83 protein-coding genes and 1 pseudogene are annotated in these 82,111 nt (G+C 64.5%); 47 read left to right on the top strand and 37 right to left on the bottom strand.

Translation table 11 applies throughout. The features are described from left to right. The 8 genes from Q0071_RS08660 to Q0071_RS08625 form a co-directional block, all read left to right on the top strand. A partial coding sequence (locus Q0071_RS08660) for an NAD(P)/FAD-dependent oxidoreductase (protein WP_298167508.1) occupies positions 1–1,377 on the top strand: 1,377 nt, incomplete at its 5' end. Between the two features lie 3 nt (positions 1,378–1,380). Further along, entirely contained in the window at positions 1,381–2,157 is a 777-nt protein-coding gene (locus Q0071_RS08655; RefSeq protein WP_298167505.1) for a crotonase/enoyl-CoA hydratase family protein, read from the top strand. Continuing rightward, positions 2,154–3,014 (top strand): 3-hydroxyacyl-CoA dehydrogenase family protein, encoded by an 861-nt coding sequence (locus Q0071_RS08650; protein WP_298167502.1) that lies wholly within the window; start codon positions 2,154–2,156, stop codon positions 3,012–3,014. Before Q0071_RS08655 ends, Q0071_RS08650 begins: the two co-directional genes overlap by 4 nt. Before the next feature lie 27 nt (positions 3,015–3,041). Next, a complete protein-coding gene (locus tag Q0071_RS08645) occupies positions 3,042–4,220 on the top strand; it encodes an acyl-CoA dehydrogenase family protein (protein ID WP_298167499.1) in 1,179 nt (392 codons plus the stop codon). A gap of 5 nt (positions 4,221–4,225) precedes the next feature. Next, positions 4,226–5,746 (top strand): long-chain-fatty-acid--CoA ligase, encoded by a 1,521-nt coding sequence (locus Q0071_RS08640; RefSeq protein ID WP_298167496.1) that lies wholly within the window; start codon positions 4,226–4,228, stop codon positions 5,744–5,746. After that, positions 5,743–6,543: an ester cyclase gene (locus Q0071_RS08635; RefSeq protein WP_298167495.1), complete on the top strand. Its 801-nt coding sequence runs from the start codon at positions 5,743–5,745 to the stop codon at positions 6,541–6,543. The genes Q0071_RS08640 and Q0071_RS08635 overlap by 4 nt, the downstream gene beginning before the upstream one ends. Then, positions 6,540–7,466, top strand: coding sequence for a 3-keto-5-aminohexanoate cleavage protein (locus Q0071_RS08630; RefSeq protein WP_298167492.1), 927 nt, complete (start codon positions 6,540–6,542; stop codon positions 7,464–7,466). The genes Q0071_RS08635 and Q0071_RS08630 overlap by 4 nt, the downstream gene beginning before the upstream one ends. A 3-nt stretch (positions 7,467–7,469) precedes the next feature. Continuing rightward, on the top strand, positions 7,470–8,246 hold the full coding sequence (locus Q0071_RS08625; protein ID WP_298167489.1) for a cyclase family protein: 777 nt from the start codon (positions 7,470–7,472) through the stop codon (positions 8,244–8,246). 1 nt (position 8,247) lies between these two features. On the opposite strand, the gene Q0071_RS08620 is transcribed toward Q0071_RS08625, so the two are convergent. From Q0071_RS08620 to Q0071_RS08600, 5 genes are all read right to left on the bottom strand, one after another. Further along, complete coding sequence (locus tag Q0071_RS08620; RefSeq protein WP_298167486.1) at positions 8,248–8,913, bottom strand: glutathione S-transferase N-terminal domain-containing protein; 666 nt, start codon at positions 8,911–8,913, stop codon at positions 8,248–8,250. Continuing rightward, positions 8,910–9,851 carry an alpha/beta hydrolase gene (locus tag Q0071_RS08615; protein ID WP_298167483.1) on the bottom strand — a complete coding sequence of 314 codons (942 nt, stop codon included), beginning with the start codon at positions 9,849–9,851 and terminating at the stop codon, positions 8,910–8,912. The genes Q0071_RS08620 and Q0071_RS08615 overlap by 4 nt, the downstream gene beginning before the upstream one ends. Before the next feature lie 54 nt (positions 9,852–9,905). Beyond that, positions 9,906–10,583 (bottom strand): TetR/AcrR family transcriptional regulator, encoded by a 678-nt coding sequence (locus Q0071_RS08610; protein ID WP_298167480.1) that lies wholly within the window; start codon positions 10,581–10,583, stop codon positions 9,906–9,908. Positions 10,584–11,363: 780 nt separating this feature from the next. Continuing rightward, positions 11,364–12,509: a cytochrome P450 gene (locus Q0071_RS08605; RefSeq protein ID WP_298167477.1), complete on the bottom strand. Its 1,146-nt coding sequence runs from the start codon at positions 12,507–12,509 to the stop codon at positions 11,364–11,366. A 50-nt stretch (positions 12,510–12,559) separates the two neighbouring features. Continuing rightward, the gene (locus Q0071_RS08600; RefSeq protein ID WP_298167474.1) at positions 12,560–13,426 is read right to left on the bottom strand and encodes an AraC family transcriptional regulator; all 867 of its coding nucleotides are present in this window, start codon (positions 13,424–13,426) and stop codon (positions 12,560–12,562) included. 162 nt (positions 13,427–13,588) lie between these two features. Here Q0071_RS08600 and Q0071_RS08595 point away from each other — a divergent pair, with 162 nt between their 5' ends. Beyond that, a complete protein-coding gene (locus Q0071_RS08595) occupies positions 13,589–14,737 on the top strand; it encodes an alcohol dehydrogenase catalytic domain-containing protein (protein WP_298167469.1) in 1,149 nt (382 codons plus the stop codon). Continuing rightward, positions 14,715–15,518: an alpha/beta fold hydrolase gene (locus tag Q0071_RS08590; protein ID WP_298167466.1), complete on the top strand. Its 804-nt coding sequence runs from the start codon at positions 14,715–14,717 to the stop codon at positions 15,516–15,518. Before Q0071_RS08595 ends, Q0071_RS08590 begins: the two co-directional genes overlap by 23 nt. A 74-nt stretch (positions 15,519–15,592) precedes the next feature. Here the strand turns inward: Q0071_RS08590 and Q0071_RS08585 are convergent, their stop codons facing one another. Beyond that, on the bottom strand, positions 15,593–17,689 hold the full coding sequence (locus Q0071_RS08585; protein WP_298167463.1) for a catalase: 2,097 nt from the start codon (positions 17,687–17,689) through the stop codon (positions 15,593–15,595). Between the two features lie 611 nt (positions 17,690–18,300). After that, a complete protein-coding gene (locus Q0071_RS08580; RefSeq protein WP_298167460.1) occupies positions 18,301–18,939 on the bottom strand; it encodes a sigma-70 family RNA polymerase sigma factor in 639 nt (212 codons plus the stop codon). 284 nt (positions 18,940–19,223) lie between these two features. Between Q0071_RS08580 and Q0071_RS08575 the strand changes: the two genes are divergently transcribed. The 3 genes from Q0071_RS08575 (at position 19,224) to Q0071_RS08565 (ending at position 21,076) form a co-directional block, all read left to right on the top strand. Beyond that, positions 19,224–20,051: a response regulator gene (locus tag Q0071_RS08575; protein WP_298167457.1), complete on the top strand. Its 828-nt coding sequence runs from the start codon at positions 19,224–19,226 to the stop codon at positions 20,049–20,051. Between the two features lie 153 nt (positions 20,052–20,204). After that, complete coding sequence (locus tag Q0071_RS08570) at positions 20,205–20,411, top strand: NepR family anti-sigma factor (RefSeq protein ID WP_298167454.1); 207 nt, start codon at positions 20,205–20,207, stop codon at positions 20,409–20,411. An 8-nt stretch (positions 20,412–20,419) separates the two neighbouring features. Continuing rightward, on the top strand, positions 20,420–21,076 hold the full coding sequence (locus tag Q0071_RS08565) for a lyase family protein (protein ID WP_298167452.1): 657 nt from the start codon (positions 20,420–20,422) through the stop codon (positions 21,074–21,076). Between the two features lie 138 nt (positions 21,077–21,214). On the opposite strand, the gene Q0071_RS08560 is transcribed toward Q0071_RS08565, so the two are convergent. Next, the gene (locus tag Q0071_RS08560; RefSeq protein WP_298167449.1) at positions 21,215–21,580 is read right to left on the bottom strand and encodes a PRC-barrel domain-containing protein; all 366 of its coding nucleotides are present in this window, start codon (positions 21,578–21,580) and stop codon (positions 21,215–21,217) included. Positions 21,581–21,807: 227 nt separating this feature from the next. On the opposite strand from Q0071_RS08560, the gene Q0071_RS08555 reads away from it, so the two are divergent. Beyond that, positions 21,808–22,392, top strand: a complete 585-nt coding sequence (locus Q0071_RS08555) for a DUF4142 domain-containing protein (protein ID WP_298167446.1) — start codon at positions 21,808–21,810, stop codon at positions 22,390–22,392. 118 nt (positions 22,393–22,510) lie between these two features. On the opposite strand, the gene Q0071_RS08550 is transcribed toward Q0071_RS08555, so the two are convergent. The 3 genes from Q0071_RS08550 to Q0071_RS08540 form a co-directional block, all read right to left on the bottom strand. Beyond that, on the bottom strand, positions 22,511–23,146 hold the full coding sequence (locus Q0071_RS08550) for a Crp/Fnr family transcriptional regulator (RefSeq protein ID WP_298167444.1): 636 nt from the start codon (positions 23,144–23,146) through the stop codon (positions 22,511–22,513). 524 nt (positions 23,147–23,670) lie between these two features. Beyond that, a complete protein-coding gene (locus Q0071_RS08545) occupies positions 23,671–24,600 on the bottom strand; it encodes a hypothetical protein (RefSeq protein ID WP_298167442.1) in 930 nt (309 codons plus the stop codon). 98 nt (positions 24,601–24,698) lie between these two features. After that, positions 24,699–25,886 carry a S8 family serine peptidase gene (locus tag Q0071_RS08540; RefSeq protein WP_298167439.1) on the bottom strand — a complete coding sequence of 396 codons (1,188 nt, stop codon included), beginning with the start codon at positions 25,884–25,886 and terminating at the stop codon, positions 24,699–24,701. Between the two features lie 118 nt (positions 25,887–26,004). On the opposite strand from Q0071_RS08540, the gene Q0071_RS08535 reads away from it, so the two are divergent. From Q0071_RS08535 to Q0071_RS08525, 3 genes are all read left to right on the top strand, one after another. After that, positions 26,005–26,493 carry an RNA polymerase sigma factor gene (locus tag Q0071_RS08535; protein WP_298167511.1) on the top strand — a complete coding sequence of 163 codons (489 nt, stop codon included), beginning with the start codon at positions 26,005–26,007 and terminating at the stop codon, positions 26,491–26,493. Beyond that, positions 26,490–27,245: a hypothetical protein gene (locus tag Q0071_RS08530; protein WP_298167436.1), complete on the top strand. Its 756-nt coding sequence runs from the start codon at positions 26,490–26,492 to the stop codon at positions 27,243–27,245. Before Q0071_RS08535 ends, Q0071_RS08530 begins: the two co-directional genes overlap by 4 nt. A gap of 61 nt (positions 27,246–27,306) precedes the next feature. Continuing rightward, on the top strand, positions 27,307–28,158 hold the full coding sequence (locus tag Q0071_RS08525; RefSeq protein ID WP_298167434.1) for a transporter: 852 nt from the start codon (positions 27,307–27,309) through the stop codon (positions 28,156–28,158). A 10-nt stretch (positions 28,159–28,168) separates the two neighbouring features. On the opposite strand, the gene Q0071_RS08520 is transcribed toward Q0071_RS08525, so the two are convergent. Together Q0071_RS08520 and Q0071_RS08515 are read right to left on the bottom strand one after the other, a co-directional pair. Next, complete coding sequence (locus tag Q0071_RS08520) at positions 28,169–29,827, bottom strand: DUF5597 domain-containing protein (protein WP_298167431.1); 1,659 nt, start codon at positions 29,825–29,827, stop codon at positions 28,169–28,171. Between the two features lie 148 nt (positions 29,828–29,975). Next, complete coding sequence (locus tag Q0071_RS08515; protein ID WP_298167428.1) at positions 29,976–30,137, bottom strand: hypothetical protein; 162 nt, start codon at positions 30,135–30,137, stop codon at positions 29,976–29,978. Between Q0071_RS08515 and Q0071_RS08510 the strand changes: the two genes are divergently transcribed. From Q0071_RS08510 to Q0071_RS08465, 10 genes are all read left to right on the top strand, one after another. Beyond that, positions 30,136–30,342 (top strand): hypothetical protein, encoded by a 207-nt coding sequence (locus tag Q0071_RS08510; RefSeq protein WP_298167425.1) that lies wholly within the window; start codon positions 30,136–30,138, stop codon positions 30,340–30,342. The two genes, Q0071_RS08515 and Q0071_RS08510, sit on opposite strands and share 2 nt — an antisense overlap. A 468-nt stretch (positions 30,343–30,810) precedes the next feature. Further along, a complete protein-coding gene (locus tag Q0071_RS08505; RefSeq protein WP_298167422.1) occupies positions 30,811–30,936 on the top strand; it encodes a hexameric tyrosine-coordinated heme protein in 126 nt (41 codons plus the stop codon). Positions 30,937–30,976: 40 nt separating this feature from the next. Further along, entirely contained in the window at positions 30,977–32,656 is a 1,680-nt protein-coding gene (locus tag Q0071_RS08500; RefSeq protein WP_298167419.1) for an MFS transporter, read from the top strand. A 10-nt stretch (positions 32,657–32,666) separates the two neighbouring features. Next, on the top strand, positions 32,667–33,797 hold the full coding sequence (locus tag Q0071_RS08495) for an HlyD family secretion protein (protein WP_298167416.1): 1,131 nt from the start codon (positions 32,667–32,669) through the stop codon (positions 33,795–33,797). A 2-nt stretch (positions 33,798–33,799) separates the two neighbouring features. Continuing rightward, positions 33,800–35,179: an efflux transporter outer membrane subunit gene (locus Q0071_RS08490; protein WP_298167412.1), complete on the top strand. Its 1,380-nt coding sequence runs from the start codon at positions 33,800–33,802 to the stop codon at positions 35,177–35,179. Positions 35,180–35,362: 183 nt separating this feature from the next. Next, positions 35,363–36,661: an acetamidase/formamidase family protein gene (locus tag Q0071_RS08485; RefSeq protein ID WP_298167410.1), complete on the top strand. Its 1,299-nt coding sequence runs from the start codon at positions 35,363–35,365 to the stop codon at positions 36,659–36,661. Between the two features lie 178 nt (positions 36,662–36,839). Continuing rightward, positions 36,840–38,060, top strand: a complete 1,221-nt coding sequence (locus Q0071_RS08480; protein WP_298167407.1) for an aromatic ring-hydroxylating dioxygenase subunit alpha — start codon at positions 36,840–36,842, stop codon at positions 38,058–38,060. 22 nt (positions 38,061–38,082) lie between these two features. Further along, positions 38,083–38,457: a hypothetical protein gene (locus Q0071_RS08475; RefSeq protein WP_298167404.1), complete on the top strand. Its 375-nt coding sequence runs from the start codon at positions 38,083–38,085 to the stop codon at positions 38,455–38,457. 2 nt (positions 38,458–38,459) lie between these two features. Further along, positions 38,460–38,942 (top strand): nuclear transport factor 2 family protein, encoded by a 483-nt coding sequence (locus tag Q0071_RS08470; protein WP_298167402.1) that lies wholly within the window; start codon positions 38,460–38,462, stop codon positions 38,940–38,942. 38 nt (positions 38,943–38,980) lie between these two features. Further along, a complete protein-coding gene (locus Q0071_RS08465; RefSeq protein ID WP_298167399.1) occupies positions 38,981–39,283 on the top strand; it encodes a non-heme iron oxygenase ferredoxin subunit in 303 nt (100 codons plus the stop codon). Positions 39,284–39,287: 4 nt separating this feature from the next. Here Q0071_RS08465 and pcaD read toward each other — a convergent pair whose 3' ends face one another. The 5 genes and pseudogenes from pcaD to Q0071_RS08440 form a co-directional block, all read right to left on the bottom strand. Continuing rightward, positions 39,288–40,073 carry a 3-oxoadipate enol-lactonase gene (gene pcaD / locus Q0071_RS08460; protein ID WP_298167396.1) on the bottom strand — a complete coding sequence of 262 codons (786 nt, stop codon included), beginning with the start codon at positions 40,071–40,073 and terminating at the stop codon, positions 39,288–39,290. A gap of 65 nt (positions 40,074–40,138) precedes the next feature. Continuing rightward, positions 40,139–40,240, bottom strand: a pseudogene (locus Q0071_RS08455) (succinyl-CoA--3-ketoacid-CoA transferase); the annotation flags it as partial. Beyond that, positions 40,237–41,142, bottom strand: coding sequence for a dioxygenase (locus Q0071_RS08450; protein ID WP_298167393.1), 906 nt, complete (start codon positions 41,140–41,142; stop codon positions 40,237–40,239). The gene Q0071_RS08450 and the pseudogene Q0071_RS08455, both read right to left, overlap by 4 nt. 20 nt (positions 41,143–41,162) lie before the next feature. After that, positions 41,163–41,447 (bottom strand): muconolactone Delta-isomerase, encoded by a 285-nt coding sequence (gene catC / locus Q0071_RS08445; protein WP_298167391.1) that lies wholly within the window; start codon positions 41,445–41,447, stop codon positions 41,163–41,165. Then, positions 41,447–42,610, bottom strand: a complete 1,164-nt coding sequence (locus Q0071_RS08440) for a muconate/chloromuconate family cycloisomerase (protein WP_298167389.1) — start codon at positions 42,608–42,610, stop codon at positions 41,447–41,449. Before Q0071_RS08440 ends, catC begins: the two co-directional genes overlap by 1 nt. 101 nt (positions 42,611–42,711) lie before the next feature. Between Q0071_RS08440 and Q0071_RS08435 the strand changes: the two genes are divergently transcribed. Continuing rightward, positions 42,712–43,617, top strand: a complete 906-nt coding sequence (locus tag Q0071_RS08435) for a LysR family transcriptional regulator (RefSeq protein ID WP_298167387.1) — start codon at positions 42,712–42,714, stop codon at positions 43,615–43,617. Here Q0071_RS08435 and Q0071_RS08430 read toward each other — a convergent pair. From Q0071_RS08430 to Q0071_RS08420, 3 genes are read right to left on the bottom strand one after another with little or no spacing between them, the layout of a single operon-like run. Further along, a complete protein-coding gene (locus Q0071_RS08430) occupies positions 43,614–44,840 on the bottom strand; it encodes an FAD-dependent oxidoreductase (RefSeq protein WP_298167385.1) in 1,227 nt (408 codons plus the stop codon). The genes Q0071_RS08435 and Q0071_RS08430 overlap by 4 nt on opposite strands. A gap of 30 nt (positions 44,841–44,870) precedes the next feature. After that, a complete protein-coding gene (locus Q0071_RS08425) occupies positions 44,871–46,061 on the bottom strand; it encodes an SRPBCC family protein (RefSeq protein ID WP_298167383.1) in 1,191 nt (396 codons plus the stop codon). Continuing rightward, positions 46,058–46,420, bottom strand: coding sequence for a hypothetical protein (locus Q0071_RS08420; RefSeq protein ID WP_298167380.1), 363 nt, complete (start codon positions 46,418–46,420; stop codon positions 46,058–46,060). Before Q0071_RS08420 ends, Q0071_RS08425 begins: the two co-directional genes overlap by 4 nt. A gap of 347 nt (positions 46,421–46,767) precedes the next feature. Between Q0071_RS08420 and Q0071_RS08415 the strand changes: the two genes are divergently transcribed. The 9 genes from Q0071_RS08415 to Q0071_RS08375 all read left to right on the top strand — a co-directional run bounded on the left by Q0071_RS08415 (position 46,768) and on the right by Q0071_RS08375 (position 55,257). Then, on the top strand, positions 46,768–47,472 hold the full coding sequence (locus Q0071_RS08415) for an aspartate/glutamate racemase family protein (RefSeq protein WP_298167378.1): 705 nt from the start codon (positions 46,768–46,770) through the stop codon (positions 47,470–47,472). Positions 47,473–47,507: 35 nt separating this feature from the next. Further along, positions 47,508–48,533, top strand: coding sequence for an AraC family transcriptional regulator (locus tag Q0071_RS08410; protein ID WP_298167376.1), 1,026 nt, complete (start codon positions 47,508–47,510; stop codon positions 48,531–48,533). Positions 48,534–48,877: 344 nt separating this feature from the next. Further along, positions 48,878–51,304, top strand: coding sequence for a TonB-dependent receptor (locus tag Q0071_RS08405; protein ID WP_298167373.1), 2,427 nt, complete (start codon positions 48,878–48,880; stop codon positions 51,302–51,304). Between the two features lie 64 nt (positions 51,305–51,368). Then, the gene (locus Q0071_RS08400; RefSeq protein WP_298167370.1) at positions 51,369–51,851 is read left to right on the top strand and encodes a nuclear transport factor 2 family protein; all 483 of its coding nucleotides are present in this window, start codon (positions 51,369–51,371) and stop codon (positions 51,849–51,851) included. Between the two features lie 33 nt (positions 51,852–51,884). Beyond that, complete coding sequence (locus Q0071_RS08395; RefSeq protein ID WP_298167367.1) at positions 51,885–53,138, top strand: aromatic ring-hydroxylating dioxygenase subunit alpha; 1,254 nt, start codon at positions 51,885–51,887, stop codon at positions 53,136–53,138. A gap of 11 nt (positions 53,139–53,149) precedes the next feature. After that, the gene (locus tag Q0071_RS08390; RefSeq protein ID WP_298167364.1) at positions 53,150–53,515 is read left to right on the top strand and encodes a hypothetical protein; all 366 of its coding nucleotides are present in this window, start codon (positions 53,150–53,152) and stop codon (positions 53,513–53,515) included. A gap of 259 nt (positions 53,516–53,774) precedes the next feature. Beyond that, positions 53,775–54,050, top strand: coding sequence for an HU family DNA-binding protein (locus Q0071_RS08385; RefSeq protein ID WP_292945975.1), 276 nt, complete (start codon positions 53,775–53,777; stop codon positions 54,048–54,050). 98 nt (positions 54,051–54,148) lie between these two features. Continuing rightward, entirely contained in the window at positions 54,149–54,415 is a 267-nt protein-coding gene (locus tag Q0071_RS08380) for a hypothetical protein (protein WP_298167355.1), read from the top strand. 62 nt (positions 54,416–54,477) lie between these two features. Further along, entirely contained in the window at positions 54,478–55,257 is a 780-nt protein-coding gene (locus tag Q0071_RS08375) for an enoyl-CoA hydratase (RefSeq protein WP_298167353.1), read from the top strand. A 9-nt stretch (positions 55,258–55,266) separates the two neighbouring features. On the opposite strand, the gene Q0071_RS08370 is transcribed toward Q0071_RS08375, so the two are convergent. From Q0071_RS08370 to Q0071_RS08355, 4 genes are all read right to left on the bottom strand, one after another. Beyond that, entirely contained in the window at positions 55,267–55,884 is a 618-nt protein-coding gene (locus Q0071_RS08370) for a hypothetical protein (protein ID WP_298167350.1), read from the bottom strand. 272 nt (positions 55,885–56,156) lie between these two features. Then, complete coding sequence (locus Q0071_RS08365) at positions 56,157–58,187, bottom strand: NADPH-dependent 2,4-dienoyl-CoA reductase (protein ID WP_298167347.1); 2,031 nt, start codon at positions 58,185–58,187, stop codon at positions 56,157–56,159. 14 nt (positions 58,188–58,201) lie between these two features. Further along, on the bottom strand, positions 58,202–58,999 hold the full coding sequence (locus Q0071_RS08360) for an enoyl-CoA hydratase/isomerase family protein (protein ID WP_298167344.1): 798 nt from the start codon (positions 58,997–58,999) through the stop codon (positions 58,202–58,204). 97 nt (positions 59,000–59,096) lie between these two features. Continuing rightward, complete coding sequence (locus Q0071_RS08355; RefSeq protein WP_298167341.1) at positions 59,097–59,720, bottom strand: TetR/AcrR family transcriptional regulator; 624 nt, start codon at positions 59,718–59,720, stop codon at positions 59,097–59,099. Positions 59,721–59,779: 59 nt separating this feature from the next. Between Q0071_RS08355 and Q0071_RS08350 the strand changes: the two genes are divergently transcribed. From Q0071_RS08350 to Q0071_RS08340, 3 genes are all read left to right on the top strand, one after another. Beyond that, entirely contained in the window at positions 59,780–62,056 is a 2,277-nt protein-coding gene (locus Q0071_RS08350) for a CoA transferase (RefSeq protein WP_298167338.1), read from the top strand. Next, on the top strand, positions 62,053–63,582 hold the full coding sequence (locus Q0071_RS08345; RefSeq protein ID WP_298167336.1) for an acetyl-CoA acetyltransferase: 1,530 nt from the start codon (positions 62,053–62,055) through the stop codon (positions 63,580–63,582). Before Q0071_RS08350 ends, Q0071_RS08345 begins: the two co-directional genes overlap by 4 nt. Positions 63,583–63,785: 203 nt before the next feature. Beyond that, the gene (locus Q0071_RS08340; protein ID WP_298167332.1) at positions 63,786–64,604 is read left to right on the top strand and encodes an SDR family NAD(P)-dependent oxidoreductase; all 819 of its coding nucleotides are present in this window, start codon (positions 63,786–63,788) and stop codon (positions 64,602–64,604) included. Here the strand turns inward: Q0071_RS08340 and Q0071_RS08335 are convergent. The 9 genes from Q0071_RS08335 to Q0071_RS08295 all read right to left on the bottom strand — a co-directional run bounded on the left by Q0071_RS08335 (position 64,587) and on the right by Q0071_RS08295 (position 72,747). Then, entirely contained in the window at positions 64,587–65,357 is a 771-nt protein-coding gene (locus Q0071_RS08335; protein ID WP_298167329.1) for a LuxR C-terminal-related transcriptional regulator, read from the bottom strand. The two genes, Q0071_RS08340 and Q0071_RS08335, sit on opposite strands and share 18 nt — an antisense overlap. Before the next feature lie 123 nt (positions 65,358–65,480). After that, positions 65,481–66,689 carry an acyl-CoA dehydrogenase family protein gene (locus tag Q0071_RS08330; RefSeq protein ID WP_298167326.1) on the bottom strand — a complete coding sequence of 403 codons (1,209 nt, stop codon included), beginning with the start codon at positions 66,687–66,689 and terminating at the stop codon, positions 65,481–65,483. Then, entirely contained in the window at positions 66,689–67,429 is a 741-nt protein-coding gene (locus tag Q0071_RS08325; protein ID WP_298167323.1) for a ThuA domain-containing protein, read from the bottom strand. Before Q0071_RS08325 ends, Q0071_RS08330 begins: the two co-directional genes overlap by 1 nt. A 27-nt stretch (positions 67,430–67,456) precedes the next feature. Next, a complete protein-coding gene (locus Q0071_RS08320) occupies positions 67,457–68,488 on the bottom strand; it encodes an acyl-CoA dehydrogenase family protein (protein ID WP_298167319.1) in 1,032 nt (343 codons plus the stop codon). Next, positions 68,485–69,726 carry a cytochrome P450 gene (locus Q0071_RS08315; protein ID WP_298167315.1) on the bottom strand — a complete coding sequence of 414 codons (1,242 nt, stop codon included), beginning with the start codon at positions 69,724–69,726 and terminating at the stop codon, positions 68,485–68,487. Before Q0071_RS08315 ends, Q0071_RS08320 begins: the two co-directional genes overlap by 4 nt. A 96-nt stretch (positions 69,727–69,822) precedes the next feature. Beyond that, positions 69,823–70,563, bottom strand: a complete 741-nt coding sequence (locus Q0071_RS08310) for an SDR family oxidoreductase (protein ID WP_298167313.1) — start codon at positions 70,561–70,563, stop codon at positions 69,823–69,825. Between the two features lies 1 nt (position 70,564). Continuing rightward, positions 70,565–70,930, bottom strand: coding sequence for a limonene-1,2-epoxide hydrolase family protein (locus Q0071_RS08305; RefSeq protein WP_298167310.1), 366 nt, complete (start codon positions 70,928–70,930; stop codon positions 70,565–70,567). Then, a complete protein-coding gene (locus Q0071_RS08300) occupies positions 70,927–71,712 on the bottom strand; it encodes a ThuA domain-containing protein (protein ID WP_298167306.1) in 786 nt (261 codons plus the stop codon). Before Q0071_RS08300 ends, Q0071_RS08305 begins: the two co-directional genes overlap by 4 nt. Positions 71,713–71,715: 3 nt before the next feature. After that, positions 71,716–72,747 (bottom strand): NADP-dependent oxidoreductase, encoded by a 1,032-nt coding sequence (locus Q0071_RS08295; RefSeq protein WP_298167303.1) that lies wholly within the window; start codon positions 72,745–72,747, stop codon positions 71,716–71,718. A 200-nt stretch (positions 72,748–72,947) separates the two neighbouring features. Between Q0071_RS08295 and Q0071_RS08290 the strand changes: the two genes are divergently transcribed. Together Q0071_RS08290 and Q0071_RS08285 are read left to right on the top strand one after the other, a co-directional pair. Continuing rightward, positions 72,948–74,396, top strand: coding sequence for a carotenoid oxygenase family protein (locus Q0071_RS08290; RefSeq protein ID WP_298167301.1), 1,449 nt, complete (start codon positions 72,948–72,950; stop codon positions 74,394–74,396). Positions 74,397–74,416: 20 nt separating this feature from the next. After that, positions 74,417–76,030 carry an AMP-binding protein gene (locus tag Q0071_RS08285; RefSeq protein ID WP_298167298.1) on the top strand — a complete coding sequence of 538 codons (1,614 nt, stop codon included), beginning with the start codon at positions 74,417–74,419 and terminating at the stop codon, positions 76,028–76,030. A gap of 195 nt (positions 76,031–76,225) precedes the next feature. On the opposite strand, the gene Q0071_RS08280 is transcribed toward Q0071_RS08285, so the two are convergent. The 3 genes from Q0071_RS08280 to Q0071_RS08270 are packed head-to-tail and all read right to left on the bottom strand — an operon-like array spanning position 76,226 to position 77,789. Next, complete coding sequence (locus Q0071_RS08280; protein ID WP_298167296.1) at positions 76,226–77,029, bottom strand: SDR family oxidoreductase; 804 nt, start codon at positions 77,027–77,029, stop codon at positions 76,226–76,228. Between the two features lie 5 nt (positions 77,030–77,034). Next, positions 77,035–77,385, bottom strand: a complete 351-nt coding sequence (locus Q0071_RS08275; protein WP_298167293.1) for an antibiotic biosynthesis monooxygenase — start codon at positions 77,383–77,385, stop codon at positions 77,035–77,037. After that, positions 77,385–77,789, bottom strand: coding sequence for a nuclear transport factor 2 family protein (locus Q0071_RS08270; protein WP_298167290.1), 405 nt, complete (start codon positions 77,787–77,789; stop codon positions 77,385–77,387). Before Q0071_RS08270 ends, Q0071_RS08275 begins: the two co-directional genes overlap by 1 nt. A gap of 146 nt (positions 77,790–77,935) precedes the next feature. Between Q0071_RS08270 and Q0071_RS08265 the strand changes: the two genes are divergently transcribed. The 5 genes from Q0071_RS08265 (at position 77,936) to Q0071_RS08245 (ending at position 82,057) form a co-directional block, all read left to right on the top strand. Next, positions 77,936–78,697, top strand: coding sequence for an SDR family oxidoreductase (locus Q0071_RS08265; RefSeq protein ID WP_298167287.1), 762 nt, complete (start codon positions 77,936–77,938; stop codon positions 78,695–78,697). 4 nt (positions 78,698–78,701) lie between these two features. Further along, the gene (locus tag Q0071_RS08260) at positions 78,702–79,127 is read left to right on the top strand and encodes a nuclear transport factor 2 family protein (protein ID WP_298167284.1); all 426 of its coding nucleotides are present in this window, start codon (positions 78,702–78,704) and stop codon (positions 79,125–79,127) included. Between the two features lies 1 nt (position 79,128). Beyond that, positions 79,129–79,920 carry an SDR family oxidoreductase gene (locus tag Q0071_RS08255; protein WP_298167281.1) on the top strand — a complete coding sequence of 264 codons (792 nt, stop codon included), beginning with the start codon at positions 79,129–79,131 and terminating at the stop codon, positions 79,918–79,920. A gap of 128 nt (positions 79,921–80,048) precedes the next feature. Beyond that, positions 80,049–81,023, top strand: a complete 975-nt coding sequence (locus tag Q0071_RS08250; protein ID WP_298167278.1) for a thiamine pyrophosphate-dependent dehydrogenase E1 component subunit alpha — start codon at positions 80,049–80,051, stop codon at positions 81,021–81,023. 20 nt (positions 81,024–81,043) lie between these two features. Next, complete coding sequence (locus tag Q0071_RS08245; RefSeq protein ID WP_298167275.1) at positions 81,044–82,057, top strand: alpha-ketoacid dehydrogenase subunit beta; 1,014 nt, start codon at positions 81,044–81,046, stop codon at positions 82,055–82,057. Positions 82,058–82,111 lie beyond the last annotated feature (54 nt).

The following is an 82,111-nucleotide window of genomic DNA, read 5'->3' as shown; positions in this document are numbered from 1 at the left end:
TATTCGTTCTCGTTCGCGCCTTACGACTGGTCGCGCTACTTCGCCGGCAGCCGGGAAATCCACGCCTATCTCGAGAAGGTCGCGGGCGATCACGACATCACCCGTCACATCCGCTTCGGCGTGGAAGTCACCGAAGCGCGCTTCGACGAGACCGAAGGCGAATGGACCGCTCTCGTCACCAACGAGGCGGGCAATGCCGAAACCTTGCGGGCGTCGATCCTGATCAGCGGTGTCGGCGCGTTCAACAAGCCGCGGCTGCCGAATATTCCAGGGCTAGACACCTTCAAGGGCCCCAGCTTCCACACCGCGACCTATCCCGATGAAGGCGTGCCGCTCGAAGGGCGCAACGTGGTTCTGATCGGCAACGGGGCGAGCGCAATGCAGGTCGCGCCCGCGATTGCGGACACGGTCGCCTCGCTGACGATCGTGCAGCGTACACCGCAATGGGCCGCGCCCTTCCCCAAGTTCGGCAAGAGCATTCCCGAACCGGTGCGGCGCCTGCTCGATGCGGTTCCGCTCTACCGCCGCTGGTACCGCATCCGCCTGAGCTGGGCGTTCAACGACAAGCTCTACGAGGCGCTGCAGCAGGACCCGGCCTGGGAAGGCCATGGCCGCTCGATCAATCCGATCAACGATGCGCACCGCAAGGGGCTTGAGTCCTATATCACCTCGGAACTCGGCGGGGCGACGCATCTGTTGCCGCAAGTCGTCCCGGATTACCCGCCCTTCGGCAAGCGCATGCTGCTGGACAACGGGTGGTTCCGCACATTGGCGAAGGACAATGTCACGCTCGTCACCGGCTCGGTGGTCGAGGCCATGCCGGACGGGGTCCGCACGCAAGACGGCACGGTCCACAAGGCGGACGTGCTGATCTGGGCGACCGGCTTCGATGTGGTCAATCTGCTCGCGCCGATGAAGGTTGTCGGTCTCGGCGGGCGTGAATTACACACGGACTGGAACGGCGACGACTCCCGCGCCTATCTCGGCACGGTCGTTCCCGGCTATCCCAACTTCTTCTGCCTCTACGGGCCAAATACCCAGTTCGGGCACGGCGGTAGTCTGATCACTGTGCTCGAGCGGCAGATGCACTACGTGATGTCGCTCATTCGCCAGATGCTGGCCAAGGGCGCAACCCAGGTCGAAGTGCGCCAAGAGGTGCACGATACCTACAACGTGAAGGTCGACGCGACCCACGCCGGCATGGTGTGGACCTATCCGGGCGTCGAAACCTACTACAAGAATTCCAAGGGCCGGGTCGTGGTCAACAACCCGTTCCGGATCATCGACTTCTGGACCATGACCGAGACGGCAGACCTTGGCGAATACCGCTTGAGCAAGGCTGGCGCGCCTCAGTCTGTATCCACACGGGTGGCCTGAATCATGGACAGCACGATAGACAACCCCGTTCAGATCGAACAGCTAGGCGCGGTCCTGGTGATCGCGATCAACCGCCCGAAGCAGCGTAATGCGGTGACGCACGCGGTGTCTCTCGCCATAGCTGGCGCGCTGGACCGTCTAGATGCCGATCCGGACTTGCGGGTGGGGATCATCACCGGGCGTGGCAGCTCGTTTTGCGCGGGGATGGACCTCAAGGCCTTTGCCGATGGCGAACGGCCCGAGCTCGAAGGCCGGGGCTTTGCCGGGATCACTGAGGCACCGCCGAAGAAGCCTGTTATCGCCGCCGTCGAAGGCTTTGCGCTGGCAGGTGGCTGCGAACTGGCACTGGCCTGCGATCTGATCGTGGCCGCCGAAACCGGATGGTTCGGCCTCCCCGAAGTGGCGCGCGGCCTTGTTGCAGGCTCGGGCGGGCTGGTGCGCCTGCCGCGCCGCATTCCCGAGGCAATAGCGCTTGAATACGCGCTTACCGGTGCGCGAATGGACGCGGCCACGGCGCACCGCTGGGGCCTCGTCAACCGGATCACGCCCGAAGGCGGCGCGCTGGAAGGCGCACTGGCGCTCGCGGAAGCCATCACCGCCAACGCGCCGCTCAGCACCGCCATGACCAAGCGCATCATCCGCGAATCGCGCGAATGGCCCGAGGCCGAGATCTGGGACCGCCAGCGGCCGCTTGTGGATGGCGTGCTCGCCTCTGACGACGCTACCGAGGGCGCCCGCGCCTTTGCCGAGAAACGCCCCGCAAAATGGACCGGACGATGAACACAGCTTTGGCAAACCAGCAGATCGCCGTGGTCGGCGGCGGCACGATGGGCGTCGGCATCGTCTATGTCAGTGCCATGGCGGGGGCGCAGGTCACGGTCGTCGAACCCGATGATGCGCGGGCAGTCGGCCTGCGCGAAACGATCAGCAAGACCGCTGCCGCCGCCATCACGCGCGGCAAGCTTGATGCAGCAGGCGCCGCGGCGCTCGAAGGCCGGATAACGCGGATTGCCGATGTAGATGCGTTGCCGGAGGGCCTCGATCTCATCATCGAGACCGTGCCCGAACGGCTGGATCTCAAGCTCGACATTCTGGCGCGGATTGCCCGCCACGCGCCGAAGCTGATCGGCAGCAACACCAGCGCGATGTCGATCGACCGACTGGCACAGGCTCTGCCCGATCCCGGGATCTTCCTCGGCATGCACTTCTTCAATCCGGTCTGGTCGATCCATCTGGTTGAATTGGTCGAAGGCGCAAAGACCTTGCCTGAGACGCTGGAGGCCGCTCGCGCCTATGTGACAGCGATCGGCAAGCAGTCGCTCACCGTGCGCGATGTCCCGGGGTTTGCCACGAGCCGGCTCGATCTGATCGCCAGCCTTGAGGCGATGCGCATGCTCGAATCGGGTGTCGCTTCGGCTGAGGACATCGATCGCGCAGCCGTTGTGGCCTATCGTCACCCGGTGGGGCCGCTGCGCCTCAGCGACATCGTCGGCATCGACGTGCGCCTCGACATCGCGCGCACGCTGGAGGCCGCCCACGGGCCGCGCTTCGCCCCGCCGCAAATCCTCATCGACATGGTCGCCGCAGGCAAACTCGGCGCCAAATCGGGCCAAGGCTTCTTCACCTGGCCAAATTAAACCTTTGTTATCCTTGGAGTTTTTCGAATGTCGTCTGATCTTTTCCAAACAACCCTGTGCGATACCGCCGACCATCATCGCGATCTGCGTGACAGCGTCAGCAAACTCGTCGGCAAGTTTGGCCGGAAATACTTCCAGGATGTCGTAAACAAGGGCGAGCAGCCGACCGCCCTGTGGTCGGCGCTGGGCGAAGCCGGGTTCCTGGGTGTGCACGTGTCCGAGGCATACGGCGGCGGCGGTGGCGGCCTTTCGGAACTCAATATCTGCATCGAGGAAACCGCAGCCCATGGCTGCCCCATCCTCTCGATGGTCATCTCCTCGATCACCGCGCCGATCATTGCGGCTTGCGGCAGCGAGGCGATGAAGCAGGAGTGGCTGCCCGGTATCGCCAGCGGCAAACGCAAGATGTGCTTCGGCATCACCGAGCCGAACGCCGGGTCGAACACCCACAAAGTCACCACCCATGCGGTGCGCAAGGGTAATGGCTGGGTGATCAACGGCGCGAAATACTGGACTTCCGACATCGACCAGTCAGACGCGGTCATGGTCGTGGCGCGTGACGGCGTGCCGGTGAACGACGGCTCGCGGCAAGGTCTCTCGCTGTTCGTGGTGCCTACAAACACGCCGGGCATTTCCATGACCCAGATCGATTCCGCCCTGCGCACCTCCGAAAAGCAGTTTTCCGTGTTTTATGACAATGTCGAAGTGGCAGACGACGCGCTGATCGGGGAGCCGGGCGCGGGTCTGAAGCAGGTGTTCTCTGGCCTTAATCCTGAACGCATCGCCGCAGCTGCGATCAACAACGGCATCTCGCGCTTCGCGATCACGCAGGCCGCGCAATATGCCAAGGACCGATCGGTTTGGAGCACACCGATCGGTGCGCATCAGGGCGTCGCCCATCCGCTTGCCGAGGCCTATATCAACGTGCAGGCCGCCCGCTTGCTCAATGCGCGCGCCGCGCAGCTGTGCGATGGCGGGGAAGACGCCGCCGAAACCGCCAACATGGCCAAGTTCGCGGCGGCCGAATCCTCCTTGAAGGCGCTCGATCAGGCGATCCAGGTCCACGGTGGCAACGGGCTTTCGAATGAGTATGGTCTGTCCGACCTGTGGTTCATCGCGCGCCTGCACCGCACAGCGCCGGTGAGCCGCGAGATGATCCTGAATTACGTCTCAACCCACAGTCTGGGCCTGCCGAAGAGCTACTGATCCCTGTGGAAACCAACCTGCTCACCTTGCTGCGCCAGAATGCCGCGCTGACCCCGGATGCTCCGTGCCTGACTTTCGGCGACGAGACGCTGAGCTTAGGTGCGTTCGACACGCGGGCCAGCCGTGTGGCGCAGGCGCTTGCGGCGCAGGGCGTGCAGGCTGGTGACCGGGTCGCGATCATTGCGCGCAATGGGCCGGCACAGTTCGAGCTGTTCTTCGGCTGCGCCAAGGCTGGCGCGATCTGCTTGCCGATCAACTGGCGGCTGGCCCCGCGCGAGATCGCCGGCATTCTGGGCGACAGCACGCCTGCGCTGCTTATCGTGGAAGACGCCCTGCAAGGGCTGCTGGCCGAAACACTGACACCGCCCGCCACGATCCTGCTCGCGGACTATCCCGCGTGGCGCGATGCTGAAAGCCCGGATGATCCGGGCACCCTGCCTGCGCCTGAGAGCCCGCTGCTGATCCTTTATACCTCCGGCACGACTGGCCTGCCCAAAGGCGTCGTGCTGAGCCACCGCAATCTCTCGTTTCTGGCGCAGATGGCACATGAACTGTGGGACATGACGGCCAGCAGCGTCAATCTGGTGGCAAGCCCGCTCTTCCATATCGGCGGGATCGGCTACGGCCTGACGGCGCTAAGCCAGGGTGGCCACACCGTGCTGATGCAGCAGGTGGTGCCGACCGAAATCGTCGAGGCGATCCAGACCCACCGCGTCACCCACGGTTTCTTCGTGCCCACTGTGGTCCAGATGCTGCTCGAAGTGCCGGGCGTGGCGGACATGGACATGTCGAGCATCAACCGCATCGTCTATGGCGGTGCACCGATCGGTGAAGCGGTGCTCAAGCGCGCGATCGCGGTGCTCGGCTGCGGCTTCATGAACACGTATGGCATGACCGAAACCGCCGGAACGGTGATCATGATGCCGCCAGAGGACCACGATCCGGGCGGCCCCCTCGCACATCGCCTGCGGGCTTGCGGGAGGCCCATGCCGTGGAACGAGTTTGCACTGGTCGATCCGGCAACGGGTGAGCCGGTTGCCGTGGGCGAAGTCGGCGAAATCCGCATCCGGTCCGAAGCCATCATGCTCGGCTACTGGAACAAGCCCGCAGAAACCGCGAAAACGATCACCCCCGATGGCTGGATGTGCACCGGCGACGCCGCCTATCAAGACGCCGACGGCTACGTGTACATCCACGACCGCTTCAAGGACATGATCGTCTCCGGCGGGGAGAACATCTACCCCACCGAGATCGAGAACGTACTTTACGACCACCCGGCAGTCGCCGCAGTCGCAGTCATTGGCGTGCCGCATGAACGCTGGGGCGAAACGCCCAAGGCTTTTGTCGTCGCGCGGGCGGGTGCCATGCCCACCGAGGCCGAGCTGATCGCCTTCACCCGAGTGCGGCTGGCGCACTACAAGTGTCCGACGGCCGTCGCCTTCGTGGCGGCACTGCCGCAGAACGCCTCGGGCAAGATCCTCAAGAAAGAGATGCGCGATCCGCGCTGGCTGGAAGAACAAGCATGACCCTCAGTCCCTCCGCGCGCCTGCTGCGCGGCTTTGCCGTCGATTTCCTGACCTGCCACAACGTGGCGGCTGTCGAGACAATCATGGAGCCCGACTATGCGCTCAGCATCGGCGGATTCCTGCTCGCTGGCCGCGACGACACCTACTTACCGGCAACCGCCGCGCAGCTCGATCAGTTTCCGGGGCTCTGCGTGACGGTCCACGACACCGTGATCGGCCCCGATGCGATTGCGATGCGGTTTACCGAACACGGCGCGTCGATCCGCCATGGCGGACGGCTTTCCACCTGGGGCGGGGTCACCCTGTTCCGCATCAAGAACGGCAGATTGCATCGCGGCTGGGCTGAAGAGGATTACTACGCCCGCAAGCGCCAGCTCGCCGAGAGCACCTGCGACATGATTCGTGCCCCGCATCCTGCCCCTTGGGACGCGCCATGCGAAGCCCCGGATACGGTGGTGGAAGCCCTTGCCGAAGCGTGGCTGACGGACCCCGCCAACTGGGCCGACAGGACCGTGATCGACGAGATCAGCGCCGAAGGGCCGCGCTTCGCCGATTTGGTCGCCATCGAAGCCATCGCCGTCGACCAACTGTTTTCCGCAGGGCCGCGCGGGGCGTTCCACCTCACTTGCACCGGCACCTATCGCGGCGGGTTCGACGATATCGATCCGGCACAGATCGGCCAGCCGGTCACGCTAGCGCTGGCTGGCATCTTCGACTCCGAGGGAGACCAGATTGTGCATGTGCAAGTTACTGCGGACCGGCTCGGCCTCAACCGCGCGCTGATGCCGCCGCGATGAGCAAGGTCATCATCACTTGCGCCGTCACCGGCGGCGCGCATACCCCGACCATGTCGGATGCCCTGCCCTGCACGCCGTCCGAGATTGCCGAGCAATCGATCGCGGCGGCCGAAGCGGGCGCAGCCATTCTGCACCTTCACGCGCGCAATCCCGCCAACGGCCAGCCCACCGGCGATCCGGCGATCTACGCGCAGTTCCTGTCGGTCATCAAACAGCAGACGGATGCCGTGGTGAACATCACCACCGGCGGTTCCGCGACCATGCCGCTGGCCGAGCGGCTGAAGGCGGCGGTGCAGTTCAAGCCCGAGATGTGCTCGCTCAACATGGGCTCGATGAACTTCGCGTTCTTCGGCGCAGCGGCGCGTATCAACACTTGGAAGCACGATTGGGAAGAGCCCTATGTAACGGGCTCGGACGACTTCATCTTCCGCAACACCTTCCGCGATATCGCAACGATCCTTGAGGTGATGGGCGAGGCCGGCACCAAGTTCGAGCATGAGTGCTACGATGTCAGCCACCTCTACAACCTGGCGCATTTCGTTGATCGGGGCCTGGTGAAGCCGCCATTCTTCATCCAGATGATTTTCGGCATTCTGGGCGGCATCGGCCCCGATCTCGAAAACCTGATGTTCATGAAATCGACTGCCGACCGCCTGTTTGGCCGCGACAATTTCCAGTGGTCGGTGCTCGCGGCCGGACGCCATCAGATGCCGTTCCTCACACAAGCCGCGCTGATGGGCGGCAATGTCCGTGTCGGGCTGGAGGACAGCCTGTTCATCGAACGCGGCGTGCTTGCCGCCTCGAACGCGCAGCAGGTGGAAAAGATCGTGCGGATCATCCGCGAAATGGGCCATGAACCGGCGACGCCCGCCGAAGCCCGCGCGATGCTGGGCCTCAAAGGCGGCGACAGGGTGGAGTTCTAGGGTATGGCGCGCACGATTGTAGACCTCTCGATCTACCTCGAAAACGACGTGATCTCCGATCCGCCGCCCTACCAGCCCAAAATCGCTTACATCGACCACAAGACCTCGATACCCGATCTGGTCGGCTTCTTCCCGGGACTGAAGCCCGAAGACCTGCCCGATGGCGAGGCTTGGGCAATCGAGAAGATCGAGCTGATCACGCACAATGGCACGCACCTCGATGCGCCGTACCACTTCGCATCGACGATGAATCGGGGTGAGCGCGCGATCACGATCGACGAAGTACCGCTCGATTGGTGCTTCCAGCCCGGCGTGAAGCTCGATTTCACCGCCCTGCCCGATGGCTATGTGGTGACCGCCGGAGATGTCGAGGCCGAGCTCGCGCGCATCGGCCACACGCTCTCGCCGCTGGAAATCGTCGTGGTCAACACGGCGGCCGGCAAGCGCTATGGACAGGATGACTACGTCACCGCCGGCTGCGGCATGGGTTATGATGCGACCATGTACCTCCTCGAACGCGGCGTGCGGCTGACCGGCACCGACGGCTGGAGCTGGGATGCGCCGTTTGTCCACACGCGCGAGGCCTACGAGGCGACGGGCAATGCCGGTTTGATCTGGGAAGGCCACAAGGCGGGCCGCGATATCGGCTACTGCCACCTTGAGAAGCTGCACAATCTCGAAGTGCTGCCTCCCACCGGCTTCACGATCGCCTGCTTCCCGATGAAGATCCGCGCAGCCTCGGCCGGGTGGACCCGCGCGGTGGCGATCTTCGAGGATTAGGTCAGACGATCTTTTCCGTGAGGGCGAACATTACCGGTGCCGTCGCGCGCACCGATGGCCGGTCGCGGTGGAGCGCCTCGAACCGCGCGAGATTGGGATAGAGTTCGTGCCACGGCGCCATATCCGGCGCGTGGGCTTGCCAGAGCGGGATCATGCCCGTCTCGATCACGATGTCCTGATTGCCGAGCAGCGCGATTACCGCAATGTCCGCCAACCCGAACCGGTCGCCGACCACGTGTTCACGTGTCCCCACCCGGCGATTGAGTTCGGTCAGCCCGCCCTTGACCTTGCGCAGTTGCCGCTGCGCCCATTCAGCGCTGGGCTGGGGCCGCTGCATTTCCCAGAACAGGAGCACGGTTGCATCGAGCACGCCTTCGGCGATCACCTGCACCTGCTTGGCCTCCAGCGCCTCATTGGGCGCATCGGGGAGCATCGGCGGCGTGGGATAGCGCCACTCGATCCACTCCATGATGTGCGAGGATTCGAAGACAGGGTCAGCGTCATCGGGGATCAGCACAGGCAGCTGCTCGAGCGGGTTGTAGCGCGATGTCTGGGTATCGGCGTGCCAGGGTATCTCGTTCTGCAACGTGAAGGGCACGCCCTTTTCCATGAGGGCAATGCGCACCTTGCGCGCAAACGGGCTGGGTGTGGCGCTGATCAGGATCATCTTGGGCTCCTCTGGGTAATAGTCCGCGCAGCCAGCCATGCGCCCACCGCCGCCATGGCTTCGTCCGCCCGGTCGAGCGAACCGGCCATGCCAAGAAATCCATGATTCATGTCGTCGTAGTGGGCCAGCGTCGTCGCCACCCCCGCAGCAGTCAGGCGGCCCGCAAAGGCCTGGCCTTCATCGCGCAGCAAATCGTACTCGGCGGTGATGACATAGGCGGGCGGCAGACCACTTAGGTCCGGGGCACGCAGCGGCGAGGCCATCGGATTCGCTCGGTCGGCGGGGTCGGTCAGGTAAAGGTCCCAACCCCACCGCATCGCACTGGCGGTCAGGCCGCAGCCCTCGCCGCGCTCGATGTAGGATGCCGGAAGCATGTCGGGATAATCGGTAACTGGATAGAACAGAAGTTGCGCGGCAATCGTGGGGCCTCCGGCATCGCGCGCACGAAGGGCCGTGACGATCGCCATCGTCGCGCCAGCGCTATCGCCCGCCACCATCAGTTGCGCCGGGTCGCCGCCGAAGCTGGTGGCATGGGCGGCAGTCCAGCTGGTCGCGGCAAAGCTGTCATCAGGACCGGCGGGAAACGGCGCTTCGGGCGCGAGGCCATAGTCGACCGAGACGATGACCGCCCCGGACTGCAGGCATAGGTGTCGACAAAGCACGTCGTGCGTGTCGATGCTGCAGACCACGAAGGCGCTGCCATGGAAGTAGGTGATCACCGCGTGGCCCTGGTCCATATCGGGCCGGTAGATGCGCACGCGGATCTCGCCGCGCGGGCCGGGGATCATGCGGTCTTCGACATGAGCGACTTCGGGCCGTGGTGCCTTGACCGCCTGCGCCTCGAAGCTCGCGCGCAGCGCGGCAGGCGGAACATTCTGCATTGGCGGCATCCCGGCAGAGCTGTCGAGGATCGCCTGCAACTGGGGGTGTAAGGCCACGTCAATCTCCCTTAGCCAACGATCCATTGGCTGCGTGCGGCGCATCCGCGCTGGTCAATAGGGCGATTCCAGCCCGGCCAGCACCATCTCGGCGTAGATCTTGCCGATCTCCTCAGCGCTGACATCGCTTTCCGCTGGCCGGAACCAGCGGTTCGTCCACCCGACAATGCCGAGCACGCCATAGGCGACCACCTTGGACGAGCCCACATTGCGGAACGACTTGTCCGCATAGCCCTGTTCAATGATAGCGATCACCGCATCCGACATCTGCGCGTTCAGACCGCGCATATAGCGTGACCATTCGGACCGCTTGTCGCTAACATTGCTCAGGTTTTCGCGGATGTAGATGTAAATCAACGGATAGTGCTCTCCGTAAGACGACATCAGCGCGATGATGAGGTCTCGCAGCTTGCGCCGGGGGGGCATGTCGCTGGCCTGGATTTTCTTCGCAAGCGCCAGATTGCGCTCCACCACGGTGCGGACGATTTCGTCGAAGAGTTCTTCCTTTGACGAAATGTAGTAGTAAAGAGAGGCGCGGTCGATATTCAGCTCGGCCGCAACGGCTGTCATGCTCGCTCGCTGAAATCCCATCCGATTGAAGACCCGGATTGCCGCCTCGCCTATTTCCTTGCGGCGGGCTTGGTGCGATACGCTGGAATCCTCGCGTGCTGCTGTGCGCCGCTTTCCGATACCGCTCTCAGAGTTTGCCTTCATGGGCTTACCGTCTTTCATCACCCGAGCATTTATCAGCCAAAGCCAATTTAGTCAACATATGCGTTGATTTGGATGGCGGGTGCGCTACGTTCAAGCCCCTTAGTGCCGCTCGGGCGAGTGCAATCAACATTTATGTTGATAAAAGTACGTCCATCAATGCCTTCTGCTACTTGGCCTGCATTTTATGGCCTGTATCCAGGGCCGCAATCGCTTTGGCCGAAGTGATGATCGGCCGAGGAATGGTATGTGGGGGCACTGGGAGGGGCATACTCAGGAACGGCCGGTATATTTTTTATCTTATTCAACAACATGATCCATGTTCAAGCCTCCCTCCGTCTCCGCCAACGGCCTATTTCTGGCCGTTTCCCAAAGTTCTTAAGCCTGAAAAGGCTAAACCACTTAGGCAGGGTGACACGCTTTAGCCTCTTGCCGCTAATTTCGATCTGTCCCCCACAGGCGTGGGTAAGAATATGAGTTAGAACCTCTGGCAATCTGAGTGTAACGACGCTGCGTGGCCTCTCGGTCGGCGGCCGACAGACTGTTTCCGCGCATGACAAGCAAGGTCGCGCGCTCATGCAACTGCCTGGGTCTGGCGCGAGAGGTATGGACTGCTCTGTCCTCGTCGATATCGGGGACGCTGTCGCCGCAGGTCCCGCGGGTTTCGGTGGGGAGATCTACTTTGTCAGCGATGAACTCGCAGCCGTACCGCTTGGTGCCGGCCTGATTTTAACTCAGTGTGGAGTGAATTGGCCCCCCGCCGCGCGCCGACCGGGCGCAGCGCGTTGATCGGCACCCGGCTCAGCGCTCCATGTGCACGAGCAGCGATTCAAAGCCGACCCAACGGCGATAATCGGTTTGCTCTTCGTATTGGCGCTCCTCGCCCAGCACGGTTATCGCGCTGGTCCTTGTGGCCAGCTGCTGGATGAGGCTGCGCAGGATCGCGCGGGCCTGGGTTGCGCCGAGGCAGTTGTGCACCCCGCTGCCGAAGCCGAGGTGCGGATTTGGCGACCGATCGAGCCTGACCACCCCGGGGTCTTCGAACACGCGTTCATCGTGATTGGCCGAAGCCCAGCACAGCGAAATGCGTTCATCCGCCTGCACGTCGTGGCTGCCCAATTGCGTGCTATGGGCACAGACGCGACCGATGTGGGTGAGCGGTGATATGAAGCGGACAAACTCTTCGGTCGCAAAGGCGATCCGCTTGTGATCACCGGCGAGGGCGGCAAGCTCCTCGCGGTGTGCGGCAAAGTAGGCAATGATGCGGCTGACCGAATGGATCACCGTGTCACGGCCGCCAGCAAAGGTCAGATTCGCGATCCCGACCATCTCGTCGATCGTCAGCGCGCGGCCATCGACCGTTGCACGTCGCAGGATCGCAAAGAAGTCGGTGCCGTGGACGACATCGGCGGCATCGAGCGCTCCGCGGATATAGCGGTCAAGCGTTTCCCCCTTCCCCGTGCTGTCTTCGCCGTCGTGAAAGACATGGGTGCCCCAGCTGATCCATTCCTCGGCCGCCTTTTCCGGCATTCCCAGCAGATAGGTGAGCGCGCGCGATTGCAGCGGCAGGGCAAACCCGCGCACGATCTCGATCTCCGGCTGGGCCGTGGCGGCTTCGATCAGCCGCGCGATCAGCGCGTCGATGCGGACCTGATAGTCCGCCGCCAATGGGCGCAGGAAAATCGGCTTGAGCAGATCGCGAAATTGGGTGTGGAGCGGCGGATCGGCCTCGATCGGCAGCTGGCGAACCGACCGTACACCCTCTTCCGACGGGATCGGCACCCGCATCGGCGCATCCGACGAGAAGATCGTCCAATCCTTCGCTGCCTGGCGAACATCGGCATGGCGCAGGATCATCGGGATGGTTTCGCCGACGAAATCGGCAATCAGGATGCCATGGGCCTGACGCTCGGCGCGAAACGGATCAATGCAATCTTGGTCTGACATGGAAAGATTATCGCACCGGCTGAGCCGGGAAAACCAGCGGACAAAACCGGTCAATTGCTTTCGTGTTCTTGACCTTTGCGGGCCTTGGCCCGGTACTCGCGCGGGCTCATGCCGAAGCGCCGGCGGAACTGGTCGGCAAGGTGCGCGGGGCTGGCAAAGCCGGTTTTATAGGCGATTTCGTTGATCCGCTCCCCGCCCGAAAGCAGCCGCTGCGCCGCCAGTCGCAACCGATAGGAGCGCAGGTAATCCGAAAAGGTGTTGCCAAAGACCAGCTTGAAGCGGCGCGAGAAATAGGCTTCCGAGAGATGGCAGGCACTGGCCGCGCTGCTCAACGTTATCGGGCTTGCAGGGCTCCGCGCCACGAGGTCGAGCGCTGGCCTGAGCCGATCGAGCCCGCCACTCTCGCCAGGTGCTTCCTCCGGGTGGCCATCACCGGCAAGCCCAATCGTCCCGAGTATCAGTTCGATGATGCCCGCGGTTGTCGCTCGCGCAGGGGCGGGCTTGGCCGCAAGTTCCAGCAGCCAATCGAACAGCGTGTTCATGCGGCCGCGCATGGTGCCATCAAACGTGATCGCCGTGCAGCGACCGAGCGAGATCTGCGCCTCGCGCGCAGCAAGGGCCGCTGTCAGCGATGGATCGAGATGTGCCAGAACCCAGCTGTGCGCGCCCTCCGTTATGGCAAAATCGTGGTGGCGCATGGAGGGCACGAACACGAGCGTTCCGGCACGCAGCGTGAAGATGCCGTCCTCGCTGACGAGCTCGCCCGAAATCTCCTGGAACCAGACCAGTTCGGCGGCATCGTGAAAGTGCGCGAATCGTTCGGGCGCAGGGTCTGCCAAGGCCGCCACCACGCGCTCGGCACGCACCAGTGCACGAGGGTGGACCTCGACCGGTTCACAGATTGACCCTCTCGCCATCCCGCATCGCTAACAGCGCTGCCGGGCAAGGTCCATGCGATCTGCGGGCGGCGGGTTCCGGCCTCCATGCGCCAAGTCTGAATTCGTATGTCGCTCTGTTTTCATCGCAGTGCCGGCAAGGCAAAGGGTGCCGCCGCATCATGGTGGCCGATTGGAGAGACAATGCCCCGCGCAAGCCAGTTCGTCGAATCCCGGGCCGCCATTACCACCGGTGCGGGCGACTTGCTGCTCCAGCAGGTCCGCGTAGCGCCGCCGGGGCCCGATGAAGTGCGAATTCGCGTGGTAGCGGCAGGGGTCTGCCATACGGACCACGCCAGCCTGTCATGGGGCCGGACCATGGTTCTCGGGCATGAGGGCGCAGGGATCATCGATGCCGTCGGGCCGGGCGTGACGGGCCTTGCCATCGGCCAGCCGGTTTGCCTGAACTGGGCCATTCCCTGCGGCGCGTGCCCGCAGTGCGCGCGCGGCAACGAGCACATCTGCGACCGCACACACGGTCGCTGGCCGGAACGGTTCGGCACGAGCGCGGCCCATGCCGGCAGCACCCTGTGGGGCGATCAGGCCATCGATCGATCCTTCCATCTCGGCGTGTTTTCCGATTTCACGATTGTCAGGAAGGAAGCGGTCAGTCCGCTGCCTGCGGGCATGGGATTGGGCGAAGCGGCCCTGCTGGGCTGCGCGGTAATGACCGGGGTCGGCTCCGCACTCAATGTGGCGCAGGTCCGCCCGGGGGAGACCGTTGCGGTCGTGGGCTGCGGCGGCGTTGGCCTCAATGTCATTCAGGGCGCCCGCATCGCCGGGGCCAGCCGGATCATCGCGATGGACCTGAGGAGCGAGCCACTCGAACGGGCCAGGCACTTCGGCGCGACCGACGGCATCCTCGTCCAGAGCGATGACCCCGCGTTTGCCGATCAGATCGGCAAAGTACGTGCGCTGACGGACGATTACGGCGTGGATGTCGCCTTCGAGGCGACCGGTTCAGCCCGCCTCAGTTTCCTGCCCCTGCACCTCGTCCGCAACGGCGGGCGCGCCATTCAGGTCAGCGGCAGCCACGGCGCCGTCACCGCGCACATGCCCGATTTCATGTGGGACAAGAGCTATTCGACAGCGCTCTATGGCGGCTGCTGTCCCACCCGGGATTTCCCGCGCCTGTTCACGATGATGGCTGAAAACAAGCTCCATGTCTCGGATCAGATAACCCACCACTACGGCCTCGAGAGCGCCGGTCAGGCCATTTCGGACATGCTCTCGGGCGTGAGCGGCAAGGGCGTGATCTGGCTGACTGGTGATGACCATGTTTCGCACGCTTGAGCTTTCAGACCCGGCGCTGACGCCTCCCGGTTTCACGTTCGCAACGGTCAAGAGCGCGGCCTTGGGCCAGCGGGGCGATGTTGCGATCTACGCGCCCCCGGGCACGGCGGCGGACTCGCCGATCGTGGTCCTGCTGCACGGCGTCTATGGCTCGCATTGGGCATGGGCCTTTCGCGGCGGCGCAGCTCCGGTTCTCGGTGCGCTGATTGCTGCAGGAGAGGTGCGGCCGATGGTGCTGGCCATGCCTTCTGACGGATTGTGGGGCGATGGATCGGGCTATGTGCCCCATGGCGCGGCCGACTTCGAGCGATGGATCATCGACGAGGTTCCCGCAGTCGTGCGCGAGGTGCGGCGTACCGGCGATGCGCCTGCGCCCCTGTTCATGGCCGGCCTCAGCATGGGCGGCTTCGGCGCACTGCGTCTGGCCGGGCGCTATCCCGAGCGTCTGGCAGCCGTTTCCGCACATTCCGCGATCACGGATCTGGAACAGATGGACCCCATGATCGAAGAGCGGCGCATCGGATGGGGAGAGCAGGCCGAGGACCGCTCAGTCGTGACTTGCCTGCTGCATGCGCGTGCCGCCCTGCCCCCGCTGCGGTTCGATTGCGGAGTGGATGACGCGCTACTGCCCGAAAACCGCCGTTTGCATGAGGCGCTGACGGCGGCCAACATCGCCCACATCTACGAGGAGTTTCCAGGCGGCCATGATTGGCCCTACTGGAACCAGCACCTCGCTGACAGCCTGCGCTTCTTCGAAGGGCAGCTTTCCTCTCGCTCCTAGGGTCAGGACCTATCAACCGCGCGTTGGAGGCTTAGGGTCCCCTCCGCAATGACGGAGGACACGTCCGCCTCACCTCAGGCAAGCAGGCGAACACGCGGTTCGCGCGCCCAATGCCGGGCCGGTGCGACATGAGGGAAGTCCTGGAGGTTGGTTACGCCATCGTCCGCGGCGATTCCCCATTCTCCGAGCAGCCGCAGCGTTGCCGGGCAGGCGCCGATCGTCTTGCAATGGGCATAGGCATCGGCGAACCACTCGCGCGCGGTGTGATCACTGCGCAAAGCGCTGAGCGCTTCCGGCGGTATGATCGAGACCACTGCATCAAACAGCGCCGATGGGCTTCCCTCCAACTTGGCGTCTGCTTTCAAGGTGCCGTCGCGGACTTCCTGTAGGCCGACCTTCTGCGAAACCAGTACCACCCGGCCCTGCTGCGCTTCGATCGCATCGCGCATCCGCTCGATGCTGTCACGGCTGGAGCCTTCAGCAAAGAGCAGCCCGATCGTCCGCCCGTTCATGCGCGGCTGGCCTGCGGACAGGATCGAAAGCGCGGGCGAAGGGTCCATGTCGAATACTGGCGCTGCGCTTTTCGCAGGCGCCGGCAGCGGCAGTGAAAGGCCTTTCGCAACGCGGTGCGCCAGGTCCATGTCGACTGCTGCGAGCCGGGTCAGCATGCGCTGCTGAACATGCTCAAGATCCACTTTCGACAGCTCGAACACAAAGGCGCTGGCAAGGTGAGACTGTTCGACCGGAGTTTGTGAACGGTAGAACAGCCGGGCCTGCGAGTAGTGGTCGTCAAACAGTTCGGGCCGCATGCGCAGACGCGCGCAGCTATCATCGCGCTGGGCTGCGTCCGGGAATGTGACGAAGCCGGTCTCGGCGCATTCCCGCGGGCCGGTTGGTTCGCCCTGTTCGAACAGGCTGTTGGGCTCGTAATTGGCGCGGCCGTGGGGGACGCCCATCTGCATCATGCCGTCGCGCTGAAAATTCTGAAACGGGCAGCGCGGGGCATTGATTGGCAACTGGTGGAAGTTGGTCGTGCCGAGCCGTGATTTCTGCGTATCGAGATAGGAGAACAACCGTCCCTGCAGCAGCGGATCGGCAGTAAAGTCGATTCCCGGCACCACGTTGGCGGGGCAGAACGCCGATTGCTCGGTCTCTGCAAAAAAGTTGTCGGGATTGCGGTCCAGCGTCATCCGTCCGATGATCGTGACTGGCACCACCTCTTCCGGGATAAGCTTGGTCGCATCCAGAACGTCGTAGGGCTGTTCCATGGCCCAGCCATCATCGAACACCTGGATGCCCAGTTCCCACTGCGGAAACGCGCCGCGCTCGATCGTCTCAAACAGGTCGCGGCGATGGTAATCGGGGTCTGCACCCGCGATCTTGGTTGCCTCGTCCCACGTCGTAGACTGTATGCCGAGCACTGGCTTCCAGTGAAACTTCACCAGATGCCCCTCGCCCGCCCCGTTTACCAGCCGGAAGGTGTGAATGCCGAAGCCTTCCATAAAGCGTGGCGAGCGCGGCAGCGTGCGGTCGCTCATCTGCCAGAGCACCATGTGCATCGCTTCTGGCATTAGGCTGATGAAATCCCAGAACGTATCGTGCGCGCTGGCGGCCTGCGGATAGCCTTTGTCTGCCTCCATCTTCACCGCGTGGACGAGGTCGGGGAACTTGATCGCGTCCTGGATGAAAAACACCGGGATATTATTGCCGACGATGTCCCAGTTGCCCTCATCCGTGTAGAATTTGACGGCAAAACCGCGCACGTCACGGGGCGTGTCGATGCTGCCGGCGCCGCCCGCGACGGTCGAAAAGCGTGCGAAGACCGGCGTCTTCTTGCCGGTCTCGGCGAAAAGGCCGGCCTTGGTCAGCTCGGGAATTGCGCGCGTGCATTCGAACACGCCGTGCGCTCCGTGTCCGCGCGCATGGACCACGCGTTCCGGAATGCGTTCATGGTCGAAGTGGAAGATCTTCTCGCGGAGGACGAAATCCTCCAGCAGCACTGGCCCACTTCGACCTGCCTTCAGGCTGTTCTGGTTGTCGCTGATGCGCAGGCCTTGATTGGTTGTGAGATGAGCAAGCCCGGCATCGTGCGGGCCGCCGTTCGGAACATGCTGGTGCGTCTCGCCCGACGGGCCGGGCGTAGTCTCGAAGCTGGGGGAATCCTGCGACATGCCGTGCCTTTCAGATCATGAACAACCCGCGCGGTGCGCGCCAGAAGCATAGCCAGTAAAGCCGCCGGCAAGGTCAAGGTTCCCGCCTGCGTGTCGCGCATGACTGCATTCAAGCACAGACCAGGATCATCCCAACCCATGTTGTCGTTTGGGAACTTCGTCGTTGCGGCCCGGTTTCGAGGGCACTTGCCCCGAAGGAGCTGCAATGACCACGAAATCCCATATGACCATTGCGCCCGAAGCCGCGCAATTCTGCGAGGTTGGCCTCGATTTTCTCTGCGTTGAAGGCGCAGGTTAGCCAGCACGCCCATGTCGATGGGATTTCCCCGATCGAGGCCAAGGCCCCGGGGAGCCGTGCAGACGCCGCAAGGGCCATCGCGCGGTGTTGGGACAGCTCGTCCAGCGCGATGCGATCTATCGCATCAGCGGTTCCACGCATCCGCTCACCGCTACACGGGCGGAAGGAAAGGCGCGCGCAAGGGGCTGAGGCCAAGACCATGCTTCAGGATGTGCAAAGCAGGGTCCAGGCGATCGCGCGTAGCCGTTACCACTCAGGGGGAGAGGGCGAGCGAGGTCGGCCACAGATTGCTTACGCCGCACCTTTCGCATGCTCAGGCCGCGCGGTTTGCGTATTCCGGGGCGATGGCGTGCAATCTCGCCAGAAAGGCATCGAAAACTTCTCCCTCCAGCACGAAATTCTTGCGCGCTTCCGGCACGATGCCTCCTTCGAGAATGGCAGAAAGCGCCGAGCGAGCGCGGGCTATGCGGCTCTTGATCGTGCCGACCGCCACGCCGCACACCAGCGCGATTTCCTCGTAGCTCATCGTGCCGATGGCCATCAAAATCAGGACTTCGCGCTGCGTCGCCGACAGGCATTCCATCGCGCGCAATACGTCGATGGCCTCCAGCCGCGCTTCCTGATCGCCCTTGCAATTGAGGATGCGCTCCGCAGTGGCTTCGTCATAAGCGCCCGTAAAGCGCTCGCGCCGCAATTGGCCGAAATAGTGGTGCCTGAGGATCGTGAATGTCCAAGCCCGGAAACTCGTCCCCGCCCGGAAGCGATCCCGGGCAGCCCATGCCTTGAGCATGGTCTCCTGCGCGAGATCATCGGCGATATCCCGGTGGCCGCACAGACTGCGCGCGAAAGCACGCAAGTGCGGGATCGAGGCGACAAGCTCTCTGTGAAAATCCGCGTCCGACAAGGCATGGCTCTCCACCGCGCCGACTTTGCGTCCGGTCTGGTTGGTCATAGGATTTTCCTGACAAAGGGTTTAGGGCAACTATTCTCCAAGTTAAGCGACGGAGTGCGGATATTATACCGCAGTCGCGAAAAATACCGCCGAATCATTGTTTAGCTTGAAACTTTAGTTAGTGTGCATGCTTTGCGGCGAGGCGTGGCAATTGCCCCACAGGCCGCAGCAGGAAGTTTTTTTGTCACGCGGGCGGGAACTACCGGCACGGCAACCGTTTATGTCGAAACCCCGCCACGCTCGCGCGCCGCAGAGTGAAGGGGCCGCGCAATATGGGGCCACTCATGGGCAACTCTTCGGATCCTTCAAACCTTTCCGGCCGCCGCATAACGAGCGGCGATCCGGCCGGCGCGGAACTGGGACGAACCCTGCCCTACCTCCGACGCTACGCGCGCTCGCTAACCGGTCGGCAAACCGCGGGAGACGCCATAGTCCGGGCGCTACTCGAGTCCTCGCTCCGCGACGGTGCGATCCGCGCCGAAATCTGCAACGGACCTGTCGCGCTGTTCCGTGCGTTCACGCAGCTGTGGAAGTCGACCGAAGTCCCGACGCCTCCCGGATCGGTCTCCCCGCATGGCTCGCAGATTGCGCGGATCCCGAGCTTGCCGCGCCAGGCCCTTCTGCTCCATCAGCGCGAAGGCTTTTCGATCCCCCAAACCGCTGCGATCCTGAGTGTTTCAGAAAGATATGCGGAGGAACTCGTCCAGCAGGCGAAGACAGATCTCGGGCTCGAAAACCCGGTGCGCGTGCTCGTCATCGAGGATGAGGCGCTGATCGCATGCCACCTTGAGAGCATCGTTGCCGAAACCGGTCACCGTGTTGTCGCCAATGCGACCACTGCCCAGGACGCGCGCGCCCTGTTCGATCTGGAAAAGCCGAACCTCGTGCTCAGCGATGTGCAGCTCGCAGACGGTAGCTCAGGTGTCGAGGCGGTCGATGCCATCGCGGCGCAGAGCGACGTACCGGTGATCTTCATTACGGCCTTTCCGGAATTGCTGCTTACGGGCGAACGGCCGGAGCCGGCATTCCTGATCGGCAAGCCATTTCGCGATGAAACGGTGCGCACGGCGATCAGCCAAGCGCTCTTCTTCGGCTCACAAGGCCGACAGTGAGGTATTCCCGGTAAGTGCGTTGCACTGCCGGGAATGGTACAAGACGACAATGGAATGCGGGGACGGAGTATGCATTTCCGAGATTTCAATGGCCATACGCGGGCTCTGTTTGTGCAGGCCAGCATGTGCGGTATCGGGCATGAGAAGCGATACATGAACAAGGACCCGTTCTCGAAAGCGAAACCTGCTCCCGGCTTTGAACGAAAGCAGGCGGCGCCGGTCGATCTACAGGATGGCGAGCTTCCCGAAGCCGACTGGAACAAGGACATCCGCGCCTATTACGACGCCGTGGTTGAAGAGCCTGTGCCGCAGGAGTTTCTCGACTTGCTGGCGCAGATCGCCAGCGACATTTCCGAGTAGGTTGCGACATGGCGCTGCGATCCGATGGTCGGACCCGCTCCGAACATGACAGCTTCGGTCCGATCAAGGTTCCTGCTGCAGCATATTGGGGTGCCCAGACACAGCGCAGTCTGGTTCATTTCGATTTTCCGGAACCAGAAAGAATGCCGGTTGCGATCGTGCATGCACTGGCCACGATCAAAGTAGCGGCTTCACGTATCAATCGCGCGCATGGCCTACCAGCCGATCTTGCCGACGGAATCGAAACTGCGGCGCAGGAAGTCATGCGCGGCGATCTCGACGACCATTTTCCCCTCACTGTGTGGCAAACCGGCTCGGGTACGCACACCAACATGAACGTCAACGAGGTCATTGCCGGCCGGGCAAACGAGATCCTGACATGCGGTCACGCTTGGCGCCTTGCAGCGATAGTGGGTTTCACTCGCCACGCCCTCCAGGGACTTCGCGCTGACGAGGCTCGTATCGCCGATCTCGTCGAACGCTCGCTCATGCTCGTGACCGCGCTCGCGCCGCATATCGGCTACGACAAGGCCGCGCGAATTGCGCACGATGCCCATGCTCGCGGCCTGACCTTGCGCGAAGCAGCGCTTGAAAGCGGGATTGTCGATGCAGACGTCTTCGATCGACTTGTCCGCCCACAGCACATGGTAACCCCGCAAAGCTGAACCATGACTCGAATTACGCACCGACTACGGTCCCCCCGTGGGCTCGGCGCGATGTCGTTCAGCTGACCGTCCGGCGTGGGCAAAGCGCGCTCCGGTGAGAGTGCCGAGAGGCGCGCTTACGTCCAACGCCTCACGCAGTCAGTAGTAGGTCAGGCCGTAGTGGGAGTAGATCTCCTTGCCATACTGACGGTCGAATTCCGGTGCTGCGGAATCGCCATAGTGCGGCGCATCACCGAGTTGCTCCTGATTGAGCTCGACAACATAGCCGCTCTTGTTCGGATCATAGGCCAGCATTTCCCACGGGATGGGGTAGTAATCGCTGCCGATGCCAAAGAACCCACCGAACTGAAGCACGGCATAGCGTGCCTTGCCCGAGCGCTTGTCGACCATGAAGCGCTGGATGGTGCCAAGGCGCTCGCCTTGCGGATTGTAGACTGCTGTGCCTTCAACCCTGTCGGAAGAGATGAGATCATGCGTCTCATAAGTATCAGACGTGTCGGACATGTCATGGCTCCTGCTGTTGAAATGGCCTCGGGGTGCCTGAGGACATTGCGACAACGTGGAGCGACTGGCGTTGTTCCGGCTCCCCCTCCCCTTCCGACTTTCTAACCCAAATCAGTATCTGCTGATGGACCTCTCCGGCTCGGCGAACGTTATCTGCGGCACTGGGCCCTCCTCTCTGGATGGGTCTGCGATGGCATCACCATGCCATTTTTCAGAGGAGATGGCTTATGGAACGTGCGTTCTGGATCGTGGCTCCGGCCCTCGCTTTGGCATTAGCCGGGTGCGACAAGAAGGTGGATGGCGAGAGTCCGTCGGGTGACAAAGTGACGCTTGAAGCGCCAGACATAAAGTTGCCCGCTGCAGTCACCCAGACGACTCACGCGCGCGGCTATCTCGACAAGGCAGCAGCCGGGGACAGCTTTGAAATCCAGTCCTCGCAGGCGATCCTGAAGACCACGGGGAACGCCGACATACGCTCGTTCGCCAAAACGATGATCGCCGCGCATGAGAAGTCCACCAACGAATTGCTCAGCGCAGCAGACAAGATCAAACTCGCGCCGGGCTTGCCGGCTCTGACCGATGATCAGCAGGAGCAGCTTGGCCAACTCGCCGCCGCAAATGGGGCCGACGCTGACAAGCTCTACCTCGACATGCAGCGCACCGCGCACAAGGATGCGCTGGACCTGCACCAGCACTACGCTTCTGATGGCGATACGCCGAACCTCAAGGCAGTCGCGGCAACGATCGCTCCCGTAGTCCAGTCGCATCTCGATATGCTGGACAAACTGCCTGGCTCGTCCCCCGCCCACTAGGCAGTCCGCGCCGGGAACATCGCTTCAACCCTCGAAGCGTGATCTCCCGCGCGGGATCATACCGGCCACGACGCCCCTCGGTGTCGTGGCCGGCCCTTTTCTGGCGGACTGGCGTATCCTACTGGCACGCAGGGCCGCACATGCGCCGCAGTTCTGCCGGGTCGAGCAATTCTAGCCGGCCTGCGGTGAGGGCGATCACCCTTTCACCGCGAAGGATCTGCAGCACGCGGTTGGCATGGACCGCAGAAATCCCCACGACATCGGCAATGTCATGCTGTGTGAGCGGCATTGGGCAGCGGTTGGCCACGACCTTGCCCGTCAGTTCCATGCGTTCGAAAAGATCGACGAGCAGCGCGCAGATGCGCTCGGTCGCGCTCATCCGCCCAAGGTTCACGATCCACGTCTCATGGTTTTTCAGCGTGCGTGCGATCGCGTTCAGCACTTCCAGGATGCCCGGTGCCCCGTGCGCGAGGTCTGCCCGGATCCGGGCCAGCGGGAGTTCGACGAACGAAACATCGGTCAGAGCCACGATCGGCCAATTGGCCCGGCCGGTAAGGAGCCACTGCGCTTCGCAGTAGTCGCCAGGCAGGAACAATGAAATGATCTGGCGGCGGCCATCGGGCAGGAGCCGGTACTGGCACGCCCAGCCGTCGACGACCCGGAACAGGCGGTCGGTCGTCTCATTGCGCCGCACCAAGTGTGCATGGCGGCGTATGTGCCTGACTCCGGCCGGTTCGATTGCAATTGCAGCCATCGACAATTCATCCGCGTGAGGGTCTGTCACCATTCAATCGTTTCGCCGGGCGGCTGTTCCCGCACAAACCGATGCTGATCGCGCGGTAATCTCTGCGCATCGCTTCATGGCTTTCGCGCGGCCACTCCGGCAGCGACAGGTGCGCCAAGAAGGATGGCGCCGACAGCAGGTTTGAAAACGACGATGGTCGGTGGCGCTCGTTTCTGGCGCGGACTGGATTTTTGCCAAGTGGGTCGAACCCATCGCAATTCGCGCTTGCGACTTCTGCGACGCATACCCGGATCGGCACATGAACTGCCACCCTGAGCGACCCTGCAATTGTGGGCGGCAAGCAGTATGTCGTCATCTACGCCGGCGGCCATCATTTCATGGAAACGCCGACTGGTGATGCCCTGTCAGGGTAAGGTGCGGGGGTGGGCTTTGCGCCCGGCACGACCTGGCCCGTCCCACCCGCCTCTTTGCAGGCGATAGTGCCCGACCTCGCTGCCGCGGTCATCCCGCAGCAGCGAGGTCACTGCACGAGGTCACTTCCGGGCCGTGGATCGCGCTGGCGCCCCCTGCTTGGGCGCCGCGCTCTTCGCAGCGGCCTGTTGCTGCTTGATCTGGCTCTCGCCCATCGCCGAAACTAGCGCATTGCCCTTGCCTGAGAAATTCGCAGCCGGCAGCATGGCGGTTGCGCCATCGACCTTGACGAGGACCGCCTGCACTTCACCATGCGTATCCGCGATCACACTGCGGACCTTGCCCAGGCGGTTCCCGTCAGGGCCAAGGACGCTCATGCCGCGGCTGACGGAGAAGGCTCCGTCGCCAGCCGCCGCCAGACTGCCCGCAGCGGCCAGATTGCCCGATGCGCCAGACAGCAGGCCGTTGGCGCTGCCGTTCGCCGTTCCTGTCGCAACGCCGCTCGCCGAACCGGCAGTCTGCCGCGCTGCGGAGCCAATCATCCCCGCGCTGCTGCGCGCGGTCATTGCGGCATCGGATGCAGCCGTGCGGGCCGTGCTAAGCGTCCCTGTGGCGGTCTGGGTCAGCGCATCTGTGCCGAAGAGCTGCGCATCGGCGCTACCTGCGGCGCTGCCCGAAGCGCTACCCGAGGCGCTACCCGCCATCGCCTGTGCAGGCGTGGAGACAGCCTGCGCCGCCATCCCGGTCAGCCCGGCATTGGCGCTGCGATCGGCATGAACCGTGCCGCTCTTCGCGTTGACGTTCTGACTACCGGCGGTGCGGGCGCTGGACTTCGAGTTCGCGAGCGGGGCGGTCCCGACAGTGTCGACCGGCGAACGGACGGTGTCCATCGTCGAGCCAATGCTGCCCGGTCCGTTCAAGGTACCGCCCAGCGTTCCACCCAAGGTGCCACCCAGTGTGCCGCCAAGCGCGCCGCCGCCGCCGATGAGCTGGGCGTGCGCGGGCACGATGGTGAGGAGCAGCGCGGTGGTCGATGCGAGAAGGATCTTCATGGCAATTCCCTTTCGTTCCGGTGCGGGCACGATCTTTTCGTGCCGCATGCAAGGGAAACGGATGGGCGTTGCGGCTTAATCCATCACAGGCGAAAATTTCATCGCGTGCGGCGGCAAAGGCCGCAGATGAGGCCGCGCCCGAAGACGGGATCAGGCCCGCGGCGGCCAAGATCGTGCGCTTCGCCGTCAAGCTCGGCCTGCCAGCGCGCGCCTGCGCCTGACAAGGCATGCGCGGTGCGCACCGCGACCAGAGGCGCGGCAAAGGATGTGCCGCGCACCGGCTTCCACACCCCGGCAGCGTTGGCCGCCAGCATATCGGCGCCCGGAGCGGCATAATCGAGATGGAGCGCGCGGCCGGCCTCGATCAGGGCGCGGTTGCGGCCATCGACCGCTGTCACGGCGAGTACGCCGGGATAGGAGGCGGGAAACGACGGCGGCGCGGCAGGACCATCGTTGCCGACCGCCGCCACCACGACCGCGCCGCGCGCCTGGACCGCCTTGATCGCGCGCTCCAGCACCGGATTGCGCGGGCCGACCAGACTGATCGAGACGACCCGCGCCTGCTGCGCGACCATCCAGCCCAGCGCCTGCGCGATGGCCATGGCATTCCCGCCGGCGGGATCGGTGCCATAGACATCAGCCGCCACGATCTGGGAAGCGCCCGCATGCAGCAGCAGCGAGACGACCGCGCTGCCATGATCGCAGGCAAGTGGCGCACCGCGCGCAAAGCCGCGCAAGGCAGCGACCGGCGCGGAAGCCGCAGGCGCTCCGTCGATCACCCCGATCCGCGTGGACACGGCTTCGAGCGGCGGCACCGCCTTGCCGGGCGAGCCTGCTGCTGCCTTGCCAGATGCGAGGTAGAGCTGATCCGCAGCGATCGTCGCGCCAGGCAGCAGCCCGTGCAGCTCCCGCTGCGCTCGGGCGAGCGACTGGCCGGCTGGCACCGCAAGGCGGAGGACCGAGATGCCAAGCTCGGGCACGTCCTCGCGGGCGATGAGGGTGAAACCAGCCTGCAGCGCACGCGCGAGCGATGCATCGTCCGCACCCTCGAGCAGAAGCTCGCCGCGCCGCGCAGGCTGGCCATCCCCGTCGAACTCGATGGCTTCGCGGTGATCGCGCACCAGTCGGTCCAGCCGCAGGGTCCGGACCGAGGCGAGGCGTTCCACCGTCTCGAGGCGGGTGCCCACCGCCTGATCGACAAGACCGTCTATGCTGCCCCTCACCCGGCCCAGCGTCTGGTCGATGCCGGGCAGGCCGAGCTGTGCAGCAGCCGGAGCGGCAGCCACGACCAGCGTGAGTGATAGGAGCCGGCGCAAGTGCATGACGTTGAAGCCTTGATTCTTTTTGCTGAACTGCGGATTAAACGAGCGGAGCCGGGCGTTTCATCCATGAAAGGAAAGAAAGCTGGCCGAACGCTTCGAATCGCAGATCCTGACGCACCTGCCGCGCCTGCGGCGGTTTGCGGTCGGGCTGGCGCGCGATCAGGCCGACGGCGACGATCTGTGCCAGATGACCATCGAACGTGCGCTTGCCCGCCGGGATCAGTGGCAGGAAGGGACACGGCTCGACAGCTGGATGTTCAGGATCATGCGCAACATCTGGATTGACGAAACGCGTTCCCGCTCACGCCGGTGGCAAACCTTCGTCGATGAGGAACACGGCACAGCCGAAGGAGCCAACGGCGATCAGGAGGCTGTTGTCGAGCTTGGCAACATCGATCGCGCCCTCGCGCGCCTGCCTACCGAGCAGCGCGAGGCGGTGCTGCTCGTGATGGTCGAGGGCTATTCTTACAAGGAAGCCGCCGAGATCGTCGGCTGCCCGGTCGGTACGCTGAATTCGCGGCTGGTACGCGGCCGCGATGCATTGCTCACTTTGCTTGGGACTACGCCATGACAATCACCCCGGAACAGCTTGCGGCCTTTGCCGATGGTCAGCTCCCGGAAGCGGAGGCGCGGGCCATTGCCGCTGTGGTCGCGCTCGATCCCGATCTTGTCCGCCAGGTGGTGCAGCATCGCGCACTGCGGGACCAGCTTTCCGCCCATTTCGCCCCGTTCATGGATGCGCCCATCCCGGAGCGACTGACGGCGGCATTGAAGGAGCCGCAAGGCCAGGTGATCGATTTCGCCGCAGCGCGGAAGGAACGGGCGGGCCGCCGGCCGGCTCCCGCTACGGACTGGCGGCAAGGGTACTTGCGGCGCTGGGCGTGGATTGCCGGACCTGCGCTGGCTGCCACGCTGGTTCTGGCCGTCCTGCTGCCCCGGCTTGCCGATCGGGAAACTCCGATGGCGAATGGTCCGGACTATGCTTCAGGGCCACTTGCCGACGCACTCGGCAAGCAACTATCCGGCGAAACATCCGGTACGGCACCGACGCGCATCCTGCTCAGCTTCCGCGACAGGACCGGAACTTATTGCCGCGCCTTCGCGGGCAAGGCGCAGGCCGGAATCGCTTGCCGCGATGAACAAGGCTGGCAGCTGCGCAAGGTGTTTGGCGCTACGGCGGGCCAGTCGGGCGATTATCGCCAAGCGGGCAGCACCGATGCCGCGCTGATGGCCATGGCGCAGGACATGGCGCCGGACGGCGCACTCGACGCTGCGCAGGAACAGGACGCGAAGGCCCGCGGTTGGCGCAAGACGCCACACTGATTGCCGGCACGATGGATTAAGCGGCGCGCGGCGTTCGTTTTCGCCACGAAGGTACGGCCCTGTGAGCCGCCATATCGTGGAGACGACCATGCGCAAGTTCATGATTTCCGGCGTTCTGACCGCAGTTCTCGCGCTGCCCCTGCCGGCTTCGGCGCAAGAGCTTTCCGCATCTGGTCCGCCTGAAACCCCAAAAAGCCGAACTACTGCCGAGGTCTTTGGCGGTTTGGACTATGAGCAAGGCAAATACGGCACCGGTGCGAAGGTCGAAACCGCATCGGCGAAGATCGCAGTGAGCATGCGCAAGGGGCGGGTGAGGCTGGCAGCGGCCGTACCCTATGTGCGGACAACGGCGCCGATCGACGTGGTCGTCAGTCAGGGCGGTCTGTTTGGAACCCCGCTGCTGGGCAGCAACACCAGCCAAACGGTGCGGACGCGGCGCGAAGGGATCGGCGATGCGGCAATCGAGGCCGCCTACGACGTGCCAGCAGCAGGCTTCATCGCCTCGCTCGGCGCCGGGATGAAGCTGCCGACTGCCTCGCGCAGCAAGGGCCTGGGCACCGGCAAGGTCGATTACGCGGTGAACGCCGAAATCGCCCGTCCCTTGCGCGGCGGCATTACGCCGTTTGCAGCTGTGGGATACACTCTCGTCGGCAAGCCAGAGGGGTTTGCCGTGCGTAACACGCTCGCGGCCTCGGCCGGAACGCGCATTGCGCTCTCGTCGCGGGCATCGGCGGCGATTTCCTATTCCTACGAGCAATCCGCAGCGCGCGCGCTCACTGACCGCCAGAGCATCGGCTTCGGAGTGGGCGTTGGCATCGGGCGCAAGCTGCAACTGGGGCTGCAAAGCGAAGCCGGGCTGAGCCGGGGCGTGCCCGATGTCAAATTGGGCCTGCGCTTGGGAGCAGGTTTCTAGGTCGCTGCGCTCAGCCCGGAGGCATCAGCCTGATCCGGATCGTGCCGACGCGGTCAGTCGGCACGATGCTCAGCCGTTCGTCACCATTCAGGTTTCGGCCGGGCTTCCAGCCTTCGGCAGTCATGCGCCCTTCTTCGACCCGGTCGAGTTCGGCGAGCACCGAACCCTTGGAGAAGTCGGCGGTAAAGCCCTTGCCGATGATCAGGAATGTGTCTTTCCCCTCGGCAATGATGATGCCGAATGCCCGCCCATCCCCCGGCGCAGGCCGGGCCAGCGGCCCTTCCGTCTCGCTGGGTAGTGGCGGTGGCGGCGGGGGTGCCTGAAGTCCGACGTCGAGCAGCATTTGCCGCAGCAGTCCCATCGTCTCCTGAACCGTAATGCTGTAGCCGCCCAACGTGATCACGGCGGGCTTGCCATCGTCGAGCAGAACTCCCGCGATGCGTCCTTCCGCCTGCGCGCGCGCAATCACCGCGTCCAAGCCAGAAAGCTGGGACAAGGCCTGCGCGAGTTGGCTATCGACTCGCCCATCCTCGATCCCGAAAACCGAGTAACCGATCGCGCGATGCTGCCCGAGCGCCCAGAACAGGTTGCCTGTGCGAAATTCAGCCTCGGGCACGAATAGGGGGTTTCCCGCATGATCGTAGTCGGCCAGCACCTGCTTGGCGTTGGGCGTGTAGATGTCGGGTGAGAGCATATCGAGCGAAGGCGCCGCTGCGCGCCAGACATCGAGCACGCGCCGCGCGGGACCCCCGCTGGGATACTGCCCTGCCGTGGGCTGGCCGTCCTGCGGACCCAGCCAGCCATTGGTATACATCGGCAGCTTGAGTTCCGCTTTGCCCGCCGCAGCCAGAGCTTCCATGTAGCGGGCAAAGTGCCAGGCCATGAACACCTCGTCGGCCTGCCAGTCGGTTCCGAATACCTCGGCCCACGTGCCGGAGGAGCGGCGACCCTGACGGGCCCACAACGCATCGAGCTCTGGTTTCAGGGCGGAACGGTTTGCGCCAAGGAACCTCAAGAGTTCCGTCGGCACCGGTGCCCTCCACGCCGCTTCTGCCAGAGCCGAGCGATCGCGGCTGTCGCGTAGCAGTCCGGATTCGTTGTTCACCTGCACCATGATCACGCGGTGGTCCGCGTCGACCGTGGCCAGATGCTTCATCAGCGCCGCGAAGGCCTTGCGATCCGCCTTGAGCAATTCGGGCGAGAACACCGAAAGTACCGGCTTGGGCATGGCGCCGGGGTAGGTGAACGCCTCCTTCAGTGCGCCCTTGGCGACCGCACGGGGGAAGCGCGAAGTGTCTGCGCGGACCCATGTTGGCGCATAGGTGGACGAAGCATTCTTGAAGGCCCCGAACCAGATGAGCACGATCCGCATGTTGCGCCCCCGAGCCTCGGCGATCTGCGCGTCGACAAGGCTGAAATCGAACCGGCCTTCCTTTGGCTCCGAGTCCTCCCACGACACGGTCGAGACCACCGTGCGTACATGCATGGCCTGAAGCTTGTCCCACACCGGACCCATGTATTCCGGGCTGGAAGCGCTGGAATTGTGGAGCTCGCCGCCCAGCGCCAGATAGGGCTTGCCGTCCACCAGCAGCTGGCGATCGAGCAGGGCGGGGAGCGGTTCGGCGGCCATGGCAACCGACACCGGCAGCGCCGCCAAGGCCACGGCCATTCCGAGCAGGCGTTTTTGCAAGACAGGATCCTCTTCGCGCTAGCGCATTTTTCACATAACTAGAATGCCCCTTCTCATTTGGCAAACTGTGGTTCAAAGTTGTCTTGCAGGCAGGCTCGCTGCGAGCATTGACCTTTTTGCATAGAGTTTAATGCAATTCGGCCTTGTCCGGCCCGCCGAACCGGAAGTGCCAGAGCAGCGGGCTTTTCAGCATTTCCTCCCAGGGCCCGACCCCGGGGATCGGCGCGTCCATCAGCACGAAATGCTTCACCGGGGTGCGGTTTTCCGCCGCGAAGGCGAAGCCTGCCATGTCCACCGTCAGCGAGCGGCTGTCCGAACCGGAACGCGCGACCTCGGACTGCCTGATCCAGCGCACCGCGCGGAAGCACGCGTTGACCGAGGGCGCGGAGCTGTTCGTCTGCTACTCGCTCGCCCGCAGCGCGAGCGCGAAAATGACGTTGCTCACCAACTGGCTGAGAGAGACCTTCCGCAACCCTCCCTGCTGGGACCTCTAGCTCTGTGCCTGGGGTGCGACGATGAGCAATCGGATAGCTGCGCGCCAGACCCGGCCATGCCTGACCGCTTTCCCGATACCGGGCATATTGGGGCGTTTCGGGCAACAATCAAATGCCGCGCTGGCCGATAACACTTGGAGGGAAACGGGCTTAACTCCGCAACAGCAAAACGAGGCTTCGCCGATGCCGGAGACACTGCAATGAGCGACCTGCCCAGCGATCTTGCCCACACCGCAGAGGCAGCCCATGCCGACCGCGATGGCGGACATCCTGCGCTTTGGCCCACAATCTGCGAGGGGCTGGGCGCTTCGGGCAACGATCGCGGTCACCGCGGCCGAGAGCGGCCCTTGCGCTTTACTTTCGGCAAGCCAAGTACCGAAAAACACGATAAAAAATGTTGCTGGAACGGGCGATTCCGGGCGGCATCGATAACACTTTGCTTTTGCCTTGCACTGAAGGAGCGAGATCATGACCACCTGTCTTGAAACACTTGTGACCGACACGGCCGAAGCCGGCTTTGCCCTCGCGATGAAGCTGTCGCGCATGGCGGTGAACTTCCAGACGATCGCCGCCGCCAATGCCTATTGGCGTTGAGCGCAGCAGCAATGCGGGCGGGCATTGAAGGAGCGCCACGATGACCGAGGAGGCGCCCTATGTCTTCAAGCTGCACGAACGGCCAACGCTGCCTGGTTCGCCCGCGAATCCCGATCATCCCGCATCGCGGCGGCGCGGCTATTTCGCGATTGGCGCGCTGGTCGGCATCACCGGCGGGCTGGGCAATGCGCTGACCCTTGTCAATCTGGGCTTCGCGCAAGGCTCGCTCGGACTCTACAGCGACGAGGCGACCTGGCTGACGGCGGCGTATTTCATGACAAATGTGCCGTCCAACCTCTTGCTGGTGAAGTATCGCCAGCAGTTCGGATTGCAGCCGTTCATCCGCTGGATGCTCGCGGCCTATGCGGTGTCCACGCTGCTGCACCTTTTCGTTCACGATTTCTGGTCAGCAGTCGCCGTCCGGGCGATCAGCGGCATCGCTGCGAGCGGCCTTTCGACGCTGACGATCCTCTACTTCATGCAGAGCATGACCGCGCCGCGCCGGCTGGCGGGCGCGATGATCGGCATCTGCGTGCCCATGCTGGCGACACCGCTTGCCCGTGCGCTCTCGCCCCGGCTGCTCGACTGGGGAGACTGGCACATGCTCTACTGGTTCGAGCTCGGCCTCGCGCTTGCTACGCTCGCGGCGGTCATGGCGCTCCCGTTGCCGCCTAGCGAGCGCGAAAAGGTGTTCGAGCCGCTCGATTTCCTCACCTTCGCGCTGTTTGCGCCGGGCATTGGCCTCCTCGTCGCGGTGCTCTCCGAAGGCCGCATCGAATGGTGGACCGAGCGCCCGTGGATGGGGATCGCGCTGGTGCTGAGCGTCGTGCTGATCGGCGCCTCGCTCATCCTGGAGCATCTACGGGAAAATCCGCTGATCCAGACACGCTGGCTCGGCACGCGCCACCTCGTGCGGCTGATCCTCGTTGCCGCCTCGATCCGCATCCTCCTCTCCGAACAGGCATTCGGCTCGATCGGCCTGCTCACTGTCCTTGGCATGAGCAACGACCAGATGGTGACGCTGAACCTGATCGTCGTTGCCGCCTCGCTCGCTGGCCTCGCGACGGCAGTTCTTACGTTCCGGCCCAGCAACCTCACCGCGCCGATCAACTTTGCCGTGCTGCTGATCGCGATCGGGGCGTTCATCGACGCCTCGGCCACCAATCTGACGCGGCCGGAAAACCTCTATTTCAGCCAGGCGCTAATCGGGTTTGCATCGCTGCTGTTCCTGGCGCAGGCGATGGTCATCGGCATCTCGCGCACGCTACTGGCGGGGCCAAAGCATTTCATCAGCTTTGTCGTCCTCTTCGCCATGAGCCAGAGTGTCGGCGGGCTAGTCGGGACGGCGCTGCTGGGCACCTACCAGATCGAGCGCGAGAAGTACCACTCGCACGAACTGGTGCAGTCGATCGTGATGACCGATCCGGTCGTCGCGGCGCGGATGCGCGGCAGCGCGGGCGTGCTGGCGCCGACCCAGGGTGACGCCGCGCTGCGCGGCGCGGCTGGTGGTGCGCTTGTTGCGCAGCAGGTTGCGCGCGAAGCCAACATTCTCGCCTTCAACGACGTGTTCCTGCTGGTCGGCGCGCTTGCGGTGCTGACCGAGCTGTGGGGCCTTGCCATTCGCTGGTCGATCTGGCGGCGGCGCGAGCCATCACCCGTCATCCTGTTGCAGCAGAAAATGGCGCAGGCTGCACAGGCAGCCGCGCAGCCAAAGCCATGAGGCCATAGCCATGACCGAGACCGCCACCATCACCGCTTCGCCGCCCGGCACCGCCGCAGATCCGCAAGTCGCGGCCACACCGCCCGCAGGCTGGAGCCCGCCCACCAAGAGCCGGACAACGGTGGCGATCATCATCGTGGTGGCTCTGCTGGCGATCATGGCCCTGCTCTATGCGTGGCGCCTCCCGCCTTTTGCCGGGATCACCGAAGCGACCGACAACGCTTATGTGCGCGGACGGGTCACAATCATCGCGCCGCAGGTCAGCGGTTATGTGACATCAGTGCCGGTGCAGGATTTCACCGAGGTGAAGGCCGGCCAGATCATCGCGACGATCGACGACCGCATCTACCGCGCGCGGGTGGCGCAGGCCGAGGCCAACGTCGCGGCACAGGAAGCCGCACTGGCCAATTCCGCGCAGGCCCAGCGCTCGCGCGAGACGGCGACGCTCAGCCAGGATGCCGCAATCGCCAATGCCCACGCGCAGCTTGATCGTGCCCGCGCAGACATGAAGCGCGCAGATGCCCTCGTGGCCGACGGATCGATCTCGGAGCGCGAACGCGACCAGACCCACGCCGCGCTGATGGCTGCGGAAGCCGGGGTGCGCCAGGCCGAGGCAGGACGCGCCATCGGCACGCAGGATGTGCGAACCGTGGTCGTCGGACGCGACGGCCTGCGTGCGGCGGTCGAGGCGGCAAAAGCGCAGCTGCGGCTGGCGCAGATCGATCTCGAAAACACCGTGATCCGCGCGCCGGCCGATGGCCAGCTTTCCGAGATCGGCGTGCGCAATGGCGCCTATGTCACTCCGGGGACCCAGCTCGTCTTCCTTGTTCCCCACGATGCCTGGATCGTCGCCAACTTCAAGGAGAGCCAGACGCGTGCCATGGCGGTCGGCCAGCCTGCCACGTTCCGCGTCGATGCGCTGGGCGGGAAGGTGCTGACCGGCCACGTACAGAACATCTCCCCCGCTGCCGGATCCGAATTTGCGGTAATCAAGGCTGACAATGCGACCGGCAATTTCGTCAAGGTCGCGCAGCGGATCGCGGTGCGCATTGGGGTAGACCCCGGACAGGCGGCGGCGCGACGGCTGCGGCCGGGCATGTCGGTCGAAGTGTCGGTGGACACACGCGCGATGGGGCAATGATGATGCGCGCCGCCCTTCTCATGCCTGTCCTGCTTTTGGGCGCCTGCGTTTCCGGCGGGCAGCCGCAGAACGCGCCGCCGATAACGCCGCCGCCTGCGTGGCGCGGCGCGGCCGATCAGGGTGGCGGCGCCATCGATGCGCAGTGGTGGCAATCCTTCGACGATCCGGCGCTCGCGCGGCTGGTCGAGCACGCCGTCGCCAACAACCCGGATGTCGCCATCGCCGCCGGGCGAGTGCGCGAAGCGCGGGCCAATGTGGCGCTGGCGCGCGCGCAGCTTCTGCCCACGCTCGATGCAGGACTGGCGGGCGGCCATTCGCGCACGGTCAGCGCCTTCGGCACCCCGCTCAATCAGGACTTCGCCCAGCCGCAGCTTTCCGCAAGCTACGAAGTGGACCTGTTCGGCCGGCTCGCGGATTCCGTGACGGCGTCGCGCGCCACCTTTCTCGCGAGCGAGGCCGCGCATGACAGTGTGCGGCTGTCTGTGGCAGGGGCTGTGTCCAGCCAGTACATCGCTCTGCTCGGCCTCGATGCGCGGCTGCACGTCGCAAGAGAGACGCTGGCCGCCCGCGCCGAGTCCCTGCGCATTGCCCAATCGCGCGACCGGGCGGGCTATTCGCCCAGGCTGGAGCTGCAGCAGGCCCGCGCCGAATATGACGCGACCGCGCAGATCATTCCGCAGATCGAGGCCGCGATCCGGCGCGGCGAAGACAGCCTGAGCCAGCTTTCCGGGGAAACCCCCGGCGCGATCGAACGCGGCAAACCACTCGCCAGCCTTGCCGTGCCTGCGGTACCCGCCGGGCTGCCTTCGGCCCTGCTCGAGCGCCGCCCGGACATTGCCCAGGCGGCCGACCAGCTCGCCGCCACCGACGCGGCGCTTTCCGCCGCACGCAAGCGCTTCTTGCCGCAGCTGCGCCTCGGGCTGAGCGGGGGGCTGGCGATTTCGAGCCTGCTCGCCGATCCCATCACGCTCTGGCAGCTCGGCGGCAGCGCGCTTGCGCCGATCTTTGCAGGCGGACGCCTGCGCGCAGGGGCCGAAGCCGCAGCGGGGCAGCGCGATCAGGCTGCCTTTGCCTATCGCCGCGCCGTGCTGCAAAGTTTTCGCGAGGTCGAAGACGCGCTGGCCTTCATCAAGGGCATCGACGAGCAGATCGCGCTCGCCCGGCACCAGCGCGATACCGTGGCCGAGGGGCTGCGGCTCGCCACCAATCGCTACCGCGCAGGCTATTCGGGCTATCTCGAACAACTCGACGCGCAGCGCGGATTGCTGAGCGCCGATCTGGCGCTTGTCAGCCTTGAAACCGATGCGCTGACGGCGCGCGTGCAGCTTTATCAGGCGCTGGGCGGCGGCTGGACAAGGACAGCGCCCGCCTTGGAAAGGTGATGGGCACCGGCTGACCCGGCCAACCCCTGATCGGAGGGCTGCCATCGGCGCTTTGCTTCGCTGAGCGGCTAATTCCTGCGCTGGCAGCCTTTTGGCCGCCTTAATCCCCCTCGTATGACTGCCGATACCGAGCGCTGAGTCCGCTTGGCACAGAGGTAGTCACCGGCCTCAGGGAGCATGATCATGGCGAGCGTTCGCGACGAGGTTGGAGTTTACGAATATAGCGGCGGCATCGTCGGGCCCGGCATCGCACCGGCTGCAATCGTGCGCGATGGCGGCGTCATCCGCACGGGCACGCCGCCCGGATGCTGGGGTCCGATGATCACGCCGAAGTTTCAGGGCGGGCACGAAGTAACCCGGCCCGTGCTCGTCGAAGGCGCAGAGATCGGCGATGCGATCGCCATCCGTCTGCGCAAGGTTCGGGTCACTTCGCTGGCGACCTCGTCGGGCGTGATGGAGTTCGTCGATGGCCGCTATGTCGGCGATCCGTTCGTGGCCAAGCTGTGCCCGGCCTGCGGCACAACCGCGCCCTCCAGCCATGTCGAGGGCATTGGCGACGATGCCGTGCACTGCGACAGCTGCGGCGCAGAGGTGAGCGCATTCCGCTTCAGCAATGGCTATGTGATCGTCCTCGATCGCGAGAACCAGGTCTCGCTGACCGTGAACAAGCAGGTGGCCGAGGCGCTGGCGCAGGACGCGAAAGTCAATTCCGCGCTGCCTGAGGCTTCGGCCCAGCACTCGATCCTCTCGCTGGCCCGCGCAGACATCGCCGGCCTCGCCGCCCGCATGCGGCCTTTCCTCGGCAACATCGGCACATCGCCCTCACGCGATCTGCCGGATTCGCACAATGCCGGGGACTTCGGCACCTTCCTGCTCGAAGCGCCTCATGGCTACAGCTTCACGCAGGAGGAGCTCGACCGGCACAAGACGGACGGACACATGGACACGAACAGCGTCCGCGAGGGCGCGATCCTGATCTGCCCGGTCAAGATTCCGGGGGGCGGGATCTACATGGGCGACATGCACGCCCAGCAGGGCAACGGTGAGATCGCCGGCCATGCCACCGATGTCGCTGGCGAGGTTGAACTGCAGGTCGAAGTGATCAAGGGCCTCGCGCTCGATGGCCCGATCCTGCTGCAAAATCTCGACGATGTCCCGTTCCTCGCCCGTCCGCTCGATGCCGCCGAACGGGACGCGGTGATCGCACTCGGCGCCAGGTATGGCCAGAACGAGATCGAGGACAACGCACCGATCACCTTCATCGGATCGGGGGCAACCCTCAACGATGCGACCAAGAACGGCCTCGATCGCGCGGCGCGGATCACGGGCATTCCCTATGACGAAGTGATGAACCGCGCGACCATCGCGGGGTCCATCGAGATCAGCCGGCTTCCCGGTGTGGTGCGGGTCACCTTCATGTGCCCCAAGACGATCCTCGCCCGGCTCGGCATCCTTCATCTCGTCGAGGAACAGTACGGCTGAGCGCATTTGTGCGCCCCGCGTGCAGGGCGGTGCAGTCGCGGGATAGCGATGCAGCAGACCGCAAGGCTAGCTCATCGGCGCAGGATTGCTGAGGGGGAGGCAAGTCCCCGCGCAGCACAGGTCCAACCCATCAGCGCGCCCGGTCCGATCCGAGGGTGACAGGCGCAGGAGAGCGAGCATGGCAACTGAGGCACTTCAGATCGACAAGGAACCCGGCCGCTGGGCGCGCAAGTACCCCGATCTCGGCCAGGAGCCGCTTCCGGTCGCGCCCTACATCGACCCTGCGTACTACGAGAAAGAAAAAGAGAAGATCTTCAAGAAGCAGTGGCTCTACGTCGCGCTTGAACGGGAAGTTCCGGAGGTGGGCTCGTACAAGGTCCGCCGGCTGGACCTCGCCGATACCTCGGTGATCATCATGCGCGGGAAGGACAAGGTCATCCGCGCGTTCCACAACGCCTGCTCGCACCGCGGCAACACCGTGGTGACCGAGACCGGCCAGGAAACCTACGGGCGCAATCGCGCCGGGGTGGTCACCTGCCGGTTTCACGGCTGGGTCTACAACGCGCAGGGCGAACTGGTGAACGTGCCGCAGGAAGAGCGCTTCTACAGCTGCTTCGACAAGGCTGAGAACGGCCTGACCGAAGTCCATTGCGATACCTGGGCCGGGTTTGTCTTCGTCAACGTCGATCCCGGCCCGGTCCAATCCCTCAAGGACTTCCTTGGCGGCTATGCCGATCATTTCGGCGGGTTCGATTTCGCCGCCTGCGACCACGGCTTCACCTATTACACGACCCTCAACTGCAACTGGAAGGTCGCATCGGATGCCTTTGCCGAGGCTTACCATGTCGACACCATCCATGCCGGGTCCTTCCCCAACGTGTTCAAGGGGCCGATCGAGGATGTGGAGCTGTTCGGGCCGCACCGGACTTGCTCGGTCCGGCTTCAGGTCGAAAACCTGCCGCGCACCCCGATCGGCGATCTGGCCAACGAGCGTTCACGCGGATCGCTGGCCGCGCAGGGCGGTGCCTCGAGCCTGCCGCCAACACTCAACCCCAACCGCGAGCCGGACTGGGCGTTCGAGCTGAGCGTGCTGTTCCCCAGCGTGCTCCTGCACGTCTCCGAGGGTATCTGGTTCACCCACCAGTTCTGGCCGATCGCGCACGACAAGACGCTGTGGGAAGGCAAATATTACCTGAAGAAGCCGCGCACCTACAGTGAGCTCTGGGGCTTCGAACGGTCGATGGTTCTCCAGCGCAACGCCTGGCTTGAGGATACCGCGACGATGGAAGACACCTACCGCGCCATGCTTTCGGGCGCGAAGAAGGTCCAGCACCTTCAGGACGAAGAAATCCTCATCCGCCACAACTGCAAGGTTGTGGACGACTACGTCAACGCCTGATCCCGCTGGAAGGACCCTGAGCATGAACCAGCCAATGACCGTCCCCGCCGGGTTCGAGGCGCTGATCCCCTTCGCCCGCTGGAACCTTGGCACTGCGGACGAGCGCACCAGCGCGCGCCGCGAAGCCAGCGAAGCGGACCTTCACGCCCTTTATGGCGGCGTGCTGCCGCATATCGAGGCCATCCTCGATGCCTGCGACGCCTTTCCGCTCGGCGAACTCCCGGAATCGCATCAGGGCATTTTCAACATTGCGCTGTCGATGGCCGAAGTCGCGCCGCACATCGAGTTCTACCGGGGCCAGGTGGGCGTGCCTTACGCCTTCGAGGAACAGCGCTTCGTCGCAGTCCACGGCCGCGACCAGACCTGGCAGGCGCTCCCGCCCAACGGACCGCGCTGATCGTGCCCGCCGAACTCGAACTGCGGCTGCGGCGCATCGAGGCCTGCGAGGCGATCCGGAAACTGATCGCGACTTATGCCGTGGGCGCCGACCGCAAGAACGAACCCGCCATCCTCGCGCCGCTGTTCCATCCGGATGCCGAATGGCAGCTGGACGGCGTTGCGCACCTGCATGGGCGCGACGCGATTGCTGCCGGCTTGTCCGAACTGGCGCAGGGCTTCGTCACCTGGTCGCTGCACTACATGGTCTCGCCGCTGATCGAACTCGGGCCGGATGCGACCACCGCGACCTGCCGGTGGTACCTGTGGGAGCTGGCGACCATGAGGCAGGACGACGGCAGCGCGTGCGATACCTGGTACGGCGGCTGGTATGACAGCGAACTCAGCGAGCACGGCGGTGAGTGGCGGTTCGACCGCGTGCAGCTCGATCCGCGCCTTTCCAGTCCGGCAGCAGCGCCGTGGGCCGGCAAAGTGCCCATGGCCTGAGCGTTCGTGGCTGACCATCCGATTTTAAGGAGACCTCTGTGTTGACACTGTGCCGGGCCGCCGACGTGCCTGCCGACGAGCCCTTGCGGGTGGAGCTGGATGATGGCCACGCGCTGGCTGTCTATCGCTGGAAGGACGGCTTCTACTGCACCGACGACCTGTGCAGCCATGGCGAAGCCTCGCTGTCGGAAGGCTATGTGGAGAATGGCCAGATTTTCTGCCCGTTCCACATGGGATCGTTCTGCATCAGCACAGGCGAGCCGCGCGCGGCGCCCTGCTCGGTGCCGATCCGAGCCTACGACGTGACCGAACAGGACGGCGAACTGCGCATCGAGCGCTAGGTCATCAAGCCAGAAACGCCAAGACAGCCTCGGCAAAAGCCTCTGGCTGTTCGATGTTGGACAAGTGGCTGGCATCGAGCGAAACGAGCGTGGAGCCCTCAATCGCCTGATGGATCAAGGCCGCATGCTCGGGTGGGGTTGCCGGATCCTGCAGGCCACTGATCACAAGCGTGGGCCGGTCGATGAGCGGGATGATGCGGCGCAGGTCCATGTCGCGGATCGCGGCGCAGCACCCGGCGTATCCCGCAGGGTCGGTGTTCAGCAGGGTTTCGAGAACTTTGGCAGTTGCGGGGGTGCCGGCAAACGCGGGGGTGAACCAGCGTGCGATCACCGCATCGGCAATCGCGGCCATGCCTTCGCAGCGCACGCGGTTCATCCGATCCTGCCAGCCGGTGGGCGGCCCCATGAAGGCCGATGTGTTGGCAAGCACCAAGCGCCGGACGCGTTCGGGCGCGAAAACGCCCAGCCATTGCCCGGTCATGCCCCCCAACGAGAGGCCGCAGAAATCGACCTGATCAAGGCCAAGGGCATCGAGCAGATTCACCACGTCGCGCCCCAGACGATCGAGGCTGTAGTCACCCAGGGTAACGGCTGACTGGCCATGCCCTCGCGTATCATAGCGCAGGACGCGGTAGCGGGCGGCGAACGCCGGCAGCTGTGGCTGCCACATGGCGCGGCTGGTCCCGAGCGAATTGGACAGCAACAGGACCGGACCATCCTCCGGTCCTTCGAGGGTCCAGGCGATGGCCGCGCCATCGTTCATCGTCGCCCGGCCGCTGCTTTGTGTCATCGTCCCACCTGTCGAAAGTTGGTTCAGCCGGCCACGCCGGCCCTGATCCGCTCGGCCAGAGTGCCCTGCGGGTTCTGTTCGAGCCCGGACCCGCCCGACATGATGGTCATTCCATCGAACAACAGCCCTTCCAGCGCTGCCGCCGGAGAGGGAAAGACCTTGCTCACGCGGCTGCCCGGGGGCGCTGCGAGAAGCCTTGCTCATCAGCCGAGCGGGCCTTTTGCATGCGGAAATCGAAGGCGATATGCGCTCCGTCGCCGGTCCGCTCGGGCACAGGCAGCAGCCCTTCGCGCGTGCCGAACGCAAAGTCGTCGCGGGCGTGAGGATCATCGCCGAAATTGATCTGGGTGGTCAGCGTGCGATACCCCGGCGCTTCAAGGAAGAAATGGACGTGGGCCGGGCGGTTTCCATGCCGGCCGAGCGCGTGCATGAGCTGCTCGGTCGCGCCGCCGGGGGGGCAAGCATAGCCGCGCGGCATCTTGGAGCGGAATGCGTAGCGGCCATCGGAACCGAGCTTGATCCGGCGGCGGTTGTTGAACGGCGATTGCGCGCCGGTCGGGTCGAAGTGCGAGTAGAAACCCTTGGAGTTCGCGTGCCAGACATGCAGCACCGCATCCCCCACCGGTTCGCCGTCCGGCCCGGTCACAGTGCCCGACATCGTCAGGGTTTCCGTATCATCGGGATCGTCGGTCAGGTTCACGTCATTGGTCCGGGTCAGGTCACCATCGACGAGCGGCGCACCGGCCACGTAGAGCGGCCCTTCGATCGTGCGCGGCGTGCCGCCGGTCACGCCCGCTTCCGCGTCCTTGGCGTCCATATGCAGATCAAGGAAGTGCTCGATCCCGATCCCTGGTGCGATCAGCCCGAACTCCTGCGCGCCGTTCTGGAGGAAGGACAGCCCGGCCCAGAACTCGCTCTCGGAAATGTCGTGCTTCTCGATGGTGACGGCGAGCGCCTCAAGCAGATCGCGCAGGATCGCCTTCAGCCGCGCGTTGCCGCCGGTCTGGTCCAGCCCGGCGGCGCGGTCGAACAGGGCCTGCACGGCCGGTGATTTCACGATGTCGGTCATGGCATCCTCCTCGTTGCGGGTCAGTCGGCGGAAATGGCGGAAGGGTGGCGGCAGAGGGCCGTCACCTCGGTGGTCATGTAGGGGAACAGCGGGAGGCTGATCATCAGTTCGTGGAGCTCGCCCGCATCGGCGACATCGAAGATGCTGATGTTCGCGTATTGTCCGGCGATGCGCCAGAGGTGCCGCCACTTGCCGCTGCGCTGCAGGTCCTCCGCCCGCGCTTTCTCGGTGGCCTTGAGTGCGTCAAACTTCGCAGGATCGAGCTCGTGGGGCACGTGCACATCCATTCTTACCATGAAAAGCATCAGTTGTTCTCCTGTCGTCCGGGTGTGCTGACCGTTCTTGACGGCGCATCGCGGCGAAAGCGGTTGATCTTGTCGAGATCGAGACTGAGTCCGAGCCCCGGCGCAGCGGGTACCGTCAGGGCAAAGTCGCGATATTCGAGCGGCTCGGTCAGAATGTCTTCGGTCTGGAGGAGCGGCCCGAATAGCTCCGTGCCCCAGCCGAGCGAGGGAAGCGTCGCGAACAGGTGCGCCGATGCTGCGGTGCCGATGCTGCCTTCCAGCATCGTGCCGCCGTAGATGCCGATCTGCCCGGCCTCTCCGATCGCCGCAACGTCGCGCGCCGCGAACAATCCGCCAGCCTGCGCCGGTTTGATCGAAAACGCATGGCAGGCACCGGCGACGACGTAGTCCATCGCATCGACCGGGCCGCGCAAGGCTTCGTCCGCCATTATAGGGAGGGGCGAATGCCTGGTCAGGTGAGCCATCCCCAGGCGATCGGCGCGGGGCAGTGGCTGCTCGATCAGATCGACGCCGGCGTCGGCCAGCATGGCGGCGCCGCGCAGCGCCGTGACCGCATCCCATGCCTGATTGACGTCGACCCGCACGGAGGCCTCGTCGCCCAGCGCCCGCTTGATCGCAGCGACATGCGCGACATCCTGACGCAAAGCACGCTTGCCGATCTTCAGCTTGAAAATGTTGTGCCGCCGGCCGGCGATCAGGGCCTCCGCCTCCGCAATATCCTTGGCGGTGTCACCACTGGCAAGGGTCCAGAGTACCGGGATCCGTTCGCGCTGGCGCCCGCCCAGAAGCGTGGTGAGGGGTACCCCGAGCCGCTGCCCCTGAATATCCAGCAGCGCGGTCTCCACCGCGTTCCTGGCGAAGTGGTTGCCGACAATGGTGCTGCGGATCGGCGCCAGCTGCGCGGCCGGATCGATCAGCATCTGACCTATCAGCAAGGGCGCCATGTACTGGTCGATCGTCAGCTTGATCGATTCCGGGCTCTCTTCGCCATAGGCCAGCCCCCCGATCGTCGTGCCTTCGCCGAGCCCGATGACGCCATCGGAAGTGTGAACGCGGACCAGCGTCATGCTCTGTCGGCTGATCGAGGTCATGGCCAGAACATGGGGTCGAATTGTCGGTACATCGACAATCCAGGTATCGATGTGCGTGATCTTGACTGTCATGACAGGATGGTCTTTGAAGCTGAGAGAGACTGAAAACAGGTCAATTTTTGCCAACTGACCGTGAATGACCTCCGCAAACGGCAAGACCTTGAGGGTATGATATGGATCTCAGGCGCCTCAGGTACTTCGTCGCCGTCGCCCGGGAGCGGAACTTCACCCGCGCGGCGCAGCTCCTCAACATGGCCCAGCCGCCACTCAGCCGGCAAATCCGCCTGCTCGAGGAAGAAGTCGGGGCCGAGCTGGTCGACCGGTCGAGCCGCCCCTTGAAGCTCACCGAAGCGGGCCGTCTTCTGCATGAGCAGGCGGTCCAGGTGCTGGCCGGGATGGAGCAGATCCAGTCGATGGTCGGCCGCCTGTCCGATCAGGGCGGGCGCCGGTTCGTGATCGGGTTCGTCGGCTCGACGCTCTACGGCTTGCTGCCGCAGGTGATCCGCCGCTTTCGCGAAGAGTCGATCAGCGCGGACGTTTCGCTGCTGGAGTGTTCTTCGGTCGAACAGATCACGGCGCTGAAAGAGGGCCGGATCGATGTGGGTTTCGGCCGCTTGCGCGTGGAAGATCCGGCGGTTCGCCGCATCGTGCTGGCGGACGAACCACTGGTCGCAGCGGTTCCGGCGGATCACCATCTCGTATCGGTTGGCCGCGCCGTGCACTTGTCCGAATTGCTGGTCGAGCCGCTGATCGTCTATCCGAGGCCGGCACGCCCGAGCTACGCGGATCAGGTGCTGGGCGTGATCCATGACCTTGGCCTGACGCCCGCCAAGATCATGGAAGTGCGCGAACTCCAGACCGCGATCGGCCTGGTCGCCGCCTATGCCGGTTTTGCCGTTGTCCCGGAGTCGGTGCAGCGTCTGCGCCGGGATGATGTCCGCTATCTGCCGCTTGCGGACCGCGGCGCCCGCTCGCCGATCATGATGGTCCATCGCTCGGGCGACGTAACGCCAGAACTGGCGACGCTGATCCGGATCAGCTGCGAGATCCACGCGAGCGCTGCGCACGGCCACGGCTAGGCGAAGGCCCGGAGGGAGACGGAGGTGTCGCTGACAAGCTCCCGGTCAAGGCTTGCCCGGGTTCCGATCAGCTTGCGAGCAGCCATGAACTCGCGGGCATTGTTGATGCAATCGACCGCGATCATCCGGCCCTCGCGCAGATAAACGATCGAGAACGGGCCGTGGTCCAGATCGCCGCGCACCACAAAGTCGTCTGCATCGCGCGCGATCCCGGCCGATTGCAGCCGCAGTTCGTACTGTTCGGACCAGAATGTCGGCACGTCCTGATAGACCCGCGTTTCGCCCATGATCGTCATGGCGGCCACTGCGGCGGAATCCTGGGCATGCTGCACGGATTCGAGGCGCCACATGCCGCCCGCGAAGTCGTTGGGATGGCGCGCGCAATCGCCGATCGCGAGGATGCGGGGGGCTGAACTGCGAAAGTGGGCGTCCACCACAACGCCGCCATGACAGGCAATGCCGGCAGCCTCGGCAAGAGCGGTCTCGGCATCGATCCCGATCCCGACGATGACCGCATCCGCCGCCACCTCGGTGCCATCATCCAGCAACACCGCTTCGACGCGTTCATGGCCTGCGAGCGCCGATACGGCTCGCCCGAGGTGGAAATCCACGCCATGGCGCCGGTGCACGTTTTCGAAGAAGCGGGATACGGGCGCGGAGGTCACCCGCGAGAGGACCCGCTGCTGCGCTTCGATCACCGTGACGGACTTGCCCAGAGCCTGCGCGGATGCCGCCACTTCAAGCCCGACATAGCCGCCCCCGATCACCGCGATGTTCTGCGCGGTGGCAAGGTGCTCGCGGAGGCGCTCCATATCGGCGTGACCTCGCAAGACATGGCTGCCCGGCAGATCAGCGCCAGGACAGGTAAGCGCCCGCGCCCTTCCGCCCGTGGCAAGGACGCACCAGTCGAACGCAACGGTCCGGCCATCGGACAGTGCCGCCTTTCGCTCCAGCGGATTCAGCGCGACAACTTCCACGCCGCTCACAAGGTCGATCTCGGCATCAGCCCAGAAGTGGCGGGGACGCAGCAAGGGCGCTTCCGCTTGCGCTGCATCGAGCAAGCAGAACTTCGAGAGCGGCGGGCGCTCGTAGGGCAGGCGCGCCTCGTCATTGACCAGCATGATCGGGGCGGCATAGCCTGCCTGACGCAACTGCGCGGCAACGGCCGCGCCGGCGTGCCCTGCGCCGACGACGAGCACGCCCGTTGTCATAGTCTTCCGCATGGTCACTCCCGGATCTCTTGGCGCGTCAGCTCAGGCAAGGCCGCGGACGCAGCGCTCAACCCCATTGCCGAGGTGCCGGACCAGCGTTTCCTCATCCTGGAAATGGATATGCTGCTTCGCGCCGGATTTGAGCTGCGCGCAGATCAGCTCATGGGTGAAGCAATCTTCCATCATCGGATCGCGCAAGCCAACCTTGGAGTATTCACGCGCGAACAGCTCCCCGGCGGTCGTGACCGGGGGATAGTAGCCCTTGATCTCCCACACGCTGCGGTCGACCGCGACGGGCCAGATGTTGAACGTGAAGTAGAGACCGTTCAGCAGCCCCACGAAGTAGTTGGGGAAGATATGCCAGAAATCGAACGAGCCCCGAAACTTGTAGCCTTCACCCTCATTCTCGACCTTCGCGCCGAAGGCCTGGACGGTACCGGTGCCAAAGCGGCTGGCCAGTTGCGCCACGGGCGAGGGCGTGAAGCTGTCTGGCGGCGGCGAGCCGAGCACGCCGTGCAGTCCGTAAAGCTCGATGCTGGCGTGCCGATACTGATTGCCATCGGTCTTCACGGCGCGGGCGAGGGTCTTTTCATGCAGGAAGGGCAGGTGCCAGCCTTCCAGCTGCGCTTCCTGCAGCGTTTTCCAGTTCACCGCCTCATCGATCCGGTAGGAGAATGCCGGGGTGAAGCCGCTGAAGTCGTATCGCCCGATCTCGCCCGCCACCGGGGCGAGGAACTCGGCCAGCGTCTCTTCCGGCTCGGCGGCCAGATTGACGAAGACGAAGCTCTGCCAGACCTCGCAATGGACGGGGGTCAGGCCGTTGTCCTCTGGCTTCACGCCGGGGAAGTTCTCGGCATCCGAGATATGCACCAGCTTGCCGGTGGTATCGTAGACCCAGCCATGGAACCGGCAGGCCAGATAGCCCTTGCACGAGCCCTGCGCATCCCACGCCACCGGCGCGCCGCGGTGCGAGCACTGGTTGTGGAAGGCTCTGAACTTGCCGTCCTTGCCATGAATGACCAGCAGCGAAGTATCGAGGATCTTGAGGTCGGCGACAAAGTAGTCCCCGGGCTTGGGTGCCTGGAGCACATTGCCGACGTTCAGCCATTTGCGGCGGAATACGCGTTCGCGCTCAAGATCGAAGTATTCCGTGGAGGTATAGCGCTCCACTGGGACGGGATCGCGGCCTTCCTCGGGGTAGCGGTCCATGAAGCGGCACGGCGCGGTGGTCATAGCGTTGCTCCCCGGTTTGCAGCATCCCAGGTGTCGTGCACCGGCACGAACCGTTCGATGGGAAAGACGTATTTGGGCTGCGGATTCTCGTACATCTCGATGGTCGCCGAACACTCTGCGAGCGCGAGGCACAGGTTCAGCAGGGTGCGATCTGGTCCGCTGATGGCATCCAGCGCGAACCCGCCGAGATACTCCAACGCCGCCGGTCCGCGCTCGAGCATGGCGTCGTAGAAGCGCTGGCTCTCTTCCAGCGAGGAACGCCACCGCTTGGCGTTGCGCCCGACTTCGGTTGGCTGTGCCCATTCAAGAAACGGAGCGAGATCGGCGAAATGATCCGGCAACTGACTTGTGCTCGTCATACCCTCTCCATGACTCTGCGTATTCGCCCAAGGCTGCGCCCTGGGATCAAGTCGGGCTATCCCGAAGGCGCAAGGGCTGGCCGCTGACTGCGGAAATGGGCCACGGTGGCAGAAAGCCGTCCTGCCGGGCGATGATCGGGGGGCTTCGGATCATACCTTTTAGGTCTGATATGATGCCGCATTCAGTATTGGACCTGATGTCACGTGCGGGTCACCTTGTTGTCACCGAGTGATCGGGCTGCGGCACGCTGCCTTGCATCGCCGCAGAGGCCGTTACCGGCTGAGCCAGCTATCCAGTGAGGTATGGCGTGAGCGATCGAAGAATCAGGATGATCATCCCCGTACCTGTGCCGGAAGAAGGCCTGCGCGCCTTTTCTGCGCAGGTTCCTCCGGAGCTGGCGGCTCGGGGGGTGACGGTCGAGATGACCTGCGCAGCCAGGGGCGGCGGCGCACTCGGCTCGATCTATGAAGGTTCGATCGCGGATGCCTTCTGCCTCGAAGCCGGTGCGACGGCCGAAGCCGACGGGTGCGCTGCGGTCTGCGTCAATTCGATGAGCGACTCCGGGGTCGCCGCACTCCGCTCGCGGCTGTCCATTCCCGTCGTCGGCGCAGCGCAGCCGACATATGCCCTCGCCGCACAGTTGGGGCGCCGCTTCTCGATCCTCAGCATGTGGGACCGGTGGCGCTGGCTTTATGACAAGGTCCTCGCCGAGAACGGCCTCGCTGGACGACTTGCGTCGGTCCGCTCGATCGGCGTGCGTCCCGATACCAGCGAACTGCTCGCCGGCAAGGAGGACAGCGTGTTTCCGCTTTTGCTGGAGGCCGCGCAGCGCGCCATCGAAGAGGACGGCGCCGATGTTCTGATCCTCGGCTCGACGACAATGCACCAGTCGCACCGCTATCTGGCCGAGCATTTGCCCGTGCCTGTTTTGAATCCCGGGCTGGTAGGTCTGATGACTTGCGATATGCTGCTGAATCAGGGACTCAGCCACAGCAAACGGGCCTATCCGAAGCCCGATCTGATCATGGATGGAGTGGTTCTGGGAGCCTGACCGGCTATTGGATAACAAAGGGGGGAGCCGCGCTTATGGTACCTGCACTCGCATCAAGCCGCTGGGACGGCAGCGGCATGCCGCTGGCGAGTTTTCCGCGTCTGCTGTCGCACGACATCGACCAGGTGCATCACCACATGAGCGAGATGTTCTGCCCGCACGATTTGCGCCTTGAAGGCGGCAGACCGCCCATCGCCTTCCGCCACCACCATGCGTCGCTGCGATCAGTTTCCTTCAACGCCACGGACTATGGCAATCCCTACGGGCGGGTCATCGTCGACATTCCCCCGATGGATAATCTCTATCTCGTCCAGTTCTCGCTGTTCGGCGCGGTGAGGATCACGCAGGGCAAACGGACTTTCGAGATGGAGCCGGGGCACATGTGCGTGCTCAATCCCGGAGAGCGGGTCCAGCAGGTCTTTGGCGAAGGCTACAAGCATTTCACGGTGAAGCTGTCGAAGGGCGGTCTCGAGGCTGCGCTTTCTCAGGAACTCGGGTTCAAGGCGGCTGACCTGCGGTTCTGCAACACACCGGTCTCGCTTTCGGGCGCTGCCGTCAGCTTCGCGCAACTGGTGCGCACGATCTGCGACGATCTCGACCGGGGATCTTCCGCCTTCAGCCATACCCGCGTGGTTGGCTCGGTCGAACAGGCGCTGCAGCGGTTGCTGCTTGCCGCTGTGCCGCACAATCATTCCGAGCTCTTCGATACCCCGGCCGCAGCGCCGGCTCCTTATTATGTGCGCCGGGCCGAGGAGTTCATCCGGCACCATGCCGCCGATCCGATCACGCTTGACGAAATGATCGCGGTATCAGGCGTATCGGCGCGCTCGCTGCACACGGGCTTCCGCCGGTTCCGCGGGACGACACCCATGGTATACCTCAAGAACTGCCGCCTTTCGCTCGCGCATCGCCAGTTGCAGGAGGCCGCCGAAACCGGCCTCACGGTGACCGAGGTGGCCCTCTCCTGCGGGTTTACCCACCTGTCAAAGTTCGCGCGCGACTATACCGAGCGTTTCGGGCAGCGCCCTTCGGAGACGCTGAAGCGCATCGGCTTCCACTGAGCCCAGTCGGGCCGACCAGACCCGGACAGGTCAGCAGGCGAGGATATTCGTACCGTTTGAGCAACAAGGGGGCAGTCGCAAGGCTGCCCCCTTGTTCGTGGCGCCGTCCCGCATGGCTGCCTTCAGTGTACGCGCGGACGGTTCTCCCCAAGCAGTATGCCATCCATGGCCATGTTCGCGGCGCTGACATGTCCTAGCCGGCGTTCAGAGGCTAGCCGCTTTGCGGGCAGTCAAGGCATCACACTTGCATAATCGGGCTTGGGGTCCGGGCTGGCTGGCAAACCATCGCCACTGGCCCGTTTTGCTCCGGTCGCACACAATCAGGTAATGACGGGGAGTTTATCATGCAAAGATTGTCGGTGATGTCCGGGGGGATGCCGGTCATGCAGATCAGTGCGGAAGCGATCAAGCGCTGCGGATTGCTGATGGGCGCATCGCTGTTTGCAGTGCTGGTTGGCACCGGTACCGCGCACGCACAAGCCGCGGCTGCGCCCCAGCAGGCACAAGCAGCCGACAACACCGGGGTCGAAGAGATCACCGTCACCGCACGCCGGCGCGCTGAGTCACTGCAGGACACCCCCATTGCCATCTCCGCAGTTACCGGCGCTGGCCTGCAGGAGCGCGGGATCGACAACGTCACCCAGATCGGCGACTTCACCCCGAACGTGAAATTCAACAGCTCGGTCCCGGTTTCCGCCAGCAACGCCACCGCCGCGATCTTCATCCGCGGCATCGGCCAGAACGACTACCAGCTCTCCGCCGATCCCGGTGTCGGACTGTACCTGGATGGCGTCTACATCTCGCGCGGTGTGGGCAACGTGCTGGATGTTCTCAACGTCGAGCGGATCGAGGTCCTGCGCGGGCCGCAGGGCACGCTGTTTGGCCGCAACACCATCGGCGGCGCCGTGAGCGTGGTGACCAAGAAGCCGGGCCGCGATCTTGGCGGTGCGCTGGAAGCCACGACAGGCAGCTTTGGCCGGGTCCAGATCAAGGGCAACATCGATGTCCCGCTTGCCGAGGGCGTCTACTCCAGCTTCGCGGGCTTCGTGCACAAGCGCAACGGCTACGTGAAGGGCGTGATCGCAGGCGCGCCGGATCTCGGCGATACCGACAATCTTGCGGGCCGGTTCGCGCTGCGGCTGGAGCCGAGCAGCGATTTCACCATCGACCTTGCGGTGGACGGTTCGCGCACCCGCGAGAATTCAGCGCCCAACGTGGCCATCGCCATCAACGAGAACGCACCGGCTGCCGCCTACTGGAATGCCGCCTATTCCGGCGCACCGGGCGTCTGCCTCGACACGACCAACCCGGCGCGGCTGACCAATACCTCCTGCTACAACAGCCAATGGGTTGTTGGACCCTACCGGCATGGCGGCACTTTCACGACCGTCTCGAACGTGTTCAACCGGTTCAATCCCAAGCCCTATCAGTCAGCCTCGAATGTGAACATCTGGGGCGCTTCCGGCACGGCCGAGTGGAAGGTTGCTCCCAATTTCTCGATCAAGTCGATCACGGCCTACCGCAAGGTGACTGGCTTCTGGACGCGCGATTCCGACCACAGCCCTGCCTCGATCATCCAGACCAACAGCGACTGGAAGCAGCACCAGTTCTCGCAGGAAGTGCAACTTCTGGGCGATCTGCTCGACAAGAAGCTCAACTGGGTGATCGGCGGCTACTACTCCGACGAGAGCGGCAACCATCGCGATCTGGTTGAGATCGTTGACGCCGTCTTCCTTAGCGGCGCGGCGCTGAAGGGCCAAAGCTTGGCATTTTTCGGCCAGGCGACCTACGAAGTGGTGCCCAATCTCAACCTGACCGCAGGCATCCGCTGGACGCAGGACAAGAAGTCCTTCAGCAACGAGAACCAGTTCGTGGTCGAGGCAGGCTTCCTGACCGGTGCGCCGCTCAATCCTGATGGGTCCGGGCTCAAGAACGGCGATCCGCTGATGGGGCCGCTGGGGCGGACGTCCTCGATCAAGGACAAGGCGTGGACGCCGATGACAAGCCTGTCCTACCGCTTCAGCCCTGAGATACTGACCTACGTGTCCTACTCAAAGGGCTTCAAGGGCGGTGGCTTCACCCAGCGTGTGTTCCCGCCCTTCGCGTTCATTCCCTCGTTCCGGCCCGAAACCAGCGAGACCTACGAATTCGGCTTCAAGAGCGATCTGTTTGACCGCAAGCTTCGCCTGAATGGTGCAGTGTTCCTCAATAATTACAAGAACCTGCAGATCACGGTAAATGATCCCACCCTTGGCTTTGCGCCGATCATCCAGAACGCTGCCGAAGCGCGCATCCAGGGCTTCGAACTGGAGTTCCAGGCGCGGCCCGTGGATGGACTGCGGATCGAGGGCGGCCTCGGCTATCTCGATGCCAAGTACCGCAATGTCGACATCCGCGCGCTCAATGCCGGTGTCACGACCGCAACCAAGCTCCAGAATGCCCCGCGCTGGACGATGAGCGCGGCGGTTTCCTACAACATCCAGGCTGGCAACATCGGCAGCTTCCAGCCGCGCATCGACTGGTCGTACCGCACCCGCGTCTACAACGATGCGATCAACACGCCGCTGCTGATCCAGGACGGCTACCACCTCGTCAACGCGGCGATTGCCTACACCGACCCGACAGAGAAGTGGGGTGCAACCCTCGGCGTCAAGAACCTGACCAAGGCACTCTATCTCGGCTCGGGTTACGCCGATTCCTTCGGCGGAGTCACCGAGGGCGTCTATGGCCGCCCGCGCGAGTGGTATCTCTCGGCACGGTTCTCGTTCTGACGAATGCCGGGGTGGCCCAAGGCTGTGGCCCCGTGCCACCCCGGCAGCGACAGGGAGAAAGACAATGGACACAGGCAATCTCGAACAGCGCCTGCGCCAGCTCGAAGCGTTGCGAGCCATTGACGACCTGATTGCAGACCTCGGGCGCGCCTTTGACGCCGGCCCATCGGCAGCAGCGCTTCGCCCGCTGTTCACCGCCGACAGCCGGTTCGTGATCGATCAGTACGGCAGCTTCGAGGGAAGCGAAGCGATCGCCGCCGGGGTCGCCGGCAATGCCGATGCCGGCTTCAGGTGGACTCTGCATTTTCTTGTCTCGCCCAAGGTTGCCCTGGCCGAGGATCAAACGGCGGGAACGGTCGACTTCTATCTGTGGGAGGCGGCCACGGCAGCCAGCGGCAAGGCCTACTGGATCGGCGGCCGCTACAAGGCGCAAGTCAGGCTCGACGAGGGCCGGTGGCGCTTCGCCTACCTCGAGCTCGAGGCGGACCTGATCTCGCACTACCCGGACGGCTGGCAGCCGAAACCGGCACAATTGTCGGACGCCTGAGCTCGTCCCCATTCCTGACCTAGGAGACTGCACATGAATGATCTTTCCGGTGCAACGCTGCGTCCGGGCGCGGAGAAATTCGCCCATCTCGGCCGTTCGATCGATCAGATCAGAACGGAGCTGGGCGTTGGCCCGGTCGCGATCGATGCCATTCGCGATCCCGAAATCTATGCGCTCGAGCGGAAGAAGGTCTTCGGCCGCGCCTGGCTCAAAGTCGCGACGGATTGGGAGATTCCCGAGCGGGGCGACTACAAGGTCAAGGAAATGCCGGTCGCCGATACTTCCGTGCTGATCGTGCGCGGCAAGGACGGCAAGGTCCGTGCGTTCCACAATGTCTGCACCCACCGCGGCAACAAGGTCGTGCCGACGAGCGGCTTCGAGAGCTTCGGCAAGGCGCGGGCCAATGTCCTTTCGTGCCGGTTCCATGGCTGGGTGTTCAACACCGACGGCCCACTGCGCTCAGTGCCGCTGGAAAGCGGCTTCGGGCAGCTCGACAAGGCCTGCCTCGGCCTGCGAGAGATTGCCTGCGATACGTGGGAGGGGTTCATCTTCATCAACTTCGCGGATCAGCCTGAACAGAGCCTCGCCGACTATCTGGGAGACTTCGGCGCCTTGTTCAGCGGTTTCCCCTACCACGAGGCAACCACGGCATTCCGCTATTCGACCGTGCTGGAATGCAACTGGAAAGTGGCCCTCTACGCGTTTTCGGAAGGGTACCACGTCCCCACCATCCACGCCGGATCGCTGCCGGGCTTCACCGGCATCGAGCACGCCGATTTCAAGCTGGTAGGGCCGCATGCCTCCTCGACGATCTACGGGGGCGGGATGGACGCGGCAGCCTCGACGGCGCAGTTCGCCGGGGTTCTGCATGCCGACCGCGAGCATGGTCCCCGGCCCGAACTCGTGCCGCCCGGGATCAATCCCACGGGGCGCGGCGACTTCCAGTTCGAACTGCCGAACATCTTTCCGAACTTCCTGATCCACCTGGCGGCGGGTTGCGGCTATCCCGGCATGGCCTTCTTCACGCACCAGTTCTGGCCGCTCGATCATGGCCGCACTTTGTGGGAGGGGATCAACTACTTCAGGCCCGCCCGGAATGCAGCCGAGCGGATCGCGCAGCTGCACGTCAACGCGCTCCACCGCAATGCCTGGCTGGAGGACACCGGCACCATGGAGGACACCTTCCTCGGCATTCGCTCGGGCGCGATCGATACCATGCAGCTCATGGATCAGGAGTTCATGATCCGTCACGCCGCGCGCACGCTCGACCAGTATCTTGCGCGCTGAGGAGAACGCCGATGACCACGACACTTGCGCTGCCCGCCGCGTTTTCAGACCTCACCCCCTTCGCGGAGCAGTGGGGGCAGGCCACGGAGAATGATCGCAGCCGGATCCGCTGGGGTGCGAGCGCGGCAGACTTTGCCAGCCTTTATGCGGCGGTCATGCCTCGGCTGCCGGATATCCTGGAGGAACTGGCCAACTGCACACTGGACGGGATGGACGAGGCGCAGACCAACCTCTTCAACCTCGCCGCCGCGTTCGCCGAAGCTGCTCCGCATCACGAGCTCTATAGTGGAAGCGCCGACGTGCCGTTCAGCTTCGCCGCCCCGCGGTTTCAGCCGGGCCACGGTGACGCAGCATCAACTGCCACGCTGCTGCGATAGCGCCGAGCCAGTTGGTGGCCGGAACGCCAGCAATGGGATTGACCAGATTCAGCGCTGATCGGATGCGCAGTCGCCCTGCCGATATCGTCAAGCAATGTTCTGTCGTCAAAATCGCCGCTACTTGAACATCGTTCCGGCGACAGGGATGGGCAGGTTCATCCGGATTCCCCCAGATTCCAGCGTATTCTGCGTGTTCGAGGCTGGACGCAGGGCGCAGGCCAAGCTAACCGGCGCGTCCAACCGTTGGAGAATTGGGATCATGAATACTGCTGAACTCGCCGAAGCCGTTGCTGCCAGCGCGGGCCTCACCAAGGCCGATGCCAAGAAGCTGGTCGACACCGTGTTCGCGGCGATTGCCGATGCGGCTGCCAAGGGCGAGGAAGTCTCGCTGAGCGCGTTCGGGAAGTTCAAGGTCAAGGAAAGCCCGGCCCGCGAAGGCCGCAATCCCTCGACCGGCGCCCCCATCCAGATCGCCGCTTCGCGCAAGCTGACCTTCGCTGCGGCGAAGTCGGTCAAGGACAAGCTTAACGGCTGATCCGTCATGCGCCCGCAAGGTGCGCTGATGATGCCAGAACGGCACGCGGGGGACCTTCTCTCGCGTGCCGTTCGCGTTTTGGGGGAGGAACAAGGCTGATGGGCTTCGATGATCTCATGCGCCGCTACTTCGGCACGGCGGACCTTGGCGGCCTCAGCGCTGCCGAGCTTGCTGCCGGGGCCGAGCGCCTCTCCGTCGATTTCGGGCTGGAAACCGATCCGGCACGCCGCTTTGCGCTCTGGGCGCTGATGCACATCCTGGGCAGCGCGCCCGATCTCGACATTGCCTTCAAGGATCCCGCCGAACGCGATGCGGCGCGCAACTTCATGGATCTCTACGGCGGGATGTCGCAGCCTCCGCAATAAGCAGAGGTGCATGGCCCCGCGCGCCGTGGTCAAAGCGGCCCTGCCTACTTAAGGATCACGCCATGACCGATCTCATCCTCGTCGATATCGCAGACGGTGTCGCCACCGTCACGCTCAACCGGCCCGAGGCGATGAATGCGCTGTCGAAGGCCCTGCGCGCGCGCCTTGCCGAAGTGATGACCGCGCTCGATGCCGATGATGCCGTGCGCGCCGTCGTGCTCACCGGCGCCGGCACGCGCGCCTTCACCGCCGGGCTCGATCTCAAGGAACTCGGTTCCCAGGCCGGCGCGCTGGGCGCGGCGAATGCCGAAGGCGCTTCCGAAAATCCGGTCAAGGCGATCGAAATCTGCCGCAAGCCCGTTGTCGGCGCGATCAACGGTGTCGCCATCACCGGCGGCTTCGAAGTCGCGCTCGCCTGCGATGTTCTGATCGCCTCCACCAACGCGCGCTTTGCCGATACGCACGCGCGCGTCGGCGTCTATCCCGGCTGGGGCCTCTCGCAGAAGCTCCCGCGCCTGATCGGGATCAGCCGTGCCAAGGAGCTCTCTTTCACCGGCAACTTCCTCGATGCCGCAACCGCCGAGCGCTGGGGCCTCGTCAACCGCGTGGTCGAGCCTGAGGCCTTGCTATCCGCCGCGCAGCAGATCGCGCGCGATATAGCTTCGATCGACCCCACTTTCCTGCGCAATTACAAGGCGCTGATCGACGATGGCTATGCCCTGCCCTTTGGCGAAGGCATGGCGCTGGAGGCCAGCCGCTCCTCCGCTGCAAACTCGGCGGTCAAGCCGGAAGAAGTCGAAGCCCGCCGCCTCGCGGTGCAAGCGCGCGGCCGCAGCCAGTAGGCTGCAGCGTTAGCGGGCCAGCGCCTGCGCTGCAGCAGCGAGCGCGGTGTCCGCCGGTCCTGCCGGGCTTCCGCCACCGAGCAGAAACGCCCGGTGGCGGCTGATGGCGGCCTGCTCTGCCAAGCCCGGAGGTGCGGCAATCCAATCCCGCACCAGCACGACAAGAGCCAGCGCCTGCAGATAGACCGGCAGCGCAAGTACCCCGGAATGCTCCACCGCGCCGCTATCACCGGGCAGGAATGCGCCGGCACAATCGATCAGCGCGCCCAGGAATGCGGTCTTGTCCGCTGCGGACATGTGGGGCAATTCCTGCGCGGCAAGGCGCTGCAAGCGCCTGACTTCGCCCAGCAACCCGGCCCTGCCATCGAGTCCGAACAGGCGATCGACCCGCTGCTTGTTCTTGTCCTCAGCCACTGTCAGCGCGCTCCGCGCCAGATCCTGCCACAAGGGCGCGATCCTGGCCTCGATTGCCGCAGCCATGGCCTCCAGCCGCAGCAGGCCCTCGATCAGCGCCGCGGCGTTGCCGCCTGCACCGGTGCCATAGGCAAAGAAATCGGCATAAGGCTCTACCAGCGCGCCAAACGCTTGCGCCGGCCGGGCTCCCGCCGAGTCGCAAGCCTCTACCAAACGATAGTTTGCATCCCGCTCCGGCGCTGAATGCGCCCGGATTGGCAAGGTATGCCATACCATACAACAAGTTCCCGACGGTCCGACCAAGCGGGACTAGCGGATTCCTGCTATGGAAACCAGCACTGACACATACCTTTAGTTATATTTCAAATCATATAAGGAGAGATGGCGGCGATAGGCAGCACCCGCCATCCGTTCAGCGTGCATTCTCCGGCACCCCACTGCCACGCCACCCCGGATGCGATCCGGGGTGGCGCCTCCGGCAAGTCCTAGACGGCCACCGCCAGTTCGGTCGCCTGCAGAATCGCCCGCTTGGCATCGAGTTCCGCCGCCTCGTAGGCGCCGCCGATCAGCTGCGGCGAAAGGCCCCGCGCGACGAGGTCATCATAAAGCCCGCGCGCCGGTTCCTGCCCGGCGCAAACGATCACGGTATCGACTTCCAGCAGCCGAGGCTCTCCCTCCACGCGGATGTGGAGGCCGGCATCGTCGATCCGGTCATACTCCACCCCGCCCAGCATCTGCACGCCGCGCCGCTGCAAGGTGATGCGGTGCGTCCAGCCGGTGGTGCGGCCCAGCCCCTTGCCCACCGCGCTCGCCTTGCGCTGAAGCAGCCAGACTTCGCGCCCGCTCGAGGCCACTTCGGGCACCACCCCGGTCACCCCGCCCCGCGGGTGGTTCTTGAAATCGATGCCCCATTCCTTGGCGAAGACATCGACATCGAGCGAACCCGGCGTCCCCGCATGGGTGATCAGTTCGGCCACATCGAACCCGATCCCGCCCGCGCCCATGATCGCCACTTTCTGGCCGACCGCAGCCTTGCCGGTGATCACATCGACATAGCGCACCGCCTTGGGGTGATCGATGCCCTCGATTTCGGGCTTGCGCGGCGTGATGCCGGTGGCAATCACGATCTCGTCGAACCCGCCCGCCGCCAGCATGTCCGCATTGACGCGCGTGGCGAGCTTCAGCTCGATGCCGTTCACCTCGATCATCCGCCCGAAATAGCGGATCGTCTCGTCGAACTCTTCCTTGCCCGGAATCTTGCGCGCCAGATTGAACTGCCCGCCGATCTCGTCCGCCGCATCGAACAGCGTCACCTTGTGCCCGCGCCCCGAAGCGATCGTCGCATAGGCAAGCCCCGCCGGCCCCGCGCCGACCACCGCGATCCGCCGCGCCGTCGTGGCCGGCGCCACCGTAATCTCCGTCTCGCGGCAGGCCCGCGCGTTGACGAGGCAACTGGTCAGCTGGCCGGTGAACGTATGATCAAGGCAGGCCTGGTTGCACGCGATGCAGGTGTTGATCTCGTCCTCGCGGCCTTCCCACGCCTTCTTCACGATCTCCGCGTCGGCCAGCATCGGCCGCGCCATCGAGATGAGGTCGGCATCCCCGCGCGCCAGCACCTCTTCGGCCACATGCGGCATGTTGATACGGTTGCTGGTGATGAGCGGGATAGAGACCGCCTCGCGCAGCTTGCCGGTCACCTGCGCAAAGGCCGCGCGCGGCACCATCGTCGCAATCGTCGGCACCTGGCTTTCGTGCCAGCAGAAGTGCGTGCTGATCACATCCGCACCGTTCGCTTCCAGTGCTTTCGCCAGGCTCGTCACTTCCTCCCACGCGAGCCCGCCTTCAAGCATGTCCATCGCTGAAATGCGGAAGATCAGCATCTTGTCATCGCCGAGTGCGGCACGGGTGCGGCGCACGATCTCGATAGGAAAGCGCATCCGGTTTTCCCACGAGCCGCCCCAGCGGTCATTGCGCTGGTTGGTCTTCTCGACGAGGAACGTGGAAATCAGATAGCCTGCCGAGCCGATGATCTCGACCCCGTCGTAGCCTGCCTCGACGGCCAGCGCCGCGCAGTTGGCAAAGGCGGCGATCTGTTCCTCGATTCCCGCTTCATCGAGTTCGAGCGGCGCATGCTTGGCGAGGCGCGAACGAACCGGCGAGGGACCGACCGCTTCGCGAACGTTGGCCATTGGTCCTGAGTGCAGTATCTGCATGCAGATCTTGACCTCCGGATCGGCGGCATGGACCGCTTCCGTCACTGCGCGGTGCATCGGCACTTCCGAAGGCTCGCTCAGCTTTGCGCCGCGCCCGCCGCTGGGGTGCGGGGTGATGCCGCCGGTGATGATCATGCCCACCCCGCCCTTCACGCGCTCGACGAAGTAGGCCGAAAGGCGCTCCGCCGCATTGGGCAGATCTTCGAGGCCGGAATGCATCGAGCCCATGATGATGCGGTTCTTGAGCCGGTTGCCCCGGATCGTCAGGGCTGAGAACATCAGCGGATATTTGGCGTGCGACATGGTCCGTTGTCCGTTCAGTCTGGAATGTAGTTCGGGCGGCGCTTCTCGAGGAAGGCGCGCATCCCTTCGGCGAAATTGGGGCTGACGGCGGTCATCAGCTGGTTGCGGTTCTCGATCGCCATCGCTGCTTCAAGGCTCGGCGCATCCACCGCGAGGCTCAGCCCCTCCTTGGTCATGCGCAGCCCGCGCGGCGAGGCCGCGAGCATATCTGCGACATAACCCTCGGCCACGGTTTCGAGCTGGTCGTCGGGCACTACCTCGCTCACCAGCCCCGTCGCCAGCGCGCGCGGCGCATGGATGAAACGCCCGGTCAGCATAAGCTCCGAGGCAACCGAAGTGCCGACCAGGCGCGGCAGGAAGTAGCTGACGCCCATGTCGCAGGAGGAAAGCCCCAGCTTGATGAAAGCGGCATTCATCCTGGCGCTCTCGCCCGCAATGCGGATATCTGCCGCCAGCACGAACGCAAAGCCTCCGCCGCAAGCTGCGCCGTGCACCAGCGCCAGAATCGGCTGCGGGCAGCGCCGCATCTTCACATAGACGTCTGCCAGATGGCCCTGAAAGCCGAAGCCCCCGCCAAACGGATCGGGGCCATTCGCCGCTTGTCGGTCCTTGATATCGAGCCCGGCGCAGAAGGCCCGACCTGCCCCGCGCATCACCACCACGCGCGTTTCGCGGTCGTTGAACAGGGCGCCGAAATAGTGGGAAAGCTCGTCCACCATCTCCAGCGAAATGGAATTGAGCTGATCGGGGCGGTTCAGCGTCAGCCAGTCCGCCGCGCCGCGCTTCTCCACCGTGATCGTGCGATAGGTCATGCCACCTCGCTCCCCCTTTGCGCCTCTGCGGGCGTAGCTGCCGTTTCTGTCATGCCGCGCCGCGCGGCAAACCTGCCCATATTGACAGCCAGTCCGGTCATGCGCCGATCCCGCCGATCAGCAGGTCCGCCACCCGCGCCGCATAGGCCGTGATCGCCGCCTCGCTCATCGTCTCCCCCGGCCCGAGCCGCCCGGCATGCGATTCCATGGCCGAAAGCAGCATGTCGGACGCGAGCGCCGCGCTCACGCCATCGCGCAGTTGGCCACGCGCCCGGCCCCGCCGCAGGATCGCTATGGCCTGCGCCGTCACTGCGCCCAGCACTGGCCCGATCCGGGCTGCCAGCTCAGGATGCCCCGCCAGATCGCGCCGCAAGTGCCGCGCCACACCGCCACCCGTCTCCAGATAGCGCGCCAGCACCAGCGCGCCGAACGCGGTGAGATCGCCGTGTAGGCTTCCAGTATCGATCGCCGCCAGCGCCTGCCAGCGCTGCTCGATCATCGCGCAGAGCAGGTCCTCCCCGCTCGTCCAGCGCGCGTAGAGCGTCGACTTGCCGATCCCCGCCGCCCGCGCCACCGCATCAAGGCTGAAGCCCGCCCAGCCCCCCGCGCCATAGACTTGCGCCGCCGCCGCCAGAATGCGCGCCTCGAAATCCGGATTGCGCGGACGCCCCCTCGGTCGCGGCTCCGCAGCAGGCGCAGAATCAGGCGAAGAGCGTTGCATGGGTTTCTTGTATCTTTTATGGACGGTATTCGTCCAATAATAATCGAGAGGGACCCGGAATGCAGCCAGAGGCCATCGACCGCCCGCTTTCCGGCCTCGTGGTGGTCGATCTCGTCGCCAGCCCGCTCGCGGGAATTGCCCGAACCTTGCGCGAACTCGGCGCCGAGGTGATCCGCCTTGAAGTGGGCGGACGCGGCGGCTGCCCGCAGGATGAGCCCCGCGCCGAACTCGCATACTGGACGGCCAATCTCGGCAAGCGAATCGAGGCGATCGAGGAAGCAGACCTCCTCGCACGCCTTGCCCACGCTGACCTGATCATCGAAGATCTCTCCGCAGAATCGGACAGCATCGATTGGGCCGCGATCCGCGCCGCCAACCCCGCGCTCGTCCACATGACCGCCACCGGCTTCGGCCTCGGCAACGCCTTCTCACACTGGCAGTGGTCCGACGGCGTGCTCCACGCCCTCACCAGCGAACTCTCGCGCTCGGGCATCAGGGGCCGCGCACCGCTGCTCCCGCCGGGCGAGATCGCGCTGCAGTGCGCGGTGGCGCAAGGTGCTTTCGTCGCGATGGCCGCGCTCACGCAGGCGCTCGTCAGCGGCACTGGCACCCATGTCGATTTCGCTGCGCTCGATGGCGCGATGCAGGCGCTCGATCCCGCGTTCGGCATTTCCGGCAGCGCCACCAATGGCCGCCCCGCCGCATCGCTGCCCCCCGGCCGCCCGCCCAGGGGCGTACAATATCCGATCATCCCGGTCGCCGATGGCTACGTCCGCCTCTGCGTGCTCGCCCCGCGCCAGTGGCAGGGGATGCACGCGATGATGGGCTCGCCCGCCGAATTCGCCGGGCCGGAATTCCGCGACATCATGGTCCGCTTCAAAAGCAAGGAACTGCTCGCGGCGATGCAGGCCTTCCTTGCCGACAAGACCCGCGCCGAAATCGAGGAGCTCGGCCAGCAGCACGGCGTCCCCCTCGCTGGGCTCAACACCCTCGGCGATTGCCTTGCCGCCGATCACATCCGCGCGCGCGCCACCTTTGCCGAGGTGGACTTGCCCGGTGGCCGCCGCGTGCCCGCCCCCGATGGCCTGATGGTGATCGACGGGCAGCGCATGGGTCCGATTTACACCAGCGCCCCCGCCCCGCGCCCGGTACCCGCAGATGCCAAACCCGGCCGGCCGCTGGAAGGCCGCAAGGTGCTCGATCTCGGCGTGATCGTTGTCGGCGCAGAAACCGGCCGCCTGCTCGCCGATCTCGGCGCGGATGTGGTGAAGATCGAATCCGCTGCCTTCCCCGATGGCTCGCGGCAGACCTGGCTCAAGATCGGTCTTTCCAGCAGCTTTGGCGCGGGTCACCGCAACAAGCGTAGCCTTGGCCTCAACCTCAAGTCCGATGAGGGCAAGGCCCTGCTGCGCCGCATGATCGCCGATGCCGACGTGATGCTCTCCAACTTCAAGCCCGGCACACTCGAATCCCTGGGCCTCGGCTATGCCGAACTCAGCCGGATCAACCCGCGCCTGATCGCGGTGGAATCGAGCGCGTTCGGCGCGACCGGCCCGTGGTCGAAGCGCATGGGCTACGGCCCGCTGGTTCGCGCCGCCGCTGGGCTCACCGCAATGTGGCGCTACCCCGATGATCCGGAGAGCTTCTCGGACTCGGTCACGATCTACCCCGATCACGTCTGCGGCCGCATCGGCGCGAGCGCGGTCATGGCGCTCCTTGCCCGCCGCCAGCGCACCGGGCGCGGCGGGCATGTCGATGTGGCGCAGGCCGAAGTCATGCTCGCCCAACTCGCCACCGAAGTCGCCGGCACCGCGCTCGGCCTCGCAGACAGCGAGGACGCGCTATCGGGCGTGTTCCCCGCCAAGGGCGAGGATGAATGGTGCGTTGTCACCCCGCGCGATGAGGCCGACCGTCAGCGGCTCTCCGCCGTGATCGGCAGCCAGGACCTCGCCGCATGGCTGGCGGACAGGGGGGCTGCAGAAGCCGCGCAAGCTTTGCAGGCCGCCGGCGTCCCCGCGGCCCCGATGCTCCGCGCGGCGGACCTCGCCGATCATCCCTACTATACGGCGCGCGGCCTCTTCCGCAGCGATCCGCACGATCTGCTCCCCGAGCCGATGACCGCCGAGCGCCGCCCTGCGGTTTGGCAATCGATCCCGGATGCGGACGCCCGCCCTGCCCCGCTGATGTGCCAGGACACTTACGCCGTGATGCACGACTGGCTGGGTATGGACGAAGCCGAATGCATTTCCCTTGAAGCGGCGGGTGTGCTCGAAACCGTACCTCAAAGAATCCGCGAGATGGTCGCCACCAAGTCCTATCTGGAGACTGCCCGATGAATGCGCCTTTGCCCGATTCTTCATGGGGGACTGATCCCGAACGCATCCCCGTCATCATCGGCGTCGGCCAATTGAACGACCGGCCCGCGAGCCCCGATCTCGGGCTCGATCCGCCGGGCCTGATGGCCGCAGCGCTGCGCATCGCGGAAACCGATGCGGGCGGAAATCTGCTCGGCGACCTCGACAGCCTCGCCATCGTCGACCAGATCAGCTTCCGCCACCTCGGCAATCTGTGCGACCGCGTGGCCGCAGCCATCGGTGCGAACCCGGCGGTGAACTACCAGTCCGAAGCGCCGCATGGCGACACCCCGATCCGCCTGCTCAACGAAGCCGCCAACCGCATCGGTGCGGGCGAGGTGAAGCTTGCCGCCGTGGTCGGCGCGGAAGCCCTGCGCACCGCCGCCGGCCTTGCCGCTCTGGCGGCAAAAGGCGAGGACAAGAGCTACAACGCGGTCCGCAATGTCTCGACCCGCCGCGATCCCACTTACGCGCAGGCGCATGGCCTGACCGCGCCGGTCGATGTCTACCCGATCTACGAAAATGCCGGCCGCGCCGCTTATGGTCAGACCTTGGCCGAGGCGCAGGCCGAAAGCGGCGCAATCTGGGCGGGCATGAGCCAGGTTGCCGCCGCCAATGAAGGCGCGTGGATCAGGAAAGCCGTGAGCGCCGAGGATATCCTCACGCCGGGTCCGTCCAACCGTCCGCTCGCTTTCCCCTACACCAAGCTGACCGTCGCCAACTCCTCTGTGAACCAAGGTGCGGGCTTCCTTGTCGCCAGCCTCGCCGAAGCGCGGCGGCGCGGCATTCCGGAGGAGCGGCTGATCTACGTCGGCATGGGCGCCGCTGCGAAGGAAGATCCCAGCATCCTGCGCCGCGACCGCTATGATCGCTCCTCCAGCATGGACACCGCGATACGCCGCACGCTGGAGCTCAACCAGATGACCGGCGCAGACTTCGACCATGTCGAGCTCTACAGCTGCTTCCCTTGCGTCCCCAAGATGGCGCGCCGCGTGCTCGGCTGGCCGCTGGATAAGCCCGCCACGGTGTTTGGCGGGCTGACATTCGGCGGTGGCCCCATCGCCAATTACATGAGCCATGCGGTCGTCTCGATGGTGGACCGCCTCCGCTCGGGGGATGGCCAGACCGGCTTCCTGTTTGCCAACGGTGGCTATGCCACCGACAACCACTGCATCGTCGTCTCGCGCCAGCCCATCGCCGCCGCGCAGTTCCCGCAGGACTTCGACTATCAGGCCGAAGCTGACACGGCGCGCGGGCCTGTGCCCGAACTCGAGAAAGACTACGTCGGCCCCGCAAAGATCGAAAGCTACACCGTCTTCCACAACCGTGAAGGCGCGCCTTCTAGTGGTGTCGTCGTAGCCCGTACGCCAGAGGGTAAGCGCACGCTCTGCCACATCGATGTGGCCGATCCCGCGACGCTCGGCTTCTTCATGGATGGGACGGTGGAGCCGGTCGGCACCAGCGGTGCGATTGCCGTGGAGGGCGAGCGGCGGGTTTGGGGGCGGTAAGGTCCCCCAAACCTGGCCCAACCACCTCCGTCACACCCTTCCCTCGTCATTGCGAGCACAGCGAAGCAATCCAGAGCGGTAGCGCGTGACGCTCTGGATTGCTTCGCTGCGCTCGCAATGACGAAGTTATGGTCGAGATCAAATTTGCCAGTAGCCGGTCCGCATCGCCGCCCTATCATCGCTCCAAACCAAGGAGGAAATGCATGAGCGGACGGTTCGCAGGCAAAGTGGCGCTGATCACCGGGGGCACTTCGGGCATCGGGGCGGGCACCGTGCGGCGGCTCGCGAGCGAGGGCGCGAAGGTCGTGTTCACTGGCTCCAAGGCCGAAGCCGCTGCCGCGCTATGCGCCGAAACCGGTGCGCAGTTCGTCGCGCACCGCGTGGAGGATGCCGCCGCGTGGGACGTGCTGATGGCCCAGATCAAGGCCGAGCATGGCCGGCTCGACGTCGCCTTCGCCAACGCCGGCATCGAAACCGGTGACAGCAGCGTTGAGGACATCACCATGGATGCGTGGGAGCGCGTGATGGGCGTGAACCTCACCGGCGTGATGCTGACCATCCAACACGCGATCCGGGCGATGCGCGCGAACCCAGATGGGCCCACCGGCTCCATCGTGGTGAACTCGTCGATGAGCGCCTATCGCCCGCTCGCCAACTACGTCGCCTATTCAGCGAGCAAGGGCGCGCTGATTGCGCTGATGAAATCCTCAGCGCTTCACTGCGCCACTCTGAAGACGAAGATCCGCGTCAATTCGATCCACCCCGGCGTGGTCGAGACCGAATTGATCCGGGGCGTGATTGACCGCTCGCCCGACAGCGCCGCCGCGCGTGCGCAATTCAACGCGATGTCTGCCATCGGCCGCATGGGCCGGGTCGAGGAAATTGCCGCACTGGTGGCGTTCCTCGCCTCGGACGAAGCGGGTTTCATCTCCGGCTCGGAATACGGGATCGACGGGGCGAGCACGGCGGGGATGACGAAATGGTGGTTGGGGTTTGGGCGGCCCTCAGGCAGCCGCCCCTAAATAGCCCAGCTGCCCCGCCTTGAAGACGGCCTGGCTGCGGTTCACCGCGTTGAGCTTCTCGCCCGCGCGCTGGATGTGATAGCGCACGGTTGCGTGGCTGAGCGCGAGGATCAGGCTGATTTCCTTGTCGGTCTTGCCGATGGCGGCCCAGCGCAGGCATTCGACCTCGCGCTTGGAAAGCCGGCAGTCGCTCGGAATCCATTGCTGCGTGCGCATCGTGCTGACGTAGCTCGCCACGAAGCGGCGGGTCAGCGCACCGAGGAAATCGCCATGCTCGGCAAACACGTTCGAAAGGTCGTCGAGCGTCTTGTCCACCGGCACGAAGCTCGCCGCGGCGATCTGACCGAACGAGAGGTGCGAGGGGATGACGATCATCGCCCGCGCCTTGCTGAACTTGTGGAACTCCGAAAAGTTCAGGTCCTCGAGGTAGTTGTTGCGGCTGACGGTGAAAGCGCCGTGGGCGTTGCACCAGAAGGGCTCGCTTTCATACCGGCTGGCGCGCGGGAAGGGCGAGGAGAGCGCCAGCGTGCCGTTCTCCCACCAGCGCTCGCCATCGGCGGTCCAGCCGAAGATGTCTGCGTTGATGATCTTGCCATCGGCATCAAGCATCTGCTCCTTCGACGAAATGTCGGGGCAGACCGCGATGCGCAGGTCAAGCTTCAAGGCAACGTCGCGAATGGCAATTGCGGCGGGCCGCACGTCTTCAACGGCCCGAATCGTCACCTGCTCGAAGGTGGTGTTCGCCCAGTCCATGGTGCATCCTCTCGTCGGTGCCGGTTATTCCGGCATCCGGGTCGATTCGCATGCTAACCTAGTGCGTGCCGTAGCGGAAGCCCCATCCGAAACGGTTCGGACATGGGGCTTCCGGGTAACAGGTCAGAGGCCCAGGACCTGCTTGGCGATGATAGTTTTCTGCACTTCGTCCGAGCCGCCGAAGATCGTGTAGGCGCGGCCGTTGAGATAGGCGGGCATCGAAAGCTGCGCAGCGCGGCTGCCGACATATTCGGGCGCCTCGTTGCCATAGAGCGGGCGCGTGACGGGCAGCTGCAACCCATCGTAGCCGAACAGGTCCACGGCCAGCTCGTCGATCGCCTGCCGCAGGTTCGAGCTCGTGAGCTTGACCAGCGAGGTCTGCGGCCCAGCCGGGCGGCCCTTGGCGAGCTCGGCCAGGATGCGCAGTTCGGTCACTTCGAAGGCTTGCGCTTCAAGCCGGAGACGGGCCAACCGCTGCGAGATATTCGGATCGTGGATCATGCTGCCGTTGGTGCCCGAGGCTTCCTCGCGCGCCCAGCGTTCGATCCGGTCGAGCTTGGCCAGCAGCGCCGGCGCCGCGCACGAACCGCCGCGCTCGTTCTCGAGCAGGAACTTGGCGATCGTCCAGCCCTGCCCTTCCTCGCCGATCAGGTTGTCCGCCGGGGTTTCGGCATTGTCGAAGAAGGTCGCGTTGACCTCGTGGTCGTTCGCCATCGTGATGATCGGCGAAACGCTGACACCCGGCTGCTCCATCGGGATGAGCAGGAAGCTGATGCCGCGCTGCTTCTGCACGGAGGGATCGGTGCGGACGAGCGCGAAGATCCAGTTGGCGTGGTGCGCGTGGGTGGTCCAGATCTTGGAGCCGTTGACCACGTACTTGTCACCGACCCGTTCTGCGCGCGTCTTCACCGCAGCAAGGTCTGACCCGGCGCCCGGTTCGGAATAGCCCTGGCACCAGTAATCCTCGCCCGAAATGATACGGGGGAGGAAGCGGGCCTTCTGCTCAGGCGTGCCGAAGTGGCAGATCACCGGTCCAACGAGGCGCAGGCCAAGGATCGGCAGCGAAGGCGCGCCGGCAATCGCGCATTCCTTCTCGAAAATGTACTTCTGCGTCGGCGTCCAGCCCGGACCGCCATCCTCGACCGGCCACGAGGTGGCGAGCCAGCCCTTCTCGGCGAGAATGGCCTGCCATTCGCGGGTGATGTCGGGCTCGGTGAACACGCTCGGTGTGCTGGCCGCGCCCTCGCGCAGGCGGGCGTCGAGCTTGTCGTCGAGGAATGCGCGCACTTCCTTCTGGAAGGCAAGATCCTCGGGGGCAAAATCCATATCCATCAGGCTATCTCACTCATGGCCCAGCGAATGCCGCGGCGCAGCGTCTCGTAATACACGGGATAGTTCCAACTGCAGCGTTCGGGATGTGTCCAAAAGGGCAGCAATTCAATGACATCGAAATGGCTGCGGCAGTGTCCGAGCGTATTGTAGAGCACCCCGCCCTTGCCGTGATCGCGCAAGTAGAGAATCGGCACGACGACGTTCGAATAGTTCGCCTCGATGAAGCCGGTCGCCTCACCATCGAAGCGCGTCTGCATCAGGATTTTGATCGGCGCCTTTTCCTTCATGATGTAAAGCTCGTCGATCACGTCGAAATCTTCGAGACCCTGCGTGAGCGCATGGGTCTTGTCGACCACCTCGACACGGAACGGCCCGATGGGCGGATGCGCCTTGAACTGGGTGCCGAGCACTTCCATCACGTCGTCGCGCTCTTCTGGGCAATCGACCCCGCCTTCGACAAACTTCAGGATCGAATTGGTGCCATGGAGCGCCAGCCAGCGCCCGCCGCGATCAAGGAATTCCTTGATCTTCACCGTCTCTTCCGGCGTCGGCAGCACGGTGCAGGTGTAGGTCACGAGGAACTGGCACTGCTCCAGCCGCTCGGTGTTCGAAAAGTCCATCGCCACGGTGGTGCGGATTTCCGGATGCTCGCCGAGCAGCTTGAGCACTTCGAGCCGGGCGAAGTCGATATCGTGGTATTTGCCGGCGGCCACGAAGTGGGCATCGATCCGCTTGGTCATTCCTAACACTCCAATTACCCGCCGCGGTCACGCCGCGCGGGCGTAATCCAGAATATCGCTCGCCGGATCGCCGAACAGCTTGGACAAAAGCACGATCCGCTTGAGCCCGTGGCCGATCCCTAGTTCGTCGCTCATGCCCATGCCGCCGTGCAACTGCACCGCCTGATGACCGACCCAGATCGCGTTCTCGGCCACATGGGCCTTGATCGCCGCCATCGGTGCCGCAGGCTGCAGCAGCGCGCGAAGAATCGCGGACTGTATGCTCTCGACCCGCGCATAAGCATCCACCATGCGGTGCTGAAGCACCTGGAACCGCCCCAAGGGCTGGCCAAACTGCTCACGCGTCTTGAGATATTCCAACGTGTCGGCAAACAGGCGCTGGGCAATGCCGGTCATCTCCGCCGCCGCCATCAGCCGCGCCTCGTCGATCACCGCGGCGAGGTCCGCCGTGAGTGGGCCTTCCGCCGCCGCATCGTGGAACGTCACGATCGCCGCGACGCCGCCATCCGCGACTGGATAGGGCCGCACTTCGACTTCCGCCGCCTTGGCATCAACCACGTAAAGCCCGGTCTTGCCGTCTTCCTCGGCGGTCACCACGAACACATCCGCCGCGCCGCCGCCGAGCACGAACTGCTTGGTGCCCGAGAGCTTGCCGGCCTTGGCCTTGACGCCGCTGGCTTCGAGCACAAAGCGCCGACCCGGTTCGGCAAAGGCGAACGCCGCGATCGTGTCGCCTGAAATGACGCCCTCCAGATGCGCCGAGCCTGCTAGCAGCCGCGCGGGGAGGAAACCGCATTCCAGCCACGGCTCGACCGCCTGCGCATGGCCCAGCGCCTGCGCCACCACGGCGAGATCGCCGTGCGAGCCGTCCATGCCGCCATCGGCTTCACCGGCAGCAAGGCCGATCAGCCCCAGCTCCGCCAGCTCCTTCCATCGCGCCCGGTCGATCCCGCCGGGCAGCGCCCGAGCCGCGCGCCGTGCCGCCACGTCCTGCCCCTGGCAAAAGCGCTCGACCGCCGCCTTGAACAGCTCCTGGTTCTCGTCGAGATCGAAGTTCATGCAGCTGCCTTCTTGAAGGTAATTGGCACCGAAACGAACCCGCGCAGCAGCAGGTTCGGGGAAACGCGCAGCTCCGCGCCGTCCTTGATACGGATATCATCGAGCCGGCGTAGCAACTCGGTGAAGGCGACAGTCATTTCCTTGCGGCTCAGCATGTTGCCCACGCACATGTGGATGCCCTTGCCGAAGGCGAGGTGCGTGCGCGCATTGGTGCGCTCGACATCGAACTTGTCAGGATCGTGATACTTGGCCGGATCGCGGTTCGCCGCCGCATAGCGCAGCATGACCATCTCGCCCGCCTTGTAGCTGTGCCCGCCCAGCTCGGTGTCCTTCTTCACCAGCCGCCACATGCCCGCCGTCGGCGTATCGAGCCGCAGCACTTCCTCGATCATGTTGCCGATCAGCGCGGGATTGGCGCGGACCTTGTCCTGCTGGTCCGGATTCTGCGCGAGGTGGACGATGCCGCCCGCCAGCGAATGGGTGGTGGTCTCGTTACCCGCGACCATCAACTGCTGCGCGATAGAGAGGATTTCGGCGTCGTTGAGCGGCGTTTCGCCATCGAGCCGGGCGTTGACCACGTCCGAAAGCAGATCATCGGTCGGCGTCTCGCGGCGGGCGTCGATCTTGACCTTGAGCTTGCGCTGGAAGTCGACGATCTCGTGCGCGCACTCGATCTCGCGCTCACGCGGGATCATGTGGCCGAGCCGATCGGCAAATGCATCCGACCAACGCTTGACGTCTGCGCGCTCGGCTTCCGAAAAGCCCAGCTGCTCGCAGATCACCTGCACCGGCAGGCCGACGCTGAACGCGGACACGAAATCGCACTCGCCATCCTCGATGAAACCATCGATCAGCTTGTTGACCTTGTCGCGGATGCCGGCTTCGAGCGCGTTCACGCGCGGCATCGAGAAGGCGAGGTTGACGAGCTTGCGGAAACGCGTGTGGACCGGCGGATCGGCGGTCAGCAGCGTGTTCATCTGCGGCCAGCCTTCGGCCAGAATGCCGCTCACTTCCGGATCCTCGGCCAGCGCACCCGAAAGCACGCCGCTGAAGTCGTTCGAAAAATCATCCGGACGCCCGGCCGCTTCCGAACACATCTCGTAGCTCATGATGATCTTCATGCCGGTTTCGGGCAGCTCGATCACCGGCGCATTGGCGTGGGCCCACTGGTAGAGCGGGAACGGGTTCTGCATCACCTCGGGATCGAGCAGTGATTTCGCGCTGGTCATTTCATTCATGGCAGTTCCCACTTGGTTCAGCTTGGATGTGGCACCGTCAAATACCCCGTGCCACGCGCGAAAATGCTAGGTTCGCTTGCCCTGCCGGGCAGGTTTTCAAGAGTGTACCATAACGCCGCCGTCGACCATGATGCCTTGTCCGGTGATGAAGCGCGCATCGTCGGTGGCGAGGAACACCATGACATCCGCCACATCTTCCGGCTGACCGATCCGGCCGAGCGCAGAACGGCCCGCGTAATAGTCCTTCGCGCCCGGCGTGCCTTCGAACAGATCGCGCGTCATGCCCGTCGCGATGGCGCCTGGCTGCACGCAGTTCACCGTGATCCCGTTTGGCCCCAATTCCATTGCCAGCGCGCGGGTCAGCCCCAGCACCGCATGCTTCGAGGTGGTGTAAGCCACCAGCCCCGCATCGCCATAGCGCGACATGATCGAGCCGACGTTGACCACCCGCCCATGGCCGGAGGCGGCCAGCATCGGCATCAGCGCGCGGGTCAGTTTCATCACCGCAGTCACGTTGATCGATAGCGCGGCGTTCCACGCTTCCTCGGTCATCTCGGTGAACGGGCCGTTGGGGCAGACGCCGGCGTTGTTGATGAGGATATCGCAGCCGCCGAGCAGGCTTTCCGCCGCCCCGGCTATGCTAGCGATGGAGTAGGGATCGCCAAGGTCTGCCACCAGCGTGTGCGTGCCGACGATCCCCTCGCCCACCCGGTCAACGCCGAGCACCTGCGCGCCCTCGGCCAGCAGCCGCGCCGCCGCCGCTGCGCCCATGCCCGATGCCGCGCCGGTGACGACCGCGCGCCGGCCGGTGAGGTCACGCCCACGCGCAATCGTCATGTCAGGCAAACTCCCGCTGGAACTCGGCCATGTCGAAGTAATCACGCCACCGGCTGACCTTGCCTTCGGCGTTGATCTCGAACGTCCCCGAAACGCGGATCGCGCGCCAGCGCCCGGCGACGAGGAATTTGTCGGTCCGCTCGGTCAGCACCACATTGCCGTTCGCAGCGATATGGTGCGTGATCCACTCGGTGCCTTCGATGGGCGGAAACTGCCCCATCAGTGCCTGAACCCCGGCGAGGCCGACGGCCGGCTCCATCGGGATGTTATGCCAGATGATATCCTCCGCCATCATGGCGAAGGCTGCGGGGGCATCGCCCCGGTTCCATGCGGCGATGAAGGCCTCGACGATTTCCTGCGGGCTCATGCGCTTCTCCCATAGCTCTGCGCTGTCCATTCCAGCGCATTGGCAACCACGCGGCGGACGACGGGGTTCGCATAGGTGTGCGGCCCATCGCCGAACTGGCAGTAGACCATCTGCGCCGCGCCGATCGGCTTCGCCCACGCCACCAGATTGCTCCCCGGCGGGTGCGGCCAATCGCTGTTGTCGAACATCCGCCCAGCCACGGCATGCGCCGCAGAATAGAAGTTTGCCGCCACGTAGTCATGCTGCGCGCGGATCAGCGGCGTCACGTCATCCTCGAACACTTCGCCGAGATAGAGCTCGTCATTCACCGGGAATGTCGCCGGGACGCCGACCAGCACCGGATGTTCCGCCACCAGCTCGGCCCTGTAGTCCACGTCATGACGATAGCCCGAATCGAGCTTCATGTCCCCGCGCACCGGGCCGGGCTGATAGAGGAACCGTCCGCCCAGCCACTCGCTCCACTGCGGCCACTCGGCCCAGCCCGCAATCGCATGGTGCAGCATGACTGCGCCGCGCCCGCTGGCGAACCGCCGCTCCAGCGCCGCCTTGAAGCCTGGCGACGGCGCCGCCGTCTTCACCGTGCCGTCGGCAAAGGTATAGCCCGGCATATCGTAGAACAGCATGGCGTCCGCGTTATCTGCGGCCCCGGCAGCCACCCGCTCCTCGGCTTCGGGATGGACGTAGTGGGTCACCTCCCAATCGCCGAGACTTTCCAGAAACGCCGCGAACGGACCTGCCTCGTAAGGATGGCCACCGGAAAGGACGAGGAGCGTCTTGGTCATGCCTCAGCTCAGCTTCAGGATCATCTTGCCGTCGTTCGAGCCGCTGAACAGCCGCAGGAACGCAGGCAAGGCATTGTCGATGCCTTCATCGACATGCTCGTCGAACACCAGCTTGCCCTCGGTCATCCAGCCCGCCATCGCGGCGATGCCTTCGCCGAAGCGCGGCACATAATCGGCCACGAGCAGGCCCGTCAGCGAGGCGCGCTTGACGATCAGCTGCCACACATTGCGTGCGCCGGTCTTTTCGCCCGCGTTGTTGTACTCGCTGATCAGGCCGCAGAGGCCGATGCGGGCATACATCGCGAGGTTGTTCAGCCCCGCATCGAGGATATCGCCGCCGACATTCTCGAAGATCACGTTGACACCCTGCGGCGCAGCCGCTGCGATCTCGGCCGAAAGCTGGTCCACGCTCTTGCCGCGATAATCGATGGCGACATCGAAGCCGTAGCGTTCCACCAGCCGCTTGCACTTCTCCGGCCCGCCCGCGATGCCGATGACCTTGCTGGCCCCCTTGAGCTTGGCGATCTGACCGACAAGCGAGCCAACCGCGCCCGCTGCACCCGTCACCATCACGACATCGCCCGGCTGCGGCTTGCACACTTCCAGGTAGCCGAAATAGGCCGTCATCCCCACCGCGCCGAGCACCGAGAGGAAGTTCGTCGGCGAAGGCACGATGGTCGGATCGATCGGCGCGCTGAAGCCGCCAGCCTGCGAGACCGAGTATTCCTCGATCGCGTTGAGCCCCGATACCCACTGCCCCACCGGGAAATCGGCGGTCTTGCTCGCCACCACTTCGCCCACGGTCGAGGCGCGCACCGACGTCCCCAGCGGGATCGGCGGCATATAGCTCGGCGCATCGTCCATCCAGCCGCGCATGGCGGGATCGAGCGAGGCGTAGTGATTGCGGATCAGGAACTGGCCGTCTGCAAGCTCGGGCAGCGGCTCGGAAACAAGGCTGAAGTCTTCGGCCACCGGCGCGCCATTGGGGCGGCGGACCAGCAGGAAACGGCGATTCACATCGAGCAATTCTGGCACGGACAAGCTCCTGAACGGGGGACTCCCCGAAACGCTAGAGCCTAGACCCCACCACAGCCAAGACGACTCTCATTTTTGCCCATTGGAGCGAGGCTCACTCCCCATTTTGTCAGGTGAACGTGCCCCCCATCCCACCCACAGTGAAGGCAGTCCGCCAGCCAGCGCGGCGATGCGGGAACTTCACAAGGATTCTGGGGACCATGGCAGAACCGTTCTTCGATCACCCCTACCTTTCCGGCCACCATGCGCCGATCCGGTTCGAGGCCGATGCGCCCGATCTGATCGTTGTGGGCAAGCTGCCTGACGATCTCGCCGGCATGTTCTATCGCAACGGCCCCGATCCGCTCTATGCCCCGCGCGAGGGCGACTATCACTGGTTCGATGGCGACGGCATGGTCTTCGCGTTCGAGTTCGCGGACGGCCGCGTCTCGCTGCGCAACCGCTGGGTCAAGACCGAGAAGTTCGAACTCGAGAAAGCCGCCGGGCGCCGTCTGTTCGGCATTTTCGGCAATCCGATGACCTCGGACCCCAGCGTGCAGGGCAAGCGCTACAACACCGGCAACACCAACATCATCCTTCACGGCGGCCAACTTCTTGCGCTGATGGAAGGCGCGCCTCCGGTGGCGCTCGATCCGCGCAAGCTGGATACGCTGCACGAGGAGACCTACGGCGGCCTTGTCACCTCCAGCTTCTCGGCCCATCCCAAGATCGACTACAAGACGCGCGAAATGATCAACACCGGCGCAGCCATCAACGGCATGATGGGCCCGGCGGAAATGCGCTATGACGTGGTTGCGGCGGACGGGACGATCCGCAAGACCGAGATCATCCCGATGCCGCACTTCAGCCTGATGCACACCTTCCTGCTGACGGAAAACTGGGCAATCTTCCCGTTCATCCCGATCGACACCGACCTAAAGCGCTTTGCCGCAGGCGGGCCGATGACGGCTTGGGTCAACGACCGCCCGACCAAGTTCGCGGTCATGCCGCGCGAAGGCACGGCGGACCAGATCAAGTGGTTCGAGTTCGAGCCGCGGCATATGTTCCACGAGCTCAACGTGTGGGAAGAGGACGGCAAGATCATCGCCGATGTCGCCGCTGCCAATGGCACGGCCTTGTTCCCGGATGAAACCGGGGCGCGCCGCACCCATCTCGATACCCAGCAGAGCCTGCGCCGCTGGACTATCGATCCCACCGGCAATACCGGCTGGATCAAGGAAGAAGTGCTCAACGGGCGCGACATCCAGTTCCCCCGGCCCGACGACCGCCTGATGACGCGCAAGAGCCGCCACAGCTTTGCCAACATCAACCTGAAATCCCGCGATGGCCGGGTCGAGGGCATGGATGCCGTGCTGCGCTACAACACCGAGACCGGCGAGGAAGACATCTGGCACTTCGGCGCGGGCGCCGCTGCGGGCGAACTGGTCTTCGCGCCGCGCCTTGGCAGCACGGACGAGGCAGACGGCTATGCCATGACCCTGGTCCACCCTGCGAACAGCGGCACCAGCGAACTTGCCATCTTTGCCGCCAAGGACATTGCTGCCGGCCCGATCGCCCGCGTGCTCATTCCCTTCCGCGTGCCGAGCGGCTTCCACTGCAACTTCTACGCCGAGGACAATCCGCTCTACCAGCAGGCTGTCACGAACTGATCCGATAACGAAAGCCCATCATGGCCACTATCCCTGCACATCTGGCCCAGTTTGCCGCCGACGGCAGCTGGACCAACATGACCATCGGCGATTACGCGCGCCGCTGGGCCGAGACCGATCCGGACAAGGTCGTATACCTCAATGATCCCACCGCGCCGACTTACGCCAGCCTGCTGGCGGACGGCGAGGCGCTCGCCCGCGCGCTTCACGATCTGGGTCTGCGCACGGGCGACGTGATCGGCTTCCAGGTGCCCAACTGGGTGGAGGCCTCGGTGATCAACCTGGCGGCCAATCTCGGCGGCTTCGTGATCGCTCCGATCGTGCCGATCTACCGCGATGCCGAAGTGATCCAGATGCTGGGCGACAGTAAAGCCCGCGCGTTCTTCGTGGCTGAGAGCTTCCGGAACTACGACTTCGCCGGGATGGTGGACCGCGTGCGTCCGCACCTGCCGGAGCTGAAGCATGTCATCTATGTGCGGCCTACCGAGCGCAGCCCCGATTTTGCCACGCTGGTCGAGCATGGGCGAGGCCTCAATACACCGCTCGACAAGGTCGATCCCAACGCGCTGAAGCTCATCCTCTACACCTCGGGCACCACCGGGCGGCCCAAGGGCGTGCTCCATTCGCACAACACGCTGGACCGCGTCGCGCAGTTCGGCCGCCAGTACAGCGGCATTCCCAACGACGTGACGCTGATGCCGTCGCCCGTCACGCATATCAGCGGGTTTTCGGGCGGACTGGAGAAGCCTTTCGCCTCGGGCAGCCAGGTCGTCCTCATGGAAGTATGGAAGGCCAAGGACGCGGTGGATCTGATCGACCGCTACGGGATCACCTCCACCGTCGCTGCCACGCCCTTCCTGCAGGAACTGTGCGATGCGGCGGAGGCAGTCGGCTCCAAGTTGCCCACCTTCCGCCGCTTCGCCTGCGGCGGCGCAGCCATCCCCTCGGAACTGGTCTACACCGCCAACAAGCGCCTCGCGCACCCCTGCGCCTACCGCGTCTACGGCAGCTCCGAAGTGCCGCTGGCGACCCCCGGCATCCTGCCGGAAAACAGCCTCGTGGAAGCCGCCGAAACCGATGGCGCCGCGCTCGATTACCAGCTGCGCCTCGTCGATGACGACGGCAACGAAGTGCCCCATGGCACCGATGGCGAAATCCTCGTGCGCGGCCCCGCCATGTTCCTCGGCTATGCCGATCCGGAGCAGACCCGCGAATCGCTGACGGATGACGGCTTCTTCCGCACCGGCGACATCGGCAGGATTACCCCTTCGGGCGCGCTCGTCATCACCGGGCGCAAGAAGGACCTCATCATCCGGGGCGGCGAGAACATCAGCGCCAAGGAAATCGAGGATGTGCTCCACTTGAACCCCGCGATCAAGGAAGCCGCCGTCGTCTCGATGCCGCACCCGCGCCTTGGTGAAGGCATCTGCGCCTATCTCATCCCGATGGGCGAAGATCGGCCGGACATGGCCGCCCTTTCAGCCTTCGTCAGCGAGGCCGGCCTCGCCAAGCAGAAGTGCCCCGAACGCATCGAATGGGTGGACACATTCCCCCGCACTGCCTCGGGCAAGATCCGCAAGGACCAACTGCGCACGATGATCAAGGCGCAGATGGAGGCTGAGAAGGCAGGGTAGGCGCTAGCCGCCTTTCTTCACCATCGTACCCCACAGTTCGTCATTGCGAGCGCAGCGAAGCAATCCAGAGCGGCCATGCCTAACCGCTCTGGATTGCTTCGTCGCTTCGCTCCTCGCAATGACGAGGAGAATATGGAAAAGCCCTCCCTCCTTGCGGAGAGAGGGCTTGCGAACTCGAAACCGTAGGCGTTCGGATCAGCTCTGCGCCTGCAGCGCCGCCATTGCAGCACCGATCGCAGCGCTGATTTCGCCCGGGCGCGGGTTGCGCCGCAGGGTCAGGCCGCCGTTGATCTGCAGGTTCTGGCCCGACATGAAGCAATCGTCGCTCACCACCCAGAGCGCAGCCTTGGCGATATCCTCCGAAGTGCCGACGCGGCCCAGCGGATATTCCTTGGTGAAGGCATCGACGAGACCGGGCACCGCGAAGGACTGCTCGGTCATCGGGCTTTCGGTGAAGCCGGGCGAAAGCACATTGGCGCGGATGCCCTGCGGGCCATACTGGTTGGCAACGCAGCGGATCAGCGCCTCAGACCCTGCCTTGGTCGCGATATAGGCGGCATGATCGTCGATCACGCACTGCGTGGTGGCCGAGGAGATCTGGATCAGCGAACCGCCGTGCGGCATTGCCCTGACGAACGCGCTCAGGAAATAGTGCACGCCCTTCAGCTGCAGCGCGATGATCTGGTCGAGCTCTTCCTCGGTGATCTCGTGGAGGCCTTTGAGCAGGCCCCAGCCGGTCGCGTTGATCGCGATGTCCACCTTGCCGTGGCGGTCCAGCACCGTGGTCGCCAGTGCCTCGACATCGGCTTTCTTCGACAAGTCGCACAGCGCCCAATCGCCCGCGATCACGCCGGCAAACTTCTTGAGCTCCTCCGCCTTGCGCCCCGCGACGACGACTTTGGCCCCCGCATCGGCAAGCGTTTGGGCGATGTGCTGGCCCATGTTGCCCGCACCCGCCGCGCCGATCACGACAGCCACCTTGCCCGAGAGATTGGTCATCGCAGTCAGTCCTTTGCGGTGAGGAAGTTCGCCGTCGCGACCCCGTCCGGGCCATAGACCGGTTCCGAAATGTCGCAGCGATACTTGCGCGTATTGGCACCCAGGATGGTGAACCCGGCGAGATGCGCGCCCATCTTGAAGTAGGATTCGGCGAGCAGGTGCACGGCGAGATCCTCGGCGGTCTCCCACTCCTCGAACACGTGGATGCGGCCCGGATGGTGCGGATCGAGGCTCCACGCGTAATGGCGGCAGCCCTTCTCCGCGAGAGCCATGTCGATCAGCGGCTGGGCGTTCTTCAGAACCTCGTCACGGACTTCCGGCGCAAAATCGATCTCACCTGCGACAACCACGATCATCACGAATACCCCTTCAGAACTGAAAAACTGCGGCTCTGATAGAGCCAGGTTCCGCCGCGCTTGACGTAAGTGTCCTCGTAGCGGCCGATGCTGCGGCGCAGGTTGCCTTCGAGGTCTTCGAGCGTCTCGTTGGTGTAGACGCGGCCGGTCGCCGTATCGCCATCGATAGCGATCGCGCCGGTCTGATAGAAGAAGCCGACGAAAGCGAAGGTCGACATCGCGCCGGTCCACAGGCCGACGATCGCGTCCTTGCCGTTCACGGTGTGCCCCGCCAGATCCCAGACGGCATCGTCCGCCCAGAGCGCGCCCCAATCGGTGGCGTCGCGCCGAAACACGGCGTCGGCATAGTTGTCGTGCAGCGCGCGGATGGCGAGCTGGTCCTCGATCGGTCCGGTGATAGCCATATTCTCTCCCAATTGGAGGGGAGCCTAAGGCGATTCAGACCGGCCAGAAACTATCAATTCCGCGCGCTGTCAGCGCCCTCGTTTTGGCTATTCTGGCGTAGCAAAGGCCCGGGTTCACCGGGCGAAAGCCATGGATGGAGAGCGCGATGGATCTGGGTCTCAAGGGCAAGAAAGTCATCATGAACGGCGGGGCCCGCGGCATCGGCCTCGAAATCCTCAAGATCCTCACCACTGAAGGCGCCGACGTCGCGTTCTTCTCGCGCGATCAGGCCAAGATCGACACGGCCCTCGCCGCACTCGCCGGCAACGAGGGCAAGGCGCATGGCGACGCCTTCGACATGACGAACAATATCGAAGGCTACGTCGCGTGGCTGAACGGCGCGGTCGAAAAGCTCGGCGGCTGCGACATCTTCATCAACATGGCCAGCGTTTCCGGCGCCGGTGCCACGCAGGACTGGCAGAAGTGCCTCGACGTGGACATCATGGCTGCCGTCAAAGGCATCGAAACGCTCACCCCGGCGCTCGAAGCCTCGGGCGCAGGCTCGATCATCGTGATGTCGTCCACCGCCGCGATCGAGACGTTCATCATGCCGCAGGCCTACAACGCGATCAAAGCCGCGCTGATCACCTATGCCTCGCAGCTTTCGCAGGCTCTCGCGCCCAAGGGCATCCGCGTCAACACAGTCTCGCCCGGTCCGATCGAGTTCCCCGGTGGCAGCTGGGAGATGATCCAGGGCGCGATGCCGGACTTCTACAAGAGCATCAAGGCGCAGATGCCGATGGGCCGCCTCGGCGCGCCGGACGAGGTTGCGCGCTCGGTCGTGTTCCTTGCCAGCCCCGCCTCGTCCTACTCGACCGGCGTCAATCTCGTGATCGACGGAGGCTTCACCAAGCGTGTGCAGTTCTGATCCGATGAGCAAAACTCCGCTCGAGCTCGCCCACACCATGCTCGGCTGCATCGACAAGGGTGATTGGGCCGGCGTGATGGCGATCACCTCCCCCGACTATGTCGTCCACGAACCGCCGGAGCTTCCATTCGGCGGCGACTGGAAGGGGCAGGACGCGCTGATCCGCCTGTTCCCCCACGTCTGGAGCTACTGGGACGACGTGGTGGTGGACCGCCTCGGCATCCTGACGGACGAGAACTACTTCTGCCTGCAGCTGCGCATGACGATGACCTCGAAGCTCACCGGCAACCGCATCAGCACTTCGCTTGCGGAAACCACCCGCTGCGTCGATGGCCTGATGGTCGAATACACCATCCACTACCACGATTGTGCGCTGGTGGCCCGCGAAGCCGGCCCGCCGCGCCCCGGCGCGGTGAAGCTGGAGGCCTGAAATGGACCGTCTGAAAGGCAAGGTCGCCATCATCACCGGCGCCGCCAAGGGCCTCGGCGCGGCAGACGCCCGCCTCTTCGTGGCCGAAGGCGCGACCGTCATCCTCACCGATGTCGACGATGCCGCAGGCAGCGCGCTCGCCGCAGAACTGGGCAAGAGCGCGGAATACAAGCGCCTGGATGTGACGAGCGAGGCAGAGTGGGAAGCGCTGATTGCGGACATCGTCGCCCGCCACGGCCGGCTCGACGTCCTCGTCAACAACGCCGGGATAGTCGAATTCGGCGATCCCGAAACGCTGACCGAAGTGAACTACCGCAAGATCATGGCCGTCAGCCTCGACGGCGTCGTCTTCGGCACCAAGCACGCGATCCCCGCCATGGCCGCGAACGGCGGCGGCTCGATCGTCAACATGGCCTCGATCGCCGCGATTCAAGGCGAGCCGACGTTTGCCGCCTACAGCGCCGCCAAGGGCGCGATCGATGCCTATACCCGCGCTACCGCCGCTTACTCCATCAAGAACGGGCGCGGCGTGCGCGCCAATTCAGTGCTCCCCGCCGGGATCGACACGCCGATGGTGCAGAGCCTCGGCAGCAAGCTCGCCGAACTGGGCGCGGCGGCTCCGGTGCATGACAACGCCACCGCGATGAACCGCCTCGGTGCCCCCGTCGATGTCGCCAATCTCGTGCTCTTTCTCGCCTCGGACGAAAGCCGCTTCATCACCGGCCAGAGCCACGTGATCGACGATGGCGCATCGGTCATCGCGGGCAGCACGGTGCCCCGCACGGATCGCTGATTGCGCAGAGTTCCGCGCTTACCTATCACTTTTATGGCTTCTCAAGCGGTGCGCCGGGTGGCCAAGTGAAACCATGATCCGAGCGCGGCCACCGCCGCCGCGCTGGCCAGCAAACCGGGAGATTGAAGGTGCAACTCAGCCGCGACGAATTGCTGCGAGCCTATCGCCAGATGAAGGTCATCCGCGAGTTCGAGGAACGTCTCCACGTCGATATCCAGACCGGCGAGATCGCGGGCTTCACCCACCTCTACTGCGGGCAGGAAGCTGTCGCGGTTGGCGTTTGCGAGCATCTTTCGCCGGACGACAAGATCGTCTCCACCCATCGCGGCCACGGCCACTGCCTTGCCAAGGGCTGCGACGTGAATGGCATGATGGCAGAGATCTGGGGCAGCCGCGACGGCCTGTGCAAGGGCAAGGGCGGCTCGATGCACATCGCTGATATCGACAAGGGCATGCTCGGCGCCAATGGCATCGTCGGCGCGGGCGCGCCGATCGCAGTGGGTGCGGGGATCGCCGCCAAGATCGATGGCAAGGGCCATGTCTCCATCGCCTTCTCGGGCGACGGCGCGTGCAACCAGGGCACCACGTTCGAGGCGATGAACATGGCCGTCGTCACCAAGGCGGCCTGCATCTTCGTGTTCGAGAACAACCACTATTCCGAACACACCGGCTTCGAATACGCGGTCGGCACCAACAAGGACATCGCCAGCCGCGCCGAAGCCTTTGGCATGAAGGTCTGGCGCGGTGACGGGACGGATTTCTTCTCGGTCTACGAAACCATGCGAGAAGTGCTCGATTACGTCCGCGTCCCCGGCAATGGCCCGGCGGCGGTCGAATTCGATACCGAGCGCTTTTTCGGCCACTTCGAAGGCGATCCGCAGCGCTATCGCGGCCCGGGCGAGCTCGACCGCATCCGCGAGACGCGCGATTGCATCAAGAAGTTCCGTGCCAGTGTGACGGGCGCAGGCCTGCTCACCGACGCCGATATCGATGCCGTCGATGCCGATGTGATGGAGGCGATCGAAACCGCCGTCGCCAAGGCCAAGGCCGCCCCGCGGCCCACCCCCGAAGACGTCCTCGAAGACGTCTACATCTCGTACTGATCTCCCCGAGGAGCGCGACAATGGCAAGAATGATGTATCGCGAGGCGGTCCTCTCCACGATCGCCGAGGAAATGGAGCGCGACGAAAACGTCGTCGTGCTGGGCGAGGACGTGGTGGGCGGCAACGGCACCGCCGGCGGCCCCGAAGCGATCGGCGGTATCTGGTCGACCTCGGCCGGGCTTTACGGCAAGTTTGGCGGCGACCGCGTGATCGACACCCCGATCTCCGAAAGCGCGATCATGGGTGCGGCGGCTGGCCTCGCGCTCGCGGGCAAGCGCCCGGTGGCCGAGCTGATGTTCGCAGACTTCATCGGCGTCTCGCTTGACCAGATCTGGAACCAGCTCGCCAAGTTCCGCTACATGTTCGGCGGCAAGACCAAGTGCCCCGCCGTGATCCGCATGGCCTGGGGCGCGGGCTATAATGCCGCCGCGCAGCACAGCCAGGCGGTGCACCAGATCCTCACCGGCATGCCCGGCCTCAAGGTCGTGATGCCCAGCACCCCGGCAGACGTGAAGGGCCTGCTGCGCACGGCGATCCGCGATGATGATCCAGTGATCTTCCTTGAGCACAAGGCGCTCTACGGCGTGAAGGGCGATGTGCCGGACGACAAGGATTTCATGATCCCGTTCGGCCACGCGCGCCTCACCCGCGCGGGCAATGATGTGACGATCGTCTCGACCGGTCTTCTGCTCGGCTTCTGCGAAGCTGTCGCCGACAAGCTGGCTGCAGAGGGGATCGGCTGCGACGTCATCGATCCGCGCACCACCAGCCCGCTCGATGAGGAAGCGATCCTCGATTCGGTCGAAGTCACGGGCCGCCTCGTGGTGGTGGACGAGACCAATCCGCGCTGCAGCTTTGCGGGCGATATCTGCGCGATGGTCGCCGAAAAGGCCTTCGCCAGCCTCAAGGCCCCGCCGCTCAGCGTTACTCCGCCGCACACCCCCGTCCCGTTCGCGCGCGAGCTGGAATCCGCGTACCTGCCCTCGATCCCCAAGATCGAAGCGGCGGTGCGCAAGGTCCTCTCCTACCGCTAAGGAACGCCGTCATGGCTGATATTCGCCCCTTCTGCATGCCCAAGTGGGGCATCG

The organism is Novosphingobium sp., from assembly GCF_027486195.1.
Taxonomy (GTDB): domain Bacteria; phylum Pseudomonadota; class Alphaproteobacteria; order Sphingomonadales; family Sphingomonadaceae; genus Novosphingobium.
Note: the sequence above shows the minus strand (reverse complement) of the source record. Positions and strands in the feature narration are given on the sequence as shown.

Coding starts and splice junctions, on each gene's coding strand:
- Q0071_RS08425 (WP_298167383.1), bottom strand. CDS start 46,061: ATGACCACCGCGCCGTGCCGCTTCATGGACCGCTACCCCGAGGAAGGC.
- Q0071_RS08330 (WP_298167326.1), bottom strand. CDS start 66,689: ATGGATATGGATTTTGCCCCCGAGGATCTTGCCTTCCAGAAGGAAGTG.
- Q0071_RS08285 (WP_298167298.1), top strand. CDS start 74,417: ATGGCCACTATCCCTGCACATCTGGCCCAGTTTGCCGCCGACGGCAGC.
- Q0071_RS08380 (WP_298167355.1), top strand. CDS start 54,149: ATGGGCTTCGATGATCTCATGCGCCGCTACTTCGGCACGGCGGACCTT.
- Q0071_RS08355 (WP_298167341.1), bottom strand. CDS start 59,720: ATGCAACGCTCTTCGCCTGATTCTGCGCCTGCTGCGGAGCCGCGACCG.
- Q0071_RS08390 (WP_298167364.1), top strand. CDS start 53,150: ATGACCACGACACTTGCGCTGCCCGCCGCGTTTTCAGACCTCACCCCC.
- Q0071_RS08410 (WP_298167376.1), top strand. CDS start 47,508: ATGGTACCTGCACTCGCATCAAGCCGCTGGGACGGCAGCGGCATGCCG.
- Q0071_RS08570 (WP_298167454.1), top strand. CDS start 20,205: ATGAACAAGGACCCGTTCTCGAAAGCGAAACCTGCTCCCGGCTTTGAA.
- Q0071_RS08630 (WP_298167492.1), top strand. CDS start 6,540: ATGAGCAAGGTCATCATCACTTGCGCCGTCACCGGCGGCGCGCATACC.
- Q0071_RS08480 (WP_298167407.1), top strand. CDS start 36,840: ATGGCAACTGAGGCACTTCAGATCGACAAGGAACCCGGCCGCTGGGCG.
- Q0071_RS08335 (WP_298167329.1), bottom strand. CDS start 65,357: ATGGACTGGGCGAACACCACCTTCGAGCAGGTGACGATTCGGGCCGTT.
- Q0071_RS08590 (WP_298167466.1), top strand. CDS start 14,715: ATGACCATGTTTCGCACGCTTGAGCTTTCAGACCCGGCGCTGACGCCT.
- Q0071_RS08260 (WP_298167284.1), top strand. CDS start 78,702: ATGAGCAAAACTCCGCTCGAGCTCGCCCACACCATGCTCGGCTGCATC.
- Q0071_RS08280 (WP_298167296.1), bottom strand. CDS start 77,029: ATGACCAATCTCTCGGGCAAGGTGGCTGTCGTGATCGGCGCGGCGGGT.
- Q0071_RS08265 (WP_298167287.1), top strand. CDS start 77,936: ATGGATCTGGGTCTCAAGGGCAAGAAAGTCATCATGAACGGCGGGGCC.
- Q0071_RS08290 (WP_298167301.1), top strand. CDS start 72,948: ATGGCAGAACCGTTCTTCGATCACCCCTACCTTTCCGGCCACCATGCG.
- Q0071_RS08515 (WP_298167428.1), bottom strand. CDS start 30,137: ATGGCAGGCTTCGCCTTCGCGGCGGAAAACCGCACCCCGGTGAAGCAT.
- Q0071_RS08270 (WP_298167290.1), bottom strand. CDS start 77,789: ATGGCTATCACCGGACCGATCGAGGACCAGCTCGCCATCCGCGCGCTG.
- Q0071_RS08275 (WP_298167293.1), bottom strand. CDS start 77,385: ATGATCGTGGTTGTCGCAGGTGAGATCGATTTTGCGCCGGAAGTCCGT.
- pcaD (WP_298167396.1), bottom strand. CDS start 40,073: ATGACACAAAGCAGCGGCCGGGCGACGATGAACGATGGCGCGGCCATC.
- Q0071_RS08655 (WP_298167505.1), top strand. CDS start 1,381: ATGGACAGCACGATAGACAACCCCGTTCAGATCGAACAGCTAGGCGCG.
- Q0071_RS08365 (WP_298167347.1), bottom strand. CDS start 58,187: ATGTCGCACGCCAAATATCCGCTGATGTTCTCAGCCCTGACGATCCGG.
- Q0071_RS08500 (WP_298167419.1), top strand. CDS start 30,977: ATGACCGAGGAGGCGCCCTATGTCTTCAAGCTGCACGAACGGCCAACG.
- Q0071_RS08475 (WP_298167404.1), top strand. CDS start 38,083: ATGAACCAGCCAATGACCGTCCCCGCCGGGTTCGAGGCGCTGATCCCC.
- Q0071_RS08435 (WP_298167387.1), top strand. CDS start 42,712: ATGGATCTCAGGCGCCTCAGGTACTTCGTCGCCGTCGCCCGGGAGCGG.
- Q0071_RS08645 (WP_298167499.1), top strand. CDS start 3,042: ATGTCGTCTGATCTTTTCCAAACAACCCTGTGCGATACCGCCGACCAT.
- Q0071_RS08495 (WP_298167416.1), top strand. CDS start 32,667: ATGACCGAGACCGCCACCATCACCGCTTCGCCGCCCGGCACCGCCGCA.
- Q0071_RS08550 (WP_298167444.1), bottom strand. CDS start 23,146: ATGGCTGCAATTGCAATCGAACCGGCCGGAGTCAGGCACATACGCCGC.
- Q0071_RS08520 (WP_298167431.1), bottom strand. CDS start 29,827: ATGGCCGTGGCCTTGGCGGCGCTGCCGGTGTCGGTTGCCATGGCCGCC.
- Q0071_RS08510 (WP_298167425.1), top strand. CDS start 30,136: ATGTCCACCGTCAGCGAGCGGCTGTCCGAACCGGAACGCGCGACCTCG.
- Q0071_RS08255 (WP_298167281.1), top strand. CDS start 79,129: ATGGACCGTCTGAAAGGCAAGGTCGCCATCATCACCGGCGCCGCCAAG.
- Q0071_RS08650 (WP_298167502.1), top strand. CDS start 2,154: ATGAACACAGCTTTGGCAAACCAGCAGATCGCCGTGGTCGGCGGCGGC.
- Q0071_RS08345 (WP_298167336.1), top strand. CDS start 62,053: ATGAATGCGCCTTTGCCCGATTCTTCATGGGGGACTGATCCCGAACGC.
- Q0071_RS08490 (WP_298167412.1), top strand. CDS start 33,800: ATGCGCGCCGCCCTTCTCATGCCTGTCCTGCTTTTGGGCGCCTGCGTT.
- Q0071_RS08400 (WP_298167370.1), top strand. CDS start 51,369: ATGGACACAGGCAATCTCGAACAGCGCCTGCGCCAGCTCGAAGCGTTG.
- Q0071_RS08505 (WP_298167422.1), top strand. CDS start 30,811: ATGACCACCTGTCTTGAAACACTTGTGACCGACACGGCCGAAGCCGGC.
- Q0071_RS08420 (WP_298167380.1), bottom strand. CDS start 46,420: ATGACGAGCACAAGTCAGTTGCCGGATCATTTCGCCGATCTCGCTCCG.
- Q0071_RS08530 (WP_298167436.1), top strand. CDS start 26,490: ATGACAATCACCCCGGAACAGCTTGCGGCCTTTGCCGATGGTCAGCTC.
- Q0071_RS08600 (WP_298167474.1), bottom strand. CDS start 13,426: ATGGCGAGAGGGTCAATCTGTGAACCGGTCGAGGTCCACCCTCGTGCA.
- Q0071_RS08625 (WP_298167489.1), top strand. CDS start 7,470: ATGGCGCGCACGATTGTAGACCTCTCGATCTACCTCGAAAACGACGTG.
- Q0071_RS08595 (WP_298167469.1), top strand. CDS start 13,589: ATGCCCCGCGCAAGCCAGTTCGTCGAATCCCGGGCCGCCATTACCACC.
- Q0071_RS08430 (WP_298167385.1), bottom strand. CDS start 44,840: ATGCGGAAGACTATGACAACGGGCGTGCTCGTCGTCGGCGCAGGGCAC.
- Q0071_RS08450 (WP_298167393.1), bottom strand. CDS start 41,142: ATGACCGACATCGTGAAATCACCGGCCGTGCAGGCCCTGTTCGACCGC.
- Q0071_RS08610 (WP_298167480.1), bottom strand. CDS start 10,583: ATGAAAGACGGTAAGCCCATGAAGGCAAACTCTGAGAGCGGTATCGGA.
- Q0071_RS08360 (WP_298167344.1), bottom strand. CDS start 58,999: ATGACCTATCGCACGATCACGGTGGAGAAGCGCGGCGCGGCGGACTGG.
- Q0071_RS08635 (WP_298167495.1), top strand. CDS start 5,743: ATGACCCTCAGTCCCTCCGCGCGCCTGCTGCGCGGCTTTGCCGTCGAT.
- Q0071_RS08545 (WP_298167442.1), bottom strand. CDS start 24,600: ATGAAGATCCTTCTCGCATCGACCACCGCGCTGCTCCTCACCATCGTG.
- Q0071_RS08485 (WP_298167410.1), top strand. CDS start 35,363: ATGGCGAGCGTTCGCGACGAGGTTGGAGTTTACGAATATAGCGGCGGC.
- Q0071_RS08395 (WP_298167367.1), top strand. CDS start 51,885: ATGAATGATCTTTCCGGTGCAACGCTGCGTCCGGGCGCGGAGAAATTC.
- Q0071_RS08620 (WP_298167486.1), bottom strand. CDS start 8,913: ATGATCCTGATCAGCGCCACACCCAGCCCGTTTGCGCGCAAGGTGCGC.
- Q0071_RS08560 (WP_298167449.1), bottom strand. CDS start 21,580: ATGTCCGACACGTCTGATACTTATGAGACGCATGATCTCATCTCTTCC.
- Q0071_RS08315 (WP_298167315.1), bottom strand. CDS start 69,726: ATGAATGAAATGACCAGCGCGAAATCACTGCTCGATCCCGAGGTGATG.
- Q0071_RS08385 (WP_292945975.1), top strand. CDS start 53,775: ATGAATACTGCTGAACTCGCCGAAGCCGTTGCTGCCAGCGCGGGCCTC.
- Q0071_RS08305 (WP_298167310.1), bottom strand. CDS start 70,930: ATGAGCCCGCAGGAAATCGTCGAGGCCTTCATCGCCGCATGGAACCGG.
- Q0071_RS08405 (WP_298167373.1), top strand. CDS start 48,878: ATGCAAAGATTGTCGGTGATGTCCGGGGGGATGCCGGTCATGCAGATC.
- Q0071_RS08310 (WP_298167313.1), bottom strand. CDS start 70,563: ATGACGATTGCGCGTGGGCGTGACCTCACCGGCCGGCGCGCGGTCGTC.
- Q0071_RS08555 (WP_298167446.1), top strand. CDS start 21,808: ATGGAACGTGCGTTCTGGATCGTGGCTCCGGCCCTCGCTTTGGCATTA.
- Q0071_RS08585 (WP_298167463.1), bottom strand. CDS start 17,689: ATGTCGCAGGATTCCCCCAGCTTCGAGACTACGCCCGGCCCGTCGGGC.
- Q0071_RS08245 (WP_298167275.1), top strand. CDS start 81,044: ATGGCAAGAATGATGTATCGCGAGGCGGTCCTCTCCACGATCGCCGAG.
- Q0071_RS08320 (WP_298167319.1), bottom strand. CDS start 68,488: ATGAACTTCGATCTCGACGAGAACCAGGAGCTGTTCAAGGCGGCGGTC.
- Q0071_RS08575 (WP_298167457.1), top strand. CDS start 19,224: ATGGGCAACTCTTCGGATCCTTCAAACCTTTCCGGCCGCCGCATAACG.
- Q0071_RS08325 (WP_298167323.1), bottom strand. CDS start 67,429: ATGACCAAGCGGATCGATGCCCACTTCGTGGCCGCCGGCAAATACCAC.
- Q0071_RS08340 (WP_298167332.1), top strand. CDS start 63,786: ATGAGCGGACGGTTCGCAGGCAAAGTGGCGCTGATCACCGGGGGCACT.
- Q0071_RS08375 (WP_298167353.1), top strand. CDS start 54,478: ATGACCGATCTCATCCTCGTCGATATCGCAGACGGTGTCGCCACCGTC.
- Q0071_RS08565 (WP_298167452.1), top strand. CDS start 20,420: ATGGCGCTGCGATCCGATGGTCGGACCCGCTCCGAACATGACAGCTTC.
- Q0071_RS08605 (WP_298167477.1), bottom strand. CDS start 12,509: ATGTCAGACCAAGATTGCATTGATCCGTTTCGCGCCGAGCGTCAGGCC.
- Q0071_RS08440 (WP_298167389.1), bottom strand. CDS start 42,610: ATGACAGTCAAGATCACGCACATCGATACCTGGATTGTCGATGTACCG.
- Q0071_RS08350 (WP_298167338.1), top strand. CDS start 59,780: ATGCAGCCAGAGGCCATCGACCGCCCGCTTTCCGGCCTCGTGGTGGTC.
- Q0071_RS08300 (WP_298167306.1), bottom strand. CDS start 71,712: ATGACCAAGACGCTCCTCGTCCTTTCCGGTGGCCATCCTTACGAGGCA.
- catC (WP_298167391.1), bottom strand. CDS start 41,447: ATGCTTTTCATGGTAAGAATGGATGTGCACGTGCCCCACGAGCTCGAT.
- Q0071_RS08580 (WP_298167460.1), bottom strand. CDS start 18,939: ATGACCAACCAGACCGGACGCAAAGTCGGCGCGGTGGAGAGCCATGCC.